This is a genomic window from Streptomyces sp. NPDC087844 (assembly GCF_044742785.1).
GTDB lineage: Bacteria > Actinomycetota > Actinomycetes > Streptomycetales > Streptomycetaceae > Streptomyces.
The window spans coordinates 1-115,343 of the sequence record NZ_JBIUVD010000023.1; the positions used below are offsets into that span (position 1 = coordinate 1).

General features: G+C 70.3%; 87 protein-coding genes and 1 other RNA gene (1 of these 88 running past the window's edge). 54 read left to right on the top strand and 34 right to left on the bottom strand.

Annotated features, from left to right (window positions below; genetic code table 11):
* Positions 1 to 143: 143 nt before the first annotated feature.
* Genes ACIOKD_RS33545 through ACIOKD_RS33565 form a run of 5 tightly spaced genes read right to left on the bottom strand, consistent with a single transcriptional unit; the run spans position 144 to position 5,790 of the window.
* Entirely contained in the window at positions 144 to 1,454 is a 1,311-nt protein-coding gene (locus ACIOKD_RS33545) for a DUF58 domain-containing protein (protein ID WP_402091578.1), read from the bottom strand.
* Complete coding sequence (locus ACIOKD_RS33550) at positions 1,454 to 2,464, bottom strand: AAA family ATPase (RefSeq protein ID WP_402091579.1); 1,011 nt, start codon at positions 2,462 to 2,464, stop codon at positions 1,454 to 1,456. The genes ACIOKD_RS33545 and ACIOKD_RS33550 overlap by 1 nt, the downstream gene beginning before the upstream one ends.
* Positions 2,461 to 3,687 carry a DUF4350 domain-containing protein gene (locus tag ACIOKD_RS33555; RefSeq protein WP_402091580.1) on the bottom strand — a complete coding sequence of 409 codons (1,227 nt, stop codon included), beginning with the start codon at positions 3,685 to 3,687 and terminating at the stop codon, positions 2,461 to 2,463. Before ACIOKD_RS33555 ends, ACIOKD_RS33550 begins: the two co-directional genes overlap by 4 nt.
* Positions 3,684 to 4,379: a DUF4129 domain-containing protein gene (locus ACIOKD_RS33560; protein ID WP_402091581.1), complete on the bottom strand. Its 696-nt coding sequence runs from the start codon at positions 4,377 to 4,379 to the stop codon at positions 3,684 to 3,686. Before ACIOKD_RS33560 ends, ACIOKD_RS33555 begins: the two co-directional genes overlap by 4 nt.
* Before the next feature lie 4 nt (positions 4,380 to 4,383).
* On the bottom strand, positions 4,384 to 5,790 hold the full coding sequence (locus ACIOKD_RS33565) for a hypothetical protein (RefSeq protein ID WP_402091582.1): 1,407 nt from the start codon (positions 5,788 to 5,790) through the stop codon (positions 4,384 to 4,386).
* Positions 5,791 to 5,930: 140 nt separating this feature from the next.
* Between ACIOKD_RS33565 and mtnA the strand changes: the two genes are divergently transcribed.
* The 7 genes from mtnA to ACIOKD_RS33600 all read left to right on the top strand — a co-directional run bounded on the left by mtnA (position 5,931) and on the right by ACIOKD_RS33600 (position 14,702).
* Positions 5,931 to 7,076 carry an S-methyl-5-thioribose-1-phosphate isomerase gene (gene mtnA / locus ACIOKD_RS33570; protein ID WP_402091583.1) on the top strand — a complete coding sequence of 382 codons (1,146 nt, stop codon included), beginning with the start codon at positions 5,931 to 5,933 and terminating at the stop codon, positions 7,074 to 7,076.
* An 8-nt stretch (positions 7,077 to 7,084) separates the two neighbouring features.
* On the top strand, positions 7,085 to 7,774 hold the full coding sequence (mtrA, locus tag ACIOKD_RS33575) for a two-component system response regulator MtrA (protein ID WP_402091584.1): 690 nt from the start codon (positions 7,085 to 7,087) through the stop codon (positions 7,772 to 7,774).
* 1 nt (position 7,775) lies between these two features.
* Entirely contained in the window at positions 7,776 to 9,857 is a 2,082-nt protein-coding gene (gene mtrB, locus ACIOKD_RS33580) for an MtrAB system histidine kinase MtrB (protein ID WP_402091585.1), read from the top strand.
* Positions 9,847 to 11,700: an LpqB family beta-propeller domain-containing protein gene (locus ACIOKD_RS33585; RefSeq protein ID WP_402091586.1), complete on the top strand. Its 1,854-nt coding sequence runs from the start codon at positions 9,847 to 9,849 to the stop codon at positions 11,698 to 11,700. Before mtrB ends, ACIOKD_RS33585 begins: the two co-directional genes overlap by 11 nt.
* 159 nt (positions 11,701 to 11,859) lie before the next feature.
* Positions 11,860 to 12,711: a ComF family protein gene (locus ACIOKD_RS33590; protein WP_402091587.1), complete on the top strand. Its 852-nt coding sequence runs from the start codon at positions 11,860 to 11,862 to the stop codon at positions 12,709 to 12,711.
* Between the two features lie 315 nt (positions 12,712 to 13,026).
* On the top strand, positions 13,027 to 13,719 hold the full coding sequence (hpf, locus tag ACIOKD_RS33595) for a ribosome hibernation-promoting factor, HPF/YfiA family (RefSeq protein ID WP_402091588.1): 693 nt from the start codon (positions 13,027 to 13,029) through the stop codon (positions 13,717 to 13,719).
* Between the two features lie 236 nt (positions 13,720 to 13,955).
* Positions 13,956 to 14,702 (top strand): response regulator, encoded by a 747-nt coding sequence (locus ACIOKD_RS33600; RefSeq protein ID WP_402091589.1) that lies wholly within the window; start codon positions 13,956 to 13,958, stop codon positions 14,700 to 14,702.
* 171 nt (positions 14,703 to 14,873) lie between these two features.
* On the opposite strand, the gene ACIOKD_RS33605 is transcribed toward ACIOKD_RS33600, so the two are convergent.
* Together ACIOKD_RS33605 and ACIOKD_RS33610 are read right to left on the bottom strand one after the other, a co-directional pair.
* Positions 14,874 to 16,076 (bottom strand): winged helix-turn-helix domain-containing protein, encoded by a 1,203-nt coding sequence (locus ACIOKD_RS33605; protein ID WP_402091590.1) that lies wholly within the window; start codon positions 16,074 to 16,076, stop codon positions 14,874 to 14,876.
* 71 nt (positions 16,077 to 16,147) lie between these two features.
* Positions 16,148 to 16,726 (bottom strand): GNAT family N-acetyltransferase, encoded by a 579-nt coding sequence (locus ACIOKD_RS33610; RefSeq protein WP_402091591.1) that lies wholly within the window; start codon positions 16,724 to 16,726, stop codon positions 16,148 to 16,150.
* Between the two features lie 245 nt (positions 16,727 to 16,971).
* Here ACIOKD_RS33610 and secA point away from each other — a divergent pair, with 245 nt between their 5' ends.
* Positions 16,972 to 19,815 carry a preprotein translocase subunit SecA gene (secA, locus tag ACIOKD_RS33615; protein ID WP_402091592.1) on the top strand — a complete coding sequence of 948 codons (2,844 nt, stop codon included), beginning with the start codon at positions 16,972 to 16,974 and terminating at the stop codon, positions 19,813 to 19,815.
* A gap of 489 nt (positions 19,816 to 20,304) precedes the next feature.
* On the opposite strand, the gene ACIOKD_RS33620 is transcribed toward secA, so the two are convergent.
* Complete coding sequence (locus tag ACIOKD_RS33620; protein WP_402091593.1) at positions 20,305 to 20,805, bottom strand: Rv3235 family protein; 501 nt, start codon at positions 20,803 to 20,805, stop codon at positions 20,305 to 20,307.
* A gap of 337 nt (positions 20,806 to 21,142) precedes the next feature.
* Here ACIOKD_RS33620 and ACIOKD_RS33625 point away from each other — a divergent pair, with 337 nt between their 5' ends.
* From ACIOKD_RS33625 to ACIOKD_RS33645, 5 genes are all read left to right on the top strand, one after another.
* Positions 21,143 to 21,658: a DUF6912 family protein gene (locus tag ACIOKD_RS33625; protein WP_402091594.1), complete on the top strand. Its 516-nt coding sequence runs from the start codon at positions 21,143 to 21,145 to the stop codon at positions 21,656 to 21,658.
* A gap of 96 nt (positions 21,659 to 21,754) precedes the next feature.
* Positions 21,755 to 22,420 (top strand): HAD family hydrolase, encoded by a 666-nt coding sequence (locus ACIOKD_RS33630; RefSeq protein WP_402091595.1) that lies wholly within the window; start codon positions 21,755 to 21,757, stop codon positions 22,418 to 22,420.
* 546 nt (positions 22,421 to 22,966) lie between these two features.
* Positions 22,967 to 27,904 (top strand): NAD-glutamate dehydrogenase, encoded by a 4,938-nt coding sequence (locus ACIOKD_RS33635; protein WP_402091597.1) that lies wholly within the window; start codon positions 22,967 to 22,969, stop codon positions 27,902 to 27,904.
* A 375-nt stretch (positions 27,905 to 28,279) separates the two neighbouring features.
* The gene (locus tag ACIOKD_RS33640; RefSeq protein WP_402091599.1) at positions 28,280 to 31,177 is read left to right on the top strand and encodes a CDP-glycerol glycerophosphotransferase family protein; all 2,898 of its coding nucleotides are present in this window, start codon (positions 28,280 to 28,282) and stop codon (positions 31,175 to 31,177) included.
* Positions 31,174 to 32,313 (top strand): glycosyltransferase, encoded by a 1,140-nt coding sequence (locus ACIOKD_RS33645; protein ID WP_402091601.1) that lies wholly within the window; start codon positions 31,174 to 31,176, stop codon positions 32,311 to 32,313. Before ACIOKD_RS33640 ends, ACIOKD_RS33645 begins: the two co-directional genes overlap by 4 nt.
* Before the next feature lie 40 nt (positions 32,314 to 32,353).
* Here the strand turns inward: ACIOKD_RS33645 and ACIOKD_RS33650 are convergent, their stop codons facing one another.
* Positions 32,354 to 33,187, bottom strand: coding sequence for an ABC transporter ATP-binding protein (locus ACIOKD_RS33650; protein ID WP_402091603.1), 834 nt, complete (start codon positions 33,185 to 33,187; stop codon positions 32,354 to 32,356).
* On the bottom strand, positions 33,180 to 34,112 hold the full coding sequence (locus ACIOKD_RS33655; RefSeq protein WP_402091604.1) for an ABC transporter permease: 933 nt from the start codon (positions 34,110 to 34,112) through the stop codon (positions 33,180 to 33,182). The genes ACIOKD_RS33650 and ACIOKD_RS33655 overlap by 8 nt, the downstream gene beginning before the upstream one ends.
* Positions 34,113 to 34,298: 186 nt before the next feature.
* Between ACIOKD_RS33655 and ACIOKD_RS33660 the strand changes: the two genes are divergently transcribed.
* Together ACIOKD_RS33660 and ACIOKD_RS33665 are read left to right on the top strand one after the other, a co-directional pair.
* Positions 34,299 to 34,961, top strand: coding sequence for a TetR/AcrR family transcriptional regulator (locus ACIOKD_RS33660; protein WP_402091606.1), 663 nt, complete (start codon positions 34,299 to 34,301; stop codon positions 34,959 to 34,961).
* 152 nt (positions 34,962 to 35,113) lie between these two features.
* A complete protein-coding gene (locus ACIOKD_RS33665; RefSeq protein ID WP_055517933.1) occupies positions 35,114 to 35,335 on the top strand; it encodes a hypothetical protein in 222 nt (73 codons plus the stop codon).
* 93 nt (positions 35,336 to 35,428) lie between these two features.
* On the opposite strand, the gene galE is transcribed toward ACIOKD_RS33665, so the two are convergent.
* The 3 genes from galE to ACIOKD_RS33680 all read right to left on the bottom strand — a co-directional run bounded on the left by galE (position 35,429) and on the right by ACIOKD_RS33680 (position 39,494).
* Positions 35,429 to 36,424, bottom strand: coding sequence for a UDP-glucose 4-epimerase GalE (gene galE, locus ACIOKD_RS33670; protein WP_402091608.1), 996 nt, complete (start codon positions 36,422 to 36,424; stop codon positions 35,429 to 35,431).
* An 83-nt stretch (positions 36,425 to 36,507) separates the two neighbouring features.
* A complete protein-coding gene (locus tag ACIOKD_RS33675) occupies positions 36,508 to 38,202 on the bottom strand; it encodes a glycosyltransferase family 2 protein (RefSeq protein WP_402091609.1) in 1,695 nt (564 codons plus the stop codon).
* A gap of 35 nt (positions 38,203 to 38,237) precedes the next feature.
* Positions 38,238 to 39,494 (bottom strand): glycosyltransferase 87 family protein, encoded by a 1,257-nt coding sequence (locus ACIOKD_RS33680; RefSeq protein ID WP_402091611.1) that lies wholly within the window; start codon positions 39,492 to 39,494, stop codon positions 38,238 to 38,240.
* A gap of 90 nt (positions 39,495 to 39,584) precedes the next feature.
* On the opposite strand from ACIOKD_RS33680, the gene ACIOKD_RS33685 reads away from it, so the two are divergent.
* A complete protein-coding gene (locus ACIOKD_RS33685) occupies positions 39,585 to 41,210 on the top strand; it encodes a hypothetical protein (RefSeq protein ID WP_402091613.1) in 1,626 nt (541 codons plus the stop codon).
* Positions 41,211 to 41,223: 13 nt separating this feature from the next.
* Here ACIOKD_RS33685 and ACIOKD_RS33690 read toward each other — a convergent pair whose 3' ends face one another.
* The gene (locus ACIOKD_RS33690) at positions 41,224 to 41,703 is read right to left on the bottom strand and encodes a MarR family winged helix-turn-helix transcriptional regulator (RefSeq protein ID WP_402091615.1); all 480 of its coding nucleotides are present in this window, start codon (positions 41,701 to 41,703) and stop codon (positions 41,224 to 41,226) included.
* 126 nt (positions 41,704 to 41,829) lie between these two features.
* Here ACIOKD_RS33690 and ACIOKD_RS33695 point away from each other — a divergent pair, with 126 nt between their 5' ends.
* The gene (locus ACIOKD_RS33695) at positions 41,830 to 42,243 is read left to right on the top strand and encodes an organic hydroperoxide resistance protein (protein ID WP_107015887.1); all 414 of its coding nucleotides are present in this window, start codon (positions 41,830 to 41,832) and stop codon (positions 42,241 to 42,243) included.
* Between the two features lie 9 nt (positions 42,244 to 42,252).
* Here the strand turns inward: ACIOKD_RS33695 and ACIOKD_RS33700 are convergent, their stop codons facing one another.
* The 8 genes from ACIOKD_RS33700 to ACIOKD_RS33735 form a co-directional block, all read right to left on the bottom strand.
* Positions 42,253 to 43,530, bottom strand: a complete 1,278-nt coding sequence (locus ACIOKD_RS33700) for a hypothetical protein (RefSeq protein ID WP_402091617.1) — start codon at positions 43,528 to 43,530, stop codon at positions 42,253 to 42,255.
* Positions 43,527 to 45,749, bottom strand: a complete 2,223-nt coding sequence (locus ACIOKD_RS33705) for a CDP-glycerol glycerophosphotransferase family protein (RefSeq protein ID WP_402091618.1) — start codon at positions 45,747 to 45,749, stop codon at positions 43,527 to 43,529. Before ACIOKD_RS33705 ends, ACIOKD_RS33700 begins: the two co-directional genes overlap by 4 nt.
* Before the next feature lie 50 nt (positions 45,750 to 45,799).
* Entirely contained in the window at positions 45,800 to 47,971 is a 2,172-nt protein-coding gene (locus ACIOKD_RS33710; RefSeq protein WP_402091619.1) for a CDP-glycerol glycerophosphotransferase family protein, read from the bottom strand.
* Between the two features lie 217 nt (positions 47,972 to 48,188).
* A complete protein-coding gene (locus ACIOKD_RS33715; RefSeq protein WP_402091620.1) occupies positions 48,189 to 50,453 on the bottom strand; it encodes a CDP-glycerol glycerophosphotransferase family protein in 2,265 nt (754 codons plus the stop codon).
* A gap of 149 nt (positions 50,454 to 50,602) precedes the next feature.
* Positions 50,603 to 51,406 carry a carbohydrate ABC transporter permease gene (locus ACIOKD_RS33720; RefSeq protein ID WP_402091751.1) on the bottom strand — a complete coding sequence of 268 codons (804 nt, stop codon included), beginning with the start codon at positions 51,404 to 51,406 and terminating at the stop codon, positions 50,603 to 50,605.
* A gap of 134 nt (positions 51,407 to 51,540) precedes the next feature.
* Entirely contained in the window at positions 51,541 to 52,893 is a 1,353-nt protein-coding gene (locus tag ACIOKD_RS33725; protein ID WP_402091622.1) for a carbohydrate ABC transporter permease, read from the bottom strand.
* 9 nt (positions 52,894 to 52,902) lie between these two features.
* Positions 52,903 to 54,303 carry an ABC transporter substrate-binding protein gene (locus ACIOKD_RS33730; protein ID WP_402091624.1) on the bottom strand — a complete coding sequence of 467 codons (1,401 nt, stop codon included), beginning with the start codon at positions 54,301 to 54,303 and terminating at the stop codon, positions 52,903 to 52,905.
* A 405-nt stretch (positions 54,304 to 54,708) separates the two neighbouring features.
* Positions 54,709 to 58,608: an FHA domain-containing protein gene (locus tag ACIOKD_RS33735; protein WP_402091626.1), complete on the bottom strand. Its 3,900-nt coding sequence runs from the start codon at positions 58,606 to 58,608 to the stop codon at positions 54,709 to 54,711.
* A 425-nt stretch (positions 58,609 to 59,033) separates the two neighbouring features.
* On the opposite strand from ACIOKD_RS33735, the gene ACIOKD_RS33740 reads away from it, so the two are divergent.
* From ACIOKD_RS33740 to ACIOKD_RS33760, 5 genes are all read left to right on the top strand, one after another.
* Positions 59,034 to 60,731: a serine/threonine-protein kinase gene (locus ACIOKD_RS33740; protein WP_402091628.1), complete on the top strand. Its 1,698-nt coding sequence runs from the start codon at positions 59,034 to 59,036 to the stop codon at positions 60,729 to 60,731.
* Positions 60,732 to 61,098: 367 nt separating this feature from the next.
* On the top strand, positions 61,099 to 62,337 hold the full coding sequence (locus tag ACIOKD_RS33745) for a serine/threonine-protein kinase (RefSeq protein WP_402091629.1): 1,239 nt from the start codon (positions 61,099 to 61,101) through the stop codon (positions 62,335 to 62,337).
* A gap of 148 nt (positions 62,338 to 62,485) precedes the next feature.
* Positions 62,486 to 63,592: a peptide chain release factor 2 gene (gene prfB, locus ACIOKD_RS33750; protein WP_402091631.1), complete on the top strand. Its 1,107-nt coding sequence runs from the start codon at positions 62,486 to 62,488 to the stop codon at positions 63,590 to 63,592.
* Between the two features lie 313 nt (positions 63,593 to 63,905).
* Positions 63,906 to 64,583, top strand: a complete 678-nt coding sequence (locus tag ACIOKD_RS33755; protein ID WP_402091633.1) for a hypothetical protein — start codon at positions 63,906 to 63,908, stop codon at positions 64,581 to 64,583.
* Between the two features lie 148 nt (positions 64,584 to 64,731).
* Complete coding sequence (locus tag ACIOKD_RS33760) at positions 64,732 to 66,384, top strand: IS1182 family transposase (RefSeq protein ID WP_402091635.1); 1,653 nt, start codon at positions 64,732 to 64,734, stop codon at positions 66,382 to 66,384.
* A gap of 117 nt (positions 66,385 to 66,501) precedes the next feature.
* Here ACIOKD_RS33760 and ACIOKD_RS33765 read toward each other — a convergent pair whose 3' ends face one another.
* Entirely contained in the window at positions 66,502 to 66,696 is a 195-nt protein-coding gene (locus ACIOKD_RS33765) for a hypothetical protein (RefSeq protein ID WP_402091637.1), read from the bottom strand.
* A gap of 312 nt (positions 66,697 to 67,008) precedes the next feature.
* Here ACIOKD_RS33765 and ftsE point away from each other — a divergent pair, with 312 nt between their 5' ends.
* From ftsE to dacB, 6 genes are all read left to right on the top strand, one after another.
* Positions 67,009 to 67,698: a cell division ATP-binding protein FtsE gene (ftsE, locus tag ACIOKD_RS33770; RefSeq protein WP_107015900.1), complete on the top strand. Its 690-nt coding sequence runs from the start codon at positions 67,009 to 67,011 to the stop codon at positions 67,696 to 67,698.
* Positions 67,699 to 67,744: 46 nt separating this feature from the next.
* A complete protein-coding gene (gene ftsX, locus ACIOKD_RS33775) occupies positions 67,745 to 68,662 on the top strand; it encodes a permease-like cell division protein FtsX (RefSeq protein WP_402091638.1) in 918 nt (305 codons plus the stop codon).
* A 67-nt stretch (positions 68,663 to 68,729) separates the two neighbouring features.
* On the top strand, positions 68,730 to 69,896 hold the full coding sequence (locus ACIOKD_RS33780; RefSeq protein ID WP_402091640.1) for a S41 family peptidase: 1,167 nt from the start codon (positions 68,730 to 68,732) through the stop codon (positions 69,894 to 69,896).
* Between the two features lie 105 nt (positions 69,897 to 70,001).
* Positions 70,002 to 70,535, top strand: coding sequence for an SsrA-binding protein SmpB (gene smpB / locus ACIOKD_RS33785; RefSeq protein WP_402091752.1), 534 nt, complete (start codon positions 70,002 to 70,004; stop codon positions 70,533 to 70,535).
* Positions 70,536 to 70,687: 152 nt separating this feature from the next.
* Positions 70,688 to 71,076, top strand: a transfer-messenger RNA (tmRNA) gene (gene ssrA, locus ACIOKD_RS33790).
* A 75-nt stretch (positions 71,077 to 71,151) separates the two neighbouring features.
* Positions 71,152 to 72,765: a D-alanyl-D-alanine carboxypeptidase/D-alanyl-D-alanine-endopeptidase gene (dacB, locus tag ACIOKD_RS33795; RefSeq protein WP_402091641.1), complete on the top strand. Its 1,614-nt coding sequence runs from the start codon at positions 71,152 to 71,154 to the stop codon at positions 72,763 to 72,765.
* 58 nt (positions 72,766 to 72,823) lie between these two features.
* On the opposite strand, the gene ACIOKD_RS33800 is transcribed toward dacB, so the two are convergent.
* The 7 genes from ACIOKD_RS33800 to ACIOKD_RS33830 all read right to left on the bottom strand — a co-directional run bounded on the left by ACIOKD_RS33800 (position 72,824) and on the right by ACIOKD_RS33830 (position 83,990).
* Complete coding sequence (locus tag ACIOKD_RS33800; protein ID WP_402091643.1) at positions 72,824 to 75,751, bottom strand: glycoside hydrolase family 3 C-terminal domain-containing protein; 2,928 nt, start codon at positions 75,749 to 75,751, stop codon at positions 72,824 to 72,826.
* Between the two features lie 63 nt (positions 75,752 to 75,814).
* Complete coding sequence (locus ACIOKD_RS33805; protein ID WP_402091645.1) at positions 75,815 to 76,819, bottom strand: LacI family DNA-binding transcriptional regulator; 1,005 nt, start codon at positions 76,817 to 76,819, stop codon at positions 75,815 to 75,817.
* A gap of 2 nt (positions 76,820 to 76,821) precedes the next feature.
* Positions 76,822 to 79,137, bottom strand: coding sequence for an alpha-xylosidase (gene yicI, locus ACIOKD_RS33810; RefSeq protein WP_402091647.1), 2,316 nt, complete (start codon positions 79,135 to 79,137; stop codon positions 76,822 to 76,824).
* 29 nt (positions 79,138 to 79,166) lie between these two features.
* Positions 79,167 to 79,988, bottom strand: a complete 822-nt coding sequence (locus ACIOKD_RS33815) for a carbohydrate ABC transporter permease (RefSeq protein WP_402091649.1) — start codon at positions 79,986 to 79,988, stop codon at positions 79,167 to 79,169.
* Positions 79,985 to 80,971: a carbohydrate ABC transporter permease gene (locus tag ACIOKD_RS33820; protein WP_402091651.1), complete on the bottom strand. Its 987-nt coding sequence runs from the start codon at positions 80,969 to 80,971 to the stop codon at positions 79,985 to 79,987. Before ACIOKD_RS33820 ends, ACIOKD_RS33815 begins: the two co-directional genes overlap by 4 nt.
* A complete protein-coding gene (locus ACIOKD_RS33825) occupies positions 80,968 to 82,263 on the bottom strand; it encodes an ABC transporter substrate-binding protein (RefSeq protein ID WP_402091653.1) in 1,296 nt (431 codons plus the stop codon). The genes ACIOKD_RS33820 and ACIOKD_RS33825 overlap by 4 nt, the downstream gene beginning before the upstream one ends.
* Before the next feature lie 464 nt (positions 82,264 to 82,727).
* Entirely contained in the window at positions 82,728 to 83,990 is a 1,263-nt protein-coding gene (locus ACIOKD_RS33830; RefSeq protein ID WP_402091654.1) for an MFS transporter, read from the bottom strand.
* Between the two features lie 83 nt (positions 83,991 to 84,073).
* On the opposite strand from ACIOKD_RS33830, the gene ACIOKD_RS33835 reads away from it, so the two are divergent.
* The 11 genes from ACIOKD_RS33835 to ACIOKD_RS33885 all read left to right on the top strand — a co-directional run bounded on the left by ACIOKD_RS33835 (position 84,074) and on the right by ACIOKD_RS33885 (position 95,814).
* The gene (locus ACIOKD_RS33835; protein WP_402091655.1) at positions 84,074 to 85,108 is read left to right on the top strand and encodes a LysR family transcriptional regulator; all 1,035 of its coding nucleotides are present in this window, start codon (positions 84,074 to 84,076) and stop codon (positions 85,106 to 85,108) included.
* Between the two features lie 323 nt (positions 85,109 to 85,431).
* Entirely contained in the window at positions 85,432 to 86,412 is a 981-nt protein-coding gene (locus tag ACIOKD_RS33840) for a hypothetical protein (protein WP_402091656.1), read from the top strand.
* Positions 86,412 to 88,625, top strand: a complete 2,214-nt coding sequence (locus tag ACIOKD_RS33845; RefSeq protein ID WP_402091658.1) for a glycosyltransferase — start codon at positions 86,412 to 86,414, stop codon at positions 88,623 to 88,625. The genes ACIOKD_RS33840 and ACIOKD_RS33845 overlap by 1 nt, the downstream gene beginning before the upstream one ends.
* Complete coding sequence (locus tag ACIOKD_RS33850; RefSeq protein WP_402091659.1) at positions 88,622 to 90,187, top strand: acyltransferase; 1,566 nt, start codon at positions 88,622 to 88,624, stop codon at positions 90,185 to 90,187. The genes ACIOKD_RS33845 and ACIOKD_RS33850 overlap by 4 nt, the downstream gene beginning before the upstream one ends.
* 214 nt (positions 90,188 to 90,401) lie before the next feature.
* Positions 90,402 to 91,058 (top strand): hypothetical protein, encoded by a 657-nt coding sequence (locus ACIOKD_RS33855; RefSeq protein ID WP_402091753.1) that lies wholly within the window; start codon positions 90,402 to 90,404, stop codon positions 91,056 to 91,058.
* On the top strand, positions 91,055 to 92,083 hold the full coding sequence (locus ACIOKD_RS33860) for a hypothetical protein (RefSeq protein ID WP_402091755.1): 1,029 nt from the start codon (positions 91,055 to 91,057) through the stop codon (positions 92,081 to 92,083). Before ACIOKD_RS33855 ends, ACIOKD_RS33860 begins: the two co-directional genes overlap by 4 nt.
* 187 nt (positions 92,084 to 92,270) lie before the next feature.
* The gene (locus tag ACIOKD_RS33865) at positions 92,271 to 92,924 is read left to right on the top strand and encodes a hypothetical protein (protein ID WP_402091757.1); all 654 of its coding nucleotides are present in this window, start codon (positions 92,271 to 92,273) and stop codon (positions 92,922 to 92,924) included.
* A gap of 248 nt (positions 92,925 to 93,172) precedes the next feature.
* Positions 93,173 to 93,802 (top strand): hypothetical protein, encoded by a 630-nt coding sequence (locus tag ACIOKD_RS33870; RefSeq protein ID WP_402091661.1) that lies wholly within the window; start codon positions 93,173 to 93,175, stop codon positions 93,800 to 93,802.
* Positions 93,803 to 93,981: 179 nt separating this feature from the next.
* On the top strand, positions 93,982 to 94,470 hold the full coding sequence (locus ACIOKD_RS33875) for a hypothetical protein (protein WP_402091662.1): 489 nt from the start codon (positions 93,982 to 93,984) through the stop codon (positions 94,468 to 94,470).
* Between the two features lie 61 nt (positions 94,471 to 94,531).
* Positions 94,532 to 95,182 carry a hypothetical protein gene (locus tag ACIOKD_RS33880; protein ID WP_402091664.1) on the top strand — a complete coding sequence of 217 codons (651 nt, stop codon included), beginning with the start codon at positions 94,532 to 94,534 and terminating at the stop codon, positions 95,180 to 95,182.
* Positions 95,179 to 95,814 carry a hypothetical protein gene (locus tag ACIOKD_RS33885; protein ID WP_402091758.1) on the top strand — a complete coding sequence of 212 codons (636 nt, stop codon included), beginning with the start codon at positions 95,179 to 95,181 and terminating at the stop codon, positions 95,812 to 95,814. The genes ACIOKD_RS33880 and ACIOKD_RS33885 overlap by 4 nt, the downstream gene beginning before the upstream one ends.
* A gap of 78 nt (positions 95,815 to 95,892) precedes the next feature.
* Here the strand turns inward: ACIOKD_RS33885 and ACIOKD_RS33890 are convergent, their stop codons facing one another.
* From ACIOKD_RS33890 to ACIOKD_RS33900, 3 genes are all read right to left on the bottom strand, one after another.
* Entirely contained in the window at positions 95,893 to 97,083 is a 1,191-nt protein-coding gene (locus ACIOKD_RS33890; RefSeq protein WP_402091665.1) for a hypothetical protein, read from the bottom strand.
* A 169-nt stretch (positions 97,084 to 97,252) separates the two neighbouring features.
* Positions 97,253 to 97,441 (bottom strand): DUF397 domain-containing protein, encoded by a 189-nt coding sequence (locus ACIOKD_RS33895; RefSeq protein WP_402091667.1) that lies wholly within the window; start codon positions 97,439 to 97,441, stop codon positions 97,253 to 97,255.
* 9 nt (positions 97,442 to 97,450) lie between these two features.
* Positions 97,451 to 98,302 (bottom strand): helix-turn-helix domain-containing protein, encoded by an 852-nt coding sequence (locus ACIOKD_RS33900; RefSeq protein ID WP_402091668.1) that lies wholly within the window; start codon positions 98,300 to 98,302, stop codon positions 97,451 to 97,453.
* A 259-nt stretch (positions 98,303 to 98,561) separates the two neighbouring features.
* On the opposite strand from ACIOKD_RS33900, the gene ACIOKD_RS33905 reads away from it, so the two are divergent.
* The 10 genes from ACIOKD_RS33905 (at position 98,562) to ACIOKD_RS33950 (ending at position 109,888) form a co-directional block, all read left to right on the top strand.
* Positions 98,562 to 99,017, top strand: coding sequence for an ATP-binding protein (locus ACIOKD_RS33905; RefSeq protein WP_402091670.1), 456 nt, complete (start codon positions 98,562 to 98,564; stop codon positions 99,015 to 99,017).
* Positions 99,018 to 99,245: 228 nt separating this feature from the next.
* Positions 99,246 to 100,628: a nitrate/nitrite transporter gene (locus ACIOKD_RS33910; protein ID WP_402091671.1), complete on the top strand. Its 1,383-nt coding sequence runs from the start codon at positions 99,246 to 99,248 to the stop codon at positions 100,626 to 100,628.
* 177 nt (positions 100,629 to 100,805) lie between these two features.
* On the top strand, positions 100,806 to 101,993 hold the full coding sequence (locus ACIOKD_RS33915; protein ID WP_402091759.1) for a uroporphyrinogen-III synthase: 1,188 nt from the start codon (positions 100,806 to 100,808) through the stop codon (positions 101,991 to 101,993).
* A gap of 393 nt (positions 101,994 to 102,386) precedes the next feature.
* Positions 102,387 to 102,980 carry a CGNR zinc finger domain-containing protein gene (locus tag ACIOKD_RS33920; protein ID WP_402091672.1) on the top strand — a complete coding sequence of 198 codons (594 nt, stop codon included), beginning with the start codon at positions 102,387 to 102,389 and terminating at the stop codon, positions 102,978 to 102,980.
* A 217-nt stretch (positions 102,981 to 103,197) separates the two neighbouring features.
* Complete coding sequence (locus ACIOKD_RS33925) at positions 103,198 to 103,719, top strand: sigma-70 family RNA polymerase sigma factor (RefSeq protein WP_010039908.1); 522 nt, start codon at positions 103,198 to 103,200, stop codon at positions 103,717 to 103,719.
* A 38-nt stretch (positions 103,720 to 103,757) separates the two neighbouring features.
* Complete coding sequence (locus ACIOKD_RS33930) at positions 103,758 to 104,531, top strand: anti-sigma factor family protein (RefSeq protein ID WP_402091673.1); 774 nt, start codon at positions 103,758 to 103,760, stop codon at positions 104,529 to 104,531.
* A 154-nt stretch (positions 104,532 to 104,685) separates the two neighbouring features.
* A complete protein-coding gene (locus ACIOKD_RS33935) occupies positions 104,686 to 107,124 on the top strand; it encodes a HelD family protein (protein ID WP_402091675.1) in 2,439 nt (812 codons plus the stop codon).
* Positions 107,125 to 107,654: 530 nt separating this feature from the next.
* Entirely contained in the window at positions 107,655 to 109,070 is a 1,416-nt protein-coding gene (locus ACIOKD_RS33940; RefSeq protein WP_402091677.1) for an NAD-dependent malic enzyme, read from the top strand.
* Between the two features lie 363 nt (positions 109,071 to 109,433).
* Complete coding sequence (locus tag ACIOKD_RS33945; protein WP_402091679.1) at positions 109,434 to 109,610, top strand: hypothetical protein; 177 nt, start codon at positions 109,434 to 109,436, stop codon at positions 109,608 to 109,610.
* Positions 109,607 to 109,888: an HU family DNA-binding protein gene (locus ACIOKD_RS33950; protein ID WP_007382399.1), complete on the top strand. Its 282-nt coding sequence runs from the start codon at positions 109,607 to 109,609 to the stop codon at positions 109,886 to 109,888. Before ACIOKD_RS33945 ends, ACIOKD_RS33950 begins: the two co-directional genes overlap by 4 nt.
* Before the next feature lie 102 nt (positions 109,889 to 109,990).
* Here ACIOKD_RS33950 and murA read toward each other — a convergent pair whose 3' ends face one another.
* The gene (gene murA, locus ACIOKD_RS33955; protein ID WP_189775097.1) at positions 109,991 to 111,337 is read right to left on the bottom strand and encodes a UDP-N-acetylglucosamine 1-carboxyvinyltransferase; all 1,347 of its coding nucleotides are present in this window, start codon (positions 111,335 to 111,337) and stop codon (positions 109,991 to 109,993) included.
* Positions 111,338 to 111,588: 251 nt separating this feature from the next.
* Between murA and ACIOKD_RS33960 the strand changes: the two genes are divergently transcribed.
* The 5 genes from ACIOKD_RS33960 to ACIOKD_RS33980 form a co-directional block, all read left to right on the top strand.
* Positions 111,589 to 112,161, top strand: coding sequence for a YqgE/AlgH family protein (locus ACIOKD_RS33960; protein ID WP_402091682.1), 573 nt, complete (start codon positions 111,589 to 111,591; stop codon positions 112,159 to 112,161).
* Positions 112,162 to 112,190: 29 nt separating this feature from the next.
* On the top strand, positions 112,191 to 112,502 hold the full coding sequence (locus ACIOKD_RS33965) for a DUF3039 domain-containing protein (RefSeq protein WP_189775099.1): 312 nt from the start codon (positions 112,191 to 112,193) through the stop codon (positions 112,500 to 112,502).
* A 268-nt stretch (positions 112,503 to 112,770) separates the two neighbouring features.
* Positions 112,771 to 114,084, top strand: coding sequence for an extracellular solute-binding protein (locus tag ACIOKD_RS33970; protein WP_402091684.1), 1,314 nt, complete (start codon positions 112,771 to 112,773; stop codon positions 114,082 to 114,084).
* Positions 114,081 to 115,127, top strand: coding sequence for a carbohydrate ABC transporter permease (locus ACIOKD_RS33975; RefSeq protein WP_402091686.1), 1,047 nt, complete (start codon positions 114,081 to 114,083; stop codon positions 115,125 to 115,127). Before ACIOKD_RS33970 ends, ACIOKD_RS33975 begins: the two co-directional genes overlap by 4 nt.
* A gap of 128 nt (positions 115,128 to 115,255) precedes the next feature.
* Positions 115,256 to 115,343 carry the beginning of a carbohydrate ABC transporter permease gene (locus ACIOKD_RS33980; protein WP_402091688.1) on the top strand. It continues 737 nt past the right edge of the window, so 88 of the gene's 825 nt are visible here — the first part of the coding sequence; it begins with the start codon at positions 115,256 to 115,258; the stop codon falls past the right edge of the window.

Below are 115,343 nucleotides of genomic sequence, written 5' to 3' on the forward strand. Positions count from 1 at the left end.
TACTGCAGGGGGGACCCTGTGGGAGAGTAGGACGCCGCCGAACTAATATTACGGAAAAGCCCCCGCACTTCGGTGCGGGGGCTTTTTTGCGTTCGTGTCCTGCTATGCGTTCTCCCCTTTTGCAGGTGAGGGGAGAAGCAGGGTCAGAGACGGCCTGCGGCTTTGAGAGCCAGATATGCGTCCGCCAAAGCCGGCGGCAGGTTGTCCGGGGTCGCGTCCACGACAGTGACACCGTGACGGGTCAGCTGCTCCGCCGTGCGGTGACGTTCCGCCTGGGCCTGCGCTGCGGCGGCGGCCTCGTACACGGCCTCCGTGTTTCCGCGTGCCGTGGCCATGTGCTCGATGTGCGGGTCGGAGACCGAGGCTACGAGGACCGTGTGGCGCTGGGTGAGGCGGGAGAGTACGGGAAGCAGGCCCTCCTCGATGGGGGCCGCGTCCAAGGTCGTGAGGAGCACGATCAGCGAGCGGCGCGGGGCCGTGCGGAGCGCGGTGGAGGTGAGGCCGCGGGCGTCCGTCTCGACGAGTTCCGGTTCGAGGTGTGCCATGGCGTTGACCAGCGAGGGAAGTACGTCGCCTGCGGCGCGGCCCTGTACCAGGGCGCGTACCCGGCGGTCGTAGGCGAGCAGGTCCACCCGGTCGCCGGCGCGGGACGCGAGAGCCGCCAGGAGGAGGGCCGCGTCCATGGAGGCGTCGAGGCGGGGGGCGTTTCCGACGCGGCCCGCGGCTGTGCGGCCCGTGTCGAGGATCAGGAGGATGTGCCTGTCGCGTTCGGGACGCCAGGTGCGTACGGCGACCCTCGACTGGCGGGCGGTGGCCCGCCAGTCGATCGAGCGCGTGTCGTCACCGGGGACGTAGTCACGCAGGCTGTCGAACTCGGTTCCCTCACCGCGGGTCAGCACGCTGGTGCGGCCGTCGAGTTCGCGCAGGCGGGCCAGCTTCGAGGGGAGGTGCTTGCGGCTGGTGAAGGGGGGCAGGACGCGTACCTTCCAGGGGATTCGGTGGTTGCCCTGGCGGGCGAAGAGACCCAGAGGACCGTATGAGCGGATGGTGACGCGGTCGGCCTGGCGGTCGCCTCGGCGGGTGGGGCGCAGGCGGGTCGTGACGCGTCGGCGTTCGCCTGCGGGGACTGTCAGGCGGTGGCGGGACGCGGGGACCTCTGTGCCCGGCTGCCAGCTGCTGGGGGGCCAGGCGTCGCGGATGCGGGCGCGCAGGGGGCGGCCCGACGGGTTGGTGACCGTAAGGGTGACGTCGGCGGTTTCGCCGAGGCGTACGGAGGTGTCGCCGGAGCGGGTGAGGCCCAGGCGGCGTACCGGTGCCGCCAGGGCGAAGTCGCAGGCGCAGGCGAGGGCCAGGGGAGCGTTGACGGCGAGTATGCCCGTCCAGCCGGGTTCCCAGATGCCTACGGGGAGGGTGCCGAGGGCCGCGAGGAGGGCGGTGCGGCCGGTGAGGGCCATCAGCGGGGAACGGGGACGTGGGAGAGGATCGCGTTGATGACCGAGTCGGCCGTCACACCCTCCATCTCGGCTTCCGGGCGGAGCTGGACGCGGTGGCGGAGGGTCGGCAGCGCGAGGGCCTTCACGTCGTCGGGGATGACGTAGTCGCGGCCTGTCAGCCAGGCCCAGGCTCGGGCCGTGGCCAGGAGCGCCGTCGCGCCGCGGGGGGAGACCCCGAGGGTTAGGGACGGCGATTCGCGGGTGGCGCGGCAGATGTCCACTACGTAACCGGTGATCTCGGGGGAGACCGCGGTCTTGGCGACGGCCGCGCGGGCGGCTTCGAGGTCGGCCGGGCCCGCGACGGGGCGCATGCCGGCGGCGCGCAGGTCACGTGGGTCGAAGCCCTCGGCGTGGCGGGTGAGGACGTGGATCTCGTCCTGGCGGGACGGGAGCGGGATCGTCAGCTTGAGGAGGAAACGGTCCAGCTGCGCTTCCGGGAGGGGGTACGTGCCCTCGTACTCGACCGGGTTCTGGGTCGCGGCGACCAGGAACGGCTCGGGGAGCGGGCGCGGGGTGCCGTCGACCGTCACCTGGCGTTCCTCCATGGCCTCCAGGAGGGACGACTGGGTCTTCGGAGGGGTGCGGTTGATCTCATCCGCAAGGAGGAGGTTCGTGAAGACCGGGCCGGGCTGGAAGGAGAACTCCGCGGTGCGGGCGTCGTAGACGAGGGAGCCCGTGATGTCGCTCGGCATCAGGTCGGGGGTGAACTGGACGCGCTTGGTGTCGAGTTCCAGCGCGGAGGCGAGAGCCCGGACGAGCAGGGTCTTGGCCACTCCGGGGACGCCCTCCAGCAGGACGTGTCCGCGGCACAGGAGGGCGACGACGAGGCCGGTCACTGCGGGGTCCTGGCCGACCACGGCTTTGGCGATCTCGGCGCGCAGGGCTTCCAGGGAGGCGCGGGCGGTGGCTGCATCCCCGGTGGTCCCGGTGGTCCCGGTGTTCCCGGCGTTGTCAGTGGGCGGGGCCATCATGGACGGCGTACCTCTCTTTCGAGGGCGTCGAGTTGGTCGGCGAGTGCGATGAGGGCCGCGTCGTCGCGGGGCGGCGGCCCGAAGAGCAGGGAGCGCAGGGTCTGTCCTTCCTGGCGGAGCCTGGCGGACAGGGCGGGGAGCAGGGCTTCGGGCGCGTGGGCCTGAGCGGGGGATACGCCGACGAGGGGGGCGAGGCGGGTGCGGGTGGTGGAGCGAAGAGCTCCCGCGGCACGGTCGCGGGCGTTGGACTTGCGGTAGAGACGGGCGCGGCCTTCGGCGGTCTCGGAGGCGCGGATCGCGACGGGGAGCCGTTCGGGGACGAGCGGGCCGAGGCGGCGGGCGCGCCAGAGGGCGGCCAGCAGTGCGGCGATGAAGAGCTGCAGCGTGCCCCAGAGCCAGCCGGAGGGGACCAGGTCGAGGAAGCTGCGGTCGCCGGCGTCGGTGGCCGAGTCGTCGGAGAGCGAGGGGAGGTACCAGACCACGTGGGTGCGGGAACCGAGGAGTTGAAGCGCGAGGGAGGCGTTGCCCTGCTGGTCGAGGCGCTCGTTCTGCAGGATGTCGGGCGCGCCGAGTACGACGGTGTCGCCGTCCCCCTCGGATGCGGGGAGGCGCAGCAGGGTGGGCAGGCCGTCGCTGGGGTAGCAGGTGTCGGCGCCGGGTGCGTCCGTCGAGTACCGGATGCCGCCCGTGTCGGCGGTGCCCGCTCGGCGGGCGGCGGGCAGGGCGCAGTCGGGGGAGAGCGTGGAGTCGTAGCTGGGTGTCGCGTCCGCGTCGACTCCGGGGGCGAGGGTGCCGACGGACGGGGTGCCGGGGGCGACGAGGACGGTGCGGCCACCGGAGTTCCTGAACGCGGAGTGGAGAAGGTCCTGTTGACGGTCGGTCAGCAGGTCGGGGCGGGCGACCAGGAGTGTCGTGTCGGGGCCGGCCGCGGTGCTCGCCTCGTCCAGGGTGGTGACCACGCGCGTGGACACGCCCTGGTCGGCGAGGAGTTCGGCGACGGCGCGGCTGCCGGTGGCGTCGGCGGAGCGCGGGTCGAGGCTGCCGTGCTGGGCGCCGGAGCGTACGACGGCGATGGCGACGGCGGCCACGAGGAGGATCACGAGCGCGAGCAGGACGCCGCGCGAGCGGGTCCACACCTGGCGGACGGTGGGCGAGGCCGAGGTGGTGGGCGGGGCGGTCGGAGTCGTGGTTGCCGTGGGGGCGGTGGAGGCCTCGGGTGTCATGTGGCGGCCCCCCGGCCGACGCTGCTGGTGAGGACCGGTCTGGTGCGTTCCAGGTCCTGGTCGAGCTGTGCGAGGCGGTGGTACGTCTGCGGGGCGGCGGTTCGTCCGCCGTACGTGACGTCGTCGAAGTCCCGTGCCGCGGCGCGCAGTCGGTCCGTGTGGGCGGGCAGGGTGCGGCCCGCTTCGGCGGCGGCCTCGTCGGCGGTGCGTCCCGGGCGGGGGTCGAGCAGGGCGCGTTCCTCCAGCGAGCGGACGACGGCGCGCATGCGTTCCTGGACGGCCTGGTTCCAGTGGCCCTGGGCCGCGTGTGCCTCGGCGGACGCGCGGTGCTCGGCGGCGCTGCGTGGACGGTCGTCGAAGAGCGGGGCGGTCGAGGTGGGGCCCCGGCGGGGGGAGCCGAGGCGCCACCAGAGGGCACCGATGAATGCCACGACGGCCAGGACGACGACCAGGAGGCCGAGTCCGCCTCCCGGGGTCGCGGAGGAGGCCGCGGTGAGCAGTTCGCCGACCCACTTCCAGAAGGCGTCCAGGGCCTGGCGGAGGAGGCTGGGGTCGTTCTCGTGGTACATCCGCTTCGACAGTTCGCGCCGGGCGGCCTCCCGCGCGGGATCGCGCGGGACGGTCACCGGTGGTTCGCCGTCGGCGCGTGGCAGCGCCAGTACCGCAGTGAGAACTCCCCCCGCCAGGCTCACTCCGTCAGCTCCCCGGGGTCGGTCCGGGGGCGCCGGAGACGTGGTCCTGGATGCCGGCCGCGCGGGCCAGGTCGAGGTCGAGGGCCTCGCGGCGGATGCGCTGGTCGATGTAGAGGAGCACGGTGACACCGGCGGTGATCGGGAAGGTGAGCATGGAGCCGATCACCGAGCCGATGCCGCTCACGACGAGGAACGTCCAGCCGAGGTCGCCGGTGCCGCTGTCGAGCAGGCTGCCGATGCCGTCTCCGCTGAGCGCGGAGGCGAGGAAGGCGAACGGGATCACGATGATCGACGCGACGATGTTCGCGATGATCGTGGCGAGGAGCTGGATGCCGAAGACCCGCCACCAGGAGCCGCGGACCAGCTTCGCGGAACGGCTCAGCGACTTCCAGACGCTCTGCTTCTCCAGCATCAGGGCCGGCGAGGCCAAGGAGAAGCGGATCATCATCCAGAGCGCGACGACGGACGCGGCCAGGCCTCCGAGGGCACTGAGTGCGACGGCGCCGTCGCCGCCGCCCGCGTGGCCGACGAGGACGCCGGGCAGGATGCCCACGGCGACGATCGCGGCCACGATGAGCGGCAGCAGGAAGGTCAGGCCGAAGAGCTTGAGGAGCTGGGGCCGGGCGTCGCGCCAGGCCTCGGCGGTGGTCACCGACTTGCCGAGGACGGCACGACTGGTCACGGTCGTGAGCAGGGCCGTCGCGACGATCGTGCCCAGCAGGGTGATCAGCAGGACGACGCCGGAGTTCAGCAGGGTGTCGCCCATGGCACGGGACAGTTCGCCCGCGGTGGCGCTGGGGTCGTTGAGGACGTCCGTGCTGGCGCTGTCGTCCAGGACGAGGCCCTGGAGCAGGATCACGAGGATCTGGGTGAGGACCGCGACGGCGAGCGAGATGCCGAGAACCGTGCGCCAGTGCGTACGCATGGTCGACACCGCGCCGTCGAGGATCTCACCGACGCCGAGCGGGCGGAGCGGGATCACGCCGGGCTTGGCCGCGGGCGGGGGGCCGCCCCAGCCGCCGCCCCAGCCGGGGTAGCCGCCCGGCCCCGGTCCGTAGCCGCCGCCGTGGCCACCAGGGCCTCCGTACCCTCCGGGGCCGCCGTATCCGCCGGGGCCTGTAGGAGGTTGGCCGCCCCAGCCGGGACCGGGCGGCGGTGGTGGCGGGGTCTGGGGCGGGGCGTCCTGCGGGCCGCCGCCGGGCGAGGGCCACTGAGCGGGCGGGGGCTGCTCCTTGGACCACTTCGGGCCCGGGCCGGACGGGGCGGGGCCGGGCTGACCCGGTTCGCCCGCGGGCTCCGAGGACGTGGGCCGGTCCGCGGGTCGGGCAGGGCCGGAAGGCGTCGGCTCCTGTCCGTTCTGCCCGTCGGAGGGGGCAGATCCGGGCGATGCCCAGCCCGGAGTGTCGTTCATCGTCGCTCCTTCACGGTGCCCGCCCGCGGTCGCGGCGGCAGGTTGGCTGCCATCGTGCCACGGTGCGGCCGGGAAGTGACCGGCCGCCGTATGGGCTGCACACCTTCAATTGTCCGCCCCGTACGGGGCAGACTGAGCAGATGGCTGATCAGTACGCGCAAATCCGCGAGGACAACCGGCCCATCGAGATACCCGCGATCCGGTGGGACGAGCCGCCGGAGGGACCCGTGCTGGTCCTCCTCGACCAGACAAGGCTGCCCGCCGAAGAGGTCGAGCTGGTGTGCACGGACGCGTCCGCGCTGGTGGAGGCGATCCGCTCGCTCGCCGTGCGCGGGGCACCGCTCCTCGGAATCGCTGGGGCTTACGGAGTCGCGCTCGCTGCCGCCCGGGGGTTCGACGTGGACGGGGCAGCGGCCTCCCTCGCGAGTGCGCGGCCCACCGCGGTGAACCTCTCGTACGGAGTCCGCCGGGCTCAGGAGGCCCACCTCGCGGTGCTGCGGGCCGGTGGCGGCCAGGAGCAGGCCGCGGCGGCCGCGCTGGCTGCCGCGCGGGCGCTGCACAAGGAAGACGCCGAGGCCAGCGGGCGTATGGCCGTGCACGGGCTGGCGCTGCTCGACGAGCTGCTGCCCGGGGGAAACCACCGGATTCTCACCCACTGCAACACCGGCGCGCTGGTCTCGGGCGGGGAGGGCACGGCGTTCGCTGTGGCGCTCGCGGCGCACCGGGTGGGGCGGCTGCGCAGGCTCTGGGTGGACGAGACGCGTCCGTTGCTGCAGGGTGCTCGCCTGACCTCGTATGAGGCGGCGCGCGCCGGAATGGCGTACACCTTGCTCACGGACAACGCTGCCGGGTCATTGTTCTCGGCGGGAGAGGTGGATGCGGTGCTCATCGGAGCGGACCGGATCGCCGCCGACGGTTCGGTGGCGAACAAGGTGGGGAGCTATCCGCTCGCGGTGCTGGCCAGGTATCACCATGTGCCGTTCATCGTGGTGGCTCCGTTGACGACGGTGGACCCGGACACTCCGAACGGAGCATCGATCGAGGTCGAGCAGCGTGCCAGTCATGAAGTGACAGAGATCACAGCACCGCTGGTGCCCGTGGCGGGAGTCGAAGCGGGAGGCGGGATACCGGTGGCACCCCTGGGGACCCAGGCGTACAACCCGGCGTTCGACGTGACGCCGCCCGAGTTGGTGACGGCGATCGTCACCGAGGAGGGCGTCGTGTCGCCTGTGACGGCTGAGGCGCTTGCGGAGCTGTGTGACAGGTCACGCCAGGTAACGATTTAGTTAATGGGATGATGTCGTTTATGAAGGGACGAGTCCTTGTCGTCGATGACGACACCGCACTGGCCGAGATGCTCGGCATTGTGTTGCGTGGTGAAGGTTTTGAGCCGTTTTTCGTAGCCGACGGCGACAAGGCGCTGGCCGCTTTCCGTGAGAGCAAGCCCGACCTGGTGCTCCTGGACCTGATGCTTCCCGGCCGGGACGGCATCGAGGTGTGCCGCCTGATCAGGGCGGAGTCCGGGGTACCGATCGTGATGCTCACAGCGAAGAGCGACACCGTCGATGTCGTGGTCGGCCTTGAGTCGGGTGCGGATGACTACATCGTGAAGCCGTTCAAGCCAAAGGAGCTGGTGGCCCGGATCCGGGCCAGGCTTCGCAGGTCCGAGGAGCCGGCGCCCGAACAGCTCGCGATCGGCGATCTGGTCATCGACGTGGCCGGTCACTCTGTGAAGCGGGACGGCGCCTCGATCGCGCTCACTCCGCTGGAGTTCGACCTGCTGGTGGCGCTGGCCCGCAAGCCGTGGCAGGTGTTCACGCGTGAGGTGCTCCTGGAGCAGGTGTGGGGCTACCGGCACGCGGCGGACACCCGTCTGGTGAACGTCCATGTGCAGCGGCTGCGCTCCAAGGTCGAGAAGGACCCGGAGCGGCCGGAGATCGTGGTGACCGTCCGTGGCGTCGGTTACAAGGCCGGACCGAGCTGACGTGTCCCGGGACAGTGCCGCTTCGGCGCCCGGCGAGCCGGGGGTCCGCTCGGGGCGGCCTGTCGGCCGGAGGATGACGGGCTCCCGCTGGGGCCGGTTCGTCGAGGGCGGGCTGCTCCAGGGCGGAGTCCAGGGCAGCCCGGTCCTTCGGCTGTTCATGCGCTGGGTGCGCCGTCCGCTGCTGCCGGTCATGCGGTTGTGGCGGCGCAACATCCAGCTCAAGGTCGTCGCCACGACCCTGCTGATGTCGCTGGGCGTCGTCCTGCTGCTGGGTTTCGTCGTGATCGGGCAGGTGCGCAACGGACTGCTGGACGCCAAGGTGAAGGCCTCCCAGAGCCAGGCCACGGGCGGGTTCACGGTCGCCAAGCAGGAGGCCGACAGCGCGGCGGGCTCGGGCGGGGACGACCGCTCCGGGCCGGACGACAACCCCGTCCAGAACGTCAGCGGATGGATGAGCTCCCTCGTCGAGTCGCTCTCCAGCGGCGGCCAGGGCGCGTTCAGCGTCGTCACGCTCAGCACCACCTCCGCGGACAGCAGCAGCCGGGGCCTGGGCCCGCGTGCTTCGGGGTTCGTGGACTGGAGCCTCAGCGTGCCCCAGGACCTGCGCGAGCGGGTGGACGCCGGCACGGGCGCGGCCCAGAGCTACACGCGCGTCGTCTACACCAACGGCCAGGACTCCCAGCCGGCGCTGATCATCGGCACACAGGTCAACGACCCCAAGGGCGATCCGTACCAGCTGTACTACCTCTTCCCGCTCACGCAGGAGGAGAAGTCGCTCAGCCTGGTCAAGGGGACCCTCGCGACGGCCGGGCTGTTCGTCGTGGTGCTGCTCGGGGCGATCGCCTGGCTCGTGGTGCGCCAGGTCGTCACGCCCGTACGGATGGCCGCCGGGATCGCCGAGAGGCTGTCCGCAGGGCGCCTCCAGGAACGTATGAAGGTCACCGGCGAGGACGACATCGCGCGTCTCGGTGAGGCCTTCAACAAGATGGCGCAGAACCTCCAGCTGAAGATCCAGCAGCTGGAGGATTTGTCCCGGATGCAGCGGCGGTTCGTGTCCGACGTGTCGCACGAGCTGCGCACGCCGCTGACGACCGTCCGGATGGCGGCCGACGTCATCCACGACGCGCGCGTGGACTTCGATCCGATGACCGCCCGGTCGGCCGAACTGCTCGCCGACCAGCTGGACCGTTTCGAGACGCTGCTGGCGGATCTGCTGGAGATCAGCCGCTTCGACGCCGGCGCGGCGGCCCTGGAGGCCGAGCCGATAGACCTGCGGGAGGTCGTCCGCAGGGTCATCAGCGGGGCCGAGCCGCTCGCCGAACGCAAGGGCACCCGGATACGGGTCGTCGGCGACCAGCAGCCCGTGGTGGCCGAGGCGGACGCCCGGCGGGTGGAACGGGTGCTGCGCAACCTCGTGGTCAACGCCGTGGAGCACGGCGAGGGCAAGGAGGTCGTGGTCAAGCTCGCGTCCGCGGGCGGGGCCGTCGCGGTCGCGGTGCGCGACTACGGAGTGGGGCTCAAGCCCGGTGAGGCGACCCGGGTGTTCAGCCGCTTCTGGCGGGCCGACCCGGCACGCGCGCGTACCACCGGCGGTACGGGCCTGGGCCTGTCCATCGCCCTGGAGGACGCGCGGCTGCACGGCGGCTGGCTGCAGGCGTGGGGGGAACCCGGCGGGGGCTCGCAGTTCCGGCTGACGGTGCCCCGAACGGCCGACGAGCCGCTGCGGGGCTCGCCGATACCGCTGGAGCCCAAGGACTCGCGGCGCAACCGCGGCCTGAACGACGCGGGGCTGCCGCTCGGCGGCACGCAGAAGCTGGCGACGGTGCCGGCGCAGCCCGCCGAGCGGGCCGTGCCGCCGATGCCGTCGCGCGACCCCAGGGTGGCGGGCGCGGTGGACCCGGCGGCGCTGCCCGGCAGCGGCGCGCGCGTGGTGCCGCGGCCCGCGGCGGAGGCCAGAGGCCCGGTCGTGGCACCGGAAGCGGCGTCGGGGAAAGCGTCAGAAGCGGCGTCGTCCGAGGACGGCCCGGAAGCCGGCGGGCAGCCGGAACAGCTGAAGCATGGGGAGGGGTCTCGTGGGCGCTGACCGCGATCGGGGCGGCCGTCGGCGTCCGGCACGTGTGGCGGTGTACGCCGCCTGCGGGACCGTGCTGCTGGCCGGGTGCGCGTCGATGCCGGACGAAGGGGACCTGCGTGATGTCGAGGCCTCCCAGCGGCCGGACGCGCAGGTCAGGGTCTTCGCCATGCCGCCGCGGGAGAACGCGCAGCCCGAGGAGATAGTCCAGGGCTTTCTCGAAGCGCTGACCAGTGACGACCCGCGGTTCGAGACGGCCCGCAAGTACCTGACCGAAGGCGCGTCCAAGAAGTGGCGTCCGAACGCGTCGACGACGGTGCTCGCGGACGGACCGAACACCGTGGCGGAGCACAGCGGCAGCAGGGAGGCGACCGGTGACTACGCGTACTCGCTGATCGGCACCAAGGTCGCCACCGTGGACTCGCAGTTCGCCTACAAGCCCGCCGAGGGGGCGTACGACGAGATCGTGCACCTCTCGGAGCAGAAGACGGCGGACGGTGCCAAGGAGTGGCGCATCGACGCCCTGCCGGCGGGCCTGGTGATGGGGATGTCCGACTTCCAGCGCAACTACGAGTCCGTCAACAAGTACTACTTCGCCTCGAATACGCAGGGCAGGACCGGCGGCCAGCTCGGTGCGGTCGCCGATCCCGTCTACGTGCGGGAGCAGGTGGACCCGGTGACGCAGATGGTCCGCTCGGTCCTCAAGGGGCCCACGAGCTGGCTCAAGCCGGTGGTCAGGTCGAGTTTCCCCACCGGTACGGCGCTCAAGAAGGGCGTCAGGTCGCTGACGCCCGACGACCAGAACCGGCTGACGGTGCCGCTGAACGCCAAGGCCGACCGGGTCGGGCAGTCCAAGTGCACGGAGATGGCCGCCCAGATCCTGTTCACGCTCCAGGACCTGACGCCCACGGGCATCGACGAGGTGGAGCTGCAGCGTTCGGACGGCACGCAGTCGTGCGCGGTCAACAACAACCAGGCGGAGATCTACGTCGTCCACGGTCCGGCCAAGCGGGCCGAGTACGAGTACTTCATCGACGGGGAGAAGCGGCTGGTCCGGATCCCGGGGGCCGGCAGTGAGCAGGAGCCCGAGCCGGTGCCCGGTGCGCTCGGCGACGGCGACAAGGAACTGCGGGCGGCCGCCGTCTCGCGGGACGAGGACACCGCCGCCGGGGTGTCGCTCGACGGACGCTCTATGTACGTCGGGTCGCTCGCGTCCGGGGGTTCGCTCGGGGAAGCCGTGCTGCGCAGCAAAGCGACGTCGCAGGACGACGGGCTGACGACCCCCAGCTGGGACGCGAGCGGTGACCTGTGGGTGGCCGACCGCGGGCCGAAGGACTCCCGGCTGCTCCTGCTGCCGAAGGGCGCGGGCGACCCCCTGGTGGTCTCGACACCCGGTCTGGAAGGGCGGATCGAGGCCGTACGGGTGGCCGCGGACGGGGTGCGGATCGCGCTCATGGTGAGCGACGACAAGCGGACGACCCTGCTCATGGGGCGGATCGAACGCGGGGACTCCGAGGGCGGGAGCGGGAAGGACACCGTCGCGATCCATGAACTGCGCTCCGTGGCACCGCAGCTGGAGGAGGTCACGGCCATGTCCTGGGCCGGCGACAGCCGCCTGGTCGTGGTCGGGCGCGAGGCCCGCGGGGTGCAGCAGATCCAGTACGTCCAGGTCGACGGGTCCACGCCGGTCGGCCCGGCTCCCTCCGCGCTCACCGGGGTGAAGGAGATCGCCGCCTCCGAGGACGAACGGCTGCCGCTGGTGGCGCACTCGGAGGACGGGATCGTGCGGCTGTCGACCGGTTCGCAGTGGCAGACGGTGGTCAAGACGGGGATGGCGCCGGTCTATCCGGGCTGAGCTCCTCGGGCCGTTCCGTCACGGCGCGGCCCTCGCCCCTTGTGGCGCGGCCCTCGTCCCTCGTGTGGGGGACAACGTGCCGACGTGTGCGAGGAGTTGTCCACAGGCAGTTGTCCACAGGGCCGGCCGGGCGCTTCGGCTTTTGGCAGAGTGGTGGGCATGCGGGGGTGGTGGCAGGACCTCACCGACCTGGTGCTTCCGACCGAGTGCGGAGGCTGTGGACGGCCTCGCACGGTGCTCTGCCCGAAGTGCCGTGCCGCTCTGACGGGGGACGCACCGAGCCGTGTACGACCGGATCCAGAGCCGCCGGGGCTGCCGGTGGTGCACGCGGCGGCTCCGTACGAGGACCAGGTGCGGGCGGCGCTCCTCGCCCACAAGGAACGGGGGGCGTTGATGCTCGCCGGGCCGCTGGGAGCGGCGCTGGCGGGGGCTGTGCGGGCCGGACTCGGGCCCGCTGGACGGGTCGGGGCGGTGGGCTCCGGGGCGCCGGTGCTGCTCGTACCGGTGCCGTCGGCGCGGTGGGCGGTGCGGGCGCGCGGGCACGACCCGGCGCGGCGGATCGCGCTCGCCGCGGCGGCCGGGCTGCGGAGTTCCGGGACGTCGGCCCGGGTGGCGGCCGTGCTGCGCCACCGGCGTGCCGTGGCCGACCAGTCGGGGCTCAACTCACGGCAGCGGCTGGACAATCTCGCCGGTGCCCTGGAGGTGGCCCCGGGTGGTGCACGGCTGCTGGGCGGCGCCGGGCGGGTCGTTCTCGTCGACGACCTGATGACGACCGGCGCGTCCTTGGCCGAGGGGGCGCGGGCTCTGAGGGCGGTTCTCGCGGAAGAGGATGGATTCTACGGACTGGTAACACCCGGAACGACGGGAGAGGGGGCGAGACAGGCACCGATGACAGGTGTAGGCCGGGCAGAAGCGGTCAGGGAAAAGAGAGGCGTGAACAGCGCGGATGACGGGGTTGGTGCGGCAGTGGTCGCGGCATCTCCAGCTTCTTTCGAAATAAACCGGAACTGACAGAGAAGTTGCGTCGTTGCAGGTAGTGAGAGGTTCCATTCACCTGAATGGAGGTACGCCGCAGTAGAGGGTGACGACATCCGTCCAGGCGAGATATGTTCGGTTGTGAGGGAATGGCGGACGCCGTCCCTTGCATATCGGAATGCCGCGCCGTGGGTTTTCCTCATTCACCCGGGACAGCGGGGTGAAGATCACTCCCGCGGGGGAGGAGGAGGTGGAAGTCACCGAGTCCGAGGCTCCGGGAAGCGCTGGAGCCTGGTGCAAAAGGGAGATGCTCCGCCGTCGATGCGGAGCGATCCGGGAACGGAGTTCTGCGTGGACATCGTCGTCAAGGGCCGCAAGACCGAGGTGCCCGAGCGGTTCCGCAAGCACGTGGCCGAGAAGCTGAAGCTGGAGAAGATCCAGAAGCTCGATGGCAAGGTGATCAGCCTCGACGTCGAGGTGTCCAAGGAGCTGAACCCCCGGCAGGCCGACCGCTCCGACCGGGTGGAGATCACGCTCCACTCCCGCGGTCCGGTGATCCGGGCGGAGGCAGCGGCAAGCGATCCGTACGCGGCGCTGGACCTGGCGGCGGACAAGCTGGAAGCGCGGCTGCGCAAGCAGCACGACAAGCGGTACACGCGCCGCGGCGCCCGCAGGATCTCGGCCTCCGAGGTCGCCGACCACGTCCCGGACGCGGCGACGCTCGACGGGAACGGCAGTGTCGTCCACGACGAGGAGCCCGAGGCGGTGCCGACCAAGAAGATCGGCTCGCTTGAGGTGAAGGGTGACGGCCCCCTCGTGGTCCGCGAGAAGACCCACGTCGCGTCCCCGATGACGCTCGACCAGGCGCTCTACGAGATGGAGCTGGTCGGGCACGACTTCTACCTGTTCGTCGACTCCGAGACCAAGGAACCGAGTGTCGTCTACCGGCGGCACGCTTACGACTACGGCGTCATCCACCTCAACACGGACCCGATGGTCGCCGAGGCGGAGCAGGCCCCGCCCGGCGGGACGCTGGGTGGCTGACCCCGACAGGTGAGCTCCCCCCGGGTCTCCGGCCCGGGGGAGGGAACCCAGCCGGTGCCCCTGGAGTGCTTGTGCGCCCCCAGGGGCACCGGTGTGCGACCCCTCAGTGCCCCGCTCTGTCATCCCGTTGTCGTCCGGGCATGAAATCATGGCCGTACCGGCCTCAACCGGTGTGTCGTTGCGCGGGGTTGGTGATGGCACAGGAACACAGGCCACGGCCTTCAGGGGGAGGAACCATGGCGGACAGCTTCGGACCGATGCGTGACGAAGATGCCGACGACGGCGTCGTCGGCATGGGCCCGGGCGAGGGCTCCCCGGGCAAGGAGCCCATCCGGGTCCTTGTCGTGGACGACCATGCCCTCTTCCGCCGCGGTCTGGAGATCGTGCTCGCCGCCGAGGAGGACATCCAGGTCGTCGGGGAGGCGGGGGACGGTGCGGAGGCGGTCGACAAGGCCGCCGATCTGCTGCCCGACATCGTGCTGATGGATGTACGGATGCCCAAGCGCGGCGGGATCGAGGCGTGCACCTCCATCAAAGAGGTCGCTCCCAGCGCGAAGATCATCATGCTGACGATCAGTGATGAGGAAGCCGACCTCTATGACGCGATCAAGGCGGGGGCCACGGGTTATCTCCTGAAGGAGATCTCCACGGACGAAGTGGCCACGGCGATTCGCGCGGTCGCCGACGGGCAGTCGCAGATCAGTCCTTCCATGGCGTCGAAGCTGCTGACCGAGTTCAAGTCGATGATCCAGCGCACGGATGAGCGGCGGCTTGTGCCGGCGCCTCGGCTCACCGATCGTGAGCTGGAGGTGCTGAAGCTGGTGGCCACCGGGATGAACAACCGGGATATCGCCAAGGAGTTGTTCATCTCCGAGAACACCGTGAAGAACCATGTGCGGAACATCTTGGAGAAGCTGCAGCTGCACTCGCGGATGGAAGCGGTCGTGTACGCGATGCGGGAGAAGATCTTGGAGATTCGCTAGCGGCGGCGATCGCTGGCGTGGCACGTGGGTTGAGGGGCGGCCGCGGGTCGGTGAGGGCTGGTCGCGCAGTTCCTCGCGCCCCTGAGACGCCCCTGCGGCTTCTGCGCAGTTCCCCGCGCTGAAAGGCCAACCACCCGCCAGCCGCGTCCCCAACCTCACAGGGCAATACAGCTAGTTCAGCGTTCGGGCCAGCTCCGTCGTCAGGGCGTCTCGCAACTCCGGTGTGTTCGCCCGCTCCACTCGGACGTTCGTGCAGTCCACCCAGCCGGCCGCCTCCAGGAGGGCCTGGGCCACTGACGGGACGGACTTGGGGCTGTCCAGGGTGACTTGCTTGGCGACCAGGGTGGTGCCCTCGCGAGCCGGGTCCACGCGGCCTACCAGCCGGCCGCCGGCGAGCACCGGCATGGCGAAGTAGCCGTACACACGCTTGGGCTTGGGGACGTAGGCCTCCAGGCGGTGGGTGAAGTCGAAGATCCGCTCCGTGCGCGCCCGGTCCCAGACCAGGGAGTCGAACGGCGACAGGAGCGTGGTGCGGTGACGGCCGCGCGGGGTCGTCTCCAGGGCCGCGGGGTCCGCCCAGGCCGCCTTCGACCAGCCCCGCACCGAGACCGGGACCAGGCCCGACTCCGCGATCACCGCGTCGACCTGCTCGCGCTTGAGGCGGTGGTAGTCGGCGATGTCCGCGAGGGTGCCCACGCCCAGGGAGCGGCCCGCGAGCCGCACCAGACGGCGCAGGCACTCCATGTCGTCCAGATCGTCGTGCAGCAGCGCTTCGGGGATGGCCCGCTCGGCGAGGTCGTACACCCGCTTCCAGCCGCGGCGCTCCGTGCACACCACCTCGCCGTACATCAGCGCGCGCTCGACGGCGACCTTGGTGCCCGACCAGTCCCACCACTCGCTGGTCTTCTTCGCGCCGCCCAGATCGGTGGCAGTGAGCGGTCCTTCGGTCTTCAGCTGCTTGATGACCTGCTCGTACGTGCCGTCCGGCAGTGCGTGGTTCCACTGCGGGCGGGCGCGGTAGGCGCGGCGGCGGAAGGCGAAGTGCGGCCACTCCTCGACGGGCAGGATGCAGGCCGCGTGCGACCAGTACTCGAAGGCGTGGGGCCGGGGCGGAGTGGTGCCGACGGGTGCCGGTGTCCAGTACGCCTCATCGACCGTTCTGCGGCCGACGGCGCCGAGCCTCGCGTACGGGATGAGTTCGTGGGAGCGGGCCAGGACGGAGATGGTGTCGAGCTGGACCGCGCCCAGATGCCGCAGTACGCCCCGCACGCCGCCCCTGCGGTCGGGGGCTCCCAGGAATCCCTGCGCGCGCAGGGCGATCCGACGGGCCTCGTCGGCGGAGAGTTCGGCGGTCGGTCGCGGCAGACTCGTCATGGTCCGCACGATAGGCGGTGCCACTGACAATCGCGCCCGGCCTGGACGAACACGGCCGGGCGGGCGGCGAGTCAGCTCCGCTGCGGCGCGGGAAGGTACGGGGCCGTCGACGGCAGTCCCAGGTCCGACGGGAGCAGGGAACCGATCCAGCAGTCGCGGCGTACGCCCTTGTCGTTGATGCCCGCGCGGAGGGTGCCCTCAAGGACGAAGCCGGCGCGTTCGGCGACCGCGAGGGAGCCCGTGTTGCCCACTTCCGCCCGCCACTCGACGCGGTCCATGGCCCGCTGGGTGAAGGCCCAGCGGCAGGCGGTGAGCGAGGCCTCGGTGATGTAGCCGTTGCCCCGGTGCTCCTTCGTCGCCCAGAAACCGATCTCGCCGACCCCCAGGCCGCGCATCGTGAGGGCGAGCATGCCGGCGAGTTCACCGCCGACCGGCAGGAAGACACCGAAGGTGAACATCGAGCAGTCCGCCCACCCGTCGGGCACCATCTGCTCGGTGAAGGCCGTGGCGTGCTCGCGCAGATAGGGCGACGGAACCGTGGTCCAGCGCTGGATGTCGGGATCCTGGACGGCGTCGAACACGGCGTCGGTGTCGTGTGCTCCCACCGTGCGCAGCAGGAGTCGTTCGGAAGTCAGGGTGACGGGGTCCATCGGCCGATTCTGCTCGGGCTTCGGTGAGGAAGCCATCACTTTCGCACTGTGTGAGGACGCCGTCACGTTTCGTGGCGCGGGCGCGGCACCTTCCGCATCCTCCGCCCGTTGTCTCTGTGGCTGTCATATGCAGACCTCCCTGTGCGGTGGGGTCCTCGCTTACGATGGCCGTTGCTCAAGCTGTGATTTGAATCTGCCATTGAAACCGACAGTCCCAGGCCCGACCGGCAAGGAGACAAACCCTCGTGTCCGTCCTCTCGAAGATCATGCGTGCAGGCGAAGGAAAGATCCTGCGCAAGCTGCACCGCATCGCGGACCAGGTCAAGTCCATCGAAGAGGACTTCGTCGACCTCTCCGACGCCGAGCTGCGAGCCCTGACCGATGAGTACAAGCAGCGGTACACGGACGGCGAGACCCTCGACGACCTGCTGCCGGAGGCGTACGCGACCGTCCGCGAGGCAGCCAAGCGCGCCCTCGGCCAGCGTCCCTACGACGTGCAGATCATGGGCGGCGCCGCGCTTCACCTCGGCTACGTCGCCGAGATGAAGACCGGTGAGGGCAAGACTCTGGTCGGCACGCTGCCCGCGTATCTGAACGCCCTCTCCGGAGAAGGCGTCCACCTCATCACCGTCAACGACTACCTGGCCGAGCGCGACTCCGAGATGATGGGCCGCGTCCACAAGTTCCTGGGCCTGAGCGTCGGCTGCATCCTGGCCAACATGACGCCGACCCAGCGCCGCGAGCAGTACGCGTGCGACATCACGTACGGCACGAACAACGAGTTCGGCTTCGACTACCTGCGCGACAACATGGCGTGGTCGCAGGACGAACTGGTGCAGCGCGGCCACAACTTCGCGATCGTCGACGAGGTCGACTCGATCCTGGTCGACGAGGCCCGTACGCCGCTGATCATCTCCGGCCCCGCCGACCAGGCCACCAAGTGGTACGGCGACTTCGCGAAGCTCGTCACGCGCCTGAAGAAGGGCGAGGCGGGCAACACCCTCAAGGGCATCGAGGAGACCGGCGACTACGAGATCGACGAGAAGAAGCGCACCGTCGCCATCCACGAGCCCGGCGTCGCCAAGGTCGAGGACTGGCTGGGCATCGACAACCTCTACGAGTCGGTGAACACGCCGCTGGTGGGCTACTTGAACAACGCCATCAAGGCCAAGGAGCTCTTCAAGAAGGACAAGGACTACGTCGTCATCGACGGCGAAGTCATGATCGTCGACGAGCACACCGGCCGTATCCTCGCCGGCCGCCGTTACAACGAGGGCATGCACCAGGCGATCGAGGCGAAGGAAGGGGTGGACATCAAGGACGAGAACCAGACCCTCGCCACGATCACCCTGCAGAACTTCTTCCGCCTCTACAAGAGGCACGACCAGAGCGGCAAGGAAGTTCCCGGCCTCTCCGGCATGACCGGTACGGCGATGACCGAGGCGGCCGAGTTCCACCAGATCTACAAGCTCGGTGTCGTCCCGATCCCGACCAACCGGCCGATGGTCCGCAACGACCAGTCCGACCTGATCTACCGCACCGAGGTGGCGAAGTTCGAGGCGGTCGTCGACGACATCGCCGAGAAGCACGAGAAGGGGCAGCCGATCCTCGTCGGCACCACCTCGGTCGAGAAGTCCGAGTACCTCTCGCAGCAGCTCAGCAAGCGCGGCATCCAGCACGAGGTGCTGAACGCCAAGCAGCACGACCGTGAGGCCCCGATCATCGCCCAGGCCGGTCGCAGGGGCGCCGTCACCGTCGCCACGAACATGGCAGGCCGCGGTACGGACATCAAGCTCGGCGGCAACCCCGACGACCTCGCCGAGGCGGAGCTGCGTCAGCGCGGCCTCGACCCCGAGGAGCACATCGAGGAGTGGGCCGCGGCGCTGCCGGCCGCCCTGGAGCGGGCCGAGAAGGCCGTCCAGACCGAGTTCGAAGAGGTCAAGGACCTCGGCGGGCTCTATGTGCTGGGCACCGAGCGGCACGAGTCGCGCCGTATCGACAACCAGCTGCGCGGTCGTTCCGGCCGTCAGGGCGACCCGGGCGAGTCCCGCTTCTACCTGTCCCTCGGCGACGACCTGATGCGGCTCTTCAAGGCGCAGATGGTCGAGCGCGTCATGTCGATGGCCAACGTGCCGGACGACGTGCCGATCGAGAACAAGATGGTCACCCGTGCCATCGCCTCCGCCCAGTCGCAGGTCGAGACGCAGAACTTCGAGACCCGCAAGAACGTCCTCAAGTACGACGAGGTCCTCAACCGGCAGCGCGAGGTCATCTACGGCGAGCGCCGCCGCGTCCTGGAGGGCGAGGACCTGCAGGAGCAGATCCAGCACTTCATGAACGACACGATCGACGCGTACATCGACGCGGAGACCGCGGAGGGCTTCGCCGAGGAGTGGGACGTCGACCGGCTGTGGGGCGCGTTCAAGCAGCTCTACCCGGTGAAGGTCACCGTCGAGGAGCTGGAGGAGGCGGCCGGCGACCGGGCCGGTCTGACCGCCGAGTTCATCTCGGAGTCCATCAAGGACGACATCTACGAGCAGTACTCGGCCCGCGAGGAGCAGCTCGGCTCCGAGATCATGCGTGAGCTGGAGCGGCGGGTCGTGCTGTCGGTCCTGGACCGCAAGTGGCGTGAGCACCTCTACGAGATGGACTATCTCCAGGAGGGCATCGGCCTGCGCGCGATGGCCCAGAAGGACCCGCTGGTCGAGTACCAGCGCGAGGGCTTCGACATGTTCACCGCCATGATGGACGGCATCAAGGAGGAGTCCGTCGGCTACCTGTTCAACCTGGAGGTCCAGGTCGAGCAGCAGGTCGAGGAGGTTCCGGTCGAGGACGCGAAGCCGTCGCTGGACAAGAAGGACGCGGTTCCCGCCGGTGCGGGTGCCCGTCCGGAGATCCGCGCCAAGGGGCTCGACGCTCCGCAGCGGCCGGACCGGCTGCACTTCTCCGCGCCGACGGTCGACGGTGAGGGTGGTGTCGTCGAGGGCGACTTCGCCACGGACGACGAGCCGGTGCGGTCGGAGTCGGACGGGCTTACTCGGGCTGAGCGGCGCAAGCAGCAGAAGGGCAGTCGGCGCCGTAAGAAGTGACGGTTCGCTCTGCGGGGTCGCTGCGTCGGCGGTTCAGGGGTCGGGTGCCTTCTGGGTACCCGGCCCTTCGCGTTGCGCCTCGGCGGTCGTGAGCCCCCTGGCGCCCGCCCGCCCGCGCGCCGGCCGGCCCGTGGGCCTTGGGCCTTGGCCTTCCGGCCGGACGGGAAGGGGGTGGTGGGCGGGTGTGTGGTGGGTGCGGGTGGGTGAGGGCTGGTTGCGCCGTTCCCCGCGCCCCTGAGGGGTGGGGTGCGCCGGGCCTTGGAGGCTCCTGGAGGCTCCAGGAGGGTGCTGGGCGGATGGTGGGCGGACGTTGGAGGGTGCGGCTCGGTGAGGGCTGGCCGCGCAGTTCCCCGCGCCCCTGACGGGGCGCCAGGTGTGCGCGGGGATACCCGCGTTCCTGACGGGGCGCCAGGTGTGCGCGTGGGTGCTCGCGTCCCTGACGGGGTTGAGGAGGTGCGGGGAACTGTTTCGGGTGTGGGTGGGTGTGGGTCAGTCGTCGGTCGGGTGGGGCATGCGGGTGCCGCCGAGTTCTACCGCTGTGCAGCGCCAGCGGAGGTCCTGGCCCTGTTCCAGGCGGAAGGCCATGGCGCGTAGCTGGTCGCCGGCGCCGATGCGGGCGAAGGCCTCGACGGCGTCCGGGCGGGCGACGTAGTAACCGATGTCCCGGACGAACGGGCGGGTGCCGCGGGTACGGAGCGGGCTGTGTTCGGCGAGCCAGGCCAGTTCGTCGTAGGCGCGGCCCGCGGTGTGCCGGAGCATGCAGTGGACCGGCCGCCGCCCGCTCAGCACCTCGACGAGCCGGTCGGCGAAGACATCGGTGGGGCGGGGCTGCGGGGGCGTGGAGGAGCCCGTCCTGGCCCGTGGGGTGCGGGTGCCCGGGGCACCCCTCGGCGTCGTGCGCGGGGTGGCGCTGCCCGGGCGGCGCGTGTCGTGGCGGACGGGGGGTCGGCTGCCCTGGGTGTGCCTCGTCCTGGTCATCACCTTGTTCACGGCGGAACCCCATTCGGTCGGACCGGTTGATACCGGTCGGTAACTTTCCGTTGGGGATCTTGTACGGGGCCGGGGCGAGCGGCCGCAAGCGGGCCGGGCGGGCGCCGGAACCGGCGGAATGTTCACCTATCAGGGGGACGGGAGAGGGCAGCGGGCTTGGGAGGCCTGGGGCGTACCGGGTGACGGGCGGGACGGTGGTGGACGCCCGGGCAGGGTGGGTGCGAACTCGAAAGGGGACACCCGCACGTATCCTGAGGACCTTCCAGGAGATGCGGGGCCCGCCCACGAAACCCCCGCGCGTGTCCCCACGGAACCACGTCTACGAAAGCGGTCAGCCATGCGTGTGTACGTCCCTGTGACCCTCTCCGGTCTCGCCGAGGCGTACAAGACGGGTGAGCTCGGCTCGGGACCCTTCGTCGCGTACGCCGTCACGCCCGCGCTGCGCGAGTGGTACCTCTCCGACGACATCGAGGAACTGGAGTACGCGGCGCTGAACCGGGCCGCGCTCGCCTCCCTGCGGCTGGTCGCGCTCGATCCCGATGCCCCCCGCCGGCGGGTCGTCGTCGCCGTCGACGTGCCGGACGGGGCCGCGGTCGCCGATCCCGGCCCGGGGGCCGACCCCGCGTCCCTCGGCGAGCTGACGGTCGCCGCGGCCGTGGCGCTGGCCAGGGCGGCGGCCGTACACGTCGACTCGGACGACGCGGAGGCGGAGGTAGCGGCGGCCGCGGACGCGCTGGGCGCGGCGGACCGGGGCGACGACGACGCGCAGTTCGTCGTGGACGGGGCAGCGGACCACGAGCTGCTGTGGTTCGCCACGCAGGAGATTCCGAACCTGGTGGGGCCCGGCGGCTGAAGCACTCCGGGGGGCGTGTTTCGCTCAGCAGGCGCTCTCGCAGCGCTCTCGAAGCGCATATGGGGCTTTGTCAGTGGTGCCGGGTACTTTTTGGATATGGGGATGCGCGGAGCGACACACATCGTCTGGGACTGGAACGGGACCCTGTTCCACGACAACAGGGCAATCATCGGCGCGACGAACGCGGCGTTCGCGGAGTTGGGCATACCGGCGATCACGCTGGAGCGGTACCGGGAGCTGTACTGCGTGCCCGTGCCGAAGTTCTACGAGCGGCTGATCGGGCGGCTGCCGACGGACGAGGAGTGGGAGGTCATGGATGCGATCTTCCACAGGTACTACCTGGAGCACCGGGTGGGGTGCGAACTCACCGACGGAGTGCCCGGGCTGCTCGCGGGGTGGGTGTCGGCCGGGCGGAGCCAGTCGATCCTGAGCATGTACGGGCACGAGGAACTGGTGCCGCTGGTGCGCGGGTTCGGTATCGAGCCCCATTTCCTGCGGGTCGACGGACGGACCGGGCCGTCCGGCGGCAGCAAGGCCGAGCACATGGTGCGGCATCTGAGAGCCCTGACGGGCGTGGACCCCGCTCGTACGGTGGTGATCGGGGACGCGGCGGACGACGCGATCGCGGCGCGGCACGTGGGGGCGAAGGCGGTGCTGTACACCGGGGGGTCGCACAGCCGGGCCAGCCTTGAGGGGGTGGGGGTGCCGGTGGTGGACACGCTCGCCGAAGCGGTGACTCTGGCCGAGTGGTTGGCGGCGTGAGTGTGTCCGGGCCTCGCTCTGAACCTACTTGAGCCCTGCGGCGCGGGACGCGGGCCATCGGGTGACGGTCGGGAGCAGGGAGCAGGGAGCAGGGAGGCGGGTGCGGGTCCGCTGTGGCTGGTCGCGCAGTTCCCCGCGCCCCTTCGGAGGCACGTCTCACCGTGTAGCGAACTGTGCAAAGTGTCAAAAAGGTGATCCCTCTTTTGTACGCATACGGCTCATGACGAGGCCCCCCGCAGGAGCGATAGCCTGTGCACGTGATCAGCGCGATACGTCGCGGGGGCATCGTCGCCCCTGCCCTGCGCCCGGACCGCACGGACGACATCCGTGACCGGGCGATCGCTGGTCCCCGCGAGCGGGCAGCCGCGGAACAGGCACCGAGATCAGGGTCACACCCTCCGGTGCCGCCGAATATGGCCGATAACGCCCCGCTCATCTCTCATCGCGGCATAGCGTCGGATCAGACCGGACACCCCGCGTCGCGGCGCTACGTCACTTCACGTTCTACGACGTCACGCAACGGCGCGCGACAGGAGCCAGAGGACAATGCAGACCAAGCTGGACGAAGCCAAGGCCGAGCTGCTCGAACGAGCCGCCCGGGTTGCTGAGAACAGCCCGGTCGGGGGGAATCTTCACCTGCCGACCGGGAAGACGGGCGCGAGCGCTCCCGACCAGGACACTTTGCTCGCGTTCCTCCAGCGCTACTACCTGCACACCGCCCCGGAGGACCTCGACGACCGCGACCCGGTCGATGTCTTCGGAGCCGCCTTCTCGCACTACCGGCTGGCCGAGAAGCGCCCCCAGGGCACGGCGAACGTCAGGGTCCACACCCCGACCGTCGAGGAGAACGGCTGGACCTGCAGCCACTCCGTCGTCGAGGTCGTCACCGACGACATGCCCTTCCTCGTCGACTCGGTGACCAACGAGCTGTCCCGGCAGGGCCGCGGGATCCATGTCGTCATCCACCCGCAGTTCGTCGTGCGGCGCGACCTCACCGGCAAGCTCATCGAGGTCCTCAGGACCCGCCCCACCGGCGATCTCCCGCACGACGCCTCGATCGAGTCCTGGATCCACGTCGAGATCGACCGCGAGACCGACCGCGCCGATCTCAAGCAGATCACCGCCGACCTGCTGCGGGTCCTGTCCGACGCCCGTGAGGCCGTCGAGGACTGGGAGAAGATGCGCGACTCCGCGCTGCGGATCGCCGAGGAACTGCCCAAGGAGCCCACCGCCGACGATCTGCGCGACCAGGAGGTGGAGGAGGCACGCGAACTGCTGCGCTGGCTCGCGGACGACCACTTCACCTTCCTGGGATACCGCGAGTACGAACTGCACGACGACGACTCGCTGGCCGCCGTCCCCGGGACCGGGCTCGGCGTCCTGCGCTCCGACCCGCAGCAGGGGGAGGACGAGAGCCACCCGGTCAGCCCGTCCTTCGAGCGGCTGCCCGCCGACGCCCGCGCGAAGGCCCGTGAGCACAAGCTCCTCGTCCTGACGAAGGCGAACAGCCGCGCCACCGTGCACCGGCCGTCCTACCTGGACTACGTCGGCGTGAAGAAGTTCGACGCCGACGGCAATGTCATCGGGGAGCGGCGCTTCCTGGGTCTGTTCTCCTCCGCCGCCTACACCGAGTCCGTGCGGCGTGTGCCCGTCGTCCGCCGCAAGGTGGCCGAGGTCCTGCGGGGCGCCGGCTTCTCGCCCAACAGCCACGACGGCCGCGACCTCCTCCAGATCCTGGAGACGTACCCGCGCGACGAGCTCTTCCAGACCCCGCCCGACGAACTGCGGGCGATCGTCACGTCCGTGCTGTACCTCCAGGAGCGGCGCCGGCTGCGGCTCTACCTGCGCCAGGACGAGTACGGGCGCTACTACTCGGCGCTCGTCTACCTCCCGCGCGACCGCTACACCACCGGCGTACGCCTGCGGATCATCGACATCCTCAAGGAGGAACTGGGCGGCACCAGCGTCGACTTCACCGCCTGGAACACCGAATCGATCCTCTCCCGGCTGCACTTCGTGGTCCGGGTCCCGCAGGGCACCGAGCTGCCGCAGCTCAGCGACGCCGACAAGGACCGCATCGAGGGGCGGCTCGTGGAGGCCGCCCGTTCCTGGGCCGACGGTTTCGCCGAGGCACTGAACGCCGAGTGCGGCGAGGAGCGCGCGGCCGAACTGCTGCGCCGGTACGGCAACATCATCCCCGAGGGCTACAAGGCCGACCACAACCCGCGCACCGCGGTCGCCGACCTGGTCCGCCTGGAGGAGCTCGGCGACGGCAAGGACTTCGACCTCAGCCTGTACGAGCCGGTCGGCGCCGCCCCCGGAGAGCGCCGCTTCAAGATCTACCGCATCGGCGAGTCGGTCTCCCTCTCCGCCGTCCTGCCGGTCCTCACCCAGCTCGGCGTCGAGGTCACCGACGAGCGGCCCTACGAACTGCGCTGCCAGGACCGCGCGTCCGCGTGGATCTACGACTTCGGTCTGCGGCTGCCCAAGTCGCTCGGCGGCAACGGCGACCACCTCGGCGACGACGCCCGCGAGCGGTTCCAGGAGGCCTTCGCGGCGACCTGGACCGGGCGCGCCGAGAACGACGGCTTCAACTCCCTCGTCCTGAGCGCCGGGCTGAACTGGCGGCAGGCGGTGGTGCTGCGCGCGTACGCCAAGTACCTGCGCCAGGCCGGCTCGAAGTTCAGTCAGGACTACATGGAGGACACCCTCCGCAGCAACGTCCACACCACCCGGCTGCTCGTCTCGCTCTTCGAGGCCCGTATGTCGCCGGACCGGCAGCGCGCGGGCACGGAGCTGACCGACGCCCTCCTGGAGGAGCTGGACGCCGCTCTCGACCAGGTGGCCAGCCTCGACGAGGACCGGATCCTCCGCTCCTTCCTCACCGTCATCAAGGCGACCCTGCGCACGAACTTCTTCCAGGAGGCGGGCGGCGGCGTACCGCACGACTACGTCTCCATGAAGTTCGACCCGCAGGCCATCCCGGACCTGCCCGCGCCGCGGCCGGCGTACGAGATCTGGGTGTACTCGCCGCGGGTCGAGGGCGTGCACCTGCGGTTCGGCAAGGTCGCGCGCGGCGGGCTGCGCTGGTCCGACCGGCGTGAGGACTTCCGCACCGAGATCCTCGGGCTCGTCAAGGCGCAGATGGTCAAGAACACCGTCATCGTGCCCGTCGGCGCCAAGGGCGGCTTCGTCGCCAAGCAGCTCCCCGACCCGGCGGCGGACCGCGACGCCTGGATGGCCGAGGGCGTCCGCAGCTACAAGACCTTCATCTCGGCGCTGCTCGACATCACCGACAACATGGTGGCCGGCGAGGTCGTACCGCCCGCCGACGTCGTACGGCACGACGGGGACGACACCTACCTCGTGGTCGCCGCCGACAAGGGCACGGCGACGTTCTCGGACATCGCCAACGGGGTGGCCGAGTCGTACAACTTCTGGCTCGGGGACGCCTTCGCCTCCGGCGGCTCGGCGGGCTACGACCACAAGAAGATGGGCATCACGGCCCGCGGCGCCTGGGAGTCCGTGGAGCGCCACTTCCGGGAGCTGGGCGTCGACACCCAGACCGAGGACTTCACGGTCGTCGGCGTGGGCGACATGAGCGGTGACGTCTTCGGCAACGGCATGCTGCTCTCCGAGCACATCCGCCTCGTCGCCGCCTTCGACCACCGGCACATCGTCATCGACCCGCGCCCGGACGCCGCGACCTCGTACGCCGAGCGCCGCCGCCTCTTCGAGCTGCCGCGCTCGTCCTGGGCCGACTACAACAAGGAACTGCTGTCGCAGGGCGGCGGCATCTTCCCCCGTACGGCCAAGGCCATCCAGCTCAACAGCCACATCCGGGAAGCTCTCGGCATCGAGGGCAACATCGGCAAGATGACCCCCGCCGACCTGATGCGGACCATCCTCGCGGCACCGGTGGACCTGCTGTGGAACGGCGGCATCGGTACGTATGTGAAGGCGTCCACCGAGACGCACGCGGACGTCGGCGACAAGGCCAACGACGCGATCCGCGTGGACGGGGCCGACCTGCGGGTCAAGGTCGTCGGCGAGGGCGGCAACCTCGGCCTCACCCAGCTCGGCCGCATCGAGTTCGCGCAGGCCGGCGGCAAGGTCAACACCGACGCCATCGACAACAGCGCGGGCGTGGACACCTCCGACCACGAGGTGAACATCAAGATCCTGCTCAACGCGGTCGTCCGGGACGGCGACATGACCGTCAAGCAGCGCAACAAGCTGCTCGCCACGATGACCGACGAGGTCGGCACACTGGTCCTGCGCAACAACTACGCGCAGAACACGGCACTCGCCAACGCGCTCGCCCAGTCGCCGAGCATGCTCCACGCCCAGCACCGCTACCTGCGGCACCTGGTGCGGGCCGGTCACCTCAACCGCGCGCTGGAGTTCATGCCCACCGAGCGGCAGATCCGGGAGCGCCTCAACACCGGGCACGGGCTGACCCAGCCGGAGACGGCCGTCCTCCTCGCCTACACGAAGATCACGGTCTCCGACGAGCTGCTGCACACGTCGCTGCCGGACGACGAGTACCTGCGGAGCCTGCTGCACGCGTACTTCCCGAGCGCCCTCGGCCGGCAGTTCGGCGAGCAGATCGACAACCACCCGCTGCGCCGCGAGATCGTCACGACCGTGCTGGTCAACGACACGGTCAACGCCGGTGGTACGAGCTTCCTGCACCGCCTGCGGGAGGAGACCGGGGCATCCCTTGAGGAGATCGTCAGGGCGCAGACCGCGGCCCGCGCGATCTTCAACTTCAGTTCCGTGTGGGACGCCGTCGAGGCGCTCGACAACACGGTCGACGCGGGGGTCCAGACCCGGATCCGGCTGCACTCGCGCCGACTCGTCGAGCGCGGCACGCGGTGGCTGCTCAACAACCGGCCGCAGCCGATCCAGCTCGCCGAGACGATCGGCTTCTTCCAGGAGCGGGTCACGCGGGTCTGGGGCGAGCTGCCCAACCTGCTGCGGGGCGCCGACCTGGAGTGGTACCAGCAGATCTACGACGAGCTGTCCGGTGCCGGGGTGCCCGACGAGCTGGCGCAGCGGGTGGCCGGGTTCTCGTCCGCCTTCCCGACGCTCGACATCGTCGCGGTGGGCGACCGCATGGGCAAGGACCCGATGGCCGTCGCGGAGGTCTACTACGACCTCGGTGACCGGCTGCGGATCACCCAGCTCATGGACCGGATCATCGAGCTGCCGAGGGCGGACCGGTGGCAGTCCATGGCTCGGGCGTCCATCCGCGAGGACCTGTACGCGGCGCATGCGGCGCTCACGGCGGATGTGCTCGCCGTGGGGAACGGGTCTGCCACGCCTGAGCAGCGGTTCAAGGCGTGGGAGGAGAAGAACGTGGCGATTCTTGCGCGGGCTCGGACGACGCTGGAGGAGATTCAGGGGTCCGAGTCCTTCGACCTGGCGAATCTGTCTGTGGCGATGAGGACCATGCGGACGATGTTGCGGACGCATTCGTAGCGGTTGCGGCGACCGCGGTCGTGTCGGGAGAGGGGCGCCCCTGCGGGTTGGGGGTGCTCCTCTTTTTTCCCGCCCCCGCCGCCCCTACCCTCCCCCACTCTCGGCTTCGCTCGACCGGGGGGACCCCCATCGTCCACGCATGGGGGCTGCGCCCCCTCGCCCCTTATCGCGCTGCGCGCTCGTCCTCAAACGCCGGACGGGCTGAAAGATGCCGTCTTTCAGCCCGTCCGGCGTTTGAGGACCGGGGGTTCGGGGGCTGGCCCCCGAGTACGTGACGGGAAGGGTAGGGGCGGCGGGGGCGGGAACAGCCCTGTGCGGCCCCGACCGGCCTAGCCCCTCTGCGGGGATCCCCAAGGGGCACTTAGGGTAAATAGGATGAACGAGGAATGCCCTGACATCTCCGTCGTCGTGATCGTCCACAACGACGAGGCCCGGCTGGACACAGCCGTCCGCTCCGTGCTGGAGCAGACGCTGCGCGGTGTCGAGGTCGTGATCGTCGACGACCGGAGCACGGACCGGTCGTACGAGGTCGCGCGGGGGCTGGCCGAGAGACACCCCGGACGCGTACGCGCCTTCCGGCTGGACGAGAACAGCGGAGGCTGCGGCGCGCCCCGCAACCACGGCATCACCCAGGCACGCGGAACGTACGTCCTCTTCCTCGACAGCGACGACGTACTGGAGCGCAACGCCTGCCGGAACATGCTGGAGGCGGCCGAGACGACCGGCGCCGATCTCGTCTCCGGGCTGTGCGTGCGGGTCCACGTCGACTCGCGGGGCGGCAAGGAGGTCAAGTGGTACCCCTGGCTGTACACCCGCACCCGCACCCTGGAGTCCGTCTCCGAGCTGCCCGACCTGCTGGTCTTCGACACCTTGTCGACCAACAAGTGCTACCGCCGGGAGTTCCTGGTCAGGGAAGGGCTCCGGTTTCCTGTCGGTATCCACTACGAGGACCTGCTCTTCTCCGCGCAGGCGTACGCGGCGGCCCGCAGGATCACCCTGATCCCGAACCGCGTCTACGACTGGAGGGTCGTCGACAAGGCCACGGCGAAGTCCATCAGCAACCGCCGCGCCGAGATCGCCAACTTCGCGCACCGCATGGAGATCCACCGGCGGGTCGACCGGCTGCTCGCCGACCGGGGGCTGTCGGAGCTCAAGTTCTCCAAGGACGTCAAGTTCCTCAAGCACGACCTGGTGCTGCATCTGCGTGACCTGCCGTTCCGGGACGCCTCCTACCGGGAGGAGTTCGCCGCCATCGCGCGCGGTTATCTGGAGTCCATCGACCGGGCCGCCTTCGACGAGGTCGAGCCCATCCAGGCCATCTGCGCCTATCTGCTGCGCGAGAGCGACTGGGACAACCTCCTGCCGGCCGTGGACACCCTCACCAACCGCGACAAGATCTCCTCGCCGCTCGTCGAGCGCGACGGCCGCGTCTACTGGTGCGCCGAGCACATCGACGGCAGCGGCGACACGGGCGACACCGGCGATGCAGCCTTCGCTCGGCACGTTCTCGACGTCACCGAACTCGGCTATCACACCAAACCCGTCGAGAAGATGTTCCTGCGCAACATCCTGACGGGGTACGAGAAGACCGCAGGTATCACCGGTACCGTCCGGCTCGCCGGGCGCATCACCAACCCCCTCGGTGTCGTCCCGCCCGGCGCGCGGCTCACCGGCGAGCTGGAGTTCGGCGCCCGCCGCAAGGGTGTGCGCTTCCAGACCTTCCGTTTCCCCGTCCGTACGCCGCGCCACGAGGGCGCGTCCATCGCCTGGGAGGCGTCGGTCGACCTCGCACACGGACTGCGGCCCCTCGGTGTCGTGGACGCCGTGTGGGACGTACGGCTGCGCCTCGGCGTCGACGGTGTGCGTACCACCACCCGCCTCACCGCCTCCGAACCCGGTCTGGCCGTCGGCCGGTCGCCGGTCCGGCCACGGCTCACCCGGCTGGTCGCCGGCCACATCGAGCCCGAGGTCTCCGCGCGCGGTCACCTGTCCTTCCGGGTCGTCACCCGCGAGAGGGTCGAGGCGCTCGTCGGGCGGGGGGCGCGGGGGACACCCGGCCGGCTCGTCAAGTCCGGGTACCGGAAGGCGAAGGGGGTACGGCGGAAGCTCACCTCCGGGGCCACCAAGATCCGCGTCTACCACGAGGTGTTCAGCCGGCTTCCCGTGAAGAAGGGCCTGGTGGTCTTCGAGAGCCATCTGGGCCGCCAGTACAGCGACAGCCCCAAGGCGCTCTACGAGGAGATGCGGCGCCAGGATCTCGACTTCGACGCCGTGTGGTCGTATGCGGGCCGCCCCGAGGGTTTCCCGTCCGACGCCACGCTCGTACGCCGCTGGTCGCTGCCCTATCTGGCGGCGCTGGCGCGGGCCGAGTTCTGGGTCGACAACCAGAGTTACCCGCTGAAACTCACCAAGCGGCCCCGGACCACGTACATCCAGACCTGGCACGGGTCGGCGCTCAAGCGGATGGGCTTCGACGAAGCGGAGTGGAAGCTCAGGACCCGGGACGCGCAGGAGGAGCAGCAACGCGTCCTCGACCGCTTCGACCGGTTCCTGATCCGCTCCGAGCACGACGTGCGCACCCTCGCCCGCGCGTTCCGCCTGAAGGAGCGCACGCTGCTGCGCGTGGGCTATCCCCGCAACGACGCGCTCGTGGCGGCCAGGGGGCGGGAGGAGGAGACCGGCCTGCGCGAACGCGGGCCGCTCGCCGCCGAGCTGGGCATCCCCGACGACAGGGCCGTCCTGCTGTACGCGCCCACCTTCCGGCAGCACGGCGACAAGCAGCGGCGGTTCGAGCTGCCCTTCGACGTGGAGCGGTTCGCCGACGAGTTCGGCGACCGGTATGTCCTGCTGGTGCGCTCGCACTACCTCAACCACGTCGTGCTCCCGCCGTCCGTGCGCGGGCGCGTCGTCGACGTGTCGGCCCACCACGACGTGACGCCGCTGCTCGCGCTCGCCGACGGCCTGATCACCGACTACTCGTCCGTGATGTTCGACTACGCGCTGCTGGGCCGGCCGATGTTCTTCTTCGCCCACGACTACGACGAGTACGTGCACGAGGGCCGCGGCACCTACTTCGACCTCCTCGAACGGGCGCCGGGCCCCGTCGTGCGCACCGAGGAGGAGCTGTATGTGGCTCTCGCCTCCCTCGACGAGCAGGTGGTCAAGTACCGGGAGGCGCGGGAGGGCTTCGTCGCGGAGTTCGGCGAGTACGACACGGGCACCGCCGCGCGGAGCATCGTCGACCAGTTCTTCTCCCAGTGGAGGCGCGCATGACCGCCGAGGCCGCCGATTCCGCCGAGGACGTCCCCGTGACCGCGGAGCCGCGGCGAGACGTCTTCTTCGTCTCCAACAGCGTCGACGAACTGGGCGGGGTGACCAGCTGGTCGCACGGGATGGCCCGGCTGTTCACCGATCGCGGCCACCGCGTCCACGTCGTCGGCATCACACCGCCCGAGGTCGCGCAGGAGCTCGGCGAGGTCCCCTACCCGACGACGACCCTGTACGCCGGACAGCCGCCGCGGCCCGGCCGGGCGCGCGAGGCGAGCATGCGCGAGAAGGCCGCCAGGCTCACCGCCCTCTTCCGGGCGGCGCGGCCCGGCGCGGTCGTGATCGTCACACAGGTGTGGGCCATGGAGTGGGTCGCCCAGGCCGATACACGCGGCCTGACCGTGATCGGGATGAGCCACGAGTCGTACGCGTACTCGAAGGCGTCCTCGCGCTTCCACCGGGTGCGCAGGCACTACCGGGACGTCGACCGCATGCTGGCGCTGACCCGCGAGGACGCCGACCTGTGGATCGGGCAGGGCATGAACAACGCCTCGTACATGCCGAATCCGCTGCCGTTCATGCCGGAGGTGCCGTCGGCGCGCACCGAGAACGTGGTCGTCAGCATCGGGCGGCTGCACGACCAGAAGGGCATCGACATGCTCCTCGACACCTGGGCGGAGGTCGCGCCGCGCCACCCCGACTGGCGGCTGCGGATCTACGGCTCGGGGGAGGACGAGGAGATCCTGAAGAAGCAGTGCGCGGCTCTCGGCCTCGACGGCTGTGTGGACTGGATGGGCCGTACGAGTGATGTGCCGGCGGCGCTGCGGGGCGGTTCCGTTTTCGCTCTGTCCTCCCGGGGCGAGGGGTTTCCGCTCGCGCTGATGGAGGCCATGGCGATGGGGGTGCCTTGTGCGGCCTTCGACTGCGCGCCGGGTGTGCGCGAGATCGTCCACGACGGTGAGGACGGGCTGCTTGCCGGCCTCGGCAACACCGGGGAGCTGGCTCGGCGGCTCGACACCCTGATGTCCGATCAGGGGCTACGGGACGCTATGGGCGATCGGGCCCGCGCGAACATTCAGCGGTACGCGCCGGGCGAGATCGTGCACAGGTGGGAGGACTTGTTCAGGTTCCTCGAACGCTGAGTCCGGCCGAGTCCGGCCGAGCCCGGCTGCTCCCTGCGGACTACCCCTTCCCCCCACCCCCGGTGAACTTCTCGTACTCCTTCAGTACTTCCTCCGTGGGGCCGTCCATCCGCAACTCCCCCCGCTCAAGCCACAGCACCCGGTCGCACGTGTCCCGGATCGACTTGTTGTTGTGGCTCACCAGGAAGACCGTGCCCGCACTCTTCCTCAGCTCCCGGATCCGGGATTCGGAGCGCTTCTGGAAGGAGCGGTCCCCCGTCGCGAGGGCCTCGTCGATCATCAGCACGTCGTGGTCCTTGGCGGCGGCGATGGAGAACCGCAGCCGCGCCGCCATCCCGGAGGAGTACGTCCGCATCGGCAGGGTGATGAAGTCGCCCTTCTCGTTGATCCCGGAGAAGTCGACGATCTCCTGGTACCGCTCGCGCACCTGCTCCCGGGACATACCCATCGCGAGCCCGCCCAGGTAGACGTTGCGTTCGCCGGTGAGGTCGTTCATCAGCGCGGCGTTGACGCCCAGCAGGGAGGGCTGGCCGTCCGTGTAGATGCGGCCGTGTTCGACGGGCAGCAGGCCGGCCACGGCCTTGAGCAGGGTGGACTTGCCCGACCCGTTCGTGCCGATCAGACCGATCGCCTCACCCCGGTACGCGGTGAAGGAGACGGACCTGACGGCGTGCACCTTGCGCACGCCCGACGCCTGCTCGGTCCTCTTCCCCCGCAGGATGCGGTTGAGCGCGGCGGTGGCGCTGCCCCGCCCCACCCCCGTGCCGTTGACCCGGTAGACGATGTCGACGCGGTCGGCGACGACGGTGGGGATCCGCCGGTCGGCTCCCGCAGTGCCTTCGGCCTTGTCGGTGATCACGCTCTGTTCAGCCACGGCCGTACGTCTCCTCAGCCTTCCAGAAGTAGATGAACCCGCCGACGCCGGCGAGCAGGGCCCAGCCGACCGCGAGTGCCCACACGTGGTGGGGCAGCCGGCTCGCGTGGAACGAGTCGATCAGTGCGAACCGCATGAGGTCGATGTAGACGGCGGCCGGGTTGCACCGCAGGGCGAGCAGCACGACGCGTGGCATGTCCGGGTGGCCGCTGAGCACCCGGTCGATGCTCCACATGACACCGGAGACGTACATCCAGGTCCGCAGCAGGAACGGCATCAGCTGGGCGATGTCCGGTGTCCTCGCGCCCAGCCGGGCCACGACCATCGCCACGCCCGCGTTGAACACGAACTGAAGTGCCAGCGTCGGCACGGTCAGCAGCCAGGACACGCCGACGGGCACGCCGAAGCAGAGCAGGATCACGACCAGCGCGGCCATCGAGAACAGCAGCTGCTGAAGCTGTTGCAGCGCGTACGACACCGGGAGCGCGGCCCGCGGGAAGTGCAGAGCGCGTACGAGGCCGAGGCTGCCGGAGATCGCGCGGGTGCCCGCCATGATCGAGCTCTGCGTGAACGTCCACACGAAGACGCCCGTGACCAGGAACGGCACATAGTCCGGCACGCCCCGGCTCGTGCCCATCAGGACACCGAAGATGAAGTAGTAGACCGCCGCGTTCAGCAGGGGTGTGGCCACCTGCCAGACCTGGCCGAGCTTCGCCTGGCTGTACTGGGCGGTGAGTCTGGCCGTCGCGAACGCGGTGATGAAGTGCCGGCGCGCCCACAACTGGCGGACGTACGCGGGCAGTGCGGGCCGTGCGCCGCTGACGGTGAGGCCGTAGCGGGCGGCGAGCGCCGCGGGGTCGTCGTCGGGCAGGGCCGGCGTCGAGGGCGGGGTCGCCGAGGGCGGTGTGTCGAGGACCTGACTCACATCCGCTGCTTTCACTCGGGGGAGGGGCGGAGAGGGAGGGGCGTTTTACCTGCGGTTGAGATGCGGTTGAGATGCGGTTGGAGACGGCTTTACGTCGGGACGGGACCGTATCGTCGTCACGTGAGAGTAGGCCGTTCCGACGTCGGGACGCAACCGTTTCGTCGTCACGCCTCTATGCTGCTCCGTATGACGACGAACGCCGACGGAGCAGCCCGGAGCCCTCAGCAGCCGCAGCAGTCGGAGTCCGAGCCGCCGCCGCGCCGCAGGGCTCCCGCCGGGGCGGCGGTGCTCCGGGAGGACGTCACGGAGGCGATCAGGGCCGCCGTCTTCGGGGAACTCGCGGCCGTCGGATACGCGCGCATGTCCATCGAGGGGATCGCGCGCCGTGCGGGCGTCGGCAAGACCGCGGTCTACCGCCGTTGGCGCTCCAAGCTGCACCTGGTGCTCGACCTGGTCTCCGCGATCGCCGTACAGGGGCTGCCCGCGCCCGACACGGGCACCCTGGAAGGCGATCTGCGCCTGCTGTACGAGGTCACCTCACGCGCCCTGCGTCACCCCGTGGCCTCGCAGGTCATCCCCGACCTCCAGGCCGAGGCGGCCCGCAACCCGGAGATCGCGGAGGCACTGCAGAAGGCCCTGCGCGAGGGGCAGGCGGGCGTCGCGAACGGCATCGTCGAGGCGGCCCGGGCGCGCGGTGAGATCAGTGCGGACATCGACGGCGAACTGGCTCTCGACCTGATGTCCGGACCGCTGTACTGGCGCGCGGTGGTGGTCCGTGGCGCAAAGCCGCCGAAGGGATATCTGGAGAGTCTGACCCGGGCCACGGCGGCGGCTCTCAGGGCGCTGTGAAGGACCGGAGACGGCCGTTCCACCTGCGGTTCGGCGGGGCCTGCCGCCCTGCTCCGGGCACCTCTCAGGGGGCGCCCGACCCCCGTAGCGGCCGGATCGTTGTCATCTACGCCTCACCCTCAAGCCCTCCGGGGGCGCATACTGGAAACACGATGACGAAGCCATCCGCGCCCCGGCGCCACCTGTCCACCAGTCCCTTCAAAGCTCCGGTTGTCCCGGTCGCCAAGCACTTCGCCCTGGGTGACCGTGTGACGCACGACCAGTTCGGCCTGGGCAGGATTGTCGGCGTCGAGGAGGGCATCGCGATGCTCGTCGACTTCGGCTCCCGCCAGGCCCGTATCGTCAGCCCCTACACCCGTATGGACAAGCTCTGACGGAGCCCGTCAGAGCACTCTCGCCGCGGCCCAGGACCACTTCCGGCCCGCGGCGAGTGCGTTGGGGAGCCGCGCGGCGGTGCGGTGCGGTTCCTAGCCTTGCCGTGCCTGCGGGTGGAGTGCCTGCGGGTGGAGCCGTAGCCAGCCCTCCCAGGCCGACGTGATCATGTCGTCGAGGTTGTATTTCGCCTTCCAGGCGAGCTCCGCGGCGACGCGGTCGGCGCAGGCGACGACCCGGGCCGGGTCGCCGGGCCGGCGGGGGGCCACCGTGGGGGCGAGTGTGTAGCCGGTGATCTCGTTGATGCGGTCGATCATCCGGCGGACCGAGACTCCCTCGCCGCGGCCGATGTCGAGGGTCAGAGCGGTGCCGGGAGCCGCGGCGAGACGTCCGGCCGCCGCCACATGGGCCTCCGCCAGGTCGACGACGTGGATGTAGTCGCGCACGCAGGTGCCGTCCGGGGTCGCGTAGTCGTCGCCGAAGATCCGCGGCGGCTCGCCCGCCGTGAGCTTCTCGAAGACCATCGGCACGATGTTGAAGACACCCACGTCGGCCAGTTCCGGTGTCGCCGCCCCCGCCACGTTGAAGTAGCGCAGACAGGCCGTCGACAGGCCGTGCGCGCGGCCCGTGGCACGCACCAGCCACTCCCCGGCGAGCTTGGTCTCCCCGTACGGGTTGATCGGCACACAGGGCGTCTCCTCGGTCACGAGGTCGACGTCGGGCATGCCGTACACCGCCGCCGAGGACGAGAACACGAAGGACGGCACCGCGGCGGCCGTGACCGCCTGCAGCAGCACGCGCAGCCCCTCGACGTTCTCGCGGTAGTAGTGCAGCGGCAGTTCCACCGACTCGCCCACCTGCTTCTTCGCCGCCAGGTGCACGACACCGGTGATCGCGTGGTCCTTCAGCGCCCGCGCGACCCGCTCCCCGTCCAGGGTCGAGCCGACGACGAGCGGGACTCCGTCCGGGACGCGCTCGGAGATCCCGGTGGACAGGTCGTCGTACACCACGGTCCGCTCGCCCGCCTCGGTCATCGCGCGGACGACGTGCGCCCCGATGTAGCCGGCGCCGCCGGTGATCAGCCAAGTCATCTACGGCCGTCCCCTCATGTGTCTTCATGTGTCTTCGGGTGCCCTCGGGTGTCCTTCTGCGTCCCTCATGGTGCGGATACGGATCAGTGAAGCAAACGCTTCAGCCTGCGGCCCAGCACGGCCGCCGTCCCCCGCAGGCCCGGCGCGATCCGCAGGGCGAGCGAGCCCGCGTGGGTCGCGTACGGCTGGACGAGCAGCACTCCGCACCGGGCGCTCGGTACGACCGCCCGGCGCAGCAGGCCCGGCCCCGTGCTCGCGTGCGCGGTGGTCTCGCGGGTCGTGCCGTCGTGGAAGCGCAGGCACAGCCGCAGGTCCCAGGTGCCGGAGCCGAGCGCCGCGAGGTCGGCCGACGCGTCGGCCGTCCAGGAGTCGACGCCGGAGTCGACGCCGGAGCCGTCGCAGGCCGGGCCGGGGTCGGGGCCGGGGCCGGGCTCGGTGTCGTCCGGACGGAAGCGCGCGGTGAGCGTGAGGCCCGTCCGCCCGTCCCGCCGGTTCACGAACTCGGCGTCCACGGTCGCCGGTGCGGCGTCCGCCATCCGCCCGTACAACTCGTGCAGGCGCAGTCGCAGCAGGGTGCCACGCGCGCGTGGCCGCAGTTCCGCGTCGACGGCCACGGGCAGGAGGCGTACGGGCCGGTGCAGGAGGTGTTCCAGGGTGACGTGGGGCAGGTCGGCCGACCAGACCGGCGTACCGTCCGGGGCCCGCGCGTACGGGGGCCGCAGCCGGGCCGGACGCGCCGCGACCTCCTTGACGCGGGTCAGGTCGCGCGGCTTCTCGCAGGCCAGCACCACCTGGGCGATCACCCTCCCCGGCGCCGGGGCCAGCGCGAAGTCGGCCGCGTCGAAGGTGGCGAGGTACGCGCGCGTGAGGGCCCACCACTCACGCCGGTACACGGGTCCGCGCAGATCCAGCTCGCGCACGTACATCCGCAGCGCGTGGTCGAGGAACCGCGCGCGGGACGCCCGGGCCAGCCGCTTCTCACCGGCGGCGAGGAGGATGTCGTACGCCAGGGCGTGGGCGGTGATCCTGGCCCGCCAGTTGTCGGCGCCCGACCTGTCCAGTGAGATCGACAGGCGTTCGGCGCCGCGGCGCACGTGCCAGACGTACACCGTGTCCGGGATCAGCGCGATGCGCGGACGGGCGGCGAGCACGCGCGCGGTGAAGACGAAGTCCTCGTAGGGGAAGCGCCCTTCGGGGAAGCGGATGCCGTGCTCGCGCAGGAAGTCGGTGCGGTACAACTTGTTGACGCACAGCGTGTCGTGGACCAGGCGGACGCGCCGCGACGGGCGGGTCACCAGGGCGGCCCCCGCGTACAGCTCGGGCTGCCAGCGGACCTCGCGGCCGGAGGGCAGTTCGCGGCGCACGCACAGGCCGGCGGCGACCTCGGTGCCGCGCCCGGTGGCCGCCGTCAGCAGGGCGTCCACCGCGCCGGGCGGCAGCACGTCGTCGCTGTCCAGGAACATCACGTACGGAGCCGTGGTGGCGTCGAGGCCGTCGTTGCGCGGGCTGCCGCAACCGCCGCTGTTGACCTCACGGCGGACGACCCTCAGCCGCGGCTCGTCCAGCGCGAGGCGGTCCAGGAGGTTCGCGCTGCCGTCCGACGAGCAGTCGTCCACGGCGATCACCTCACGGACCGCGGGCCCCTGCGCCAGGGCCGAGCGCACCGCGTCCCCCACATGGGCGGCGTCCTCGTATCCGATGACGACGACGCACACCCGCGCCCGGTGTGGCCGGGGGTCGGGAGGCGTGCCGGTTTCCTTGGTTCGTACGGCTTCCACGAGACGCAATAGTAGTCAATGCGGGCAATTTCCCCTTATGGGGCACCCGCTGTCTCATGAGGGCGGTGCCGGTCGGGTGCGGGGCGCGCCCCCGGGGCCCGGGGGCCGGCCGGCGGGTTCGTGGCCGTCCACAGGCGGCGGAAGGAGAGGCCGGCGGCCGTCACCAGCAGGCCGTTGCGGACGAGCATCAGCAGGGTGCCCGTCCAGGTGCAGGCCACGACGTCGTCGTACAGGACGGGGTACGCGAGAGCGCTGACCGCGGTGGCCGCCGCGACCAGCGCCGCGACCGGGCGCTGTGTGGTGTGCCGGGAGGTCAGACACACGGCGGCCAGCCCGATCAGCCACACCAGGTACTGGGGACTGATGACCCGGCTCGTCACCGTGAACAGGAGCACGGCGCCGAGCGCGGCGTCGTACGGGGTCGCCGGCGTCCAGTGCCGCGCGCGCAGCCGCCACAGCAGCAGGGCGCCGAAGGCGGCGACGGTGAGCGCGAGGGACGCCGCGGCGATCGAGGTGACGTACGGCCCGGTGAACTCCATCGCGCCGTACCGGTAGCCCACCCGCCCCGGCCATCCCGCGTGGTGTGCGAAGGACAGGACCGTGCCGCCGAGCGACTCGATCTGCACGCCCCGGCCGCTCTGCTGGTGCAGGAAGCCGAACGGATCGCGGAAGAGGGCGGCGAGCGTCAGCAGCAGCACGCCCGCGGTGACGGCCGCCGAGGTCCACGCCTCCTTCGTCGTACGGCCCCGGGGGGTGCCGATGAGCGTCAGCGCGGGCCACACCTTCACCAGGGCGCCCAGCGCGGCGAACGCGCCGCACGCACGCGTGGAGCGCGACAACGTCAGCAGGGAGATGACGGCGAAGGCGGTGACCTGCACGTCGTAGCGCGCGAGGGGGATGTGCAGGAGGAGCGGCAGGGCCGCCGTCCACAGTGCCGCGCCGCGCAGGCTGCGGCCGGGGCGGGTGCCCGCGCGCGTGAGGACGACGGCGACCAGGAGGTCGGTGGCCAGCGTGAGGGTCACGAACGCCTGGAAGTACGTCAGTCCCGGCAGCAGGCCGGGGGAGAGCAGGACGGGGCCCGCGCCCGGAGGGTACTGCCACAGCCGGTCGCCGGAGGGGAACGTGCCGGTGGCGAGGACGCCGTACCAGCGGGCGTACAACTCGTGCACCTCGCGTGCGACGCCACCGACGCCGAGGGGGGTGCGGCCGTCCTGGGCGAGCAGCCAGAGCATCAGGGCGCGGGTGGCCGACCAGGTCGCGGCGAGGGTCAGCAGCTTCTTCCAGGGAATCATCCGGGGGATCGTAAGCCGCAAGGCTGCTCATACCTGATGATGACGAGTCAATCAGCCGCAAACGTCAGGTAGTAGCACAAGATCTGGCGCATGACCGTCAAGTGTTCGAGGAGGGCCGTCGACTTCGCCGTCGTCGGTGCCGTGGTCGTGCCCGGGGTCGTCATGTCCGTGATCGGTCTGTGGGGGATCGACCGTGGCGGGATGTGGCGTGACGAGGCGGTCACCTTTCAGGTGGCGCGGCGTTCGCTGCCGCAGATCTGGCATCTGCTGCACTCCGTGGACGCGGTGCACGGGCTCTACTACCTCCTGATGCACCCTGTCCTCGCCGTCCGCTGCGGCGAGGTCGCGCTGCGCCTGCCCTCGCTCTGCGCGGCCGCCGTGACGGCGGGTCTCGTCGCGGCCCTGGGGGCACGGCTCGCGCGTCCGAGGGTCGGGCTGTGGGCGGGGCTGCTGTACGCGGTGACGCCGATGGTGGGGCACTTCGCGCAGGAGGGGCGGTCCTATGCGCTCGTCGCCGCGGGGGTCGCGGGGGCCACGTTGTTGCTCGTGCGGGCGGCAGACCAGGAGGGGCGGGCTTCCGGCCGGGGGTTGGGTGTCGGGTGCGGGCCGGTGGGGGCTGGTCGCGCCGTTCCCCGCGCCCCTTGCGGGGGCTGGTGCTGGGGTGGCTACGGAGGTGTTGTCGCCCTCACTGTCCTGCTGCACGAGATGGCCCTGCTGGTTCTGCTCGCGCATGCGGCCACGCTGGCGCTCGCGCGGATGCCCCGGCGGGTGTGGTGGGCCTGGGGGCGGGCCGCCGGGGGCGTGCTTCTCGTGGTGCTTCCGCTGGTGCTGGTCTCCAGTGGCCAGGCGGGGCAGGTGGCGTGGCTCAGGGCTCCCGGCGCAGGGGCGGTCGAAGGACTCCTGCGGTCGTTCACGGGGCCGACCCCGCTGGTCCTCGGCCCGTATCTGCTGCTGATCGCCCTCGCCCTGTGCGCCCCGCCCGCCCGCCGCGGTGAGCTCTCCCTCCTCGCGGTCGCCCTCCCGCTGCTGCTCGTGCCGCCCGCGACCCTCCTCGCCGTCTCGCGTCACTGGCCGCTCTTCGACGACCGCTATGTGCTGTACGCGCTCGCGGGGGCGCCCCTGCTGGCGGCGGCGGGCGCGGACCGGCTGGCCGGGGCGGCGGCCCGCCTGCGCGGCCTGCGGGCGCGACACGTCGACGCGTACGCCGTCACCTGTCTCGGGGTGTTCGGCGTCGCTCTCGCCTTCGTCGCGCAGCTTCCCGTCCTGCGCGCGGACCGGGACCCCGCCCGTCGCCCCGACGACCTCGCCGCCGTCTCGGCCGCGGCGGCCCGGCGGATGAGCCACGGCGACCCCGTGCTCTTCCTCCCGGCGCTCGCCAGGCGCGCGGCGGTCGCCTACCCGGAGGGTTTTCGCGGTACGGCGGACATCGCGCTGCGCGAGACCGGGCCCGTCTCCGGAACCCTCTACGGACGCGAGACCGGTCCCGGTGAACTGCGCCGCCGACTCGACGGGCTCGACCGCGTGTGGGTGGTCGCCGAGCCCTACGCGCTGCGGCCCGGCTGGTCTCCGCCCGCCCCCGCCGAACAGGTGAAACTCGCCCTCGTGCGGGCGGAGTTCGTGCCGAGGGCCGAGTACGGGCGCAAGGGGTCGGTCATGCGGCTGTATGTGCGCAGATCTTCGGCGGCGGCTGAGGCGCGGGCGGCCGGCGGAGTGTGAACGTGCCGCCCGGTCACGCGCGGCCGGGGGCCTCCTCCAGCGCCGCCGCGTCCAGCGCGCCCGTGAGCCGGTCGAGCCGGGTCCGCAGGTCGTCGATCTCGGCCAGCTCGAAGCCCGTCGCGGCGGCGATCCGGCGCGGTACGCGCAGCGCCCGCTCGCGCAGGGCCGTGCCCTCGCCGGTGAGCCCGACCACCACGGACCGCTCGTCCAGGGCACTGCGCTCACGGCGGACGAGACCGGCCGTCTCCAGTCGCTTCAGCAGGGGCGACAGCGTCCCGGAGTCGAGCCGCAGGTGTTCGCCGACCTTCTTCACGGGCAGGTCGCCGTGCTCCCACAGGACGAGCATGACCAGGTACTGGGGGTAGGTGAGCCCGAGATCCTTCAGGACGACGCGGTACAGCCCGCCGAAGGCGCGCGAGGCGGCGTTCAGCGAGAAGCAGATCTGCTGATCGAGGCGGAGGAAGTCGTCGTCGGGTACGGGCGTCGTGGTCATGACCCCAGGATACCTCGGCACGTCATTCAGTTGTGCACAATTTAATTGTGTGCTCTACTTATGTCTGCAGGCGGCCGGGACCGAAGGCCGCCGACACGACTTGGACCTTTGAGAGGGATGGTTTCCATGGACGCGATCTACACCGCCGTAGCCACCGCCACCCACGGCCGTGACGGCCGCGCCTACAGCTCCGACGGGCAGCTCGACCTGCAGCTCGGTATTCCGACGGAGATGGGCGGCAATGGTCAGGGCACGAACCCGGAGCAGCTGTTCGCCGCCGGGTACTCGGCCTGTTTCGCCAGTGCGCTCGCCCTGGTGGGGCGTGCGGCGAAGGTCGACGTCAGTGACGCCGCGGTGACCGCGGAGGTGGGGATCGGCAAGCAGGGGGAGGGGTTCGCCCTCAAGGTCACCCTTCGGGTGGAGCTGCCGGAGTCCGTCGACGCGGCGACCGGGCGCAAGCTGGTCGAGCAGGCTCACCAGGTGTGCCCGTACTCGAACGCGACCCGCGGGAACGTTCCGGTCGAGCTCGTCGTCGAATAGCGCTCGTCCTCAGACGCCGGACGGGCTGGGAACCAGCCCTTCCGGCGTCTGAGGAGCGGGGGTTCGGGGGTGGAACCCCCGAGAGGTGGTCAACAACAACGGCACCCCCACCACCGCCACCAGCCACACCATCACCATCAGCCGCCCGATGGCGATGTCGGGGTGCGCGGCCATGCTCAGCACCCCCGTGCCCCCGGCCGCGACGAGCACCACCCCGAACGCGGGCCGCGCCCGAAGCGCCCCCCATGCCCCCGCCCCGACCAGCACCAGGAACAGCGGTTCGGCCAGTTGCCGGCGCAGCCACTCGACCCAGAAGTTGACCTCCAGACGGAAGAACTCCCGCCAGGGCCGCTCCCGATCGGGCCGGAGGAAGTGGTCGGTGAGCAGATCCTGGAGGCTTTCCGACTCCGAGGGGTAGTGGAGGAGCCTGGCGAGCAGGACCGTTCCCGCCGCCGCCCCCACCGTCACCTTCAGCAGCGTCTTCACGGCGTCCCCGACCGGCCGCCGCGACCTCCTCCGGTGGACGCCGATCACACAGCACGCCCCGGCGAGACACACCGCGAGGAACAGCGCCTGCGAGTGCTTCACGGCGAAGAGCAGGGCCAGCGAGAGGGCGACCACAGGACCGGCCCGCCGCCCGCGCAGCACCAGCGCGCACCCCCACAGCGCCGCCAGCGTGAGCGCCATCGTCGTGCCCTCGGTCATGGGCCGCATCGCGGTCGCGCCCGTCGGCAGCACGTAGTACAGGGCCTGCCCCGTCAGCGCGGGACCCACCGGCACGTCCAGCGTCCGAAGGATCAGGAACACCAGCACGCCCCCGGCCGCCGCCACGCACACCCCCGCCGCCCACAGCCCCCACGTCACGCCGAACACCGTGACGAACGGCAGGAGCAGCAGCGGATAACCGGGCCGCACCTCGAAGATCCGCATGAACCGCTCGCTCATGAAGGGCGCCGTCCTGCCGGACGTCTGCCCCGCGTCGAGCCGCCCGCCGACGCTCCAGTGGTAGTAGCGGTCGCACTCCGCCCGCACCCCCGGCCCCGGATCGGGGGCACGGAAGCGCCGGACGTCCACGCTGTGGTCGCGGGAGACCTTCTCGCCCCGGCTCGCGCACACGTACGCGATGCTGCGCCCCGCCGCCCGCGTCTTGTCGGCGCCGCCCAGACTCAGCGCGTACGACAGGTAGTTGCGGCTGTCGGGGGTGTCCCGGCCGGTGACGTTGGCGAGCTGGAGGCAGCCGAACAGGGCGGCGAGGAACAGCACCCACGCGGCGGGGCGAGCCGTCATGAGCGGGTCAGCGCGTCGCTCGGGGCGCCGGGCGCGGGGACCATCGGCACGGCCATGTCCTCGGCCAGCATCAGTGTCCGCACGACCCGTTCCGCGGCCCGGCCGTCGTCGTACCCGGCGAACCGTGACCGGAAGGCGGACCGCAGCCGCGCCGACTCCTCGTCCCGCCACGCGCCCGAGGCGAACAGCCGCGCCAGCTCGTCCTCGTCACGGGTGACATGCCCCGGCGGACGCTCGGTGACGTCGAAGTACGTGCCCCGCGCCGCGAGATACGTGTCCAGGTCGTAGGCGTGCAGGACGATCGGCCGGTCGAGGTGCGCGTAGTCGAACATCAGGGAGGAGTAGTCCGTGATCAGCGCGTCGGAGGCGAGCAGCAGATCCTCCACCCGCGGCTCGTCGGTGACGTCCAGGAGGAGGCCCCGCGCGGCCAGGTCCCGCAGGCCGAGACCGCGTTCGTGGTGCTGGGCGAGGGACGGGTGCAGACGGACCGCCAGGACGTGGTCGCCCGGCAGCCCCGCGATCAGCCGCTCCAGGTCGCGGGCCGGTGCGTAACCGCCCTGCCGGTGGTCCCGGTTCGTCGGCGCGTACAGGAGCAGGGTGCTGTCGGCCGGGACGCCGAGGCGCTGCCGTACGGACTCGGCGCGGCCCTCCTCCGGCCGGACCAGGCAGTCGTTGCGCGGGCTGCCCGAGCGCAGGGACGTGAAACCGCAGGGGTAGGCGCGGTCCCAGACCAGCTCGGAGTGCGGGTTCGCGACCAGGCTGTAGTCCCAGCGGTCGGCCCGCGTCAGCATCTTCGGGACGCTGAAACCACGCCTCGCGCCCGGGTACTTCAGCAGGTCCGCGCCCATCGACTTCACCGGGGTGCCCTGGTGCGTGTGGATGTGGACCGCGCCCCTGCGCTTGACCAGGTCGTTCGCCCAGTTGACGTTGTTGATCAGGTAGGTGGCGCGTGCCGTCACCCTGCGATAGGCGCGGCTGCCCGGCAGGACGTGTTCGACGCCCGGCGGCAGCGCGTCCACGTGGTTCCTGCCGACCACCCACACCGACCGGATGTGCGGGGCGATCTCCTGCGCCTTGTGGTGGATCGCGGCCGGGTCGCCGAGGACACCCCGGTGCGAGAAGGCCGAGTACACGGCCAGGTTCGGGTCGAGCGCGCGCCGCAGGACCAGGCGCCGGTGCAGCGCGAGCAGCACCCTGCGAAGCCTTCGCCGCCATACCAGCCGCCGCCTGCGCAGCCCCGCCCGCTTCACCGACGCGACGCGGTGCAGCGCGTAGAGGGCGTACGGGGCCCGTGCGAGCAGGGTGAAGGACGTCCGGGGGACGCGCGCGCCGAGCCGGTGCCCGTCCGGCCGGTACGCGCGCAGGTCCCGGGCCGCCCGCCGGTGGAACTCGGCACGCGAGGCCGGCGGTACGCGGTCCGCCTGGCGCAGGATGAAGAGGTAGTGGTCCGCCATGTGGTCGTAGAGGAAACCGCGCCACCGCTCCAGCTCCGGCCGCTCCCCGACGAACCGGAACAGCCGCTCGTACTGCGCGAACACCTCGAAGTGCTCCCGGCTCGGCGTGCGCAGCGCGTTGCCCTGGCGGCGCTGGCGGTAGTACACGCAGACCCGGTCGACGAGGGTGATCGTGCGGGCCGTCCACAGCGTCTGGTAGACGACCACCGCGTCCTCGTAGAAGCCGGTGGGGAAGGCGAAACCGCCCGCGCGGAAGAAGTCGAGGCGGTACGCCTTGTTCCACACCACCGTGAACAGGTCGAGCAGTTCCGGGCGTTCGGCGACCGTGAAGACCTCCGGGCCCGGCGCGCCGAACACCTCCGCGTCCCGGTTGCGCTTCACCGCGCCGTACCAGTGGGTGCGCGCGTAGTCGAACAGCACGATGTCCGGCCGGCCGGTGGCGTCGACGCGCTCGGCGATCACCCGCAGCGTGCCCGGTGTGTAGCTGTCGTCGCTGTCCAGGAAGAGCAGGTACTCGCCCCGCGCCAGCTTCGCGCCGTGGTTGCGGGCCGGGCCGATACCGCCGTTGACGGGCAGATGCACCGCCACGACCCGCTCGTCGCGGGCCGCGAACTCGTCGATGATCGCCGGGCTGCCGTCCGGGGAGCGGTCGTCGACGACGATCAGCTCGAAGTCGCCGTACGACTGGTCGAGGACCGACTCCAGACAGGTGCGCAGGTAGCCCTGCACGTTGTGGACGGGCACGACGATGCTGAAGCGGGGCATGGCACTTCCAGGTCCGGGAACTCGCTGGGTCGCGGGAGTACGTGAGGGCATCAGTGCGCCGGCGTGCGAGGGCGTGACACGGCGGCGGCCGGTACGGGCAGGCGCTCCCGCAGCGGGATCGGCGCGGGCAGCTCCTCCTCGGGCTGCCCGAGCAGCACCCGCCGTACGACCCGTTCGGCGGCCTGTCCGTCGTCGAACTCGCAGAACCGCTCACGGAAGGCGGACCGCAGTGCGGCGGACCGCCCGTCCGCCCACCGGCCCGACGTCAGGACCCGGATCAACTCGTCCTGCGTACGGGCGACATGGCCCGGCGGCTCGGCGAGCAGGTCGAAGTAGACGCCCCGGGTGTCCCGGTAGACGTCCCAGTCGTCGGCGTAGGTGACGATCGGCCGGTCGAGGTTGGCGTAGTCGAACATGATCGACGAGTAGTCCGTGATCAGCGCGTCCGAGGCCAGACAGACGTCCTCGGTGTCCCGCAGGGACGTCACGTCGATCAGTCGGCCGTCCGCCACCGCCTGCCGCAGACCGGCGTCGCCGTCGAGGAAGTAGTGCGCCCGCAGCAGCACCACGAACTCGTCCCCGAGCTCCGCGCAGAACCGGGCGAGGTCGAACTGCGCCGACACGTCCCGCGGGTAGTCCCGGTAGGTCGGCGCGTACAGCAGTGCCACCCGGCCCTCGGGGATACCGAGCCGTTCGCGGATCGCGGCGACCTCGCCGGGGGCCGCCGTGTAGAAGCGGTCGTTGCGCGGATAGCCGTACTCCAGGTGCGTGAAAGCGCTCGGGTAGGCGCCCGACCAGACCTCCGTGGAGTGGGCGTTGGAGGACAGGGAGCAGTCCCAGCGGTCGACGCGCCGCATCAGCCTGCCGAAGCTGCCGGTGGCCGCCGCGACGGCCCGGTACTCGATCTGGTCGACGCCCATCCGCTTCAGCGGGGTCCCGTGGTGGGTCTGGACGTGCACGGTGCCGGGGCGCTTGACCACGGCGTGCTCGAAGTTGACGTTGTTGAAGGTGTACTTCGCCCGCGCCATCACCTCCCAGTACCGCCTGCTCCCGATCACCACGCTCTCCACGTCCCCGGGCATGTGCGGAAGTTCCCGCTCCTTCACCAGGAACACCGACCGGATGTGCGGGGCGAGTTCACGCGCCTTGCGGTGGACGGCCGCCGGGTTGCAGGCGTAGCCGCGTCCCCAGTAGGCGGCGAACACGGCGAGGTTCTCGTCCAGCGGCCTGCGCAGGTACCACGCGTACAGGAGTGCGCGGCGCCTGCGCAGCGCCGAGCGGACCGCGTACGCCCGCGCCCGCGCCGTCAGCCGGCCTAGGGCCGGCAGCGCCCGGAACGCCGTGTAGCCGCCCCGCCGGAGCAGCCGGGCCCGCACTGTTCCGGCCCGGTGGCCCGCCGGGCGGTACCGCCGGTAGAGCCTGCCCGCGCGGCGGAAGAAGGCCCTCCCGCGGGGGGCGGTGGCCGCCGTGTCCAGCACCTCGGCGAAGAGCTGCGTGAAGAGGGCGCGCGCCCGGTCCTCCGGGAGCCCCTGGGCGGCGGCCCGGTCCAGCACCAGCTCGACCTGGTCGAGGAGTGCGGTGGCGGGGGGTTCGGAGCGCGTGCCCGCCGACGTGCCGCCGCCCCGCCTGCGTTCGGGACGCCGTACGCACACGGTGGGCAGTGCGGCGGTCCCGCCGGCCGCGAGCGCCACGAGACCGGAGCAGCCGAGGTCCGTGTACCGGCCCTCGGGGAAGGCGAGCCCGTGCTCGCGCAGGAAGGCGCGGCGGTAGACGGTGGCCCACACCGGCAGCCGCACGTCGGCTGGGTCCCTGCCCTCGAACAGCTCCGCGACCGGCTCGCCCTCCCACCACGGCACGCGCTCGTGGCCCAGGCGCAGGACATCGACCTCGGCCCCGGTGCCGGGCTCGGCCTCGCCGGTCCCCCGCAGCCGCGCGCCGATCCCGGCCAGCGACCCCGGCGTCAGCGCGTCACCCGCGTCCAGGAACAGTACGTACGTCCCGGTGGCCGCCCGTAGTCCGGCCTCGCGGGCACCGGTGACCCGGACGACCCTGGAGTCCCGCTCGGCGTACTCGGCGACGAGCGCGCCCGCGGGCGAGTCCGGGTCCGCGCAGGCCGCGATCAGCTCGAAGTCGGTGAAGGACTGGGCGAGCACCGGGTCGAGGGTCGTGGGGAGCCGCCCCGCGACGTCGTGGACGGTGACGATGATGCTGAAGCGGGGCAAGGAGACATCCATGGGTCGGCTCGGGTCGGGTCGGCTCGGGTGTACTGCCGGGAAACGGCCGAAGGGGTGACGCGGTTACGCCGGATGCTGCATACGGGGGACCGGACGTCCACGGACCACTGCTGAGGCCTGCCGGCCGGTTCGCGACTGCTTCACGGGCCTGTTCCCGACCGGCTTCCGGGCGGCCGGCCACGCCGTCCGGAAGCCGGTCCGGGGGTCAGGGCGTGTCGACGACGGGGGCCGGGGCCCCGGGTGCCGGGACCGGGGCGAGTGAGGTGACGGGGGTCCGGGACGCCGCGGACGGCACCGGACGGCGTTCGTCCGGCGGCACCACCGCGGGCAGCCCGGCCGTCTCGCCGAGCACGACCCGGCGCACGATCCGCTCGGCGGCCCGGCCGTCGTCGTAGGGGCAGAACCGCTCCCGGAAGGCGGCCCGCAGCTGCGCGGAGCGCGAACCGCGCCAGTGGCCGGTCGCGAAGATGTCGATCAGCTCGTCCTCGGTGCGGGCGATCGCGCCGGGCGGGAGGGTCCGCAGGTCGAAGTAGGTCCCGCGGGCGGCCTCGTACGCCTCCCGGTCGTCCGCGAGGATCACGATCGGGCGGTCGAGGCCCGCGTAGTCGAACATCAGCGACGAGTAGTCGGTGATCAGCACGTCCGAGGCGAGGCAGAGCGACTCGACGCTCGGATGGTCGCTCACGTCGATCAGCCGGCCGCCACCACGGGCCAGCGGGGTCCCGTACGAGGGATGGGAGCGGGCCAGCAGGACGAACCGCGGGCCGAGGCGGCGCAGCACCCGCTCCAGATCGAGCGCGGTGCGCTGGGTGCGGCGGTAGTCGCGGTGCGTCGGCGCGTACAGGACCGCCACCGTGCCGTCGGGGATGCCGAGCGACTCGCGCAGCCGGGCGACCTCCGCCGAAGTGGCCCTCTGGAAGACGTCGTTACGGGGCTGGCCGTACTCCAGCATCGTGTACGCGGCCGGGAAGACGCGCTCCCAGACGAGCGTGGAGTGGCGGTTGCCGGACAGGCAGTAGTCCCACCGGTCGGCGTCGCGCAGTACCTCGGCGAAGTCGGTGTCCCGCGCCGCCGCCGGACGGTCCTGGAGGTCCAGGCCCATGTGCTTGAGGGGCGTGCCGGCCTGCGTCTGGACCAGGATCTGGCCGGGCCGCTTGACCAGCCGGCGGTCGAAACCGGCGTTGCCGACGACGTACTTGGACCGGGCCAGGGCCGTCCAGTACGCGGCGGAACCCGGCGTCAGCCTGCGCGTGCCCGTGGGGATCGTGTGGTGGAAGCGGGGGTCCGCGACCCACGCGGTGCGCATCCCCGGGGCGTGCGTGCGGAACGCGGTCTCCAGCGCCCCCGGGTTGCAGCCGTGACCGCGCCCCGCGTGGCCCGCGAACACGGCGCGGTCGGCCCGCACGGGCAGCAGACGCTGGACGCCGTAGTGCAGCCGCAGCGAGGCCGTCCGGACCCCGCGGGCCAGCGCCTTGGCGAGCCGCGCGGCACGTCTCTTCAGCCGCGTCGCCGTCCACAGGGCGAGGTAGGTGCGATGGCTGCCGAGGCGTACGAGGGCGTGCCGCAGCCGGTTGCGGGAGGGGACGCCGGCCTCGCGTACCCGGTAACGGGCGTAGTGGGCGCGGGCCTTGCGCAGGAACGCGGCGCGGGAGCCGCGCGGCAGCCGGTCGCGCTTGAGGAACACGGCCGACAGATGGTCGACCATGCGCTGGAACAGGACCGGCCGCCAGCGCGCCAGCTCGGGGTGCGCGTCGAGATGGGCGAAGACCCGGTCGTACTGGTCGAAGATGTCGAAGTGCCTGGCGCTGGTCGTGCCGAGGATGTTCCCCTGCCGCCGCTGCCGGTAGTGGACGCAGACCCGGTCGAGCGTCGCGATGGTCTCGGCGGCCATCAGGACCGGGTACGTCCAGGGCGTGTCCTCGTAGTAGCCGGGCGGGAACGCGAACCGCTCCCGCTCGACGAACTCCCGGCGGTACGCCTTGTTCCACACGACCATCAGGACGTCCAGGAGCCCCGGCCGGTCGTCGAGGCGGAACGGCGCAGGACCCTCCTCGTGGAGCTGCCCCGCCCGCACGTTGCGGACCGTCTCGCCCGACCAGAACGTGCGCGCGTAGTCGTAGACCAGGACGTCCGGATCGCCGGTCTCCTTGATGCGGTCGGCGATGTCCCGCAGCGCGTGCGGGGTGAGGCTGTCGTCGCCGTCCAGGAAGACCAGGTAGTCGCCGGTCGCGGCCCGCATACCCGCGTTGCGGGCCCGCCCGAGGCCCACGTTCTCCTTGAGGTGGACGGCCCTCACCCGCGGATCACGGGCCGCGAACTCGTCGGCGATCGCACCGCAGGCATCCGGCGAGCAGTCGTCGACAGCGATCAACTCCAGGTCGGTGAACGACTGTTCCAGAACCGAGGCCATGCACTCGTGCAGATACGCCTGGACCTGGTACGCGGGGACAATGACACTGAACCGGGGCAAGGGACATCCATGGGTCGGCGCGGCCATATTGCCCGGCAACGGCCGAAGGGGGTACGGGGTTACGCCAAATGCGGCATGTGGGGGACCCCGGGACGGCGCGAAGGGGCGGACCGGCACCGGCCCGCCCCTCAACTCGCCTGTCGCGGCGGCTACTTCACCGCACCTGCCATCACTCCGGACACGAACTGCCGCTGGAACGCGAAGAACACGGCCAGCGGGATCACCATCGAGATGAACGCGCCGGGCGCGAGCGTCTCGATGTTGCCGGAGAACTGCCGGGTCTGCTCGGTCAGCGCGACCGTCAGCGGCCGGGAGCCGGAGTCCGAGAAGATCAGCGCCACCAGCATGTCGTTCCACACCCACAGGAACTGGAAGATGCCGAGCGAGGCGATCGCGGGCGCGCCCAGCGGCAGGATCACCGTCGCGAACAGCCGCATCTCGCCCGCCCCGTCGAGCCGTGCCGCCTCCAGGAGTTCGCGGGGGATCTCCGCGAAGAAGTTGCGCAGCAGGAAGATCGCGAACGGCAGGCCGAAGCCCACGTGGAAGAGGACCACGCCGATGACGCTGCCGAAGATCCCCAGGTCGCCGAAGAGGTCGGCCAGCGGGATCAGGGCGATCTGGACGGGCACCACCAGCAGCGCCACCACGGCCACGAACCACCAGTCGCGGCCCTTGAAGTCCATCCAGGCGAAGGCGTATCCGGCCATGGCGCCGATCATGACGACCAGGACGGTGGCCGGCACCGTGATGTACACCGTGTTGAGCAGGGAGTCGGTGATCTCCTCCTTGCCGAGCAGGGTCGAGTAGCTCTCGGTGGTGAGCTGGGACGGCTTGCTGAAGACGTCCCACCAGCCGGAGGCGGCGATGTCGGTCGGGTCCCGGAACGACGAGGCGAGCAGGCCCACCGTCGGCGTCACCCACAGCAGCGCGACCAGGATCAGGAAGACCCGCATCGCACCGCCGCCCGCGACGCTCGCGAGCCGGGAGACCGGCGAACGCTTCGGCGGACCGGAGGCGTCCACGGCCACGGACGGTTCCCCGGGGCCCCCGGAGTCCCCGGGCCCCTTCAGAGGTACGGAGGGTGCGGTCACCGTCGGCGCTCCCTTCGCAGTCGGCGGATGTTGACGATCATCACCGGCATCACCAGGAGCAGCAGGACGATGCCGATCGCGCTGCCGAGCCCCTGGTTGTTGCCGCCGCCGAAGGACGCGTTGACCAGTTGCAGGGCCAGCACGTTGGCCTCGTCCTTGCTCGGCTGCGGAGCGATGATGAAGACCAGGTCGAAGATCTTCATCACGTTGATGATCAGGGTGATCAGGACGACGACGAGGACCGGCGCGAGCAGCGGGACCGTGACCCGGCGGAAGACCTGCCACTCGTTGGCCCCGTCGACGCGGGCCGCCTCCAGGAGATTGCGGTCCACCCCGGCCAGCCCCGCCGCGATGAGGACCATCGCGAAACCCGCCCACATCCAGGCGTACGAGCCGATGATGGCGGGAGTGACCAGACTCGGGCCCAGCCAGTCGACGCCGTTGTAGGGCTCGGCGAAGTTCGAGGACGGCAGCCGCAGTTGCGCGCCCGCGGCGGACGCCGGCAGCGTGAACGTACCGTCGGCGCCGGCCTTCGCCGAGGCCACCACCTTGCCGTCCTTGACCGCCTCGACCTCGATGCCCGGCAGTGCCTTCTCACCGGCGTCGATGGCACCCTTCGCGCCGCCGCCGCCCAGCTTGAAGTCCAGCCAGACCGTGCCGGACACTCCGTCGCCCGAGGACTCGGCGGCCTTGGCGTCCCCGGGACCGCCCGGCACCTTGTTCGGGGCGATGCCGACCAGCGGGATCAGAGCAGGGGAGCCCGCGTCCACCGTGCCCGTGGAGGTGAACGCGCCCCCGCCGGACGCCTTGAGGTCGCTCTCGGCGGACGGTCGCGCCTTCGGATAGACCGACGACTCGGCGAACGTGTCGTGCACGCCCACCGCCACGGCGTTCGCGACGCCCTGGTCCGGGTCCGCCTCGTACACGAGCCGGAAGATGATGCCCGCGGCGAGCATGGAGATCGCCATCGGCATGAAGATGACGAGCTTGAACGCCGTCGACCAGCGCACCCGCTCGGTCAGCACGGCGAAGATCAGACCGAGCGCGGTGACCAGCGCCGGGGCGACCGCGACCCAGATCGCGGTGTTCTTGACAGCGGTGAAGGTGGCGTCGTCGCTGAACAGGTCCCCGTAGTTCCCGAGACCCACGAAGCCGGAACCGTCGGCGTCGTACAGACTGCGCCAGACCGAGTACCCGATGGGGTAGACCACGAGCGCGCCGAGCAGCACGATCGCCGGCAGCAGGAACAGACCCGCCACCCACCACCGCGTACCGATCACACTCTTGCGTTTGCCGACGGGGGGCACCGGGTTCGCCGGGCCCCCCGCCGTCGCGACCTGCGCCGACATCGGTGGCCGTCAGCCCTTGTAGGCCTTGGCGGCGGACGTCTCCAGCGCCTGCTGCGCGCCCTCGACGTCCGAAGGGGTCTTCAGGAAGTCCTGCAGCGCCTTCCACTCGCCCGTGCCCTCGGTACCGCCGAAGGCGGCCGGGGCCTGGTCGGACATGTCGAAGCGGAAGGAGTCGCCCGCCTTCAGCAGGGCCGTGCCGATGTCCCGCGCCACGTCGTCCTTGTACTTGTCCGTGTTCATCTCCTTGTTGGGGGAGATGAAGCCGCCCTGCGCCGCCCAGATCTCGGCCGCGTCGGTCGACGCCAGGAAGGTCAGCAGGGCCTGCGAGCCCTTGTCGTCCTTCAGCGCCACCGCCACGTCACCGCCGCTGACCACCGGCGACCGGTCGCCGACCGCCGGGAACGGGAACACCTTGGCGTCCGTGCCGACCTCGGCCTTCGTGTCGGCGTTGATGTTCGCCGCGACGAAGTCGCCCTCGAAGACCATCCCCGACGGGGTGTCACCGGAGAAGGTGTTCGTCACCGACTTCGGGAACTCGGTGCGCAGCGCGCCGGCCTTGCCGCCCGCGATCAGTTCGTCCTTGCCCCACAACTGGGCCAGCGTGGTCAGGGCCTCCTTCACGGACGGATCCGTCCACTTGATCTCGTGCTTGGCCAACTGGTCGTACTTCTCCGGGCCCGCCTGCGAGAGATAGACGTTCTCGAACCAGTCGGTGAGCGTCCAGCCGTCCTGCCCGCCGATGGACACCGCGGGCGAACCCGCGTCCGACAGGGTCTGCGCGGTCTGCACGAACTCGTCCCACGTCTTCGGCTCCGCCGTGATGCCGGCCGCCTCGAACGCCGCCGTGTTGTACCAGACCAGCGACTTGTTGGCGGCCTTCGCGTAGACGCCGTACTGCTTGCCCTCGAAGGCGCCCAGCTCCTGCCATCCCTTGGAGAAGTTCTTGTCGAGCTGTGCCTCGGCCTCGGCGCCCATCGGCTTGACCCAGCCCTTCTCGGCGAACTGGTGGAGCACACCGACCTGCGGCAGGAACGCCACGTTCGGCGGCTTGCCGCCCTCGATCTTCGTGCCGAGGAACGTGGAGGTGTTGTTGCCGGTCGGTACGTAACCGACCTCGGCGCCCGTCCGCTTCTCGAACTCGTCCAGGACAGCGGTGAAGTTGTCCTGCTCGGGCCCGGTCCAGACGGCCGCGACCTCAAGCTTCTGGCCGTCGAGCTTGGGAAGCTGAACGCTGGAGGCGGCGCCGGTCCCGGTGTCGCCGCCGTCGCCGTCCTTGTCGTCGTCACCGCCGCATGCCGTGAGCGTGAGTGCCATCGCCCCCGCGACGACGGCGGCCGCGGCCTTCGCGGCCCCGCTCCGCCTGTGCGACCTGCTGATACGAAGAGTGCTGCTGCGAGTGCTGCTGCGCATGGTGTGCCCCGTTCTCCGTCGAACGTCCGAGGTCCTGTCGTCGGTTCCCTGTCGTCCGCCCGGGGTGAGGGGTGGGCCGGGCGGCGGGCGGGGATCGACGGCAGGGGCTGGCGCTGTCCCGTGCGCTCTTGGTCTACGCCCGTCCGCTCGACGTCGGCAAGGGCGCCTGCGCTGTCAAGGGGGTGATCGTGACCGCGTCGTGACGTGGGGAGTTCCGACTGGGGCGGCGCCCACCACGGGGCTCCGCCCCGAACCCGGTGGGGAGTGCTGTCGGGTGCGGGCCGGTGGTGGCTGGTCGCGCAGTTCCCCGCGCCCCTGGTCTTTTTAGCCCGTCCGGCGTTTGAGGACGAGCGCGTTCAGCGCGATGGGGGTCTGGGGGCGCAGCCCCCGGGGATGGGTACGCGGCTACAGGAGGGAAGGGACCTCCGCTGCCGAGACCGAGCGGGACGCTCGTTCCAGGGCGCTGGCCAGCAGCGCCAGGTCCGTCGGCCCGTTGCCGAGTTCACGCACGGGCCGCCGCGCAGGCGGATCCCCCATGTGGGCCCACTCAAGCGGCACGACCGTGGGCCGCAGCGTCGCCGTACGGGGAATGCGCCCCGTGACCCGCCCGCCCTGGAACGGCACGGACCGCCCACCCGGCCCCGCCCCGGTGACCCGGCCCCGCCCCGGCGACGGCTCCTCCGCCCCCACCCCCGGCGCTTCGAGCACCACCCGCAGCCCGGCACGCCGAGCCAGCTCCGTCTCGTCCGTACGGACCCCGCCACCGGTAGCCGCCACCAGATGCACCCCGAGCCGCTCACCGTCCCGGGCGACCCCTTCCAGGGCTCGTACGACGGACCCGGCCGCCGGGCGCCCGGGGGAGCCCAGCGCGGGGGACAGCAGCGCGTCCAGGTCGTCGACTATCACGACGAGCCGGGGCAGTGGCGGCCCCGCGTCCGGACGGGGCCGAGCCGCGGCGGGACGCAGCCGCAGCGTCGAACTGGACATCGTGTCGATGTCCCCGGCACCGGACGCACCCGAGGCACCCGACGCGGAACCGGCACCCGAGCCCGAACCCGACCCCGCCGACCGCTGGGCGACGACCCGGCGGGGCTTCTCGCGGCCGGCGTGCCACTCCGTGAAGTCGAGGCGCCCGAGCAGCTCGGCCCGCCGCTTCAGCTCGGCGGACAGGGACTGCGCGAACTCCCGCATGCGTACGGGATCGTGGGCGCCCAGATGCGTCGTGACATGGGGCAGGTCCGTGCAGACCTGCAGCCCGTCCCCGCGTGCCGCCGGACCACCGCTGCCCGTGCCGTCCCGCCCGTCGACCAGCACGATGCCGAGCCGGTCGGGCCGCTCCGCGGCGGCGAGCGACGCGGCGACGGAACGCAGCAGTTCCGTACGCCCGCTGCCCGAGGGGCCCTCGATCAGCAGGTGCGGACCCTCGCCCGCGAGATCCACGCCGACGGGGCCGCGCGGCCCGGCGCCCAGCACGGCCGTGGCCCGGCCCCCGAACGCCTCCGGGTCGTCGGCCGCGTCCGCCCAACGCGCCATCAGGGACGCCGGGGTCGCCCGCGCCAGGCCCAACTCGTCCAGCAGCCGCGCGGCTTGCGGCAGGGGCGCGGACACGCGGGTGTGCCGCTCACCGGCTCCGCCCTCCGCGCGCAACGGCGCCAGGGCCCGTGCGAAGCGCTCGGCCCACGCCATGGAGACGGCGTCCACCGTGGCGACCGTGCCATGTCCGACGGGCCCACCCGGAGAACCCGGAGAACCCGAAGAACCCGAAGAACCCGGAGAACCCGGAGAACCCGGAAGACTCGAAGAAGAAGCCGGAGAATCCGTGGGGCCTGACGAGCCGTGGGTCTGTGTCGTGGGCGCCACGCGCAGCAGCCGCAGGGCCGTCGCCACATCGCCGCTGAGCAGCGCGACAGCCCCGCACTCGCGGAACGCGGGCGACACCGCACAGGCCGCCTCGTACGTGTCGATCACGGGTGAGGAGGGCGACGCGGCCGGTGTCTCGGCGAGACAGATGACATGGATGCCCACCTGGGGACCCTCGACCGCGAGCCGCGAGACGGCATCCCGCACCCCGGCCGACCCGGGGTCCCCGTCCACCACGACGACGGTGTAAGGCCCGGACCACCCGGTCTCGGCAGAGTCGTCCGACCGGGCCCAGGAAGGCCGTCCGGCCCTGCCCCGCGCCTCAGCGGCCTGGGTGCCGCTGCGGGGGAGCCCGAAGTGGGTGACGTTGGCGTCGCGGCCGAGGGGATGGCCCCCGGGGGCGGGCGCGGCGGCGCCGCGGTCGTGCGCGCCGGAGGCGGCCCGGCCGGCTGCCGTCCCGGCGTCCGCCTGGTTCCCCGGCCGCCTCCCGAACGCCCCGCTGTCGTCCGGCGAGCCCGACCCGAGGCGGGGCCCGTGGCCCCGCTCGGCGGCCCGCCCCGTCTCCGTCAGGTGATCCTCCAGGCGCCGGACCAGCTCCTCCGTGCGCGCCGTCGCCTGTTCGCGGTCGTAGGCGAGCAGGAGGCGGCAGTCCTGGCCGTGGGTGGGGCGCAGATGGGGCAGCCAGCCGAGCCACGACCACTCGGCGGTGCGCTCCTCCAGGGAACGCGAGCGGTCCGTGCTGAGAAGAGTGATCTCCAGCGAGTCGGGGGAGTGCAGGGCGGCGAGCTGGGCCACCACCGCGCGCGAGAGCCCCGAGAGACGCTCGCGCGGCCCGGCCAGGCCCAGCGCCCCGACCTCCCGCAGCCCGGCGGTCACCGGGACCGCGGACAGCAGTCCGGAGCCGTCGGGTGTGCTCCGGTCCGCCGTACCCAGCCGGACCGTGAGGGTTTCCTGGTGTCCCGGTTCGCGCTCCCACAGCCGCGGCCCCGGTCCGAGCGCCGCCAGCAGCAGCGCGGCCGGATCGGGCCACCGCTCGGGCGCGGGCACGCCCAGGGCGACGGGCTCGGCGAAGGGCGCCTCGTACGAGTCGTACGGGTCGAACTCGGCTTCGTCGCCGTACGGGTCCTCGCTCCGGGGCCCCGCCAGCCGGCGGGCCCATGCGGAGAGGCCGCGCTTGCGCGTACCGCGCGGCACGGGTGTCCCTCGCAGGGGAGTGCCCTTCCGCTTGCCCTCACCCGGTCCCTGGGCATCGGGGCCCGGGTCCTCCTCGTACGGCTCCCCGGAGTCCCCGTACTCGTCCCGGTCGCCCGAGTCCCTGTGCTCGATCCGGGGCACCCCGCCCTGGCCCGGCACCACATGCGGTTCCCTCGGCAGGTGCTCCTGGGTGCCCGGCGCCCCGCTCCCGGCGGTGCCCCACCCGGCCGTGCCGTACCCGTGACGGGTCTCGGCGGTCGGCGGCGCGACGCCGGAGCGGGAACCCCCGGTGTGCCGGGCATCCGAGGAGCCCTCGGGGCCCCTGGAGCCGACGGCGGAGTCCTCGTCCCGCGCCCGCGGCACCCTCGCGCCTCCGGATCCGGCCGCCGCCCCACCGGAAACGGCCTGATTCCGCCCCTGCTCCTGTCGCTGCCCCCGGCCCTCCTGCTGACCTCGGCCCTGATCCTGTCGCTGTCCCGCTCCGGACTGTCCCGCTCCGGAACGCCCCGGACCCGTCGGATGTCCGGCTCCCCCGGGAGCGCCCGACGACTGCCCCGGCTGTCCCGACTGCCCTGGCTGTCCCGACGGCCCCCGTCCGGGGACCCCGGCTCCCGGCGGCACCACCCGTACATGGCCCTCGCCGTCCGGCGCGGTCTCCAGGATGTCGGCCGGCTCGCCCGCCGGGGCCAGCAGCAGGGCCGACTCGCCCACCCGCAGCAGCGCTCCCGGCGCGAAGCGCACCGGGCGCTCGCCCACGCGCCTGCCGTCCAGCACCGTGCCGTTCGTGGAGCCCAGGTCCGCCACCGAGACATGGCCGTCCGCCGCGACCGTCACGGCGCAGTGCAGACGGGAGACGTCCGGGTCGTCCAGCGGTACGTCGGCGTCGGCGGAACGGCCGATGTCGATCCGGCCGCCGTGCAGCAGATGGACGCCCCCGGCGTCGGGCCCGGCGACCACCCGCAGCTGTGCCGCCGCGGGATCGACATCGGGGCCGGGCTGCGCGGGGGACCCCAGGGACAGCACGGCGCCGTCCATCAGGGGAGGCTCACCCAGCGTGCAGCGCTGTGCGTCGAGCCGCTCCGCCTCCGCGTACAGCACCCCGGCGCCCTCGCCCCCGACCGCCGAGGCGAGGCCGGAGGCCACCGCCGCGAGCGCGGTCCCGGCGGGTGCTGTGACCAGCACGTCGCAGGACGCGGGGCGTCCGTCGGGGCGCGTCCCCAGCGGGTCTACGACGGTCAGCCGGATCTGCATCGCCGTCAGCGGTCCCTTCTGTCGCGGGCGCCCGCGACGGGGCTCTCCCGCGGTCCCCACCGCGGATTCCCCCACCGCGCACGGGCACGTCGGCCAGTACGGAAAGCATCCTCGCACTTGATACTGACAACACGCCCGCACTCCGCAAGCAAGTGATCTTGATTGGTCGGCTCTGCCCGCAAAAGTGCCTGACCAATGCCCGGTTGGGACCGGTCACGTCAAGATCCGGCAACCAAAGCACCCGAAGCGAGCGTCTTTTCACCGAACGCATACGGGAAAGTCCCACGTGATGCATGGGTGGGCGGGAGTGAGAAAACCGCAGTGCGACGACAACCCGGAGCCGTCTTCGGCGGCATTACAGTGGGTCGGAACCACCCGTAGCACGGTGGACGGACCAGCCAAGCAAGCAGCAGGGAGCGCATGACGTGCGGCCGGTAGGCAGCAAGTACCTCCTGGAGGAGCCGCTCGGACGCGGCGCCACGGGCACCGTGTGGCGGGCCAGCCAGCGCGAGACCGCGGGCGCCGAGGCGGCCGTGGCCGGTCAGCCGGGCGAAACCGTGGCGATCAAGGTCCTCAAGGAGGAGCTCGCCAGCGACGCGGACATCGTGATGCGGTTCCTGCGGGAGCGCTCCGTACTGCTCCGCCTGACCCACCCGAACATCGTGCGCGTACGGGACCTCGTGGTCGAGGGTGATCTGCTGGCGCTGGTCATGGACCTGATCGACGGTCCCGACCTGCACCGCTATCTGCGCGAGAACGGCCCGTTCTCGCCGGTCGCCGCGGCCCTCCTCACCGCCCAGGTCGCCGACGCGCTCGCCGCCAGCCATGCCGACGGTGTCGTGCACCGCGACCTGAAACCGGCGAACGTGCTGCTCCAGCAGCTCAACGGCCAGATGCACCCGATGCTGACGGACTTCGGCATCGCCCGCCTCGCCGACTCCCCGGGGCTGACCCGCACCCACGAGTTCGTCGGCACGCCCGCGTACGTGGCGCCCGAATCGGCCGAGGGCCGCCCGCAGACCTCCGCCGTCGACATCTACGGCGCCGGGATCATGCTCTACGAGCTGGTCACCGGCCGGCCGCCGTTCGGCGGCGGATCGGCTCTTGAGGTCCTCCACCAGCACCTGAGCGCCGAGCCCCGCAGGCCCTCCACGGTCCCCGACCCGTTGTGGACCGTCATAGAGCGCTGCCTGCGCAAGAACCCCGACGAACGGCCCAGCGCCGAGAACCTCGCCCGCGGTCTGCGTACGGTCGCCGAGGGCATCGGGGTGCACGCGAACTCCGGGCAGATCGCCGCCGCCGAGGCCGTGGGCGTACTCCTCACCCCGGACCCGGCGCCCACCGCCGTACCGGGTGAGTTCGGCGCCGCCGACCCCACCCAGGTACTCCCGCAGGGCGCCGCCTCGTACGACCCGAACGGCGCGACCAGCGTCCTGCCGCACACCGGCGCGGGCGCGGCCGACCCCACCGCCGTACTGCCCCACCACGGCGCGGCCGACCCGACGGCCGTGATGCCGCCGGTGCCGCCGAACCAGCCCGGAGCGGGCCCCGAGGACCCGCACCCCTGGCAGAACCAGCTGCGCGCGGCCCGCGACCGCAACGAGCCGACGCAGGTGCAGTCGTACCTCGACCCGAACGAGGACCCGCTGCGCCGCCGCCCGCAGCGGCAGGTCGCCAGGCCGCCCCAGCAGCAGCCGCAACAGCCGCCGTCCCAGCAGCCGCAGCCCCGCGGACAGCGTCAGCAGCGCTCCCAGCAGCGGCCCCCGCAGAACCAGCAGGGATACGGCTACCCGCAGCAGGGGCAGCAGGGGCAGGGTCACGCCCCGCAGCAGCAGGCCCACCAGCCCCAGCGGTACTCCCCGCCGCCCCAGCAGCCCGCGCCGCGTCCGCCGCGCGAGCCCCGGCAGCGCAGCGCCAACCCGATGAAGATCCCCGGACTCGGCTGCCTCAAGGGATGCCTGTTCACGATCGTCATCCTGTTCGCGGCCGGGTGGGCGATCTGGGAGTTCAGCCCGCTCCAGGAATGGATCGGCACGTCCAAGGGGTACTGGGAGCAGCTGTCGGACTGGTTCAGCACGGTCTCCGGATGGGTCGAGAAGATCGGCGGAGGATCCGGCAACTAGTGCCGCGACAGGCAACGTTCGCCCCGTCGCGACGCCCGGCACGCTCCCCCAGCCTCCGGCCGGGGGGACCCCCACTCGCTGCACCGGCCGAAAACCCGAGTACGTCCAGTACGAGGGCTTCCGGCCGGCACGCCGAGAGCACGCACCGGACGCCGCTCCTCAACGGGCGAACGTTGCCTGTCGCGGCACTAGGACCCACTTCCTGCTTCCCAGGCGTTACACGAGGTCGCTCCCCCTCTGAATCCCCAGAATCGCACCGCGGTTCTGGGGATTTGTCGACACCTGGGGGGTGATTTCCGTCGCCGAAGTGAAGGTTGGCGCTCGGGGCGCGTAGTTTTGTCGCCAACACGCGCCCGTAGGAGCAGTCTTGGTACGGAAGATCGGCAGCCGGTACACCGCGCACCAGATCCTGGGACGGGGCAGCGCCGGCACGGTGTGGCTGGGTGAGGGGCCCGAGGGGCCCGTCGCCATCAAGCTGCTGCGCGAGGACCTGGCGTCCGACCAGGAGCTGGTGGGACGGTTCGTGCAGGAGAGGACGGCCCTGCTGGGCCTGGACCATCCGCACGTCGTCTCCGTGCGGGACCTGGTCGTCGACGGCACCGACCTCGCCCTGGTCATGGACCTCGTCCGCGGCACGGACCTGCGGACCCGGCTCGACCGGGAGCGGCGCCTCGCACCCGAGGCGGCCGTCGCGATCGTGGCCGACGTCGCCGACGGACTCGCCGCGGCACACGCGGCGGGGGTCGTGCACCGGGACGTGAAGCCCGAGAACGTGCTGCTCGACATGCAGGGGCCACTGGGACCCGGCGGATCGCACCCCGCGCTGCTCACGGACTTCGGGGTCGCCAAGCTCATCGACTCACCGCGGCGGACCCGCGCGACGAAGATCATCGGCACGCCGGACTATCTGGCGCCCGAGATCATCGAGGGGCTGCCGCCGCGGGCGGCCGTCGACATCTACGCGCTGGCGACCGTGCTGTACGAGCTGCTCGCCGGGTTCACGCCCTTCGGCGGCGGCCATCCGGGGGCGGTGCTGCGGCGGCACGTCACCGAGACCGTCGTCCCGCTGCCCGGGATCCCCGAGGAGCTGTGGCAGCTGCTCGTGCAGTGTCTGGCGAAGGCGCCGGCGTCGCGGCTGCGGGCGTCCGAGCTGGGGGAGCGGCTGCGGGAGCAGCTGCCTCTGCTGGTCGGGATGCCGCCGCTGGACGTCGACGAGCCCGACGGGGAGGCCGAGAGTCCCTACGAGGACGCGGCGCCCGCCGAGCCGGAGGTTCCGCGGGAGCGGGTGCGGCGCGGAGCCGTTCCACTGGTGCCTGGGGCCAAGCCGGACTCGAACCGGGACACGCACACGTCCATGCGGGTGCCGGGGCCGGACGAGCTGGCGGGGGGCGCGCTGGGTACCGCGCGGGCGCCCCGGGCGGCCGGGGCTCCTCGGCCCGGGTCCGCGCGGCATCGCGCTTCCGCCCGGCGGCGGCGGATCACGCTCGGGGTGGCGGGGGTGGCGCTTGTCGCGGCGATAGGGGGCGGCGCGTGGCTGGCCACGTCCGGGGACGACGCGGACGGGTCCCCGTCCGACACGGAGAGCTCCGCACCGGCCTCGCCCTGACCGGAGGGGGTCGCCGTCACCGCATGAGGGCTCCGCCCCCTGGCCCCCGGTGCGCGGTTCCCCGCGCCCCCGGGTACCACGGCCCGCGGACGAAGCCTCCGGTCGCACTCCTGCCTGCCCGACTTGGCGGAGCCGTTACGCTGGGGGGGTGGCAGTCGTCGATGTTTCCGAAGAGCTCAAGTCCCTCTCCTCGACCATGGAGTCGATCGAGGCCGTCCTGGACCTCGACAAGCTGAGGGCGGAGATCGCCGCGCTTGAGGAGCAGGCGGCGGCACCGTCCCTGTGGGACGACCCCGATGAGGCGCAGAAGATCACCAGCAAGCTGAGCCACCTCCAGGCGGAGGTGCGCAAGACCGAGTCCCTCCGCGGGCGCATCGACGATCTCAGCGTGCTGTTCGAGATGGCCGAGGAGGAGGACGACCCGGACACGCGTGCCGAGGCCGAGATCGAGCTCACCGCCGTCAAGAAGGCGCTGGACGAGATGGAGGTCCGCACGCTGCTCTCCGGGGAGTACGACGCCCGTGAGGCGCTCGTCACCATCCGTGCCGAGGCCGGTGGCGTCGACGCCTCCGACTTCGCCGAGAAGCTCCAGCGCATGTACCTGCGCTGGGCCGAGCGCCACGGCTACAAGACAGAGCTCTACGAGACCTCGTACGCGGAAGAGGCCGGCATCAAGTCGACCACCTTCGTCGTCCACGTCCCGTACGCGTACGGGACGCTCTCCGTCGAGCAGGGGACGCACCGGCTGGTGCGGATCTCGCCGTTCGACAACCAGGGCCGCCGCCAGACGTCGTTCGCCGGTGTCGAGATCCTGCCCGTGGTCGAGCAGACCGACCACATCGAGATCGACGAGTCCGAGCTGCGCGTGGACGTCTACCGGTCGTCGGGGCCGGGTGGCCAGGGTGTCAACACGACCGACTCGGCGGTCCGGCTGACCCACCTCTCCACCGGCATCGTCGTGTCCTGCCAGAACGAGCGCTCGCAGATCCAGAACAAGGCGTCCGCGATGAACGTCCTCCAGGCCAAGCTCCTTGAGCGCCGCCGCCAGGAGGAGCAGGCCAAGATGAACGCGCTCAAGGGCGACGGCGGCAACTCCTGGGGCAACCAGATGCGTTCGTACGTCCTGCACCCGTACCAGATGGTCAAGGACCTGCGCACGGAATGCGAAGTCGGAAACCCCGAGGCTGTTTTCAACGGTGAGATCGACGGTTTCCTGGAGGCCGGAATTCGCTGGCGCAAGCAGCAGGAGAAGTAAGCGACTTCGTCGTACGTCGTTTTGTCGACAGGGCAACTGCGGTCCATCGGACGGCAGTTGCCCTTTCTGCTGCGCTCCGGTGAGCGATGTGTGGGTTTTACATCACACTCACATGACGCTGTGCCGGTCAAAAGGCCTTGATCTGGACATCGCGGTCGCAACGACCTTGACGATGCTTTGAAAGATGGGAAAGCTGACGCGTGGCATGCGTATTTCTGGGGCGCGTGTGAACCGGGGGCCCCACTGGGTCATCCTGAGGTCGCGGCCCCGGACGCTGCACCATCGACCATGAGCTACTGGGGGTAGCAACCAGATGACCAAGAAGACGCGGATCCGGATCGCGCGGATAGCCGCCGGCGCGGTGATAGCCGCCGGTGCCTCACTGACCGCCGCCGGTGCCGCCTCGGCGCTCGACGTGAGCGTCGACGTGGCCGGCCTGAACGCCGACGCCACCGTCGACGAGAGCGGTGTCGGCGTCGGTATCGCCGTCGCCGACCCGACGACCCCGGCCCCGGATCCCACCGAGCCGACCGAGGACCCGACGGTGATCCCGACGGACCCCACCACGGACCCCGAGGAGCCCACGGAGGAGCCCACCGACCCCACCGAGGAGCCCACTGAGCCCACGGAGGAGCCCACCGAGGACCCCACCGATGACCCGACCACTCCCGGCAACGGGAACGGCAACGGGAACGGCAACGAGAACGGGACCGGCGGCGGTAACGGCGGCGGTAACGGCGGCGGCACCGGTGGCAACGACAACAGCGCCGACAGCGGCGGCTCCAAGGTCGTCGAGCAGGGCGCGGGCAAGGAGAGCCTGACCGACACCGGTTCGGACACCTCCGCCCAGGGCACCGGCGGCGAGCTGGCCGAGACCGGCGCCGCCGAGAACATCACGTACCTGATGATCGGTGCCGCGACGATGATCGCCGGTGGCATCGGCTTCCGTATGCTGCCGCGCCTCATGAACGGCCGCGGCGCGACTGCCTGACGTATGAGGCATGACGTGTGAGGTGTGACGCGGGAAGGGCCCGGAGCTGTCAGGACGCTGTTGGTTAATTCGGGCCCGTGCGTGACGTCGGCTTCCAAGACCTGGTTGTGGTCTTGGGAGCCGACGTTGTCGTATGGGGTGGGTGTCGATGTCTATGCAGCCGAGCGGGCCGGGCGAGATTCCGGCGGAGACGGTGCGGGTGGCGCGGGCGGCGTTCCCGAAAGGGAGCCTGGCGATCCGGGTCCGGGACGAGCTGGGGCCGTTGTTCACCGATGAGGAGTTCGCGGATCTCTTCCCGGTGCGGGGGAAACCCGCCTGGTCACCGGGGCGTCTGGCGTTGGTGCTGGTGTTGCAGTTCGTCGAGGGGCTCACCGACCGGCAGGCCGCCGAGGCGGTGCGGGCGAGGATCGACTTCAAATACGCCCTCGCGCTGGAACTGGCTGATCCGGGCTTCGACTTCTCGGTGCTGTCGGAGTTCCGGGACCGTCTCATCGATGCGGAGGCGGGCAGGCGGGTGCTGGACGGCATCCTGACCGCGGCCCGGGAAAAGGGACTGCTCAAGACCGCCGGCCGGGCCCGTACCGACTCCACGCACGTGCAGTCCGCAGCACGGGAACTGTGCTGGCTGGAGATGGTCGCGGAAACGCTGCGTTCGGCGTTGAACACGCTCGCGCAGGCGGCCCCCGACTGGCTGGCGGAGACCGCCGAACCCGACTGGTTCCGGCATTACGCCACCCGGGCCGAGGACTCCCGGTTCCCCAAGGCCCACGCCAGACGGCAGGAGGTCGGCCGACGGATCGGGACGGACGGGATGCGACTGCTTGAGGCTGTCTTCTCGCCCCGGGCACCGGCTGGGCTGCGGGAACTGGAGCAGGTCCAGATCCTGCGGCAGATGTGGGCCCAGCACTTCCACCGAGTCGGGGGCGAGGTGCGGCGGCGGGACCCAAAAGACCGCCCGCCGGGCGCAACGCGCCTGGTCACGCCCTATGACCCCGAAGCCAGGGGCAGCAAAAAACGCGACATCCTGTGGGACGGATACAAGGCCCATCTCACCGAGACCTGCGAGCCGGACACCCCGAACCTGATCACGAATGTGGCCACGACCGACGCCACCGTCCCGGACAGCGTGATGGCCGGCCCGATCCATGCCTCCCTCGCAGAGCGGGACTGCCTGCCCGGCGAGCACTGGGTTGATGCCGGATATCCCAACGCCGCCGCGCTGACGACCGCCCGGCGTGAGCACGGCATCGAACTACACGGGCCGCTGCAAGCGGTCACCGTCGCCCAGTCGAAGAACGGCAGCGGCTACGGACAGGACGCCTTCACCATCGACTGGGACCAGCAGCAGGTGACCTGCCCGAACGGTGCTACCAGCACACAATGGGCCCTGCGCAGTTCTCAGCAGCAGCTTCCGGTGATCCGGGTCAGATTCTCACCCGCCGACTGCCGCCACTGCCCCGCACTGCGGGACTGCGTCAACTCGCCCAGGGCCGAACGCAGGGAACTCACCCTGCGGCAACACGACGAGCACCAGATCCTGGCGCAGACCCGTGCTCTCCAGCAGACCGACGAGTGGAAAGACCGCTACAAGATCCGCGCCGGAATCGAAGGAACCATCTCCCAAGGCGTCGGGCGCTGCGGCCTGCGCAGATCCCGCTACCGGGGCCTTGCGAAGACCAGCCTCCAGCACCAGCTCACCGGCGCCGCCATCAACCTCGCCCGCATCGACGCCCACCTCACCGACACACCCCGAGCCCGCACCCGCACCAGCCACTTCGCAGCACTTCGCCCCGCCGGATAGATCCGACGGGGCGAAGCAACAAGGCCCGAATTAACCAACAGCGTCCTGTCAGCTCCGGGCCCTTCCTGTCTGCCTTCTGTCCGCCCTCTGTCCGCCTTCTCCTGAGGTCGGCAGGACCTAAGCGGTCTGGTGGGCCAGCAGGGCCACCGCCGCGATCAGGATGGCGAGCAGCAAGATCAATGTCATGGGGTTGAGTCCACCGCCCATGGGGCCCTCGTTCTGCAGCCGTGCGCGGCTCGCGCGGCACACGGGGCAGCGGCCTTCGTTCACGGGCGCGGCGCAGTTCGCGCACACCAGCCGGTCGTACGTCATGCGCTCGCCCTCCTTGCACCGGTTCCACGGACACAACGCTCTCGGGGACGGATACGTTCCCACTCCACTGTGCCAGGTTCCTCCGTAAGGTGCGCGGGTTCCCTTGCGGATGCCTCGCAGAGGGCTTCTCGCGCGGTTCCCCGCGTCCCTGAGGAGGCGGAGCCCCTCCTGGGCGGGCCCCTCTTCTTATGTGCCCGGTACAAATGCGCACAACCCTTGTGCAACCCGTCCCGGCGCCTGCGCGCGTGTACCCGGGTCGCGTAAGGTCACGCTCATCTACCCCCCATATCCCCGACGGCCTGTGGTGCATCCGTGATCCGATTCGACAACGTCTCCAAGGTCTACGCCAAGCAGACCCACCCCGCTCTCCGGGATGTCTCCCTGGAGGTGGAGCGCGGCGAGTTCGTGTTCCTGGTGGGGTCATCCGGCTCCGGAAAGTCCACCTTCCTGCGGCTGATCCTGCGCGAGGAGCGGGCCAGCCACGGTCAGGTGCACGTGCTGGGCAAGGATCTCGCGCGCATCTCCAACTGGAAGGTGCCGCAGATGCGCCGCCAGCTGGGGACGGTGTTCCAGGACTTCCGCCTCCTGCCCAACAAGACGGTCGCCGAGAACGTCGCCTTCGCGCAGGAAGTGATCGGCAAGTCCAAGGGCGAGATCCGCAAGTCCGTGCCCCAGGTGCTCGACCTCGTCGGCCTCGGCGGCAAGGAGGACCGGATGCCCGGCGAGCTGTCCGGCGGTGAGCAGCAACGAGTGGCCATCGCGAGAGCGTTCGTGAACCGGCCCAAGCTGCTGATCGCGGACGAGCCCACCGGAAACCTGGACCCGCAGACCTCCGTCGGCATCATGAAGCTGCTCGACCGGATCAACCGGACCGGTACCACCGTCGTGATGGCGACGCACGACCAGAACATCGTGGACCAGATGCGCAAGCGCGTCATCGAGCTGGAGAAGGGTCGCCTCGTCCGCGACCAGGCGCGCGGCGTCTACGGCTATCAGCACTGACCGCGAGTTCCACGCGTCCGTCCACGGAAAGGCCTGAGAAGACGCCATGCGCGCCCAGTTCGTTCTGTCGGAGATCGGTGTCGGTCTCCGCCGCAATCTCACGATGACCTTCGCGGTCATCGTCTCCGTCGCCCTGTCCCTCGCCCTGTTCGGCGGGTCGCTCCTGATGAGCGACCAGGTGAGCACGATGAAGGGCTACTGGTACGACAAGGTCAACGTCTCGATCTACCTCTGCAACAAGAGCGACGCGGAGGCCGACCCCAACTGCGCCAAGGGGGCGGTCACCAGCGAGCAGAGGAAGCAGATCAAGACCGACCTGGCCAAGATGCCGGTCGTCGACAACGTCGTGCACGAGTCCAGCGACGAGGCGTACAAGCACTACAAGGAGCAGTTCGGCGACTCCCCGCTGGCGGCCTCGCTCACCCCGGACCAGATGCAGGAGTCCTTCCGCGTCAAGCTGACGGACCCGGAGAAGTACAAGGTCATCGCGACCGCCTTCGACGGCCGGGACGGCGTGCAGTCCGTGCAGGACCAGAAAAGCATCCTCGACAACCTCTTCGAGCTGCTCAACGGCATGAACTGGGCGGCCCGGGCGCTGATGGCGCTGATGCTCGTCGTCGCGCTGATGCTGATCGTCAACACGGTGCGTGTCTCCGCGTTCAGCCGTCGGCGTGAGACCGGGATCATGCGCCTGGTGGGCGCCTCCGGCTTCTACATCCAGGCGCCGTTCATCATGGAGGCCGCGGTCGCCGGACTCATCGGCGGCGGTGTCGCCTGCGCCTTCCTGGTGTTGGCGCGGTACTTCATCATCGACCACGGTCTGGCCCTGTCCGAGAAGCTGAACCTGATCAACTTCATCGGCTGGGACGCCGTTCTCGCGAAGCTGCCGCTCATCCTCGCCACGAGCCTTCTGATGCCCGCGCTGGCCGCGTTCTTCGCGTTGCGCAAGTACTTGAAGGTGTGACACATGCCAACAGGGCCGTACCGGCAACCGCCGGTACGGCCCTTCTCGTTGTCCTAGACTCACCCGCATGTCAGGCCGCGACCTGTTCTGTCAGCCCCGCCGCATCCGCCGCGGGGCGGCCCTGACGTTGGTCTTCGCGAGCGTCCTCGCGGCGGGCGCCGCGACCGGCTCGTTCGACACCCCCGGCCGGAAATCCGTCTCCCCGGCGGCCCGTACGGCGCAGCCCGGTCACCAGGAGGACGTCGCCGACGCCGCCGCCGAGGCGATGGCCGACGGCAAGTCGCCCGTGGAGGCCGCCGAGCGGGCCGTCAGCCGCAGCGGCGACCGCTGGGGTGCCGTCTACTCCCAGGGCGAGTACGAGGAGTTCGAGGAAGCCCTCGGCGGCCAGTACACCGGCGTCGGCCTCTGGGCCAGGCGCGAGCGCGGCGGACGCATCGAGGTGACCCGGGTCCGGTCGGGCTCGCCCGCCGCGACCGCGGGCATCCACAAGGGCGACCGGCTGCGCAGCATCGACGGCCACCGCGTCGACGGCAGGCCAGTCACCGAGGTCGTCTCGTTGCTGCGGGGCGACGCCACCGACGCCGACGCGGGCACCACCGTCGCCCTGGGGCTGCAGCGCGGCACGCGCGCGTGGAGCGAGACCCTGCGCAGGGCGCGGCTGTCCACCGACTCCGTGAGCGTGCGCGAACTCCCCGGCGGCGTCACCGTGATCAAGGTCGACGCCTTCACCAAGGGCTCCGGCGACCTCGTACGGACCGCGGTGGCCGACGCGCCCGCGGACAAGGGGATCGTCCTCGATCTGCGGGGCAACTCGGGCGGCCTGGTCACCGAGGCCGTCACCGCCGCCTCCGCCTTCCTCGACGGCGGCCTGGTGGCCACGTACGACGTGAACGGCGACCAGAAGGCCCTGCACGCCGATCCCGGCGGCGACACCACCGGACCGCTGGTCGCGCTCGTCGACGGCGGCACCATGAGCGCGGCCGAGCTCCTCACCGGCGGTCTGCAGGACCGCGGCCGTGCGGTCGTCGTGGGCTCCAGGACCTTCGGCAAGGGCTCGGTCCAGATGCCGAGCCGGCTGCCGGACGGCTCGGTCGCCGAACTGACGGTCGGCCACTACCGCACCCCCTCCGGGCGCACGGTGGACACCCGGGGCATCACCCCCGACCTGGAGGTCGAGGAGGGCGCACTGGAGCGCGCCGAGACCGTACTGAGCGGACTCGGGGACGCCGAGTGACCGGCCCGCGCACGGCTCTCACGGCCGTCGGCCCGCACTGCGCGTAATCGGCTTTCCCTCCGGCCCCCCTCTAGTGCGAAAATGGCCAGCACTATGAGCAAGGGCATGTACGTACCGAAGGAATCCCAGCCGAAGCAGGGAGGTGGCGCCAAGGACAGCGCCAAGGACGGCAAGCGCAAGATCGTCGCCCAGAACAAGAAGGCCCGGCACGACTACGCCATCATCGACGTCTACGAGGCCGGGCTGGTGCTCACCGGCACCGAGGTGAAGTCGCTGCGCCAGGGGCGTGCCTCGCTGGCCGACGGCTTCGTCCAGATCGACGGGAACGAGGCGTGGCTGCACAACGCCCACATCCCCGAGTACAGCCAGGGCAGCTGGACCAACCACTCCGCGCGCCGCAAGCGCAAGCTGCTCCTGCACCGCGAGGAGATCGACAAGCTGGCCTCGAAGTCGGAGGAGACGGGTCACACCATCGTGCCCCTCGTCCTGTACTTCAAGGACGGCCGTGCGAAGGCCGAGATCGCGCTGGCCCGCGGCAAGAAGGAATACGACAAGCGGCAGACCCTGCGCGAGAAGCAGGACCGGCGGGAGTCGGACCGGGCGATCGCGGCGGTCAAGCGCAAGGAGCGCGGCGAGTAGGACGGCAGGCCCGGCACACCCGCCCCGGGAGGGCCGCCGGGAATACAGTGGCACCGACGTGCGTTGGTCACGTACGATGGCAACGCACCTCACAGCAGGTGCACACACCCTCCTCGGAGGGCCCTCTTCGGGGGGTTTTGAAAAAACAACATGGGGATGATCGGTTTCGACAGCGGCTGTCGAAGCAGGGGAAGCGAGCCGAGGAAGCGGCAATGATCTCGTTAACCATATGTCGCAACCAATAATCGCCAATTCCAAGAGCGATTCCCAGTCCTTCGCCCTCGCTGCTTAATAACCAGTGACTGAAGGACCCTAAATGGGTGTCAGCCCGGGAGTGTTCCCGACCCGGATCCTGGCATAATCAAGGGAACTAAACCGTCTGACCCGGTCACGGGGTGAGACGGGAAATCAAACAGTGACTGAGCCCGTCGGAGACTTGTTCGCGTGATCTCCGGGGCTGAGAAAATCTAAGCGAACTGCGCTCGGAGAAGCCCTGATTCTGCACCGTTGGACGCGGGTTCGATTCCCGCCATCTCCACTTTCCCATGTTCAGATCCAGAAGCGAAGGCCCCGCTGCCATAGGCAGCGGGGCCTTTGTCGTGGATGCTGCTGTGGCATGAGACGACTCGCAGGAGCCGGAGAAGGCAGAAGATCCCACCACCCGCGTGGACGGGCGTGGACCTGGACCGTGGTGCTGGGGATGCTGCTGGCCGGGCTCGGCTGGAGCGCGCCCGCCGGAGCCGACCCGGGCACCAGCGGACTGCCGGAGGCCATCGACACCATCCTCGGGGACAGCCGGATGGAGGGCGGGGCGGCGAGCGTCGTGATCGCCGAGGCCGCGAGCGGGGACGTGCTGTACCAGCGGTCGCCCACCTCGCGGCTGATGCCCGCCTCCAACACCAAGCTGCCCACCTCGGCCGCGGCGATGGAGATCCTCGGCCCCGACCACACGTTCACCACGGACGTCCTCGCGACCGGCCGCCGGCACGGCTCCACGCTGAGCGGCGACCTGTATCTGCGCGGCACCGGCGACCCGACCGCCCTGGCCGCGGACTACGACGCCCTGGCCGCACGCGTCGCCGCGTCGGGCGTCACCCGCGTCGACGGGCGGCTCCTCGCCGACGACACCCGCTTCGACAGCAACCGCCTCGGCCGCTCCTGGGCCGCCGACGACGAGTCCGCGTACTACTCGGCGCAGATCAGCGCGCTGAGCGTCTCCCCGGACACCGACTACGACACCGGCTCGGTGATCGTGCGGGTCGCACCGGGTACCGCCGCCGGTGACAAGCCCGAGGTCACCGTCACCCCGAAGACGACGTACGTGCACTTCGACGTACGGGCCGAGACCGTCGCCGCGGGCGGGGCGAACGACCTCACCGTGGAGCGCGAGCACGGCACCAACACGATCGTCGTCAGCGGTACGACACCGGTGGGCGGGTCCGGGGCCGAGGAGTGGGTGAGCGTGTGGGAGCCCACCGGGTACGCCGCCGCCGTCTTCCGTGACGCGCTCGCCGCGCACGGGGTGAAGGTGACCGGGGCGACCCGGCTCGGCCGCGCCACGCCCGCGACGGCACAGCGGCTCGCCTCGCACGCCTCCATGCCGCTGAAGGACCTGCTGATCCCGTTCATGAAGCTCTCGAACAACATGCACGCCGAGATCCTCACCAAGACCATGGGTCTGAAGGTCTCCGGCGAGGGCAGTTGGAGCGCCGGGCTCACCGCCGTGAGCGGTTACCTCAAGGGCGTCGGCGTCGACACGGGCAAGCTGCGGCAGGCCGATGGCTCCGGGCTCTCCCGGATGAACAACCTCACCGCCGGGCAGTTCGCCGAACTGCTGCTCGCGGTACGGGCCGAGCCCTGGTACGCCGACTGGTACAAGTCCCTGCCGGTCGCCTGCGCCCCGGACCGTTTCGTGGGCGGGACCCTGCGCACCAGGATGTGCGGAACGCCCGCGGCCCTCAACGCGGTCGGCAAGACCGGCTCGTTGACCGGGGCGTCCGCCCTCTCCGGGTACGTGAAGGACGCGGACGGACGGGAACTCGTCTACAGCGTCGTACTCAACAACTACCTCGCCGCGTCCGTGAAGCCGCTGGAGGACGCGATCGTGGTGACGCTCGCCCGGTCCACGGCGGACGCGACCGTGACGGTGAACCCGACGGGTCCGAGCGCGCGGTCGGCCGAGCGGAACGGCGACCTGGAGTGCTCGTGGCGCAAGCCGGCCAAGTGCTGAGGGGGTGAAGCACGGTCCGGGGCGCCGACGGGCGCCCCGGACCGTGCTTCACCGCAGGTCAGCCGAGTGTGAACGTCGACAGCCGCATGCCGCTCCCCAGCACCAGATACACGTCCTGGCGCCCCTTCGCGGCAGCGGCGGCGGCCGACAGCGGGGCGCTCACCTCCGCGTACGTGTACACCGACCCCGTGCCGGACACGGTCGCCGTACCGACGAGCGTCCCGGAGGGCGAGCCGAGCCGCACCTCGACCTTCCCGGCCGCCCCGGCCACCCGCGCACCGAACTGCGCACCGCCGTCGCCCAGCCGCGAGTCGGCGAACTTCAGCCAGGCGCCGTCGCGCGAGGCCCCCACGGCCGTGCCCCGTGCCTTGGACTCGTCCACCAGCCGCACACCCTCGTAGTCGTCGAAGTTCTCCGCCCGGGTGGTCCGGGAGAGGTCCCGGGCCGGAATCGTCTCGCCCGCGACTTCCAGGGACGTACGGGAGCGGATGTCCTCGGAGGACGCGCCCACCAGGACGTCGTACGTGCCGCTCTCCACCACCCACTTCGACCGGGTGACGTCCCAGTGCGCGAGGTCCTTCCCACGCAGCCCCAGCTTCACCGTCCTCGTCTCGCCGGGCTGCAGCGAGATCCGCCGGAAGGCCTCCAGTTGCTTCAGCGGCTGCTTGTCGCGGGAGAGGCGCTGGTGGGTGTAGAGCTGCACGACCTCGTCCCCGGCGCGAGCGCCGGTGTTCGTCACCGCGACCTGGTAACCGCCGTCGACGCGCCTCAACTTCCCGTAGCGGAAGGAGGAGTACGAGAGTCCGTAGCCGAACTCGTACAGCGGATCGCCCTTGAAGTACTGGTAGGTGCGGTCGTACTTGATGTTGTCGTACTCCAGGATGGACGGGAGGTCGGACTCGGACCGGTACCAGGTCTGGGTGAGCCGCCCGGCCGGGTTCACGTCACCGAAGAGGACGTCGGCGAGGGCGTTGCCGGTCTCCTGGCCCGCGTGGGTGGTCCACAGGAGTGCCGGGACCTTCTCCCGAAGGGCGCCGAGGGTGGTCGGGTAGCTGTTCTCGACGACCACGACGGTGTGCGGGTTGGCCTTGCGCACCGCCTCGACCAGGGCTTCCTGGGACGGGGCCAGACTCATGTCCTCGCGGTCGTCGTTCTCGCGCCCGTTGATCGCGGGCATGGACCCGACCACCACCACCGCCGCGTCCTTGCCCTTCACGGCCGCCACGGCCTCCTCGGTGCCACTGCGGACGACGTCCTTGGCGTAGCGCGCGGCCTGTGCCCTGCCGACCAGGCCGAGCGTGCCGTCGGGGCCCGCCGGCCCGAGGTAGACGGGGTTCGACCACCAGGGCTCACGGGTCTCGTAGCCCGCGTACCGCAGCAGAAACGTGCCGTCGTCCTGCTCCTCAAGCGCGAACTGCTGCTGGACGAACCAGCCGCCCGGCTGGACCTGGTCGTTGACGAAGTCCGACCAGTCGTAGCCGACGTATCTGCCGTTGGCGGCCGAGCGCAGGGTCACGATCCCGGCGCCCCAGTCGAACACGTCGAACTGGGCGGCCGTCCCGCCGCCCGCGCTCTCCTTCAGCGCCTCGCCGTCGGCGTCCGTCCCCGCCGTGACGTACGCGCCGCTCCGCGTGTTCCGCAGCGAGATCCGGTCGACGCCCTCGCTGCCGGTCACGGGGGCACCGAGCCGCGCGGCGATGCCGTCCTTCGGGGTGACCGCGTACGGGAGCGTGCCCGAGTACCAGTCGGTGTAGAGGGTGTCCGCGAGCGGCCCGACGACGGCCACGTCCTTCGCGGAGGCTTTCAGGGGCAGGGCGCCGCCCGAGTTCTTCAGCAGGACCGCCGCGTCGGCCGCCGCCTTCCGCGCGAGCTTTTGGTGCGCCGGGCTGTTCACGACCGACTTGTCGATGGCCCCGTACCTGCCGCCGCCCGGGTCGAACTCCCCGAGCCGCACCCGGATGTCCAGGATGTGCCCCGCCGCCGAGTCGACGTCCGACTCCTTCAGCAGACCGTCGGCCAGCGCCGACGTGACGGCCGTGGTCGTCGGTACGGAGTTCGTGTCGTCCGTGGTGAAGCTGTCGATGCCCGCCTTCAGCGCCGCCGCGTTCCCCTCGGCCAGGGTGTCGTAGTACTTCTGGCTGCCCGTGCCGATGAGGTTGCCGGGCGCGTAGGCGTCGGTCACGTTCAGCAGGTCCTGCGAGGTCCAGGTGCGTACGTCGTCGAGCGCCGGATCCACCGTGGCCGGGCGGCCGTTGACCAGGTTGTACGAGGACATCACGCCTGTCGCCGCGTCCGCCTCGACGGCCGGCCTGAACGCCTGCTCCTCGTACTCCTTCAGCACCCTCGGGCGCAGGTCCGAGGAGGTCGTCGTGCGGTCGACCTCGTTGTTGTTGCCGAGGAAGTGTTTCAGGGTCGGCGCCGTCTTCAGGTGTTCGGGGTCCCCGCCGGTCAGACCGGTGCCGTACGCCGTCGCCATCGAACTCGTCAGGTACGGGTCCTCGGAGTAGCCCTCCTCGTTGCGGCCCCAGCGCGGGTCGCGCAGCGGATTGACCACGGGCGCCCACAGGTTGAGGCCCCAGCCGGCCGGGCGCTCCTGCTGGAAGCCGCGTGTCTCGTCGCCGACGGCCGAGCCGACCCGGCGGATCAGGGCGGGGTCCCAGGTCGAGGCGAGCCCCACGGCCTGCGGGAAGACGGTGGCCTCGCCGAGCCAGGCGACCCCGTGCAGTGCCTCGGTACCGGTCTTGAACGCCTGGATGCCCAGCCGGGGGATCGCCGGCTGCCACTGGTGGAGCAGGGAGACCTTCTCGGCGAGGGTGAGCCGGGAGAGGAGGTCGTCGACGCGGCGGTCCACGGAGAGGTGGGGGTCGCGGAAGGGGTACGCGGGATCGTCGGCCGCCGCCGGGACGGTGGCGCCGAGCCCGGCGATCAGGGTGAGCGCCAGCACGAGCGAGGTACGCGGTCTTCTCTTGCTTCTCTTGCCTTTCATGTCACGGCTCCTTCGACTAGGGCCTTGCACGAACGAAGTCGGGTACGGATCGGCGGGTACGGATCAGGGGCGCGGCTGTGTGCTCGCCCGTACCGTCAGCCGGGGCGGCAACAGCGTGGCCTCCGGTACCGGCGTGCCGCCCAGCTTCTTCATCAGCAGCTCCACCGATCCCGCGCCCACCTCGTCGGCCGGTATGGCGATCGAGGTGACGGGCACACGGACGCGGCCGGCCAGCTCGTCCGGGCAGATCGCGGTGACCGACAGATCCCCCGGGACCCGTAACCCGAGTGATTCGAAGGCGTCGATCAGCGGTTCCAGGACCGGCTCGTTGTGGACCACCACACCCGTCAGGGCGGGCCGCTCCCGCAGGAGCCGCTCGGCGACCTGCCGGGCCGCCGCGGGGTCCGCCTCGCACGGGTGGACCGAGGAGGAGATGCCGTTGCGGTCGGCCGCGGCGGTGAAGCCCTGGACCACCCGCTGGGCGAACCCGGTCTCGCGCACGTACACCTCGGGCGGCGAGCCCACCAGGCCGATCACGCGGTGGCCGAGCGCCGCCAGATGTTCGACGCACAGTTCGCCCGCCGCCTTGAAGTCCAGGTCGATGCAGGTCAGCCCGGCGGGCTCGGCCGGGAAGCCGATGAGTACCGACGGCCGGTCCAGGGCGCGCAACAACGGCAGGCGCGCGTCGTGGAGCTGGACGTCCATCACGATCAGCGCGTCCACGAGGGCGGTGTCCGCGACCCGCCGCAGCCCGTCCTCGCCCTCCTCCTGGGTGAGGAGCAGCACGTCGTGGTCGTGGCGGCGGGCGGCCGTCACCACGGACACCGCGAACCGCATCACCACCGGCACATGGATGCCGGCCCGCAGCGGGACCACGAGCGCCAGCACGTTCGACCGGCTGCTCGCGAGGGCGCGGGCACCGGCGTGCGGCCGGTAGCCCAGCTCGCGGATGCTCTCCTCGACGCGCTGCCGGGTCTCCTCGGAGATCGACCGCTTGCCGCTCAGCGCGTACGAGACGGTGCTGGGGGAGACGCCGGCGTGCCGGGCCACATCGGTGATCTTCACCATGGTCAGCCCCGCTCCCGGTGCACGCCGTTCCCGGGGGCCGGCTCCGGGCCGGGTGCCGGTTCCAGTTCCAGGGACAGGAACCCGGTACCGGCCGCCGCCCGCGCGGTCCGTTCGCCCGCCGTCAGCGCCCAGGGCGCCTTCGGATCGCTCGACGACGCCCGCAGCGTGTCGCCCTCCCGTACGACGGTGAAGGTCACCCCGTCCACCGGCACCGTGACCTGCGCGCCGCGCGCCAGACCGTACGCGTGCAGGGTGACCCCGTCCGCGTACGGATAGTCGGGGCGGTCCTCGACGCAGCCCACCGGGATCACCGCGCCCGGCCGGACGAGGAGCGGCACGCTGGAGAAGCCGTGCCTCTCGCGCACCCAGCGCGGCCCGGTCACCGTCCGTCCGGTCAGGAAGTGCGTCCAGGTGCCCTCGGGCACGTAGTACGACACGTCCCCGTCGTCGGAGAAGACCGGTGCGACCAGGAGGTCGGGGCCGAGCATGTACTGCCGTTCCAGGTGCGCGCACCCGGGATCGTCCGGGAACTCCAGGACCATCGCGCGCATCATCGGCACCCCCTGCGCGTGCGCGGTGCGGGCGGCCTCGTACAGGTACGGCATGAGGCGCAGCTTCAGGCGGGTGAACAGGCGCAGGACGTCCACGGACTCCTCGTCGAAGAGCCACGGCACGCGGTACGAGGAACTGCCGTGCAGGCGGCTGTGCGAGGAGAGGAGCCCGAAGGCGAGCCAGCGCTTGAAGAGGGCGGGTGTCGGGGTGCCCTCGAAGCCGCCGATGTCGTGGCTCCAGTAGCCGAAGCCGGACAGACCCAGCGACAGTCCACCGCGCAGCGACTCGGCCATCGACTCGTACGTGGCCTCGCAGTCGCCGCCCCAGTGCACCGGGAACTTCTGGCTGCCGGCCGTCGCCGAGCGCGCGAAGACGACCGCCTCGCCCTCCCCGCGGTGCTTGCGCAGCACGTCGAAGACGGTGCGGTTGTAGAGGTACGTGTAGTAGTTGTGCATCCGCTCGGGGTCGCCGCCGTCCGCCCACGCCACGTCGAGCGGGACCCGCTCCCCGAAGTCGGTCTTGAAGCAGTCGACGCCCTGCGCGAGCAGCGCCTCCAGCTTCGCCGCGTACCAGTCGCGGGCGGCCTCGCTGGTGAAGTCGACGAGTGCCATGCCCGGCTGCCACAGGTCCCACTGCCAGACACTGCCGTCGGGCCGCTTCAGCAGGTGCCCGAGCGCCCTGCCCTCCGCGAAGAGGGGGGAGCGCTGCGCGATGTACGGGTTGATCCAGACGCTGATGTGCAGCCCGCGCTCCTTGAGGCGGGCCAGCATCCCCTCCGGGTCCGGGAAGACCCGCGGGTCCCACTCGAAGTCGCACCAGTTGAACTCGCGCATCCAGAAGCAGTCGAAGTGGAACACGGAGAGCGGGAGTTCGCGCTCCTTCATGCCGTCGATGAAGGAGCTGACGGTGGCCTCGTCGTACGAGGTGGTGAAGGACGTCGACAGCCACAGCCCGAACGACCAGGCGGGCGGCAGCGCCGGACGGCCGGTGAGGGCCGTGTACTTGCGGATGATGTCCTTCGGGGTCGGCCCGTAGATCACGTAGTACGTCAGCTGCTGGGTCTCCGCGCTGAACTGGACCCGCGACACCGCCTCCGAGCCGACCTCGAACGACACCCGCCCCGGGTGGTCGACGAAGACGCCGTACCCCGCGTCCGTCAGATAGAACGGCACGTTCTTGTACGCCTGTTCGGTGGCCGTGCCCCCGTCGGCGTTCCACATGTCGACGACCTGGCCGTTCTTCACCAGCGGCCCGAACCGCTCACCGAGCCCGAAGACATGTGTGCCGACGCCCAGGTTCAGCTGCTCCCGCAGGTAGTGGCCGCCGCTTCCCGCGTCACGCATGATGCCCATGCCCTTGGGGCCGCTGCTGGTGAGGGTGCGGCCGTCGGCGAGGAAGTCCACGTGCCAGGGTCCTGTGCGGCTCACGCGCACGGACAGGGCGCCCGCGGTGAGGGTCGCGCAGTCGTCGTCGTACTCGGCGTGCGCCTGGAACTCCTCCCTGCCGGACCTGTTGAGCTCGAACCGCGGCTCTCCGGGCTCCTCGCCCTCGAAGTGCGTGAACGTGACGCCGATGACGTCGGGCATCGGGGCGTGCGCGCCGATGGTCACGACCGGTCCCTTCAGAAGATCGCCGCGGTGGCGGATGGGCTGGGTCGGCGCGTGGATCTCCAGGGCCCCGGACCCGGCGCTCACGTCGAGGACCTCGACCGGGTGGGCGGCCGACACGCCCTCGCGCAGCAGCCAGTAGCCGTCGGTGAACTTCATGCGCACACCCCTTGTTTGACGGTCAGCGGTTACTTGACGGCGCCTACGGCGATGCCGCGGGTGAGCGTCCGCTGGAAGACGAGGAAGAAGACGATGGCGGGCAGGACGCCCAGGAGTGCGGCGGCGTTCGTCATCGTGGCGTCCATCAGGCGTTGGCCCTGGAGGACGCCGAGGGCCACCGACACGGTCTGGTTGTCGTTGGAGATCAGCATCACCAGCGGGAGCAGGAACTCGTTCCAGGTCCAGATGAAGAAGAAGACCAGGAGCACGCCGATGGTGGGCCGGCTGACGGGCACCACGATCCGCCACAGCACCTGCCACTTGTTCGCGCCGTCGATCCGGGCGGCCTCGATGATCTCGCGCGGGAACTGTCCGAGGACCGCGGAGAGCAGGTACGTGCCGAAGGCCGCCTGGATCACGGTGAAGACGATGATCACGCTCAGCCTGGTGTCGTACAGGCCGGCTTCCTTGCTCAGGTAGTAGACCGGGTAGACCAGCGCCTCCTGCGGCAGCATGTTCGCCAGCACGAAGAAGGCGAGCACCCAGGTGCGGCCCTTGATCCGCCCGATGCCGATCGCGTACGCGTTGAGGACGGAGAGGACGACCGCGCCCAGGGCGACCGACCCGCTGATGAGCACCGAGTTCACGAGCTTCTGGCCGAAGTCGACGCGCTCCCAGAAGTCCCTCAGCCCGTCGAGGTAGACGCCCTCGGGAAGGCTCAGCGGGCCGTTCGCCGAGTACTCGGCGGGCGACTTCACCGCGTTGACGGCGACGATCAGGAACGGCAGGACCATGAACAGGGCCCCGATGACCAGGGCGAGGAGGACGGGGTAACGGCGGAGGGCGGTCATCGTACGACTCCCTGTTCGGCGTCCTCGGCACGGGTCTGGAGCTTCAGGCCGACCACCGCGAGCAGCAGGACGAGCACGGTCAGGACGGTGGAGATCGCGGCGCCGTAACCGACCTGCGTCTTCTCGAAGAACGTGGTGAACGAGAAGTACGAGGGCACGTCCGTCGCCCCGCCGGGCCCGCCCTTGGTGAGCACGTACACCGCGCCGAACACCTTGAGCGCGGCGATCGTGCACCAGAGCAGCACGACGTAGATCTCGGGCCTGATCTGCGGCAGTGTGACGTGCCAGAACCGCCGCCACCAGCCGGCGCCGTCGAGTTCGGCGGCCTCGTACAGCTGCGGGTCGACGCGTTGCAGGCCCGCCATGAAGATCACGAGCGGGAAGCCGAGCTGCACCCAGACCATCACGCCCATGACGCTGTAGAGCGCGAGGTCGGGGTCGCCCAGCCAGTCCTGCTGGAGGCCGCCGAGCCCGACCGCCTTCAGGAGTTCGTTCAGCGAGCCGTTCTCGGGCGCGAGGATCCAGCTCCACACGATGCCCGCGACCGCGATGGGCAGCACCTGCGGCAGATAGAAGCAGGCTCGCAGCACGGCGGCCGTCCTGCTGCCGAAGTGCTTGCCGACGAAGTCGAAGAGGGCGGCGGCCAGGACGAGCCCGAGGACGGTCGGTACGACCGCCATCGCGACCACCATGAAGAGGCTGTGCCGGAACGACGCCCAGAACTCGGCGTCGTCCAGCAGCGCGCGGTAGTTGTCGAGCCCGGTCCACTTCGGGCTGCCGACGCCCTGCCACTCGGTGAAGCTCACGCCCGTGTTCATCAGGAAGGGCACGACGACGATCACGGAGAAGGCGAGGGCGCCGGGGAGCAGGAAGAGGGCGTAGGAGTCGCGGGGCGGGCGGTTGTGTTTCGCGCTCCTGGAGTGGTGACGCGCTTCGACGACTGTGCTCTTCCGTCCGCCCCGTTCTTCGACGGTGAACGTCATTGGTCCTGTACGCCCTTGTCGTACGCCGCCTTCACCGCGTCCAGGTAGGCGTCCGGCTTCGCGCTCCCGGTGATCAGCTTCTGGGTCTCGGAGACCAGGACGTCGTAGAAGCCGGGAGCCGGCCAGTCGGGATAGAACGCCAGGCCGTCCCGCTCGGAGAGCGTGTTGAAGTCGGCGATGAGGCTCTTGGAGCGCGGGTCCGTGATGGCGGCGGGATCGGCGGCCACCGGGACTCCGCCCTTGTTGCCGAGCAGGTTCTGGATCTTCTTCGACATGGTGATGTCGATGAAGTCGTACGCCAGTTCCTTGTTCTCGGCGCCCTTGGGGACCACCCACAGGTTGCCGCCCGAGCCGAGGGTCAGGTTCGACTCCGGCCACAGGAACGTGCCCCAGTCGAACTTGTTCTCCGCGGCGAACCGGCCGTACCACCAGCTGCCGGAGAACAGGATCGGGCTCTTGCCCTGCATGAACGAGACCCCGGCGTCCTCGGCCTTCGTACTGGTGCTCTTCTTACTGATGTAGCCCTTCTTCATCCAGTCCGCGAAGGTCTCGGCGGCGTACGTCCAGGCGGCGTCGTGGAAGTCCGGCTCGCCCTTGTAGAGCTGGTACGAGTCCACCCAGGCGCGGTCGGCCTTCGACAGCGCCAGCTGGTACAGGTACTGGTGGGCCACGTACTCGGCGCCCGCGTTGGCGAGCGGGGTGACGCCCTTGTCGACGAACGTGTCCATGGCGGCGGTCAGTTCGTCGAACGTCTTCGGCTCGGCGATCTTGTACTTGGCGAAGAGGTCCTTGTTGTAGAACACCATCGTGTACTCGGCGTAGTTGGGGATTCCGAACCACTTGCCGGAGCCCATCACGCCCTTGGCGTCGTACTGGCTGGTCGTGCGCACGCCGGCGCTGAGCTTCTTGTCCCAGCCGCGCTCGGTCACCTCCGTGGACAGGTCGGTGAGCAGGCCCTGCCGGGAGAGGTGGCCGGCTGTCGCGTTGCCCTTGTTGTACTCCATGAGGTCGGGCGCGTCATTGGAGTTGAGGACCATCGGGGCGGTCTTCTGGATCTGCTCGAAGCCCTTCTCCTCGAACTTCACCTTGACGCCCGGGTGGGTCTTCTCGAACTCCTCGATGGCCGCGTTCCAGGCCACCGCCATGGCGCTGTCGGGGCTTTCGTAGTGCCACAGCTTCAGGGTCTTCCCGTCGGAGGACCCGCTGTCGGAGTCACCGCAGGAGGCCAGCATCAGGGTGGTGCTCACCACCGCGGCCGCCGCCGCCATCACACGCCTTCGTGCCGTCAACATCCTGTGCCTCCGAGGGAGTCGGACGGGTATCGGGACCTCGCGCATCGCGCACACGGGTCTCGTCGAACCGAGTTGCACCGAGTTGCATCGAGTCGAATCGATTCGACGAGCGCTGTCGAAGCGCTTCGACGGGGGAACGTATGTGGGGGCTCCGGGGGAGTCAATGGGGTGCGCGGGAATTGGGGCGGGTGTTCGGTGGGTCGCACAGGGGGCCGCGGGTCGGTTCGTAGCGTGCGGGTGGGTGGGGCTGGCCGTGCCGTTCCCCGTGCCCCTGAGCCCGTGCGGGTGGGTGAGGGCTGAGCGCGCCGTTCCGCGCGCCCCTGAAAGCGGCTGCGCCGCTCCAGGGCCCCGTCAGGGGCGCGGGGAACGGCGCGGGTGACCGAGGCCGGGCGGTCAGGTGGCGTGCGGCCTGTTTTTGGGGGCGCGGGGAACTGCGCAGGTAAGCCAAGTCGCAAGCCGGCCGGTCACCCGACGTGTGGTCCGTTTTTCAGGGGCGCGGGGAACTGCGCGGGACGGGCCGTCGTGAGTGCGATCAGGAGGGCCGTCACCGCCGCCCCGACCGGTACTCCGTAGCCGGCCGCAGGCGAGGCCCGCTCCACCACGAACCCGCCCACCGCGGACCCGCACGCGATCCCGCCCAACAGCCCTGTCACCGCCCACGTCATCCCCTCGTTCAGCCGCCCCTCGGGCGTCCGGTGCTGCAGCAGCGTCATCGCCGTGACCATCGTCGGAGCGGTCGCCATCCCGGCGAGCAGCAGCGCGAGGCCGAGCGCCACCAGACCACCGCCACTCCCGAGCGTGGCGGCCAGCAGCGGCAGGCACATCAGCGGCGCCATCGCGCCCACGCTGAGCAGGAACCGCCGTTCCACCGACCCTCCCAACCGCAGCACCCCGTACAGCAGCCCCGCCGCACACGACCCGGCCGCCTGCAGGGCGAGTACCACCCCGGCCGCCGCCCGGTGCCCCTGTGCGTCCGCGAACGCGATCGTCACCACCTCCATCGACCCGAACACCGCGCCCGTGGCGAGGAATCCGACCAGCAGCGGAGGGATTCCGGGCGCCCGGAGCGGGGACGCGGAACCAGCGTCCGTACGGCCCCGGGCGGGCGGTTCCGTCGAGCGCTGGGCGCTGAACACCAGCACCCCGGTCAGCAGCAGCACGACCGCGACGAGCGTGCCCGCCTCCGGGAACAGCGCCCCGCACAGCAGCGCGGCCAGTACGGGACCGAACATGAAGCACAGCTCGTCCACGGCCTGCTCGAAGGAGTTCGCGGTGTGCAGCCGGACCGGGTCCCCTTCGAGGAGATGGGCCCAGCGTGCCCGCGACATGCCTCCCGTGTTGGGCGTGGTCGCCGTGGCCGCGTACGCCGCGAACAGCGTCCAGTCCGGCGTCCCGAGGCGGACGCAGAGCAGCAGCGCGAGTGAGCCGAGCGCGGCGACCGCGGTCGCGGGAACGGCGATCCGGGCCTGCCCGTGCCGGTCGACGAGCCGCGCCGTCCAGGGCGCGACGACCGCCGTCGCCGCCAGGCCGGTCGCGGTCACGGCGCCGGCGAGCGCGTACGAGCCCCGCGTCCCCGCGATCATGATCACGGCACTCACGCTGAACATGCCCATGGGGAGCCGCGCGATCAGATTCCCGATCGTGAACGCCCGGGTTCCAGGAATGGCGAAAAGTCGACGGTAGGGATTCCGCGAGGACGAGGGCAGTGAGGACGGGCGGGGCGGCATGGATCAACGTTCACCCGCCCCGCCGCACCGGGTCCAACACCTGTTCCGTACCGATTCACGCACTCACGTTGTAAGTTCACCCGATGCCCGCCCATCCCGACCATCCCGCGCACTCCACGCACTCCGCGCACTCCGCACACCTCGACCCCCGGCTGCTGCGCGCCTTCCTCGCCGTCGCAGAGGACCTGCACTTCACGCGCGCGGCCGGGCGGCTGTACGTCGCCCAGCAGGCCCTCAGCCGCGACATCCGGCGCCTGGAGCGGGAACTGGGCGCCGACCTCTTCGTACGCACCACCCGGCAGGTGGCGCTCACCCCCGACGGCGAGCGGTTGCTCCCCCACGCGCGGCGGGCCCTGGAGGCGCAGGACGACCTGCTCGCGGCCTTCGGGCGGACGGGCCCGTACGGCACGACGGGCGCCGATCGCCCCCTGCTCGTGGACGTGAACAGCCCGGGCCTGGTCTCCGGACGGATCCTGGCCCTGGCCCGCGAACTCGCCCTCGACTGCGAACTGATGGCCCGCTTCGAGAGCGGCCTCACCGGCGCGGCGGCCGAGCTGCTGGCCGGCCGGCTCGACGCGTCCTTCGGCCGGTTCGCGGGCCTCGGCCCGGCCGTGCGCGCCCGCCTGGAGCAGCAGCCCGTACGGTACGAGCGGATGGCCGTCGTGCTGCCCGAGGGCCACCACCTGGCCGCGCTGGACGCCGTACCGCTCGACGCCCTGGCGGGGGAGCGGGTGTACGCGGGCGCCGGGAACCCCCGGACGCTTGAATGGACCGACCTCGCCCGTCAGCTTTTCGAGGGACGCGGGATCGAGGTGGCTCCGCCCGCGCCGCTCGCCGTCGGCACCGAGGAGTTCCGAAGGATCATGGCCAAGACGCGAACCCCTGTTCTGGCCGTGGTGGACTTTCCGGCCATGCCAGGTTCAACGCTTCGCCCCCTCGTCGACCCTGTCCCGTTGTCACCGGTGTCTTTGGTGTGGCGGAAGGGTCTGGTGCATCGTGGAGTCGCAGCATTGCGGGCTGCCGCGTCACGACTCGCGGCGGACGAGGGATGGCTGGAGCGCCCTTCTGAGGGGTGGATTCCGGCCACGGATGCACTCATCATGATGAGTCGGATCTGACACATAACCCTCACTCATGGCTACGTGCGATACATTCGTGGCCCGGGTGCAGTGTGATAAAGGGGGCGCTCGGACCGGATGGGGGTCCGGTTCCGGACGACGACGTGCGAGTATCCGGGTCGCACGCGCCACCCCAGAACGATTCCCGTGGGGGGATGCACGTGCGCGTGAAAAGTTGGCCAGAAGACGCTCAACCAGGTCGGAATGAATCCGATCAGCCTGGTTCCGGCGGTGACGACGGTTCGGCCCGGGACGAGGCCGACCGGGTACTGCGAAATAGTCCTGATCAGCCCTTCCGTAACGGTTCCGGTCATGCAGACGGCGTGGACGTGACCGAGGTCATGGGCGGACCGGGTGCGCCCGGTGCGCCGGGCGCGCCGGGCGCGTCCGACGGCTGGTTCCGTCGTGAGGCCGCCGCGGCGGTGCCGCGGCAGAGAGACGACGACCATGACACCGCGCGTTTTCCCGGAACCCAGGACACCGCCCGCGTCTCCGAAAGCACCGCCGGTGCCGGGTACGACCCCGCCGCCGCGCAGGACGCCGGTCCCGCCGCCCACGACTCCTGGCAGGAGTCCGAGCACCCCGAGCACACCCACGACCCGCACGAGGTCACGGTCCAGCTCGACGGTGTGGGACGGCAGCTTGAGGACTGGCTCGTCCAGCAGGCCAAGGGTGCCCCCGGTGCCCAGGAGGGCTCGGACGGCCCGGTCTTCGTCGACGAGACGGGCCGCCGCAGCCGCAGATACCGCAGGATAGGCATGGCGGTGGGGCTGGCCTGCGCGGTCTACGCGGTGGCCATCCTCATCACCCTCATATCGGGCAACTCGAACGCCCCCTGGCTGCCCATAAAGGACCAGCAGGGAGACGCACCGGCCGGCCAGGTGGAACCCTCGTCGCCGCCCACCGACTCCGCCGGTCCGTCCGGCTCCGCGAGCGCCTCGCCCGAGGCGAGCGTCTCCGGCACCGAAGGCACGACGCCGTCACCCGGCGCCAGCCTCCCGGCCGACGCGTCCGCCAGCGCACAGGCGCCCGACACCTCGGCCGACCCCGAGCCCTCCGCCAGCACCACCAAGCCGGGCACGGGCACCAACAACTCGCCCGACCCCGGGGCGGACCCCACCGACGAAGTCCCCGCGTCACCGGACCCCGAACCGGAACCGACGGAGACCGGCGTCACGGACGGCCCCACCACCGAGGCCCCTGCCGGAAGCGGCACCAACGACGTCGCCGACGCCCCGCTCACGGCGGAGCCGACTCCCATCGAGCCGAGCCCCCCCACCCCGTCCCCGGAGAACATGCTCTGATGGCACGCCGCACCAGCAAGCGCGGCGCAGGCCGGGGCGCCGTCCGGCGCCGACGCCTGCCCATGCGCTACCTGTTGCCCTCGCTGATCCTCATCGCCCTCATGGCGATGCTGATGCTGCGCGGGTACGTACACAGCGAGATACTCGCCGACCACCGCATCCAGCCCGAGGCCGCCACCGACCGCGTACCCGAGAAGATCCTGGACGGCGGTCCCGTCATCGACACCCGCGGCGACCGCACCAGCAGCCTCAGCGTGCCGAAGCACCATCTCGTCCTCACCTTCGACGACGGCCCGGACCCCGAGTGGACCCCCAAGGTCCTCGACGTCCTCAAGAAGCACAACGCCCACGCGGTGTTCTTCGTCACCGGCACCATGGCCTCGCGCTACCCGGACCTCGTCCAGCGCATGGTCGACGAGGGCCACGAGATCGGTCTGCACACCTTCAACCACCCCGACCTCTCCTATCAGTCCAAGAGCCGCATCGACTGGGAGCTGTCCCAGAACCAGCTGGCGCTCGCGGGCGCGGCCGGCATCCGTACGTCGCTGTTCCGGCCGCCGTACTCCTCCTTCGCCGACGCCATGGACGACAAGTCGTGGCCGGTGACCGAGTACATAGGCAGCCGCGGCTACCTCACCGTCGTCAACAACACCGACAGCGAGGACTGGAAGAAGCCCGGCGTCGAGACGATCATCCGCAACGCCACCCCCAAGGGCGGCAAGGGCGCCATCGTCCTCATGCACGACTCCGGCGGCGACCGCCACCAGACCGTCGAGGCACTCGACCGCTTCCTGCCCCAGATGCAGAAGCGGGGCTACGAGTTCGACAACCTCACCGGGGCGCTCGGCGCCCCCAGCGCCCACACCCAGGTCACCGGACTCGACCTGTGGAAGGGCAAGGCGTGGACCTGGGCGGTGCAGTTCTCCGAGAAGGTGACCGACGGCCTCGTCGTCTGCCTCGCGGTCATCGGCACCCTGGTCATCACCCGCTTCGGCCTGATGCTCGTTCTCTCCATCGCCCATGCCCGGCGCGTGCGCCGCAAGAACTTCCGCTGGGGGCCGCCGGTCACCGAACCGGTCTCGGTGCTGGTGCCGGCGTACAACGAGGCCAAGTGCATCGAGGCGACCGTGCATTCGCTGGTGGCCAGCGAACAGCCCATCGAGGTCGTCGTCATCGACGACGGTTCGAGCGACGGCACCGCCCGCATCGTGGAGAACCTGCGGCTGCCGAACGTACGCGTCGTGCGCCAGCTCAACGCGGGCAAGCCCGCCGCCCTCAACCGGGGCATAGCCAACGCCAAGCACGACCTCATCGTGATGATGGACGGCGACACCGTCTTCGAGCCGGCCACCGTGCGTGAACTGGTGCAGCCCTTCGGCGACCCGAGCGTGGGCGCCGTCGCGGGCAACGCCAAGGTCGGCAACCGCGACTCGCTGATCGGCGCCTGGCAGCACATCGAGTACGTGATGGGCTTCAACCTCGACCGCCGTATGTACGACATGCTGCGCTGCATGCCGACGATCCCCGGAGCCGTCGGAGCCTTCCGCCGCTCGGCCCTGGAGCGCGTCGGCGGCATGAGCGAGGACACCCTCGCCGAGGACACCGACATCACGATGGCCATGCACCGCGACGGCTGGCGCGTCGTCTACGCGGAGAACGCCCGCGCCTGGACCGAGGCCCCGGAGTCCGTCCAGCAGCTGTGGTCCCAGCGCTACCGCTGGTCGTACGGCACCATGCAGGCGATCTGGAAGCACCGCAGGGCGCTCGTCGAACGGGGCCCCTCGGGCCGCTTCGGCCGCGTCGGCCTGCCCCTGATCTCCTTCTTCATGGTCCTGGCCCCGCTCCTGGCACCCCTGATCGACGTGTTCCTGCTGTACGGGATCGTCTTCGGCCCCACCGAGAAGACGATCGGCGCCTGGCTGGGCGTCCTCGCCATCCAGGCGGTCTGCGCCGCGTACGCCTTCAGGCTGGACAAGGAACGCATGACCCACCTCATCTCGCTGCCCCTGCAGCAGATCCTCTACCGCCAGCTCATGTACGTGGTCCTCCTCCAGTCCTGGATCACCGCCCTCACCGGCGGCCGTCTGCGCTGGCAGAAACTGCGGCGCACCGGCGTGGTGGGTTCCGCGCCGGGCGCGGCGGCCGGCCCCGTACCCCGGCAGCGCGCGGAGAGCGGCAGCGGAAGCGGAAGCGACCGGAGGCCCGTCGGATGACACACGGCCACACCACCGGTCCGGGCGCAACGCCGCCGGAGCACACACCGTCGTTCGGGGTGCCGCGCCAGCGGGCCGACGCACCGGACGGCCACCCGGAGGAGCCGGGGTACGACGCGAGGTGGGTGATGTCCCCGTTCGACACGCCGGACATATCCCATGCATCTCATATATCCGACGCATCCGATGCATCTGACGTATCCGACACGTCGGACGCATCCAGCGCATCCGACACGTTCGGCACGAGAGTTCCGGCGGAGAATCCGGGGTCCCCGTTCGAGGACCCCTCCGCGTCCGCCGCGTCCCGCGCGCCGTCCGTCCCCGCCGCTCCTTCGGCTTCCTCCGCGCCGAAGAAGGCGGGCGGCCGTGACCGCTACCTGGACCTGCTGCGCACCCTGGCGCTGGTCCGCGTGGTCGCCTACCACCTGTTCGGCTGGGCCTGGCTGACGGTCCTCTTCCCGTCCATGGGCGTGATGTTCGCCCTCGCCGGTTCCCTGATGGCGCGCTCGCTGAAGCGCCCGGCCCTGGGCGTGATCCGCGGCCGCATCCGCAGGCTCCTGCCACCCCTGTGGGTGTTCAGCGCGGTCATGCTCGCCATGATGTTCGCCGCGGGCTGGAACATCTCCGAGGACCCCGACAACGGCGGCACCTGGGGCATGATCGAGCTCTTCAACTACATCGTCCCGATCGGCGCCCCGCCGTTCCCCTGGAGCATCGGCGACAAGTCCGGCCTCCTGGAGCAGACATGGGCGGTTCAGTCGGCGGGCGTGCTCTGGTACCTGCGGGCGTACCTGTGGTTCGTACTTGCGTCCCCGCTCCTCCTGTGGGCGTTCCGCAGGGCTCCGTGGCCGACGCTGCTGGCCCCGCTCGGGCTGACGGCCGTGGTCGGTACTGGCCTCGTCACCATCCCCGGTGAAACGGGCAACGCGGTCTCGGACTTCGCGGTCTACGGCGGCTGCTGGGTCCTCGGTTTCGCGCACTACGAGGGCATGCTGCAGAAGATCCCGCGCTATGTGGCGGTGTCCTGCTCGACCCTGCTGATGGCCTTCGGCCTGTGGTGGGCGTCCGGCCATCTCGGCCCCGACGGCTGGGACCTGAACGACATCCCGCTGGCCCAGGCCACCTGGTCCTTCGGATTCGTCGTCATCCTGCTCCAGTACTCCCCGTCCTGGCAGGACCTCCCCGGCCGCCTCAAGCGCTGGGACAAGCTGGTCACCCTCTCCAACAGCCGTGCCATGACGATCTACCTGTGGCACAACCTCCTGATCATGGCGACGGTCCCGATCCTCGACCAGCTCTACAACCTCCCGTTCATGAACGACCGGATGGTGGGCCTGCTGGACGCGACGTACATGGTGTGGATGTTCGTCCTGGTCTGGCCCCTGATCGGCCTCGCGATCCTCTGCGTCGGCTGGATCGAGGACCTGGCGGCGAAACGGAGTCCGCGGCTGTGGCCGACGGGGTCGAAGAAGCCGGCCCGTCCCGGTGGGCGTTCCGGCCCCGGACCGGGAACGCCGTCCCACTCCCACTCCCGGCCTCGCTCCCGGGCGCGGGCGCGCTAGGACGGCGGACTGCCGGGAGAAGAGGGTTTGCGCGGGCCAAGTAGGAAGCTTGGCCCGCGCTTCATGTCCGCTCTTACTGAGCATGTGTGTGCCGGTATGCGGGCTTGGCCCCTCATTTCGTTACCAGCTCCGCATAATTCGCTCTGGTGTCGTCCCCTGCACCCTGGGTAGCGTGGCTGCGCTCATGACCCCCTCGCCCCACCGGGAGCTGTCTGTGAACCGCCGTCCCACTCTGCTCGCAGCGATCACGCTGACCGCCGCCGCGGCCTTGACGCTGTCCGCCTGCGGTGGCGACAGCTCCAAGGACAAGGACAAGGACAAGATCGCGGGCGCCGACACAGGCCCGCAGAAGTCGGCTTCGCCGACCGCGTCCGCTTCGACTGCCGCCGACCGCCCGAAGATCGAGCTGCCGTCGGATCTGACGTACACCTTCGAGTGGAAGAAGACCGGGGACAAGGAGAAGGACGCGGTCCTGAATGACAGGGAGCAGTCCATCAAGGCGGTGGACCTGGCCATCGTCCATCAGGACCCGCTGGACAAGGCGTACCTCTACTTCTACGAGGGCGAGGCCGCTGCCCAGACGCAGAAGTACATCGAGGCCTACGTGAAAGCCAAGGCGCGCACCACGGGCGCGTACCGCTATTACGACGAGGTCGTCAACGTGAGTGACGCCGACAGCGCCTCGCTCGTGTACTGCGAGGACCAGAGCAAGGGGTACGACATGTACCTGAAGCCGAAGAAGATCAACAAGACGGCTGTGACCGAGAACAGCTACGTGCTCTACAGCACCCAACTGAGCAAGAACGAGAAGGGTGCCTGGGTTGTCGACAAGCTTGTTTCTCAGAGGGGGAGTGCGAAGTGCCAGCCCTGAGCGTCATTGGTTCCAGAACCTTGATCGCGTCCGCCTTGGTGGGCTCGATGCTCTGGACTGCTACTCCTGCTCTGGCCGACAAGGAAATCGGTGGCGGTGCCGAGACTCCCAACGGCGCTTCTGGCAACGTCGACGGTGACACCCTTTCTGCCGGCGTCGGCCGCATCGTCTACGACCGTTCCAAGAACGGCAGCGGGGGTTCCGTCGGGGCCGTGAGCCCCACGACGACCTGGACCCCGCCCGCCTGCTGGTACGCCCCGAAGTACACCCCCGCGCAGCTTCAGGCGTATATGGAGCCGATCTGGGAGGCGGGGTCGACGGGGGACCAGTGGGACGCCGAGCAACGCGAGAAGTACGTCAACGGTGGCGAGTACAAGGACTTCAACAAGGAGAAGACCGGCAAGGGTTATTTCTGGGACTCGTACGTCAACGAAAGCTATCCGCCGGGCTGGGACAAGTGCACGAAGGCCCCGTTCTGGGTGGACACGGGCGATGCGCCGCCACCAGGGATCGAAAACGCCATCACCCCGGAGATGCTGGCCCAACTCGCGTACGCCGAGATCAGGGTGCCGGGCACCGCGGTGAAACTTGCTCCTGAGGGCACGACCAAGGTGAACCTGCCGACCTGGGCCTGGCTGGACGGCGCCGACTTCAAACCGGTCTCGGTCACGGCGTCCATACCCGCGATCGGCCTTCAGGCGACCACCACCGCCGAGCCGGTCTCCCTCAAGATCGAGCCGGGCACCGGTGACGCCCAGACCTACCCGGCTTCCGGTGAGTGTGCGATCGGCAACGACGGCCGTATCGGTGAGCCCTACGCCAAGGGCAAGGCCGACGAAACCCCGCCGTGCGGTGTCAGATACCTGCGTTCGTCGGGCGACGGCTCGTACAAGCTCCAGGCGACGGTCACGTGGAAGATCTCGTGGACGGGCACGGGCGTCAACGACCCTCAGGACCTGCCTCCCGGCGAGTTCGGAGCCGACCAGGACGTGATCGTCCAGGAGATCCAGTCGATCAACCGCTGACGGGATGAGTGGGGGCCGACGTGGTTCCTCGCCCGTCCACCCAGTCCATCCAACTCGCTTCTCCCACCCGGTCGTTTCATTTTCGCCACGAGCTTCGCTTTGCTGGAGTTCGCACTGGTGTCGTCTCCCGTGCCCTGGGTAGCGTGGCGGCGCTCAAGCCGCCTTCGCCGCACGGGAGACATCTGTGATCCGCCGTCCCACTCTGCTCGCAGCGGTCACGCTGACCGCCGCCGCGGCCCTGACGCTGTCCGCCTGTGGTGGCGACAGCGACTCCGAGGACAAGGGCAACGACAAGATCGCGGGCGCTGGCACCGGCAAGGAGAAGTCGGCTTCGCCGACCACGTCCGCCTCGACTGCCGCGGGGCGCCCGAAGGTCGAGCTGCCGTCGGATCTGACGATGACCTTCGAAGGCGGCAAGACCGGAGACGCCGTCAAGGACGCGGTACTGGCTGACAGTGCCGAGCGGATGCGCTCGGTCAACGCCGCGATTGCGGGAACCGACCCGAAGAGCGAGGCCCTCGGCTTCTACAACAGAGGTCGGGCGCTTGAGGCCGCTGTGAGCTGGGTCGGAAAGTTCGAGGATGCGGGCCTGGGTATCACCGGCAAGGTTCGGTACTTCGACCGGACTGCGACGCTCGACGGGAGCAAGACCGCGTCGGTGCTCTTCTGCGCCGATGAGAGCAAGGGGTATGCGAAGGACCTCAAGACCGACAAGGCCGAGGTCACCACACCGTCCAACGACGATTTCATTCTCTACAACACCCGGCTGGAGAAGAACAGCGAAGGTGTGTGGCAGACCACACGCATCGTGTCGACCGCAGGAGCGAAGAAGTGCCTGTGATGGAACGCAAAGTGCTCAGCGGTGTTTGCTTCACCGTGTCTCTGGAGGTCCCGTGCGCCTAGGCCACAACAACGCCTGTTGGAACTCGTGAACGATGTGATCCTGCATGAGATCCAGTCGATCAACCGCTGACCCGGAACGGCCTGCACGTTGTCACCGACGTCACCGACGACGTGCTGGCAGTTCTGTTCTGATATCGCCTTCACCAGGAGCCGTTAGTGATCTGCCGTCCCACCCTGCTCGCAGCGATGACGCTGACCGCCGCTGCGGCCTTGACGCTGTCCGCCTGTGGTGGCGACAGTGACTCCGAGGATAAGGGCAACGACAAGAACGCGGGCGCCGGCACTGGCAAGGAGAAGTCGGCTTCGCCGACCACCGGTGTCGCAGACGTTGCCGACCGCCCTGAAATCACGCTTCCGTCGGATCTGAAGCTGACCTTCGACACGAAGAAGACCGGGGATGCGGTCAAGGACGCCGTTCTTGCCGACAACGCCGAGCGGATGCGGGCCGTGGATGCCGCGATTACGGGGACCGATCCTGAAGGCGAGGCCCTTGCTTACTACAACACCGGTAAGGCGAGGGACGCCGCTCTGACCTGGGTCAAGCAGTTCAAGGATGCCAACGCCTCGCTCACGGGAGAAGCGCGCTACTACGACAGAAATGTGACGCTGAAGAGTGAGACCACAGCATTGCTGAGCTTCTGCGCGGACGAGAGCAAGGGATTCAGCAAGGACAAGAAAACCGGAAAGGTAGACAGGACGCCCGCCACGAAGAACAGCTACGTCCACTACAAAACCCGGTTGGACAAGAACAGTGCTGGAACGTGGCAGACGTCTCAGATCATCTCTACGAGGGGGGCGGCGCAATGCCAGCCGTAGGGCGAATCGCAGCGATCACGCTGACCGTTGCCGCGGCCTTGACGCTGTCCGCCTGCGGTGGCGACAGCGACTCTGAGGACAGGGGTAGAGGCAAGGGCAACGACAAGATCGCGGGCGCGGACACCGGCACGGAGGCGTCGAAGACTCCAGGCGCTTCCGCTTCCGCTTCCGCTTCCCCGGTGGCCGAGCGGCCTACGGTCGAGCTGCCGTCGGACGTCATCGACAAGTACGAGGACTGGAAGACGGGCGACGACGTGAAGGACGCCGTCCTGACGGACACCGCAGGTCGCGTCGACGCCACGAACGACGCCATCGTCCGAGGCGACAGCAATGCTCCAGGACTTCCGTTCTACTACCGGGGCAAGGCGTTGAGCGGTGCGGTGGAGTGGGTTCAGGAGTACCGGGACGCCAATCTGTCGTTCACCGGTACCACTCGCTACTTCGACCCGAAGGTCACCCTACTCGGCAGCACTTCGGCGGCGGTTGTCTACTGCGCGGACGAAAGCAAGGGCTTCAACAAGAACCGCGAGACCGGCGAGGTCGACCGAACGCCGTCGGACGAAAGCCCGTACGTGCTGTACGACACACACCTGGAGAAGAGCGAGAAGGGTGTGTGGCAGACCACTGTTCTGACCTCGAAGCGGGGCGACAAGACGTGCGCCGGATGAGAGGAACCGGGCCGCTGCCTCTGCCGCTCTGCTCTGATATCGCCTTCACCAGGAGCCGTTAGTGAACCGCCGTCCCACACTGCTCGCAGCGATCACGCTGACCTCCGCCGCAGCACTGACATTGTCCGCCTGTGGTGGCGACAGCCCCGATGGCGAGGTTGCGGGCGCCGGCACCGCCACCGCCACCGAGAAGTCGGCCTCGGCGAGCGCTTCGGAAGAGGCTGCGGCGGGGCGGCCGAAGATCGAGCTGCCGTCGGACGTCAAGCTCAGCTTCACCCCGGATGCGTCCGAGGATCCTGTCGAGAACGCGATTCTGAAGGACAACGCGGAACTCGTCCGCGCGCTCTCCGCGGCCATCGTCGCCCAGGATCCGCGATTGCCGGCCCTTGAGTTCTATACGGAGGGCGAGGGCGCGGTGGCCGCCCAGAAGTGGGTCAAGGCATTCACGGATGTCGGCTGGACGGTGACCGGGGACACGCGTTACTTCGACCGCCAGGTCACGGTCGGTGCCAAGAACACCGCTTCGCTCACCTACTGCGCGGACGAGAGCAAAGCCTTCAGCAAGGTGATCAAGACCGGAAAGATCAAGGGGACCGAGGTCACCAAGAACAGTTACGTCGCCTATGGCGTCCAGGTGGAGAAGAGCGACGAAGGAGTCTGGGAACTCATGAAGATCTCCTCTGTGCGAGGAGCTTACAAGTGCCAGCCATGAGTCGGCTCTTTCGCATCGCGACGGCGACCGCTGTCGCGGCCTTGGCGCTGTCCGCCTGTGGTGGCGACAGCCCCGAAGACGAGGTCGCGGGCGCCGACACCGGCACGCGGAAGCCCGCTCCGCCGACCGCGTCCGAGTCGGCTGCCGCGGACCGTCCGAAGATCGAGCTGCCGTCCGATCTGAGCTACACCTTCGAGTGGCCGAAGAGCGGTGACAAGGAGAGGGACGCTGTTCTGAGCGATAGTGCGCAGTCCATCAAGGCGGTTGATCTGGCCATCGCCAATCAGGACGCCTTGGACGAGGCGTACCTCTTCTATTACGAGGGAGAGGCTGCGGCGGGGACTGAGCAGTTCATTCAGGAGTATGTGGAGAATAAGGCCCGCACCACGGGTGCCTATCGTTTCTACGACCCGAATGTGTCTGTTCGCGGTGACGGGACGGCCTCGTTCAGCTATTGCGAGGATCAGGGCATGGCGTACGTCATGTACCTCAAGGGCAAGCAGGTCAAGAAGACCGAGGTCACCGCGAGTAGTTACATCGCTTACCAGACGTCACTGAAGAGGAACGAAAAGGGTGTCTGGGTAATCCATGAGGTGACCTCTCAGCGGGGAAGTGCCAAGTGTCAGCCCTGAGGTAACTGGATACCGCAGGCCGCGCCGTGTCCCGTACCCGCCGGAGATGACCGGCGGATAGGGGACACGGCGTCGGTGTCAGTTCGTGGGGGCCGGGCCCAGGCGCATCGTGCGTGGGCCTTCTCCTGGGGTGTTGGTGCAGCGGTGGTCCGCCGGGGAGCGGGTGAGTTGGAGGCCGAGGCACGCGCCCAGGGCGAGCTGGCCGTAGTGGTTGGGGTGCAGGGACTCCTGGCGTTGGCCCTGGCCTACGCCGGTGGTTACGAAGCGGACCCATTCGCTGGTGCGGCCCGAGGGTCGTGCGGGGCCGGCCTGGACGGTGGTGGTGGAACAGACCTCCCGGCCGTCGAAGGCGCGCGACAGGTCGAGGAACTCCGCGCCGGACTCACGGGCGGCCGAGGCGAGCGTGGTGCTGATATCGGGGACCAGTTGGTCGTGGGCCCAGGTGAGGTCCTTGTCGAAGAAGGGACAGCCGCCCTCGGTCAGGCGGTCGTACTTCTCCCCGGGGTAGCGGATCCGCTCGCCGTCGGGCAGCGGTGACGGGTAGGACTGCAGGATCAGGCGGTAGCTGCCCACCGGGTGGCCCGCCCGGTCCATGGCGGTGGTGACGTCGGCGAGTGAGTTGACGGCCGCGGTGCGCATCGCGGGCAGCCGCTTCTTGACCTCCGGCGCCTGGGTGGGAGCGCAGGGCGACCCCCCGATGGGAGTGACGAAGTTCTTGACACACGAGACGATGATGTTCCCGAAGCCGAGGTCGTTGCCGCCGACGGAGACGACGACCGCCCGTACCGGGTGGCCGGTGACGGCCTTCTGGAGCTGCTGGGCCTGGGACGGCTCGGACTTGGAAGGGCTCCCGCCGTGTTCAGGCAGCAGGATCGCGGTCGAGGTGGCCCCCGAGCAGGCGAGGTTGAGCCGACGGGCCCCAGCCGGGGCGGGCGAGGAATTGACCTCGGCGCTGTCGGAGCGGTTGCAGCCGTTGTCGTAGGACGTGCCGTACACCCGGTGCGCGTCCGTCGAGCCGCTTGCGGGGTCGAAGGCCCGGTCGGTGCCGGAGTAGCCGCCGGCGCTGTCGTTGCTGTTGCCCGACCAGCGGCCCGCCTCCCCGGAGATGAAGCTGTCGCCCAGAGACACCACCCACGGTGTCTCCGCGGCCCTGCCCTGCGCGTGCACGGTCCCGCCCTGCGTGAGGCCGGCTCCGCACAGGGCGGCCACGGCGGCGGTCGCGACCGCGATGCGCCGTCGGCCTCGGCCTCGTACCCAAGAAGTTCTCATGCCGTTCTGGATTGCCAAGGCAAACACGGCATATGCGTTGTCGCCCGCGCTGCCCCTCCAACGAGTCAGGCTTCGCGGGAAGTTGACGCCGACCGTACCGCCGTACCGGGCTTCGGTGGCTGGCGATGTCCTCGCGATCGTGAAGGTTGCGTCCGTGCGGCAGACGACCTCAGGAGGCGGGCGGCTGCGCCTTCAGGGTGCGTATCAGCTCACGCATGCGAGGCCGGGTTGTTGTGAGGACGGTGTCGGGGGCGTCGCTCTCGCGAAGATGGACCGTGCCCGTAGGGGCAGCCGCCACAAAGAGGCAGTTGGCCGCTTCGGCGCTGTACGACGACTTCTGCCAGGTGAGTTCGGGCATGCGGGCTCCTCAGAGATCGTGTGCGATGCGCTGGATGAGGTCTCGGGACTTCGGCTCAGGCAGGGCTCGTGATTCCATGCGGTCCAACACCGAGCGATAGCGTTCCAACTGCGCGTCCGCGTCCAGGAATTCGCATCCGTGGTCGGTGTCCAGGACGACAGTGTCGAGGCGTGGGGTCGGGCCGACAGCGCAGGTGATGGGCTGGCCGGATGCCGGGAACCCTGCCTCCCCGAAGGGGATCACCACAATAGTGATCGTGGGCTGCTCGCTCATCTCCAGCAGGTAACCGAGTTGCGCGCGGCTGATCTCAGGGCCGCCGAATCCCATACGTAGCGCTGCCTCGTGCACGATGGCCGTGTACGGGGTTTTGACCCCCTCGAAGAGGACGACCTGGCGCTTTACACGGTGGGAGACGCGGTGCTCGATCTCGTACGGCCGAAGTGGTGGAACGGCTTCCCGCATCGTCGCGCGGGCATGTTCCGTGGTCTGCAGCAGGCCGGGCATGTGGATCGTGACAGCTACGCGCAGCGCGTTGGCATGGTGCTCCAACTCGGCCAGATCCAGTAAGCCGGAGGGGAGCACATCGCTGTACTCCTCCCACCATCCGCGCGTCCGTCGGCCGGTCATGGTGGCGAGGGCGTCGACGAGCTGTTCGTCCGCGCAGTCGTACGAGCGGGCCAGGGCGCGGACGCGGTCGGCACTGAGAGAGCTCCGGCCGGTCTCGATCATGCTGACGCGGCCCTGGTTGACGCCGAGCAGTGCGGCGGCGCTGGTGACCGTCAATCCCGCCCGCTCACGGAGTTTGCGGAGTTCGGCGCCCATTCGCCGCTGGCGAAGAGTCGGAGTACTGGTGGGCGGCAAGACGCCTCCTCTCGGCCGCGTCGCGGCGCTCGGGGTACCCCACACGAGGTAATCGGTGATGAATATCGCCACTTTGGGAGATGTATCTCCCAAGGCGCGTTAGCTTAAGACCGTACCGCCAACTGCCCGCGCCCCCAAGCCGGAAGCGCACCCCACAAGGCATTGCCACCGCATGGCGCCGACGTTGAGCGAGCCGAAGATCTCTCCCCCTCTCCCCCTCTCCCCCTCTCCCCCTCTCCCCTTCCTCCCGGAGGCGTTCATGGTCACCGTAGCCCCGCCCGACACCTGCACGTACGCCCTTCGCCTGCCCCACGACCCCCGTGCCGCCCGCGTCGCACGTATGACCGTGCGGGCCGCGCTGCACGGGCATGGAATGGTCGAAATCGTCGATGTGGTCGAGCTGCTGACGTCCGAGTTGGTCACCAATGCGTACCTGCATACGAAAGGACCCGCCTCGCTGCGACTGACCGCGTTGGGCGAAGGGCGCCTGCGCGTGGGGGTGTGGGACAGCAGCCCTCACATCCCGGCGCCCTTCGACGAGCCTCCCGGTGGCCGGGGCGCGCAAAGCACCCTGATCAAGCCGACCCCCGCCGACGCCGAAAGCGGGCGCGGGCTGTTCCTCGTGCAGCAGTACGCGACGTCGTGGGGCGGCTGGTCCTTCGGTGACGGTCCGCTCGGGCGCGGCGCCGGGAAACTGCTGTGGTTCGAGGTCTGAGGGAGCCCTCGGTGCAGACCCCCTAAGGACCCCCGCGGAACCCCCTACGCGCGCCCCGATCCACACCCCCCTGGCAAGCCCCCCGTGCCACCCTCGGTGAAAACCCTCACCACGCCCCCCGCCCGAGGGTGAGAGCAACGTTCCCCCGTGGTCACCCACAGCCACAGCGTGGAAACGCGCCCTCTCTACCTTCGGAAATACCACCCGGAGAGATCGTGGAGGCGTGAGATGACAGCCCCGAGCAGCAGCATCACGACGCGCAAGGGGGGCCGCTGGATCGAGCAGTGGGACCCGGAGGACGAGACGTTCTGGAAGGAGACGGGGGAGAAGGTCGCCCACCGGAACCTCTTCTTCTCCGTACTCTCCGAGCACATCGGATTCTCGATCTGGACCCTCTGGTCGGTCATGGTGCTCTTCATGGGGCCCGAGTACGGACTGACCCCCGCCGACAAGTTCTTCATCATCTCGATGGCCACCCTGGTCGGCGCCGTCGTCCGGGTGCCGTACACCTTCGCCGTCGCCCGCTTCGGCGGCCGGAACTGGACCATCATCGCGGCGACCATGCTGCTCGTCCCGACGATCGCCGCCTTCGTGGTGATGGAGCCCGGGACGTCCTTCGGCACCTTCCTCGTGTGCGCCATGCTCGCCGGTGTGGGAGGGGGAAACTTCGCCTCCTCCATGACCAATATCAACTCCTTCTTCCCGCTCCGGAAGAAGGGCTGGGCGCTCGGGCTCAACGCCGGCGGCGGCAACATCGGCGTGCCCGTCGTGCAGCTCATCGGGCTCGCCGTCATCGGGGCCGGTGGAGGGCCGCGGCTGCTGCTGGGGATCTACATCCCGCTCATCGTCGTCGCCGCTGTTCTCGGCGCCATGTACATGGACAACATCACGTCCGTGAAGAACGACACCGGCGCCGCCAAGGAGGCCGTGAGGGACCCGCACACCTGGATCATGGCCTTCCTCTACATCGGTACGTTCGGGTCGTTCATCGGCTACAGCTTCGCGTTCGGGCTCGTGCTCCAGACACAGTTCGGGCGTACGCCGCTGGAGTCGGCGTACGTCACCTTCATCGGGCCGCTGCTCGGCTCGCTGATCCGGCCCGTGGGCGGCTGGCTCGCCGACAAGTACGGCGGCGCCCGCATCACCCTGTGGAACTTCGTCGGCATGGGCGCCGCGACCGCCGTCATCGTGGTCGCCTCCATGGAGAAGTCGCTCGCCCTGTTCACCACCGCGTTCATCGTGCTGTTCGTACTGAGCGGGCTCGGCAACGGCTCCACGTACAAGATGATCCCCGGCATCTTCAAGGCCAAGGCCGCCGCCAAGGGGCTGACCGGGGAGGAAGCCGCCTCGTACGGGCGGCGGCTGTCGGGGGCCTCGATGGGGCTCATCGGTGCCGTGGGCGCGGTCGGCGGTCTCGGTATCAACCTCGCCTTCCGGCAGTCCTTCCTCAGCGTCGGGTCCGGCACCGGGGCCTTCGTCGCCTTCCTCGCCTTCTACGCCGCCTGCTTCGCGCTCACCTGGGCCGTATACCTTCGCCGCCCCGCCGCCTCCGGGTCGACCGCCACGGCCGCGTCGGAGGCGAAGACGCAGCTCAGCTACGCCGAGGTGTAGTGCGACACGCCGCCCGGACCGTGACGTAACACGGGCGACATCAAGCGGAACCGAGCCTGTCACGCATGATTGACAGGCTCGGTCGTCCGTCGTGAGGCGGGTAGGCGGGGCGCCCCAACCCAGCGGGTGACGCGGACGAACACCACTCCAGCGGGACGAGAGCCATCCATGCCATCCATGTACGAGGAACCGCAGCAACCGGACCGGACACAGCAGCGACCCGGCCAATCCCAGCAGGACCACGGGCCGCTGGCGGGGTTCACCGTCGGTGTCACCGCCGCCCGCCGCGCCGACGAACTCGCCACCCTGCTCCAGCGGCGCGGGGCCGCCGTCCTGCACGCCCCCGCCCTGCGCATCGTGCCTCTCGCCGACGACAGCGAACTGCTGGCGGCGACCAAGCAACTGCTCGACCAGGCGCCGGACATCGTCGTCGCGACCACCGCGATCGGGTTCCGCGGCTGGGTCGAGGCCGCCGACGGCTGGGGACTCGGGGAGCAACTGCTCGACGTGCTCCGCGGAGTCGAGATCCTCGCCCGCGGACCCAAGGTCAAAGGTGCGGTACGTGCCCAGGGGCTGACCGAGGAATGGTCCCCGTCCTCCGAATCCATGGCCGAGGTGCTCGACCGCCTGCTGGACGAGGGAGTCGAGGGGCGCCGGATCGCGATCCAGTTGCACGGTGAGCCGCTGCCCGGCTTCGTCGAGTCGCTGCGGGCCGCGGGCGCCGAGGTCGTCGGCGTGCCCGTGTACCGGTGGATGGCCCCCGAGGACATCGGGCCCCTGGACCGGCTGCTCGACGCCACGATCGGCCGCGGCCTCGACGCGCTCACCTTCACCAGCGCACCGGCCGCCGCCTCGCTGCTGGGCCGCGCCGACGACCGCGGGCTGCTGCCCGAACTGCTCGCCGCCCTCAACCACGACGTGCTGCCCGCCTGCGTCGGCCCGGTCACCGCGCTGCCGCTGCAGGCCAGAGGCATCGACACGGTCCAGCCGGAGCGCTTCCGGCTCGGCCCCCTCGTGCAGGTGTTGTGCAAGGAACTGCCCTCCCGGGCACGGACCCTGCCGATCGCCGGTTTCCGGGTGGAGATCCGCGGGCACGCCGTGCTGGTGGACGACGCGCTGCGGCCCGTACCGCCCGCCGGTATGTCGCTGATGCGCGCCCTGTCCCGGCGGCCCGGCTGGGTGGTGGCCCGCGCCGAACTGCTGCGTGCGCTGCCCGGCGCCGGCACGGACGAGCACGCCGTGGAGACCGCGATGGCCCGGCTGCGCACGGCACTCGGTACGCCCAAGCTCATCCAGACCGTCGTCAAACGCGGCTACCGGCTGGCGCTGGACCCGGCCGCCGACTCCAAGTACGCCGACGTCTGACGCGTATACCTGTGACCCGTATACCCGTGACCCACATACCTATGACCCGTATACCTACGACGCGTATGCCTACGTCCGGCGCGTACGCCGACGTCTGACGCGTACTGCGATACCTACGTCTGAGACGTGCTCCGACGCGGCGCCGCGCACACCCACACGCGCAGCCGCGCAGCCGTGCTGAGGAAGTGCCGGAGGGCGCGGGCGGGTACGGGAGCGGCGTGGGGCTTCCCGCCGCGCGCGGGGGAAGGCACTGTAGGGGTACGAGCCCCGCGCGGTCCCCTCAAGGGCCCCGCGCGGCCCTCCCCCGGAACCCCCACCCCACGACCTCCCACGACGCGTCCCACCATCCTCACCGGCCCCTCATGGCGGTAACCCCAAGGCGGTGACAGGCACATGGCACTGGGCACGGCCACGGCCCCGTACGAGCTGCGGTTCGACTCCGGGCGGATCTGTCTGGATCTCCTGGCGACCACGCACCCCGAGGAACGGCTCGACTCGGCCGAACCGTTGCGGGCCTGGATCATCGGATCCGGACTCGTCCCGGCGGGTACACCCCTCGCGTCCGCCGACTCCTCCTGGATCGTGGGCTTTCGCGAACTACGAGACCATATCGGGCAGTTGGTGCGCAAGGACCCATCGGGGGACTCCCGGCCCTTCGTCGTCGCGCTGGCCCGAATCAACGAACTCGCCCGCGCCGCACCGCCCGTACCCTTGGCGGTGTGGGACCCGGGCGGCTCGCTGGTCCGCGCCCTGTGCTCCGAGCCGACCTGCGCGGCGCTCCTCGCCGCGGTCGCCCGTGACACGGTGGAGCTCCTCACGGATCCGGCGGCCCGCGCGAGCATCCGGCAGTGTGAGGGAGACAACTGCCCCATCGTCTACCTGGATACGTCCAGAGGGCGTCGCCGCAGGTGGTGCTCCAGTGAGGTGTGCGGAAACCGTGAGCGGGTGGCCAGGCACCGGCGCAGAGCAGCCCTCGCACGGGCTTAGGATCTGCCGTGGATCCCCCGTGAAGCACTTGTGGAGCAGATGAGGAGACGAAAACCTCGTGCTCCTCACAAAGAATTCCATTCACTTTGAACAGCGCAACGCCCGCACCCGTATCCGGAGATGAGCGACCGACTGGGGGATCCCCCGGACACCGGAGGTAGGCGTGCGCAAGGATTCCGCCGTGGCCGATGAACGATCGCCGAGGGCCCGACATCGCATGTCCCAGCCCTCGGAACCCGACGAGGAGCTGATGCGTGCGCTGTACCGGGAGCACGCGGGGCCCCTGCTCGCCTATGTGCTGCGGCTGGTCGCCGGGGACCGGCAGCGGGCGGAGGACGTCGTGCAGGAGACGCTCATCCGCGCGTGGAAGAACGCCGGTCAGCTCAACCGAGCGACCGGTTCGGTACGCCCCTGGCTGGTGACGGTCGCTCGGCGCATCGTCATCGACGGGCACCGCAGCCGGCAGGCCCGGCCGCAGGAGGTGGACCCGTCGCCGCTGGAGGTCATTCCCGCGGAGGACGAGATCGACAAGGCGTTGTGGCTGATGACACTCTCTGACGCGCTCGACGACCTGACCCCCGCCCACCGGGAGGTACTGGTCGAGACGTACTTCAAGGGGCGTACCGTAAACGAGGCCGCCGAAACCCTGGGGATACCCAGCGGCACGGTGCGCTCACGGGTGTTCTATGCCCTGCGTTCGATGAAGCTCGCACTGGAGGAGCGGGGGGTGACGGCATGAGCACATATGGGGGATTCGGAACGGGTAGTCCTGGATCCATGCAAAGTTCGCAAGGGCAGGGCGATCTGCACGAGACGGTAGGTGCCTACGCGCTGGGCATCCTCGACGACGCCGAGGCGACCGAGTTCGAGGCGCATCTCGCGACCTGCGAGTGGTGCGGGCAGCAGCTCGACGAGCTCGCGGGCATGGAGCCGATGCTCGCCGCCCTCGCGGATCTGCCGGGTACGCGCGGCACACCGGCCATCGGCGAGACACTGGCCGTCCGCCCGAGCCCACAGCTCTCCGACCGGCTGGTCGGCGAAGTGGTCGAGCGGCGCGTCAAGGCCAAGAAGAGCCGGCGCATGTTCTTCGGGCTCGCGGCCTCGCTGATCATCGGCGGCCCGATCGCCGCGATCGCGGCGACCAGCGGCGGTGACACCACGCAGGAGGCCCAGCCCCTGGCGTCGGTCAGTCCCGCCAAGCAGGTGTTCACCGGCATGAAGGACAAGGTCGAGGCCACGGACGCGGCCACTCAGGTCAACGCCGCGGTCGGCATGGAGAGCAAGCCCTACGGCACCGGTCTCGCCCTGCAGCTGAAGAACGTCAAGGGCCCGCAGAAGTGCTCCCTCGTCGCCGTCAGCAAGAGCGGCGAGCGGGAGACGGCGACCACCTGGACCGTCCCGAAGTGGGGCTACGGGATCAAGGGCGCCGCCACCGAGCTGGCCAGGAATCCGCTCTATCTCCAGGGCGCCGTGGCGATGAGCGACGCCGACATCGACCACTTCGAGGTCGTCACCTTCGACGGTGACAAACTGGTAGAGGTCGACGCGTGAGCCGCCGGGTGGGTCGGGACCCGAGGCCGCGTGCGCGGCGGCCGGAAAGTCGGCGCGAAGTCGACCGGTAAGTGGATCAAGAGCGGAAACGTAGCCTGACGGGCTCCCCTTCGCGTACGGTTGACGGCTGCCATGCACGTCAGAAGGGGGCCCGGTGGCCGCTCAGGTTCAGCAGGAAATGGCGCTCGATCCGGTAGGCGACTCAGTACGCGACCAGGAGCTCGGCGTCGAACAGGAACACCTCGACCGGGTGTACCAGCGTCTTGAGGAAAAGATCCACGAGGCGGAGTTCCTGATGAACGACGCCGCCCAGCGCGGCCAGGTCGGTACGCCCGGGGCACTCGCGGAGCGCGACGCGCAGGTGTTCCGGGCGGGGATTCATCTCAACCGCCTGAACAACGAGTTCGAGGACTTCCTCTTCGGACGGATCGACCTCCTCCAGGGCAAGGACGGCAAGAAGGGCCCGGACGGCGCGTACACGGCGGTCGAACCCGCCGAGGGAGCCGTCCGCCCCGACAACACCGCCGACATCGCGGAGACCCTCCACATCGGCCGTATCGGCGTCCTCGACGCCGAGTACGCGCCGCTGGTGATCGACTGGCGGGCCCCCGCGGCCGCGCCGTTCTACCGCTCCACACCGGTCGACCCCGGCCGGGTCGTACGCCGTCGGGTCATCCGCTCCAAGGGCCGCAAGGTTCTCGGGGTCGAGGACGACCTGATGCGCCCGGAGCTCAAGGCCACCCTCGCCGGGAACGAACTCCCGGTGATCGGCGACGGCGCCCTGATGGCCGCTCTGGGCCAGGCCCGCAGCCACACCATGCGGGACATCGTCGCCTCCATCCAGGCCGAGCAGGACATGGTCATCCGGGCGCCCGCCGCGTCCGTGACCTACGTGGAGGGCGGCCCCGGCACCGGCAAGACCGCGGTGGCCCTGCACCGGGCCGCCTACCTGCTCTACCAGGACCGCAGACGGTACGCGGGCGGCATCCTGATCGTCTCGCCCACACCCCTGCTCGTCGCGTACACCGAAGGCGTCCTGCCCTCCCTCGGTGAGGAGGGCCAGGTCGCCATCCGCGCGGTCGGCTCCCTGGTCGACGGCGCCGAGGCGACCCAGTACGACGCACCGGCGGTGGCCCGCGCCAAGGGCTCCCACCGGATGCTCAAGGTGCTGCGGCACGCGGCACGCGGAGCACTGGAGACGCCGGGCGCGCCCGGCAGGCACAGCGTCCCCGCCCCGTCCGGGCAGCTCTCCTTCGGCGACGAGGGCGAGGAGGACGACGAGCCCGGCACGCAGGCCCCCGCGGTCACGCCCACCCGTCTGCGTGTGGTCGCCTTCGGGCGCCGGCTGGAACTGGAGGCGCCCGAGCTGGACCGCATCCGGAACAACGCGCTCTCCGGGACCGCGCCCGTGAACCTGCTGCGCCCGCGCGCCCGCAAGCTGCTGCTCGACGCCCTCTGGTCGCGGTCCGGCGCGGGGTCCCGGCACACCGACCCCGAGCTGGCCGCCGAACTGCGCTCGTCGTTCGACGAGGACGTCAGCTCCGAGGACGCCTTCATCGGGTTCCTCGACGCCTGGTGGCCCGAGCTGACACCGCGGGCCGTACTGGCGGCGATGGCCGACGAGCGGCGGCTCGGGCGCTGGGCGCGGCGGATCCTCAACCCCGGCGAGGTGCGCCGGGTGGCCCGCTCCCTCAAGCGGGACGGGCTCTCCGTGCACGACGTGGCCATGCTCGACGAGCTGGAGGCGATCGTCGGCACTCCGGCCCGCCCCCGCAAGAAGCGCGACTTCGACCCGCTCGACCAGCTGACGGGCCTGGAGGAGCTCATGCCCCAGCGCGAGGAGACCCAGCGTGAGCGGGCCGAACGGCTGGCCCAGGAGCGTACGGAGTACGCGCACGTCATCGTCGACGAGGCGCAGGACCTCACGCCCATGCAGTGGCGCATGATCGGCCGCCGCGGCCGGCACGCCACCTGGACGGTGGTCGGCGACCCCGCCCAGTCGTCCTGGTCGCATCCGGACGAGGCCGCCGAGGCCCGTGACGAGGCACTCGGCAGCCGCCCGCGCCGCCGCTTCACACTCACCGTGAACTACCGCAACCCGGCCGAGATCGCCGAACTCGCCGCCAAGGTGCTGGCCCTCGCCATGCCCGGCTCCGAGTCGCCGAGAGCGGTCCGCTCGACGGGCGTACAGCCCCGTTTCGTGACGGCCGCGGGCCCGGCGGGCGGGTCCGGCGGACAGGGCGGCGGCGCGCGGGACGCCCTGTCGAAGACCGTGCGGGAGGAGGCCGCGCGGCTGCTCGACCAGGTCGACGGCACGGTCGGCGTCGTCGTCGCCATGAACCGGCGCGGCGAGGCCGCACGGTGGCTCGCCGGACTCGGGGACCGCGTGGTGGCCCTCGGCAGCCTGGAGGCCAAGGGCCTGGAGTACGACGCCACGGTGGTCGTCTCACCCGCGGAGATCGCCGACGAGTCACCGGCCGGGCTGAGGGTGCTGTACGTGGCGCTGACCCGGGCGACCCAGCAGCTCACCATCGTCTCGGCGGCCCGCGACGAGCCGGACGCGGACGGAGTACCGGACCTGTTGCGGGACTGAGAGGGCCCGTCCTGGACTGAGAGGGCCCGTCCTGGACCGGGCGGGCCTGCCCTGGACCGGGCGGGCCCGTCCCCGGCCGCGTGGGGCGGGCCCGTGAATCCCGGGGCCCGTTCCGGTGAACCGCGGGGCCCGTCCTCGTAAAGCTTCCCTGTGAACCCACGGTGCGGGAATTGCCTTACGGGGATCGTTTGTTACCTTTGACGTGACACCGGCCCGATCCAAGCCCCCGGGCCCAACCTTCGTCGCTACGAGCGACCACTTGCCGCGAGGCGAGCATGGCGGGTCGGTGTCATTGAACGTGAAACAGCAGTAGTCGTACGGAAGAGGTCCACGTCACCAAGTGACGTGGACCTCTTCCGTGGTGACCGTGGTGACCGTGGTGAACAAAAGGTTCGCAATCCGGGGCGGCTACCACGTACTCCGCGGTAGGTGCGACGATCGGACGGCAAACCCGCGAACCAGCAGTGCTCGCAGTACTCGCAGTGCTCGCAGTACTTGCAGTACTTCGGTGAAAGCAGAGGAAGTCGGTCATGGCAACGGCGCCCAGCGTCTCCTACTCGATCACGGTCCGGTTGGAGGTGCCCGCGAGCGGAACCGCGGTCTCCCAGATCACCACCGCCGTGGAGTCCAGCGGAGGCTCGGTGACGGGCCTCGACGTGACGGCCTCCGGCCACGAGAAGCTCCGTATCGACGTCACCATCGCGGCGTCCTCCACGAAGCACTCCGAAGAGATCGTCGAGCAGCTGCGCGGCATCGAGGACGTCACGCTCGGCAAGGTCTCCGACCGTACGTTCCTGATGCACCTCGGCGGCAAGATCGAGATGGCGTCCAAGCACCCCATCCGCAACCGTGACGACCTCTCGATGATCTACACGCCCGGTGTGGCCCGGGTCTGCATGGCGATCGCCGAGAACCCCGAGGACGCCCGCCGTCTGACCATCAAGCGCAACTCGGTGGCGGTCGTCACCGACGGCTCGGCCGTGCTGGGCCTCGGCAACATCGGCCCGATGGCCGCCCTGCCGGTGATGGAGGGCAAGGCCGCGCTCTTCAAGCGGTTCGCCGGCATCGACGCCTGGCCGCTGTGCCTGGACACGCAGGACACCGACGCGATCGTGGAGATCGTGAAGGCGATCGCCCCCGGTTTCGCGGGCATCAACCTGGAAGACATCTCCGCCCCGCGCTGCTTCGAGATCGAGGCCCGCCTGCGCGAGGCCCTCGACATCCCCGTCTTCCACGACGACCAGCACGGCACGGCGATCGTCGTGCTCGCCGCGCTGACCAACGCGCTGCGCGTCACCGGCAAGGCGACCGGCGACATCCGCGTCGTCATGTCCGGCGCGGGCGCGGCCGGTACGGCCATCCTGAAACTGCTGCTCGCCGCCGGCGTCAAGCACGCCGTCGTGGCCGACATCCACGGTGTCGTGCACGCGGGCCGCGAGGACCTGGTGAAGGCCGCCGACGACTCGCCGCTGCGGTGGATCGCCGACAACACCAACCCCGAGGGCGTCACGGGCACGCTGAAGCAGGCCGTGCGCGGCGCGGACGTCTTCATCGGCGTCTCGGCCCCGAACGTGCTGGACGGCGACGACGTGGCCGCCATGGCCGACGACGCGATCGTCTTCGCGCTCGCGAACCCCGACCCCGAGGTCGACCCGGGCATCGCCCGGCAGACCGCGGCGGTCGTGGCCACCGGCCGCTCGGACTTCCCGAACCAGATCAACAACGTGCTGGTCTTCCCGGGTGTCTTCCGCGGGCTCCTGGACGCCCAGTCCCGCACGGTCAACACCGAGATGATGCTTGCGGCCGCAACGGCGCTGGCCGAGGTGGTGACGGAGGACGAGCTGAACGCGAACTACATCATCCCCAGCGTCTTCAACGACAAGGTCGCGGGGGCGGTGGCGGGGGCGGTCCGCGACGCGGCGAAGGCGGCCGGCGTCACGGTCTGAGGCGCCGCCTCACCTCCCTGGGGGCTGCGCCCCCAGACCCATCTGTCGCGCCGGCGCGCTCGTCCCCAACGCCGGACGGGCTGAAGAGATCGCGGCCCGGCCGCGGATCTTCCAGCCCGTCCGGCGTTCGAGGACCGGGGGTCCGGGGGCGGAGCCCCCGGGTCTGTGACGGTTGCCACCCCGGTCCCAAACCGGCGCGTCGCCGGACACAGCGCCTCGGCGCGCCTCTAGGGTGGCGGCCATGGCTCGGTCCCTGCGGGCCCACCAGGCCCTCACCGGCCCTGCGGTCCGCTGCCGGGAGCGAACGGAGCGTCACCATTTCGAGGCCGTGGCGCTTTTCGTGTGACTCCCAGGGGTGCCGGATTGGCTTTCCCGCCGCAGGTGGGGGCAGGATGCGTCTTCGGGCGCGAGGGTCCGGCCACGGACCCGGGTCCGGGGACCGCCGAGGACCCTGGCAGCATCGGCTTCGACGTGCCCGAGATGCGGCTCCGCCGCGTGGCACGCCTCAACGGCAAGAAGAACACGGGAGTAACAACATGAACCGCAGTGAGCTGGTGGCCGCGCTGGCCGACCGTGCCGAGGTGACCCGCAAGGACGCCGACGCCGTTCTGGCCGCCTTCGCCGAGACCGTCGGTGAGATCGTCGCCAAGGGCGACGAGAAGGTCACCATCCCCGGCTTCCTGACCTTCGAGCGCACCCACCGTGCCGCTCGTACCGCTCGCAACCCGCAGACCGGTGACCCGATCCAGATCCCGGCCGGCTACAGCGTCAAGGTCTCCGCGGGCAGCAAGCTCAAGGAAGCCGCCAAGGGCAAGTAAGCCTTTCTGTACGTCCCGGGACGACGTACGAGGCGTACGCATGGCATGCGTGAAGGGGGGCTCCGGATCATCCGGAGCCCCCCTTCACGTGCCGTGCGGCTGTTATCCGAGCGCCTTGCCCGGCAGTTCCACCTTCGCGCCCAGCTCGATCAGCTTCTCCATGAAGTTCTCGTAGCCGCGGTTGATCAGGTCGATGCCGTGCACCCGGGACGTGCCCTGGGCCGCCAGCGCCGCGATGAGATACGAGAAGCCGCCGCGCAGGTCGGGGATGACCAGGTCGGCGCCCTGGAGCTTCGTCGGGCCCGACACGACCGCCGAGTGCAGGAAGTTGCGCTGGCCGAAGCGGCAGCGCGAGCCGCCCAGGCACTCGCGGTAGAGCTGGATGTGCGCGCCCATCTGGTTCAGCGCGGACGTGAAGCCGAGGCGGGACTCGTACACCGTCTCGTGGACGATGGACAGGCCCGTGGCCTGCGTCAGGGCGACCACGAGGGGCTGCTGCCAGTCGGTCTGGAAGCCCGGGTGGACGTCCGTCTCCAGGGCGATCGACTTGAGCTGGCCGCCGGGGTGCCAGAAGCGGATGCCCTCGTCGTCGATCTCGAAGGCGCCGCCGACCTTCCGGTACGTGTTGAGGAACGTCATCATCGAGCGCTGCTGGGCGCCGCGGACGTAGATGTTGCCTTCGGTCGCCAGGGCCGCGGAAGCCCACGAGGCGGCCTCCAGGCGGTCCGGCAGGGCCGCGTGGGTGTAACCGCCGAGCTTGTCGACGCCCGTGACGCGGATGGTGCGGTCGGTGTCCATCGCGATGATCGCGCCCATTTTCTGCAGGACGCAGATCAGGTCCTCGATCTCCGGCTCGACCGCCGCGTTCGCGAGCTCCGTGACGCCCTCCGCGAGGACGGCCGTCAGAAGCACCTGCTCGGTCGCGCCGACGGACGGGTACGGCAGCTCGATCTTGGTGCCGCGCAGCCGCTGCGGAGCCTCCAGGTACTGGCCGTCCGCGCGCTTCTCGATCGTCGCGCCGAACTGGCGCAGCACCTCGAAGTGGAAGTCGATCGGCCGGCCGCCGATGTCGCAGCCGCCCAGGCCCGGGATGAACGCGTGGCCGAGGCGGTGCAGCAGCGGACCGCACAGGAGGATCGGGATACGCGACGAGCCCGCGTGGGCGTCGATGTCCGCGACGTTGGCACTCTCCACGTGCGACGGGTCCATGATGAGCTCGCCCGGCTCCTCACCCGGACGGACCGTCACCCCGTGCAGCTGCAGCAGTCCGCGTACGACCCGCACGTCACGGATGTCCGGGACGTTGCGCAGCCGGCTCGGAGCACTGCCGAGCAGTGCGGCAACCATGGCCTTCGGTACGAGGTTCTTCGCACCGCGGACACGGATCTCACCCTCCAGCGGGGTTCCGCCGTGGACAAGGAGTACGTCGTCTGAGCCGTTGACGGTCATGTATCTCGCGTTCCGATTGGTGGGACAGAGGCGAAGAAGCAAGGGTAATGGCCGCCCACCCCCCTTCAGTAAGCCCAAAGGGCTCTCAGGGACGTCATAGCTTTGCCACAACACGAACCGTTGCTAAACGGACACGTGGGGTCACCGGCCCCGTCGCGCGCTCCACCTGCGCCCCTGCGCCCTGAGCTGCGTTCACGTGGTTACGGGTATTGCCTCCCCGTCCGCGGGGAAGATGCGGGATCATGTCTCGCATGACGGAGGTGTCCTCGCTCACAGGGCGGCTGCTCGTGGCCACACCCGCCCTGGCGGACCCCAACTTCGACCGCGCGGTGGTGCTGCTCCTCGACCACGACGAGAAGGGCTCGCTGGGCGTTGTCCTCAACCGCCCCACGCCGGTGGACGTGGGCGACATCCTCGCGGGCTGGGCGGAACTCGCGGGGGAGCCCGGGGTCGTGTTCCAGGGCGGCCCGGTCGCCCTGGACTCGGCGCTCGGGGTGGCGGTGATCCCGGGCGGCGCCTCCGGGGAGCGCACGCCGCTCGGCTGGCGCCGGGTGCACGGCGCGATCGGACTCGTGGACCTGGAGGTACCGCCGGAACTGCTCGCCTCGGCGCTCGGCTCCCTGCGGATCTTCGCGGGATACGCGGGCTGGGGGCCGGGGCAGCTGGAGGACGAACTGGGCGAGGGCGCCTGGTACGTCGTCGAGTCCGAACCCGGTGACGTCTCCTCGCCCGCTCCGGAACGGCTGTGGCGCGAGGTGCTGCGCCGTCAGCGCAACGAACTGGCGATGGTGGCCACGTACCCGGACGACCCTTCGCTCAACTGATGTCCCCCGCCTTCAGTACTCTTGCGTTTATGAGCACTCTTGAGCCTGAGACCCAGCCCCAGCGAGGCACTGGGACGGGAACCCTCGTAGAGCCGACGCCGCAGACGTCGCACGGCGACGGGGACCACGAGCGCTTCGCCCACTACGTCCAGAAGGACAAGATCATGGCGAGCGCGCTCGACGGTACGCCCGTCGTCGCACTCTGCGGCAAGGTGTGGGTCCCGGGCCGGGACCCGAAGAAGTACCCCGTGTGTCCCATGTGCAAGGAGATCTACGAATCCATGGGCGCCGGCGGCGACGACGGCAAGGGCGGCGGCAAGGGCAAGGACGGCGGCAAGTAGCGCACCCGTGACCTCAGGGCGCTTCTGATGGATCTCCGCGGCGCCCCGGTCCGGGGCGCCGCGGCTCTGTCGTGCCCGACCTGCCTCCGGCGTATCCGGTGCATCCGGGGCCTTTGTCCCGGCCGCCCGTTGCACGGAGTGCTTCTGCCGGTCACAGAGTGGTTGAGACCTCTTGTGGGCATGTTCATGTACTCCATAACCTCCCGGGTGTTGTGCAGCGCAAAACCACCATTGCAGATGCTGCAACGCGCCCCCGGAGGACGCCCCCATGAAGCTCGCACACCTCTCTGCCCGTATGGCCGCCCCCGTCGCCGCACTCGTTGTCGCCGGGCTGACGGCGACCGCCTGCGCCCCCGAGTCGTCCGACAACTCCGGGGACAAGGACGAGAAGAGCGGCACCCTGCGGGTGTGGCTCTTCCAGGAGGTCACCAACGCGCCGAAGGAGAAGGTGGTCGACGGTGTCGTCACCGCCTTCGAGAAGGCCCACAAGGGCACGAAGGTCGACGTCCAGTACATCCCCGTCGAGACCCGCGCCGAGAAGATCAAGGCGGCCTTCAACGACCCCAGGAGCGCGCCCGACCTCATCGAGTACGGGAACACGGACACCGCCGGTTACGTCAAGGACGGCGGGCTCGCGGACGTCAGCGAGGAGTTCACGGACTGGAGCGAGTCCAAGGACACCGACCCGACCGCCAAGCAGTCCGTCACGGTCGACGGCAAGATCTACGGAGCCCCTTACTTCGTCGGTGTCCGCGCTCTCTACTACCGCACCGACGTGTTCGAGGAACTGGGCCTCGAAGTCCCGAAGACCCAGGCTGAGTTGATCAGCACGGCCAAGAAGATCCGGCAGGCGAAGCCGGAGCTGTACGGGCTCGCGGTCGGCGGCGCCTACACCTACGGCGCGATGCCCTTCATCTGGTCCAACGGCGGTGAGATCGCCGAGGGCAAGGGCGGCTCGTACGCCTCGACGATCGACAGCGCGCAGGCCCAGAAGGGCATCAAGGCGTACACCTCGCTCTTCGGCGACGACAACTGTCCGGCCGCCAAGTGCGCGGGCATGGGCGGCAACGACACCGTCACGGCGTTCGCCTCCGGCAAGGCCGGCATGGCCATCGGCGGCGACTTCAGCCACGCGGCGATCGAGGCGGGGAAGGTCAAGGGCAAGTACAAGGTCGTACCGCTGCCCGGGGTGAAGTCCGGGGAGATCGCCCCCGCCTTCGCGGGCGGCAACAACCTCGGTGTGCTCAACAGCACCACCCACCGCACACTCGCCGTCGACCTGATGGAACAGCTCGCGTCGAAGAGGACGCAGGGCGCGCTCTTCGACGCGATGGGCTTCCTGCCGACGTTCACGGACGTGCGCCAGGACGTCGCGAAGCGCGAACCGTTCGTCGAGCCCTTCGTGAAGACCCTCGGCTCCGGCGCCAAGTTCGTCCCGGCCTCGCCCGCCTGGTCCCAGATCGACGCGTCCCTGGTCCTGCCGACGATGTTCCAGGAGGTCGTCAGCGGACGTAAGGACGTGGGGGCCGCCTCCAAGGACGCGGCCAAGAAGATGAACGACGCGTTCAGCTCCGCCGGATGAGCCGGCTGAGCCGGATGACCGACCGTCCGCTTCCGGTGCCGACTCCGGGGGCCGCCCCGGGGCCGGCGCCGGTGGCCGGACCCGTCGTGAAGGGCTCGTCGGCCGGGGCCGCCGCGAAGGCGCCCCGGCCGGGCCGCGGCCCCGTGACGGGGCGCAGGTCCCCGCTCGCCCGCGGTGGCTGGACGCCCTGGCTCTATCTCGCCCCCGCGCTCGTCGTCATCGGCGGCCTGCTCGTCTACCCCGTCTACCAGCTCGGGCTGATCTCGTTCCTGGAGTACACCCAGGCCCAGGTCAGCGGCGGAGAGCCGACGTCCTTCCAGGGCTTCGGGAACTACGCGACGCTCTTCCGCGACGAGCAGTTCTGGCACGTACTGCTGGCCACCGTGGTGTTCGCGGCGGCGTGCGTCGTGTCGACCCTCGCGGTCGGCTGCGCGCTCGCCGTCCTCCTGACACGTGTCCGTGCCGTGCCGCGGCTCGCCTTGATGATGGCCGCGCTCGGCGCCTGGGCGACCCCCGCGGTCACCGGGTCGACGGTGTGGCTGCTCCTGTTCGACCCCGACTTCGGGCCGGTCAACCGGGTCCTGGGGCTCGGCGACCACTCCTGGACGTACGGCCGGTACAGCGCCTTCGCGCTCGTCCTGCTCGAAGTCGTCTGGTGCTCCTTCCCGTTCGTGATGGTCACGGTGTACGCCGGAATCCGCGCCGTGCCCTCCGAGGTCCTGGAGGCCGCCTCCCTGGACGGCGCCTCCCAGTGGCGGATCTGGCGCTCGGTGCTCGCGCCGATGCTCCGCCCGATCCTCGTGGTCGTCACCATCCAGTCCGTCATCTGGGACTTCAAGGTCTTCACACAGATCTACGTCATGACGAACGGCGGCGGCATCGCGGGCCAGAACCTCGTCCTGAACGTGTACGCGTATCAAAAGGCCTTCGCGTCCTCCCAGTACGGCCTCGGGTCGGCGATCGGAGTGGTGATGCTGCTCATTCTGCTGACGGTCACGCTCGTATATCTGAGGCTGCTGCGAAGGCAGGGGGAAGAGCTGTGAGTTCCGTGACGTCCAGGGATTCCGTCCCGTCCGGGCATTGTGCGGCGGCGGCGAGTTCGCCGGGATCCGCAGGTCCCACAAGTCCCGCACAACCCCCGGGATTCGTACGAGATCTCGTACGCCGTGCCGTGCGGCGGCCGTGGCGGCTGGCCGCCGAGGTCTCGGCGCTGCTGATCGCGGCGGTGGTCGCATTCCCCCTCTACTGGATGGCGCTCA

Excerpts from the sequence above, each read along its gene's own strand:
- ACIOKD_RS33940 (WP_402091677.1), top strand. The coding sequence starts at position 107,655 with ATGGCAACGGCGCCCAGCGTCTCCTACTCGATCACGGTCCGGTTGGAG.
- smpB (WP_402091752.1), top strand. The coding sequence starts at position 70,002 with ATGTACGTACCGAAGGAATCCCAGCCGAAGCAGGGAGGTGGCGCCAAG.
- ACIOKD_RS33735 (WP_402091626.1), bottom strand. The coding sequence starts at position 58,608 with ATGCAGATCCGGCTGACCGTCGTAGACCCGCTGGGGACGCGCCCCGAC.
- ACIOKD_RS33625 (WP_402091594.1), top strand. The coding sequence starts at position 21,143 with ATGCGTGTGTACGTCCCTGTGACCCTCTCCGGTCTCGCCGAGGCGTAC.
- ACIOKD_RS33895 (WP_402091667.1), bottom strand. The coding sequence starts at position 97,441 with ATGCCCGAACTCACCTGGCAGAAGTCGTCGTACAGCGCCGAAGCGGCC.
- ACIOKD_RS33695 (WP_107015887.1), top strand. The coding sequence starts at position 41,830 with ATGGACGCGATCTACACCGCCGTAGCCACCGCCACCCACGGCCGTGAC.
- ACIOKD_RS33905 (WP_402091670.1), top strand. The coding sequence starts at position 98,562 with ATGGTCACCGTAGCCCCGCCCGACACCTGCACGTACGCCCTTCGCCTG.
- ACIOKD_RS33705 (WP_402091618.1), bottom strand. The coding sequence starts at position 45,749 with ATGCCCCGCTTCAGCATCGTCGTGCCCGTCCACAACGTGCAGGGCTAC.
- ACIOKD_RS33725 (WP_402091622.1), bottom strand. The coding sequence starts at position 52,893 with ATGTCGGCGCAGGTCGCGACGGCGGGGGGCCCGGCGAACCCGGTGCCC.
- murA (WP_189775097.1), bottom strand. The coding sequence starts at position 111,337 with ATGACCGTCAACGGCTCAGACGACGTACTCCTTGTCCACGGCGGAACC.
- ACIOKD_RS33965 (WP_189775099.1), top strand. The coding sequence starts at position 112,191 with ATGAGCACTCTTGAGCCTGAGACCCAGCCCCAGCGAGGCACTGGGACG.
- ACIOKD_RS33805 (WP_402091645.1), bottom strand. The coding sequence starts at position 76,819 with ATGGTGAAGATCACCGATGTGGCCCGGCACGCCGGCGTCTCCCCCAGC.
- ACIOKD_RS33950 (WP_007382399.1), top strand. The coding sequence starts at position 109,607 with ATGAACCGCAGTGAGCTGGTGGCCGCGCTGGCCGACCGTGCCGAGGTG.
- ACIOKD_RS33755 (WP_402091633.1), top strand. The coding sequence starts at position 63,906 with ATGACCAAGAAGACGCGGATCCGGATCGCGCGGATAGCCGCCGGCGCG.
- ACIOKD_RS33555 (WP_402091580.1), bottom strand. The coding sequence starts at position 3,687 with ATGACACCCGAGGCCTCCACCGCCCCCACGGCAACCACGACTCCGACC.
- ACIOKD_RS33680 (WP_402091611.1), bottom strand. The coding sequence starts at position 39,494 with ATGATTCCCTGGAAGAAGCTGCTGACCCTCGCCGCGACCTGGTCGGCC.
- ACIOKD_RS33545 (WP_402091578.1), bottom strand. The coding sequence starts at position 1,454 with ATGGCCCTCACCGGCCGCACCGCCCTCCTCGCGGCCCTCGGCACCCTC.
- ACIOKD_RS33565 (WP_402091582.1), bottom strand. The coding sequence starts at position 5,790 with ATGAACGACACTCCGGGCTGGGCATCGCCCGGATCTGCCCCCTCCGAC.
- ACIOKD_RS33550 (WP_402091579.1), bottom strand. The coding sequence starts at position 2,464 with ATGATGGCCCCGCCCACTGACAACGCCGGGAACACCGGGACCACCGGG.
- ACIOKD_RS33700 (WP_402091617.1), bottom strand. The coding sequence starts at position 43,530 with ATGACGGCTCGCCCCGCCGCGTGGGTGCTGTTCCTCGCCGCCCTGTTC.
- ACIOKD_RS33665 (WP_055517933.1), top strand. The coding sequence starts at position 35,114 with ATGACGAAGCCATCCGCGCCCCGGCGCCACCTGTCCACCAGTCCCTTC.
- ACIOKD_RS33870 (WP_402091661.1), top strand. The coding sequence starts at position 93,173 with ATGACGCTGACCGCCGCTGCGGCCTTGACGCTGTCCGCCTGTGGTGGC.
- ACIOKD_RS33635 (WP_402091597.1), top strand. The coding sequence starts at position 22,967 with ATGCAGACCAAGCTGGACGAAGCCAAGGCCGAGCTGCTCGAACGAGCC.
- ACIOKD_RS33825 (WP_402091653.1), bottom strand. The coding sequence starts at position 82,263 with ATGTTGACGGCACGAAGGCGTGTGATGGCGGCGGCGGCCGCGGTGGTG.
- ACIOKD_RS33610 (WP_402091591.1), bottom strand. The coding sequence starts at position 16,726 with ATGGACCCCGTCACCCTGACTTCCGAACGACTCCTGCTGCGCACGGTG.
- ACIOKD_RS33590 (WP_402091587.1), top strand. The coding sequence starts at position 11,860 with ATGCGGGGGTGGTGGCAGGACCTCACCGACCTGGTGCTTCCGACCGAG.
- ACIOKD_RS33730 (WP_402091624.1), bottom strand. The coding sequence starts at position 54,303 with ATGCGCAGCAGCACTCGCAGCAGCACTCTTCGTATCAGCAGGTCGCAC.
- ACIOKD_RS33930 (WP_402091673.1), top strand. The coding sequence starts at position 103,758 with ATGCAAAGTTCGCAAGGGCAGGGCGATCTGCACGAGACGGTAGGTGCC.
- ACIOKD_RS33885 (WP_402091758.1), top strand. The coding sequence starts at position 95,179 with ATGAGTCGGCTCTTTCGCATCGCGACGGCGACCGCTGTCGCGGCCTTG.
- ACIOKD_RS33890 (WP_402091665.1), bottom strand. The coding sequence starts at position 97,083 with ATGAGAACTTCTTGGGTACGAGGCCGAGGCCGACGGCGCATCGCGGTC.
- yicI (WP_402091647.1), bottom strand. The coding sequence starts at position 79,137 with ATGAAGTTCACCGACGGCTACTGGCTGCTGCGCGAGGGCGTGTCGGCC.
- mtnA (WP_402091583.1), top strand. The coding sequence starts at position 5,931 with ATGGCTGATCAGTACGCGCAAATCCGCGAGGACAACCGGCCCATCGAG.
- ACIOKD_RS33660 (WP_402091606.1), top strand. The coding sequence starts at position 34,299 with ATGACGACGAACGCCGACGGAGCAGCCCGGAGCCCTCAGCAGCCGCAG.
- mtrA (WP_402091584.1), top strand. The coding sequence starts at position 7,085 with ATGATGTCGTTTATGAAGGGACGAGTCCTTGTCGTCGATGACGACACC.
- ACIOKD_RS33765 (WP_402091637.1), bottom strand. The coding sequence starts at position 66,696 with ATGACGTACGACCGGCTGGTGTGCGCGAACTGCGCCGCGCCCGTGAAC.
- ACIOKD_RS33645 (WP_402091601.1), top strand. The coding sequence starts at position 31,174 with ATGACCGCCGAGGCCGCCGATTCCGCCGAGGACGTCCCCGTGACCGCG.
- ACIOKD_RS33780 (WP_402091640.1), top strand. The coding sequence starts at position 68,730 with ATGTCAGGCCGCGACCTGTTCTGTCAGCCCCGCCGCATCCGCCGCGGG.
- dacB (WP_402091641.1), top strand. The coding sequence starts at position 71,152 with ATGAGACGACTCGCAGGAGCCGGAGAAGGCAGAAGATCCCACCACCCG.
- ACIOKD_RS33845 (WP_402091658.1), top strand. The coding sequence starts at position 86,412 with ATGGCACGCCGCACCAGCAAGCGCGGCGCAGGCCGGGGCGCCGTCCGG.
- ACIOKD_RS33820 (WP_402091651.1), bottom strand. The coding sequence starts at position 80,971 with ATGACGTTCACCGTCGAAGAACGGGGCGGACGGAAGAGCACAGTCGTC.
- ACIOKD_RS33720 (WP_402091751.1), bottom strand. The coding sequence starts at position 51,406 with ATGCGGGTCTTCCTGATCCTGGTCGCGCTGCTGTGGGTGACGCCGACG.
- ACIOKD_RS33690 (WP_402091615.1), bottom strand. The coding sequence starts at position 41,703 with ATGACCACGACGCCCGTACCCGACGACGACTTCCTCCGCCTCGATCAG.
- ACIOKD_RS33850 (WP_402091659.1), top strand. The coding sequence starts at position 88,622 with ATGACACACGGCCACACCACCGGTCCGGGCGCAACGCCGCCGGAGCAC.
- ACIOKD_RS33915 (WP_402091759.1), top strand. The coding sequence starts at position 100,806 with ATGTACGAGGAACCGCAGCAACCGGACCGGACACAGCAGCGACCCGGC.
- galE (WP_402091608.1), bottom strand. The coding sequence starts at position 36,424 with ATGACTTGGCTGATCACCGGCGGCGCCGGCTACATCGGGGCGCACGTC.
- ACIOKD_RS33800 (WP_402091643.1), bottom strand. The coding sequence starts at position 75,751 with ATGAAAGGCAAGAGAAGCAAGAGAAGACCGCGTACCTCGCTCGTGCTG.
- ACIOKD_RS33835 (WP_402091655.1), top strand. The coding sequence starts at position 84,074 with ATGCCCGCCCATCCCGACCATCCCGCGCACTCCACGCACTCCGCGCAC.
- ACIOKD_RS33925 (WP_010039908.1), top strand. The coding sequence starts at position 103,198 with ATGTCCCAGCCCTCGGAACCCGACGAGGAGCTGATGCGTGCGCTGTAC.
- ACIOKD_RS33685 (WP_402091613.1), top strand. The coding sequence starts at position 39,585 with ATGACCGTCAAGTGTTCGAGGAGGGCCGTCGACTTCGCCGTCGTCGGT.
- ACIOKD_RS33970 (WP_402091684.1), top strand. The coding sequence starts at position 112,771 with ATGAAGCTCGCACACCTCTCTGCCCGTATGGCCGCCCCCGTCGCCGCA.
- ACIOKD_RS33605 (WP_402091590.1), bottom strand. The coding sequence starts at position 16,076 with ATGACGAGTCTGCCGCGACCGACCGCCGAACTCTCCGCCGACGAGGCC.
- ACIOKD_RS33815 (WP_402091649.1), bottom strand. The coding sequence starts at position 79,988 with ATGACCGCCCTCCGCCGTTACCCCGTCCTCCTCGCCCTGGTCATCGGG.
- ACIOKD_RS33760 (WP_402091635.1), top strand. The coding sequence starts at position 64,732 with ATGTCTATGCAGCCGAGCGGGCCGGGCGAGATTCCGGCGGAGACGGTG.
- ACIOKD_RS33600 (WP_402091589.1), top strand. The coding sequence starts at position 13,956 with ATGGCGGACAGCTTCGGACCGATGCGTGACGAAGATGCCGACGACGGC.
- ftsX (WP_402091638.1), top strand. The coding sequence starts at position 67,745 with ATGCGCGCCCAGTTCGTTCTGTCGGAGATCGGTGTCGGTCTCCGCCGC.
- ACIOKD_RS33960 (WP_402091682.1), top strand. The coding sequence starts at position 111,589 with ATGACGGAGGTGTCCTCGCTCACAGGGCGGCTGCTCGTGGCCACACCC.
- ACIOKD_RS33920 (WP_402091672.1), top strand. The coding sequence starts at position 102,387 with ATGGCACTGGGCACGGCCACGGCCCCGTACGAGCTGCGGTTCGACTCC.
- ACIOKD_RS33975 (WP_402091686.1), top strand. The coding sequence starts at position 114,081 with ATGAGCCGGCTGAGCCGGATGACCGACCGTCCGCTTCCGGTGCCGACT.
- ACIOKD_RS33630 (WP_402091595.1), top strand. The coding sequence starts at position 21,755 with ATGGGGATGCGCGGAGCGACACACATCGTCTGGGACTGGAACGGGACC.
- ACIOKD_RS33910 (WP_402091671.1), top strand. The coding sequence starts at position 99,246 with ATGACAGCCCCGAGCAGCAGCATCACGACGCGCAAGGGGGGCCGCTGG.
- ACIOKD_RS33640 (WP_402091599.1), top strand. The coding sequence starts at position 28,280 with ATGAACGAGGAATGCCCTGACATCTCCGTCGTCGTGATCGTCCACAAC.
- ACIOKD_RS33830 (WP_402091654.1), bottom strand. The coding sequence starts at position 83,990 with ATGCCGCCCCGCCCGTCCTCACTGCCCTCGTCCTCGCGGAATCCCTAC.